The sequence below is a fragment of the Accumulibacter sp. genome (assembly GCF_029255285.1).
In the GTDB taxonomy this organism is placed as follows: Bacteria; Pseudomonadota; Gammaproteobacteria; order Burkholderiales; family Rhodocyclaceae; genus Accumulibacter.
The window spans coordinates 1-115,343 of sequence record NZ_JAPUVI010000095.1 but is presented as its reverse complement, the minus strand read 5'-3'; the positions used below and the strand labels follow the sequence as shown (position 1 = coordinate 115,343).

Here is a 115,343-nt window from a genome sequence, read left to right as displayed (position 1 = left end):
CCGTCGCCGCACTACTTGGCGGACTGGGGCGGAAGTGATCGGCTGCCGCTAGCCACGTCACGCGCCGACGGCGTTTCCACGAGCTTGAGGATGGCCAGCGAGATATTGTCACCGTCTCCCTTGCCCATCGCCCGGGCCCGGCCAATCAGCAATTCCGAGGCCTCCCGCGCCGAGGACGCGCCGTCGATCACCCAAGCCAGTTCCTGATCGGTGAAATAGCCCCAGAGGCCGTCCGAGCAAAGCAGAAAAGTATCGCCCGCCTGCAATCCCTCGGCCTCGCCAAAAGCGACCTTGGGCGCTTCGACACCCCCCAGTGAAGTCAGCAGAATGTTCCGGTTGGGATGCACGATGGCCTGTTCGGGGGTGATCTTACCTTGTACTACGAGTTGCGCGACGTAAGAGTGGTCGGTACTGCGAAAAACCAGGCTGTCGCCACGAAAATGGTAGAAGCGACTGTCTCCGCAGTGCGCCCAGCTCACTTTCCCGGGCTGAAGAAGCAACATCACGACCGTGCTGTGCGGGTCTTTTTCGTTGATGAAGCGACAGGCCTTGATCAACATGTGCGCTTCACTGATGCTCGATTCCAGCAAGACGCGCGCCGACTCGGTTCGCGCCGAGAATCGCTCAAGGTTGTTGCGCGCCGTGTGGATGACTTGCTGAGCAGCAATCGTGCCGCCCGTGTGACCGCCCATGCCGTCCGCCACTACGGCCAGCGCGACACCACCGCCGCTGGGATGCGGTACGATTGCCACCCGATCCTGCTGCTCACGGCGATCACCGCGATGCTGGGCGACGCACGCATCGATTGAAATCGGCATGGTGTCAAGCTTCCTGGCAGCGCGCGGCAAGCCTTCCGTGGGTCTGGCCGGCCGACCGCGAGCATGGCTGGCACCGGCAAGCTCGAAAGGGTGTCACGGCTTGAAGCTGGCCGTTCGAAGATCTTCCGGCGCCGGCAAGTGAGCGCTTCGTTCTGGGTAACGCTCGGCATACACGCGGTGCGCGGCGACGACCAGCGCATGGACCTCCTCACCACTCAGCGCTGGGAAATTTTCGCGCACGATACGGTACGCCAGGTGCGCAAGCGCTTGCCCTCCCCAACCCTGCTCCGGATCGAAAAACGGCTCGATCATCACGAAGGCGTCGTCAAAAGCCGCCCGCAGACGCAGGTTTCGCCGCCGCTCCTCCTCCGGGGCGCCCCGGCCCCCCAGCTCGTCGCTCATTCGATCCCCTTTCGCGCATGCTCCGAACGTCATTTCCGGCCAGCGCACAACATGCCCACCCTGCGCCACCGTCGGAGTCGTTCTCAACCGTTCAGCGCGCCATTCTATCGCTTTCGTCGCGCCCGATGTGGAAGACATCGGTCTGACCGCCCTCGCTACGAAAATTGCCAACATCATCACAAGTGGCAAGACAGCCGGTCAGGTACCATCCGTCGCCGACAAAGCTCACCTCCGTCGCCGCTCGATCCTGCCAGTAGCCGAGCATCATCGCCGGGTCATCCTCGCCGTTACAGCGGCGATTGACGGCCAACTCGCCGATCTCGCCGTTCGGCAGGACGTTTCCCTGCCGATCGACGACCGCCACGCGGTGACCGGGATAGGCTCGCGCGCTTCCTGGCGCGATCGGCCAGCGGGATGCGCCCGTACCCGCCACGTAAGTCGTCTCCGTCTGGCCGAACAACTCGTTGACCGTCACGCCGAGCTTTTCCCTGGTCCACTGGCGAATCTCGGAGCCGATCGATTCGCCGACGCTCACCATGCTGCGCAGGTCGACATCGTAAGTCGCTCGCGGCTCGGGCATCGACTCTTTCATCGCCCACAGCGCCGCTCGTGAAAGCAGGAGATTGCGCACGCCGTACCGGTCGATCAGGGAAAACGCCTTGTCGGCGTCGAAGGATCCATTGTAGGCCAGCAGCGGCATCCCGAAGTGCCAGGTCGGTAGCAGTCCGGCCCACAGGCCGGCGGCCCCCGCCCAGTCGGTCGACGACCAGAACAAATCGCGCGGTTGCGGAAAGAAGTCGTGCGCACTGACGTAAGCGCTGAGGCTGCCGATGAGCGTCCCTTGCGCCATCAGTACGCCTCTCGGCCGACCACTGGCACGGCTGGCGTACAGGAGCATGGCCGGATCCCTGGCCAGGGTTGGACGCGGAGTATAGTGCGGCGACGCGTGTTCGAGAAGCTCTGCCCACATCCTGAGGCCATGACCGACGGCGGCGCCAACACCGATCACGTGGCGCAACTGCGGCAACCGCTCACGCAGCGAGAAGAGTCTCGGCCAAGTCCCTTCATCGACGATGGCGAGATGGGCAGCTGAATCGCCAAGACGGTGCTCGAGCGCATCCGGCGTCAAGAACGACGCCAGAGGCACGGTCAGGGCACCCATCTGGTAGGTCGCCACGTGGGCGATCGCCGCTTGCGGACAAGGTGCTAGGGCAATTGCCACGCGATCGCCCGGCAGGGTACCGAGCGCCGCCAGGACGTTGGACAGGCGGTTCGCCTCGCGCTGAATGTCCCAGAAAGTATGCGCCGACGTGAAGCCGTTCTCGTCCTCGAAATACAGCGCAAAGCGGCTACGATCATCGGCCCAGCGACCACAGACGTCCCGCCCGATGTTGTACTGCTCCGCAAGCTGCCAGCGGAAAGAGCGGCAGAGATCCTCGTAGCTGGCCGACTGAACGCCGATATCCATTTGTCCTGCCGTTCACCCGCTCGACCGAGCCTGGTCGCTCAGGCGCTCGTCGAGAAGTTCGATCCAATGCCGCACTGGCGCTGTGCTGCCACTCTGCAGATGCGTCTGGCAGCCGATATTGGCCGTAACCAGGAAGTCCGGCGAACCGGCAGTCAGTGCCGCCAGCTTGTTGTCACGCAACTGGGTGGCCAGTAGCGGCTGGCTGATCGAGTAGGTGCCTGCCGATCCGCAGCACAGGTGCGGATCGGCGACCGCGGTCAATCGATAGCCGGCGGTCGTCAGCAGTGCTTCGACCAGCCCACGTATCTTCTGCGCATGCTGCAGCGTGCAAGGCGAGTGAAAAGCGACACGCTCGCCGGTAGCACCGCCGATCTGACGCAGAAAATCGCTCAGGCGGTCCTGCTCGCTGACCAGCACCTCGGAGACGTCGCGCGTCATTGCCGAAATGCGGGCCGCCTTCTCGGCGTATGCTGGGTCGTCCCGCAGCACCTCGCCGTAGACTCGCACGTGCTCGCCACAGCCCGAGGCGGTCATCACGAAGCCCTCCACACGCCCGCTCTCGACCAGCGGCCACCAGGCATCGATCACCCGGCGCATGTCGTTACGCGCTTTCTCCTGCGCCTGCAGGTGGTAACGAAGGGCGCCACAACAGGCGGCGCCCGGCACTTCGACCAGTTCGATGCCCAGGTGGTCGAGGACACGCGCCGTTGCCGCATTCGTATTGGGCGTCAGGGTCGGCTGCACGCAACCGGCGAGCGCGACCATGCGCCGCTGGTGACCCTTGGCCGGCGGCCACCTTCGGTTGCCGGGTCCGGCCGACACAGGCACCTTGTCGGCCAGCACGGCCGGCAGCAGAGGTCGCAAAAGTTGGCCAAGGCGTACGGCCGGATTGAAGATCCAGCTCCGCGGCAACGCCTCGCAGAGCAGGAAGCGGATCGCTCGAGAGGCAAAGGAGCGTGGTATCCGGTCCTCGATCACGTCGCGTCCGATTTCGAGCAGACGGTGGTACTTGACCCCCGACGGACAGGTGGTTTCGCATGACCGGCAACTCAGACAGCGGTCGAGATGGATCTGAGTCTTTTCGCTGACCGGCTGCCCCTCGAGCATCTGTTTGATCAGATAGATCCTCCCGCGCGGCCCGTCGAGTTCGTCGCCGAGTAACTGGAAGGTCGGACAGGTGGCGGTACAGAATCCACAGTGGACGCAGCTACGCAAAATCGCGTCGGCCTCGAGACCGACCGGCGTATGCCTGATAAATTCGGCTAGATTGGTTTGCATGAGCGGGCTCTCAAAAATCCGGATACATCCGGCCTGGGTTGAAAACCCCGTGCGGATCGAAGGCCTGTTTCAGACGGCGGTGTATTCGCGCCAACGGTTCGCCCAGCGGTTGAAATACGCCGACCGAAGCCTTCAGCGCGTCGTCGCCACGAAACAGCGTCGCGTGCCCACCGACGCTTGCCGAAGCCGCCCGGATCGACGTGGGATCGCCGCTTCGCAACCAGCGCTGCGCACCACCCCATTCGATCAGTGTCCGTCCCAAGGTCTGGGCCGGCGCGGTGGAGGGCAGCGACAGGCGCCACAAAGCTTCTCCACCGTTAAAGAACTCATGTTCTTGCTCGCGCAGCGATTGCCAGAAGGCGCCGCCTTCGGCGTCGGACAAGAGCTCTCCGCCAAGGGTCCGTTGCGCGGCAGCGACCGCGGCCGCGGCCCCTGACAAACGCAGAGTCAGTACCCCGTCATTCCAGGCCGAGGCCGAAATCGGCCAGGGCTGGCCGGCCCACTGGTTGAGCCTGGCGAGCGCCGTCGTCTCGTCGAGCACAAAAGACAGGCTCTTTTCTGCCACCGGCAAGGGCAACACCTTCAAGGAAACTTCAAGTACCACACCAAGCGTGCCCAAGCTGCCGGCCATCAGTCGCGCCACATCGTAGCCGGCGACGTTCTTCATTACCTGGCCACCGAAAGAAAGCACTTCGCCGATGCCGTTCAGAATCTTGACGCCAAGAACGAAGTCGCGCACGGCGCCGACCGCCGGTCGCCGCGGTCCCGACAAGCCCGCCGCCAACATCCCTCCGACCGTCGCCGACGGCCCGAAATGCGGTGCCTCGAAAGCCAGGCATTGACCTTTCGCGGCCAGCACCGCCGCCAGATCGACCAGTGGTGTTCCGGCGCGCACTGTGACCACCAGTTCGGTCGGTTCGTAGGCCACGATGCCGGAGTAGGCAGCGACCTCAAACGGTTCACCGCGCGCTGGCCCGCCATAGAAGTCCTTGCTGCCCCCACCGCGAATCGCCAGTGCCCGGCCCGTACGCGCCGCCTCGGCAATTCGCTGGATCCAGTTTTCGATCAAGCTGTCCATCGTCATCTCGGGGTAGAAGCCACGCCGGCGCGCGCCTGAGTGTACTCACGGCAACGCGCCAGCGTCGGTACGCCCTTGCCGGGATTGAGCAGCCCGTACTCGTCGAAAGCCGCCTTGAGCCGATGGAAAGCACCGATCTCGGCCTCGCTGAACTGCTCGGCCATAAGCGTGATCTTCTCGATACCTACTCCGTGCTCACCGGTAATCGTGCCTCCGAAGCGCACGGACAGCTCGAGAATCTCAGCCCCGAAAGCCACCGCTCGATCGAGCTCTCCCGGCTGATTGGCATCGTACATAATCAGCGGATGCAAATTGCCGTCGCCAGCGTGAAAAACGTTGGCACAGCGCAGCCCGTACTTCTCGGACAAGCCGGCGACGGCGTCGAGCATTTCGGCCAGCCGCTTGCGCGGAATGGTGCCATCCATGCAAAGGTAGTCGGGAGTCATTCGCCCGACCGCCGGAAAGGCTGCCTTACGCCCGGCCCAGAACTTGAGTCGCTCGGCTTCGTCGCGCGAGACGCGAATCCCGGCGGCGCCGCTCATTTCGAGCACCGACTTCATACGGCCGATCTCCTCGGCCACCTCCTCCGGCGTGCCGTCCGACTCGCAGAGCAGAATCGCCTCGGCAGCCATGTCGTAGCCGGCATTGACGTACGGTTCGACGGCGTGGATGGCCTTCTTGTCCATCATTTCCAGACCAGCAGGGATGATGCCCGCGGCAATGATGCTGGCGACCGCATCGCCCGCCCTGCGCACGTCATCGAAAGAAGCGATCACCACCTGCGCAAGCTGAGGTTTCGGCGTCAGTTTGACAGTAACCTCGGTAATCACCGCCAGCAGGCCCTCCGAGCCGTTCAACAGGGCCAGCAGGTCGTAGCCCGCGGCGTCGAGCGCCGCGTTGCCGAATTCGACGACCTCGCCCTCGATCGTCAGTCCGCGCACGCGCATCACATTGTGTACGGTCAAGCCGTACTTCAGGCAGTGCACGCCACCGGCATTCTCGGCGACATTGCCGCCGATCGTGCAGGCGATTTGCGACGACGGATCGGGCGCATAGTACAGACCGTAGGCGGCGGCCGCTTCGGAAACGGCCAGATTGCGCACACCGGGCTGAACCACCGCGGTGCGCGACACGGGATCGACGTGGACTATGTTTTTCAGCTTGGCAAGCGACAGCAACACTCCGTCGGGATGCGGCGTCGCACCACCCGAAAGTCCGGTTGCGGCACCGCGCGCTACCACTGGAGCCTTCAGCTCATGGCAGATTTTGAGGATCGCCTGCGCTTGCGTTTCGTTTTCCGGTAGAACGACGACCAGTGGCAACTGCCGATAGGCCGTCAGGCCGTCGCAGTCGTACGGCCGCCTCTCCTCCTCCTCGCCGAGCAATGCCGACGCCGGCAACACCTCGCGCAGGCGATCAATCAGTCTCTTCCGGTCGACCGCAAAGCGGCGATCGGCGACGGGTTCTTGCAGACTCATGGCGCCTCCTCGAACAATTGGTCGCTGGGCGAAGGCCGTCGCCCAAAATCCGGCGTCGTGCCGCCGGAGTCGCTCGCGCCTTCGCCGCTCAGATCTCGGCGAAGGGATACCCGCCCGCGTCTCAGATGCTCGAGCGCGGCGCCTTCTTGTGCCCGATTTCGCCTGCCCGGCAAGGATCGCCCCGAAGATCGGCCAGTGCTTAGCCTACGCAGCGCGCGGCATCTCTCCGGGCGAAGCCGCCACCCAAGCTATCCGGCGCGAATCGGAAAAGAGTCGACCGAGAAACTCCATCAGTCGACATGCGATGCCGTTGGGCGTCGTCGCGGCAATCGCCAGATAAAGGTCGCCGCCGGCCTCCGAGCCGTCCCTGCTGCCAGATCCTGACCCGTCGATCGTCGCCCTAAGGTGCCGCATCGTCATGACATTTTTCGACATCCGGCGCCGCGCAGCGGGTTCAGCTACAGCATACACTTGGCCAGAGGATACTACAAAACGCCGTTGCTACAACGCTCTCAGCCATCCCCATCCGAGAAAGGTGGCCGCGATTGTGCGGACAGAAAGCGCTATTCGGAAAATGGAGTATCGACCCGGTGTCAATGGCGCGATGATCGTGAACAAACGCCCGATCTAGCCGTTGAACGACCCGTAGAGGTTCTGCACGCGCTTTCCAGGCTGTGAATCAGCTCGAAGTCGGCGCGCCAGGATTATCCGCTGCCGCGGCTGCCGTGAGCGGGCATATAGGACGTGGAGGAAAAATGGTGCCGGTCGCGGTGGCTTCGGCTGGTGTTGACCGGCGAGTGGAACACAAAAAGCCGCCTGTCGAAGTGACCAAATCGTGACACGACATGCCCGATTTATGCGGGATGTGACCGATTCAGGCAGTCTGTTGGCCACAGTTCCAAGTACATCAGCATGCATATAACTTTCGCATCCTGCTGTTTTTACTTGGTGTTGTTGGTAGGCGCGATTGGACTCGAACCAACGACCCCCACCATGTCAAGGTGGTGCTCTAACCAGCTGAGCTACGCGCCTTCATTGACGCCGAGATCACCAGCGTCCTTGAGGAGAGTGCGCATTATACGACGCCGCTATGGCAAGTCAAGCGCAGGCTCTGTCCAATGCACGATGACTTTGCCCTGTCGGGCGACCTGTAGTGAATTAAATGGTTACTTCTCCCGCGGAAGACTGGCCAGGAGAATCACGCCTTGCGCATCATCCATGCCACCGCCACAACACCTGACCAGCCGGTGCGCCGTTCCTGATTTGGCTCAGTTTGGCTAGGGGCTGCCGACTCGAGCCCTGCCCTCGCGATACAGAAGAGATGTCGTACCAACGCGCCCCAGCGCGGTAAAAACCTGGCGCCCACGTCTCAATCCCAGCTCGCGCGAAATAAAGGAAAAAGCCTCAGCGAGCCTCAGCGGCAAAATTGTTCAGCGCCGAAGCAAGCGACGCGGCGGGCGATCGGCCCCCGATTTAAACATGCCAAGATCAGCCAGCAATCCTTTCACTTCCGCTTCGCTCAGTTCCAGGACCTGTCCCCGCTTCAGGCCCGGCGGCAACACAAAGGGGCCGTAGCGGACACGCATCAGGCGACTGACGACGACGCCGACCGCTTCGAACATCCGGCGCACCTCACGGTTCCTGCCCTCGTAGAGCGTCACCCGGTACCACCGATTGGCGCCCTCGCCACCCGCCGCCTGAAAGCTCGCAAACTGTGCCGGACCATCGTCGAGTTCGACGCCGTCGAGTAGGCGTTGGCGCAACTCATCGGACAACTCACCGAGAATTCGCACCGCATACTCGCGGATCAACTGGTAACGCGGATGCATCAGACGATTGGCGAGGTCGCCGGATGTTGTCAGCAACAGCAGGCCACTCGTATTGAAGTCGAGTCGGCCGACCGCCACCCATCGTCCGGCGGAGATACGCGGCATCGAGGTAAACACGTTCGGACGATGATCGGGGTCATTGCGCGAAACAATCTCGCCTTCTGGCTTGTGATAGATGACGACGCGCGGCAAACGGTCCGAGAAGCGTAACTGGACCAGTTTGCCATTGACTTTCACGCGATCGCCCGGACTGGCGGTCTGGCCGAGCTGCGCCGCCTGGCCATTGACCGATATACGCCCGGCGGCAATGAGCCCCTCCATTTCACGCCGCGAACCGACGCCGCTCTGCGCTAACAACTTGTGCAAGCGCTCAGGTTTTGCCTCAGTCTCCTGGTGCCGTGTTTGCCGGGTCGATTCACCCCGGCCACCACCTGGTCCGTCGCTCGATCTTCCAGCCGCGCCGCCAGTAGATCCGAGCGGTCCGGGCGCCGCCGCCGGTGACCGTCGCCCGGCACCGGCCGGGCGCGTCGAACGCGGCGGGCGCGTTAGGACGCCTGGGAATTTACGAGTACTATTGGGCATCAGCAAGGTCCAGTGTGGGATTGATGTGTTCGAGTGCCGGCAACTCGGACAGGCTGCGCAGACCAAGATCGTCGAGGAACTTGCGCGTTGTCGCCAGTAGCGCTGGTCGTCCTGGCGTATCGCGATGTCCCACAACGTCGACCCAGCCGCGCTCTTCGAGCACCCGGATTACCTGCGTCGCCACCGTAACGCCGCGAATGTCCTCGATGTCGCCACGTGTCACCGGTTGCCGATAGGCGATGATGGCCAGCGTTTCCAGAACGGCGCGCGAGTAGCGCGGTGGCTTTTCCGGGTTCAGCCGCTCAATATAAGGCATGAACTCGACGCGCGTCCTAAAACGCCAGCCGCTCGCCACCTGCAGCAACTCCAGCGACCGGTCGCTCCACTCGGCACGCAATTCTTCGAGCAAGCTCCGAAGAAGGTCGGTGCCAACCCGTTCGTCGAAGGCCTTCCGTAAATCGGCCAGAGACAAGGGTTCGCGAGCGCTAAGCAGGAGCGCTTCGAGAACCCGCTTCAACTCGCCGCGATTGACCGGCAGTTCAGGCTCTGGCTGGGGATCGGAATTCGTTCTGCGCATCCGCCAACCTCAGGTAAATCGGCGCAAAGGCTTCGACCTGCGTCATTTCGAGCAGGTGCTCACGCGCCAGTTCAAGCAGCGCCAGGAAGTGCACCACCAGGACCGACGCGCCTTGCGTCGGATCGAACAGATCACTGAACTCGACGAAACCGGCGGCACCGCGCAAGCGGCGCAGGATCGAGCCCATATGCTCTCGCACCGACAATTCCTCCCGCTGGACGAGGTGATGGGTGTGTAGCTTGGCCTGCCGCAGGATGGTACTCCAGGCACTCCGCAAGTCCAGCGCGTTGACCTCGGGCAGCCGCCGCAGCAAGTCCTTCTCCACCCAGACCTCGACCCAGTCGAAATCACGCTCGGCCTGCGGCGACTCGTTGAGGGCAAGCGCTGCACGCTTCATCTGCTCGTACTCGATTAGTCGACGAACCAGTTCGGCGCGGGGATCCTCGGCCTCGCTCCCTTCGACGATTTTGGGTCGAGGCAGAAGCATACGCGACTTGATCTCGATCAGCATCGCTGCCATGACCAGATAATCGGCCGCCAACTCGAGATTCTGCGAGCGCATCGCTTCGACGTACACCAGGTACTGATCCGTCAACGGCGCCATAGGGATGTCGAGCACATTCACGTTGGCCTTGCGGATCAAGTACAGCAGGAGGTCGAGCGGACCCTCGAACGCATCGAGCATGACTGCCATCGCGTCAGGCGGAATATAGAGATCGTGCGGCAACTGCACCAGAGGCTCGCCGTAAATCCGCGCCAGTGGGCTGGCCAGCGGGTCAAGCGGCGACGCGTTGTCGTTATCGACCGTCACCGTATCGATGATCGATGATCGATCTGTCACCGCGGCAGTCAAGCGTAGTTCAACCCGATGGCGTCGCGCACCTCACGCATCGTTTCACGCGCCAGATGGCGTGCCTTGCGGTTGCCCTCGCCAATGATTTCGCGCACCAGGCGCCGGTCGTCGAGATACGGTTGCGCGCGCTCGCGCATCGGCGCCTGCTCCGCGAGAATACCCTCGATCACCGGCTTCTTGCAGTCCAGGCAGCCTATCGCGGCACTGCGGCACCCTTGCTGCACCCACGACTGGCAAGCGTCGTCCGAGTACACCTGATGCCACTGCCAGACCGGACACTTGGCCGGATCACCGGGATCGCCGCGGCGAACGCGTGCCGGGTCGGTCGGCATTCGTCTGAGCTTGTGCGTTACCGAGGCGGCATCCTCACGCAGAGTGATCGTGTTGCCATAGGACTTCGACATCTTCTGACCATCTAGACCGGGCATTCGCGAGGCCTCGGTCAGCAAGGCGCCCGGCTCGACGAGAATCATCTTGCCGGTTCCTTCGAGATAGCCGCCAAGCCGCTCACGGTCGATCTGCGACAGACCTGCCACTTCGTCGAGCAAGGCGTGCGCGCTCTCTATTGCCGCCTGATCACCGTGCTGCTGAAAGCGCGTGCGCAAATCCTGATAGCGCCGCGCGCGCTTCGCGCCAAGCCGGCTCAACGCCTCTTTGGCCTTGTCCTCGAAACCGGCTTCACGTCCATAGAGGTGATTGAAGCGGCGCGCGATCTCCCGCGAAAACTCGATATGCGGCACCTGATCCTCACCCACCGGCACCTTGTCCGCCCGGTAGATCAAGATGTCGGCGGCCTGCAGCAAGGGATAGCCGAGAAAGCCGTAGGTGGACAAGTCCTTGCTTTCAAGCTTTTCCTGTTGATCCTTATAGGTCGGCACGCGCTCCAGCCAGCCGAGTGGAGTCATCATCGAGAGCAACAAATGCAACTCAGCGTGTTCGGGTACCTGCGACTGGATGAACAACGTTGCACGCTCCGGGTCGACGCCTGCCGCCAACCAGTCGATGACCATCTCCCACGATGAATCGACGATCCCATGCGGATCGTCGTACTGGGTGGTCAGCGCGTGCCAGTCGGCAACAAAAAATAGACAGGGGTAGTCGTTCTGCAGGCGGACCCAGTTCTTCAGCACGCCGTGGTAGTGACCCAGATGCAGGCTGCCGGTTGGCCGCATACCGGAAAGGACTCGTTCTGCGTACATTTTCGGTTCAGAAAGGAAATTGAAAGAGGAACTCGATCATTCCGCCGACCAGTTGCATTACCGGCGTCAACAGCAAACCGAGCACGCCGGAAAACAACAGGAGTAAGAGAATCGGAAAGCCGAAACGCTCGATCTGCGCAAAGCGCCACGCGGCGTCGGGCGGCAGAAGGCTGACGACGATTCGGCCGCCGTCGAGTGGCGGTAGCGGAAAAAGGTTGAGTACCATCAGCGCGATGTTTACCGACATGCCGACCTCCGCCATGCGTGCCATCGGCAGGCTGAACACATTGAGCGGCAAAAGCCAGGCCAGTTTCATCATTCCTGCCCAAAACAAGAGCATGGCCAGATTGGCTCCCGGACCGGCCGCGGCAACCCACAACATGTCACTCTTCGGACGACGAAGGCGGGAAAAGTCGACCGGCACGGGCTTCGCCCAACCGAAAAGAATGCCACCCGTGGAAAGCAGCAGAATGACGATCGGCACGATGACCGTACCGACCAAGTCAATGTGTTTCAATGGGTTGGCCGTAATTCGACCCTGCTGCCAGGCTGTCGGATCGCCGAAATGGCGGGCCGCGTAGCCATGTGCCGCCTCGTGCAGCGTGATGGCAAGGACGACTGGCAAGGCAGCAATGGCGACGGTCTGGATCAGCGCTTCCACGAGATCCTCGTCAATCGAGGCCGAAAGGTGTCAGAGAACCGATTCCGGCGCGAATCAGGACGGGCAGCGGACCAGTCAGATCGATAACGCTGGTCGGCTCGACGCCACAACGTCCGCCATCGAGAATCAGTTCGAGCTGATTGTCGAGCCGGTCCTGGATCTCCCAGGCTTCCGTCAGCGGCGCGTCGTCTCCGGCGACGATCAGCGTCGACGTCAGCAAGGGCTCGCCCAACTGCTGCAGCAACGCCAGAGTGACTCCCAGCGCCGGTACGCGCAGGCCGATCGTCTTGCGCTTCGGGTGCAAGACGCGCCGTGGTAGTTCCTTCGTCCCCTCGAGAATGAAGGTATAGCTCCCCGGTGTCGTCGCCTTGAGCAGGCGATAGCGAGCGTTATCGACACGGGCAAACTGGCCGATCTGTGACAAATCGCGGCACATCAGTGTCAGATGATGCCGATCATCGACGCCGCGCAGGCTACGGATACGCTCGACTGCTGCCTTGTCGCCGAGATGGCAACCGAGTGCGTAACTGGAGTCGGTCGGCAAGGCGATGACTCCGCCCTGAGCGATGACGTCGACCGCTCGCTGCAGCAATCGACCCTGCGGGTTGTCCGGATGAATGGAAAGATACTGGGCCATGAGTTTCCCGGTGCCTCAGAAAGCTTCCCAGATAGGCTGCAGCCCTTCCGGCAGCGGCGCCAGATTGCCAAGATCGACGTAGCTCTCGCCCGGCCCGTGAAAGTCCGAACCGCGCGAGGCCAGAAAACCATATTCCCTCGCCAGGCGACCGTAGAGATCGATGTGCTCCGGCGTGTGACTACCCGACATGACTTCGATCGCCTGCCCACCAAGATCCTTGAATTCGCCAAGAAAGCGCCGCATATCGGCGCGTGACAGCTTGTAGCGGCCCGGATGGGCGACCGCGGCGACGCCACCGGCACCGAGAATCCACTGCACGGAATCGGCCAGCGTCGCCCAGCGATGCTCGACGTAACCCGGTCGGCCGGGAACCAAATATGATTCGAAGACGCTGCGCACGTCCTTGCAGACACCCACTTCGACCAGGTAGCGTCCGAAATGCGATCGGCTGATCAGGGAGGGGTTGGCCGCATGGCGCATAGCCCCCTCGAACGCCCCGTCGATACCGACTTTTTCGAGTTCGGCCGACATCCGCCGGGCACGCTCGATGCGGCCCGAGCGTACGCTCGCCAGACCGGCGCTTAGCGCCGGATCGGTAACCTCGAAAGAGAGACCGAGGATGTGGATCTGCAAGCGCTCCCACTCGATCGAGATCTCAACCCCGTTCACAAAGGCCATGCCGGCTGCCTCCGCTACCTCGCGCGCCGCAGCCAGACCACCGAGGTCATCGTGGTCGGTCAGCGCCAACATGTCGACTCCATTACCCGCTGCCCGGCGAGCGACCTCTGTCGCCGGAAGAAGACCGTCGGAGCAGGTGGAATGGCAGTGCAGATCGCAGTTCAACACGGTAAGGAGCCGGTCGGAAGTCCGGGCGGGACAATGATGGTAACCACACATAGTAACACAGGCGCGGCCCGCTCCCGGAGAGACTCCAACGTAATGAATGCACGACCCGAATTACTTGCCAAGGCTCGACAAGCCGCGAGGGGCGCTGACGTGCTTCTCCGCCTATTTTTCGCTTTGCCTGAACGCTGGCTAGCCAAGAGCAGCAGTCGAGCCACGACTCTCCGTATGGGCAGGAAGATAGACGACGAAGACGACTCGTCGAGCGAACACACATCCGCTCAAGCCGGTTGACTACGGCGCTGGGGCACTGCCGGCAACGACGCGTCGAGGCTGTAGTCGGCCACTGCCATCGACATCGCCGATACCCAACAGGCGACCTTCGCTGTATACCCGGTACTTTCCCGCTTCCGCCGCGGCACTGAACGCATTGCCATGGACGAAGCGGTGCCCAGCGTCGCTATCGAGTTGTATCGCTGGCAGGCTCTGCAACAGCGTGTCGGGTGTGCGCAGCCATTCTCCGCGCTCGTCTTCAGAAAGCGCGGCGAGTTGATCGAGCGGCACCGCTTCGACGACGTCCAACACACCCACCGCCACTCGCCGCAAGGCCGTCAGATGCGCCGCGCAACCTAGCGCCGCCGCCAAATCCTCGGCCAGCGTACGCACATAGGTACCCTTGCTGCAAGTCAGCCGCAGGCGGCAGCGATGGCCGGAAAAACCCAGCACTCGCAAGGAGTGGATCGTCACCGCACGCGCGGCACGCTCCACTTCGACGCCGCGACGCGCCATCTCGTAAAGCGGTTGGCCATTGCGCTTCAAGGCCGAGTACATCGGTGGAATCTGCTCCAACGGGCCGCGAAAGCGCGGCAGTACGGCCTCGACTTCGGCCAGCCCGAAATCCACCGGGCAACGTCTGACAATCACGCCGTCGGCGTCACCGGTATCGGTCTGCACGCCGAACAGCATTTCAGCTTCGTAAGTCTTGTCGGCCACGAGGAGATCGAGCGAGAACTTGGTCGCCTCGCCAAAGCAGAGCGGCAGCAGGCCGCTGGCCAGCGGATCGAGCGTGCCGGTGTGCCCCGCCTTGGCCGCCGAAAACAGACGCCGCGCCGCCTGCAGGGCCGAGTTGGAAGTCATGCCGGTCGGTTTGTCGAGCAGCAGTACGCCGTCGACCTGCCGCCAGCGTTTCTTGTCGCTCAACTCAATGCTGGTCGGGGTCGGGGTCGGGTTCGGGGCCCTGGCCCGGCGCAGCGCCGTGATCCGAAATTGCCACGGCTTCGCGTATCAGTTGCGAGATCTGCGCTCCGCGTTCGAGCGACTGATCGAAAACGAAATGCAGTTGCGGCGTCGTGTGAATGCTGATCCGCTTGCCCAGTTCGCCGCGCAAAAATCCGGACGCGTGCTGCAGACCGGCCTGCACCACGTCGAGATGGTCGCTACCGGCGAGCGTGCTGAAGAACACTTTGGCGTGCGCATAGTCGGCACTCAGCTGCACCTCGGTCAGGCTGACCATGCCGACCCGCGGATCCCTCACCTCGGTGCGGATCAGCTCCGCAACTTCGCGACGGATCTGCTCGGCAATCCGGTCGCGGCGCGAAAACCCCTTTTGGCCACTCATCTACAGCGTCCTGGCGACTTCCGTCACGTCGTACACCTCGAGTTGATCGCCCTCCTCGTAGGCATTGAAGTTCCGCAGCGACAGACCACATTCGAAACCGGCCCGAACTTCCTTGGCATCGTCCTTGAAGCGTTTGAGTGATTCAATCTCGCCATCCCAGACAACGATGTGCCGGCGTAGCAGGCGGGCGCGCGAACTGCGTTTGACGACGCCCTCCAGAACGTAGCAGCCAGCAATCGTTCCGATCCTCGTGGCATGAAAAACCTGTCTGATCTCGACCAGGCCGGTGACGTCTTCCCGCTTTTCGGGCGAAAGCATGCCGGAAAGCGCCGCCCGAACTTCGTCCACCGCGTCGTAAATGATGTTGTAGTAGCGAATGTCGACCCCGGCGGTTTCGGCGGCCTTGCGCGCGCCAGCGTCGGCGCGCGTATTGAAGCCAATGATCACCGCCTTTGACGCCTGCGCCAGGTGCACGTCGGACTCGCTGATCGCTCCCACGGCGGCGTGAATGACGTTGACCTTGACTTCGCCGGTCGACAGCTTCTGCAGCGATTGCACCAGCGCCTCCTGCGAACCCTGCACGTCGGCCTTGATGATCAGCGCCAGAACCTTGGCTTCCGCCTCCGTCATCTGGTCGAGCAGGTTCTCGAGGTTGGCGGCCTGTTTGGTGGCCAGCTTCACGTCACGGTACTTGCCCTGCCGGAAAAGCGCAATTTCGCGCGCCTTGCGCTCATCGGCGAGCACGACGGCTTCCTGTCCGGCGGCCGGAACGTCGGACAAGCCGAGGATTTCGACCGGAATCGACGGACCCGCCTCCTTGATCGGCTTGCCATTCTCGTCGAGCATCGCGCGCACCCGGCCAAAAACCTGGCCAGCCAACAACACGTCTCCTTGGCGAAGCGTTCCCGACAAAACCAGCATCGTCGCCACCGGTCCGCGCCCGCGGTCGAGGCGAGCCTCGATGATCAGGCCCTTCGCCGGCGCGTCGCGCGCCGCCTTGAGTTCGAGGACGTCAGCCTGCAACAGGACGTTTTCGAGCAACTCGTCGATCCCGGCACCGGTTTTCGCGGAGACGGAAACAAAGGGCGCATCGCCACCGTATTCTTCCGGAACGACCTCCTCGACGACCAGTTCCTGCTTGACCCGCTCGGGCTGCGCACCGGGCTTGTCGATCTTGTTGACGGCGACGATGATCGGCACTCCGGCCGCTTTGGCGTGGTGAATCGCCTCCCTGGTCTGCGGCATCACGCCATCGTCAGCCGCCACCACGAGAATGACCAGGTCAGTGGCCTTCGCCCCACGGGCGCGCATCGCCGTGAACGCTTCGTGACCCGGCGTGTCGAGGAAGGTCACCATGCCGCGTTCGGTTTCGACGTGATAAGCGCCAATGTGCTGGGTAATGCCGCCCGCTTCGCCGCTGGCCACCCGCGTGCGGCGAATGTAGTCGAGCAACGAGGTCTTGCCATGATCGACGTGCCCCATGACGGTCACCACCGGTGCACGCGACTCGAGGACGACATCCTTCTGGTCAGCATTCGCTTCGTCGAGGAAGGCGTCGGGATCGTCGAGCTTGGCGGCAAAAGCTTTGTGGCCCATTTCCTCGACGATGATCATCGCCGTTTCCTGATCGAGCGACTGGTTGATGGTCACCATCGAACCCATCTTCATCAGCGCCTTGATCACCTCGGTCGCCTTGACCGCCATCTTGTGCGCCAGGTCGGCCACGGAGATGGTCTCCGGGATATAAACCTGATGGATAACCGGCTCGATCGGCAACTGAAAGGAGTGCTCCTCTTCCTCGCCACCGCTGCCACGAGCGGGCCGCTTGCCATGCTTGTTGTCCCGCCAGCCGGTGCCGCCGGTGGCTCCGCGCGTCTTCAGCCCGGGACGTTTGTTGGCGCCCTCGCTTTTCCAAGCCCCTTTCTTATCGGCCGCCTTCTTCTCCGGCGCCTTTTTATCCTTGTCGGTCGTCTTCTTGTCGCTGCTGCCGGGCTTTGGCGCCGGTTTGTGCAAGGTCTTGTCCTCAGCCGGACGCTCGCTGGCGGTCTGCGCCGCCACTTGCTTGGCGACTCCGGCCGCCTTGGCGGCCACCGCCTTCTCCTCGGCGTCCTGCTTCAAGCGCGCCAGATCGGCCGTACGCTGCTGCTTGCTCTTGAATTCGGCCTCCTGACGAGCACGCAATTCGGCGTTGCGACGCTCTTCTTCGGCACGCAGTCGCTGCTGCTCCTCGCCGATGATAGACGCGCGCGTCACCACTTTCTTGGCGCCGGCCTTGCCATCGGCCGGTGCTTCGGCTTTTCCCTCGATCGCCGGCGCTTTGGCCTCGGGCACCGGCGGCACCACTACCGATTCGCCGACCACTGGCGCGTGAGCGCTCGGCGACACCTTGGTTTCAACTGGTGGTTCGCCGGTCACGTCGGCCGCGGTCACCACCGCTGCGCGGACCGGTTCGGGAACTGGCGCCACCACCGTTTCGGGGACAGCCTTGGTCACCGCCTCCGGTCGGATCGACGAAACTGGCTGGAGAGGCGCCTCGGCGGGGCGCACCTCGAGTGTATCGCGCTTGACGAGCACCCTCTTCTTGCGTACTTCGACCTGCACCGTATGCGATTTGCCATGCGCATCCTGCGACCGGATCTCGGTGGTTTCCTTGCGCGTCAGGGTAATCTTGGTCTTGCCGTCGGCCCGTCCGTGGGCGCGACGCAGATACTCGAGCAGTTTCGACTTGTCCTGTTCGGACAACAAGTCTTCTGGCTGCCGCCTGCCGACACCGGCTTTCTGCAATTGCTCGAGTAGCGCACCAGCCGGCATCTTGAGCTGGGTGGCAAATTGGGCAACACTTGTTTGCGCCATATGAACTCCTCTTTCCTGCTTACTCGAACCAGTGCGCACGCGCCGTGGTGATCAGTTGTTTGGCCCTCTGGGCATCGATGCCGGTCATCTCGGTCAGTTCGTCGACCGCCAGATCGGCCAGATCGTCGCGCGTCTTGATTCCGCTCCCCGCCAGCTTTCCCGCCAGCGCCCTATCCATACCGTCGAGGCTCAGCATGTCCTCCGCCACCTCGCCGATGATCTCCTCCGTGACGATAGCGTCGGTGAGCAGGACGTTGCGCGCCCGCTCACGCAACTCCTGAACGGTCGCCTCGTCGAAAGCCTCGATCTCGATCATTTCATGGAGCGGCACATAGGCCACTTCCTCGAGCGTCGAGAAGCCTTCCTCGATGAGGATGTTGGCCAGTTCCTCATCGACATCCAGTTTTTCCATGAACAGCACGCGAATCGCTGCCGCCTCGGCCTCGACGAGGGTCTTGGACTCCTCCTCGGTCATCAGGTTGATCGTCCAGCCGGTCAATTCCGAGGCCAGACGAACGTTCTGGCCACCACGACCAATGGCGATCGCCAGATTCTGCTCATCGACGACGACGTCCATGCTGTGCTTGTCTTCATCGACGATGATCGAGCTGACTTCAGCCGGCGCCAGGGCGCCAACCACGAACTGCGCCGCATCGGCCGACCAAAGCACGATGTCAACACGTTCGCCCGCCAGCTCGTTGGTCACCGCCGTCACCCGCGTGCCGCGCATGCCGACGCAGGTGCCGATCGGATCGATACGCTGATCGTTCGACTTGACCGCAATTTTGGCACGCATTCCCGGGTCGCGCGCGGCTGCCTTGATCTCCAGAAGACCATCATCGACTTCCGGTACTTCCAGCGCAAACAACTTGATGATGAACTCGGGCGCCGTGCGCGAGAGAATCAGTTGTGGTCCACGCGCCGAACGATCGATGCGCAGCAGATAGGCCTTGACACGATCACCGAGGCGCAGGTTTTCGCGCGGAATCATCTGGTCGCGAGGCAGGACGGCCTCGATCTTGCCGGTTTCGATGATCGCGTTACCGCGCTCCATACGCTTGATCGTACCCGTCACGAGGTGCTCTTTGCGCGCCAGAAAGTCACTCAGGATCTGCTCGCGTTCGGCGTCGCGGATCTTCTGTAGAATCACCTGCTTGGCCGCTTGTGCGCCAATGCGGCCGAAGTCGATCGGTTCGAGCGACTCTTCCAGAAAATCGCCGATCTCGACCTCCGGATCCTGCTCTTGCGCATCCGACAAGGGGATCTGCTGTTCCTCATCGAGAAAATCGCCATCGGCGACGACTTCCCAGCGGCGAAAAGTTTCGAAATCGCCGGTTTCGCGGTCGACCACGACGCGAACGTTGGCGTCATCGTGAATGCGCTTCTTGGTAGCCGACGCCAGCGCCAGTTCGAGCGCGCCGAAGACGATGTCCTTGGTGACGTTCTTTTCGCGCGCCAGGACATCCACCAGCAGCAAGATTTCGCGGCTCATTTTCCCATTACCTCCTATACCAGCCGGTCGCCCGATTTCTTCACGTCGAAGTGCGGAACCAAGCGTGTCTTGTCAATGTTGTCCAGGTCGAACTCCATCTCGCCCGAGTCGATCTGCACGCGCACCCGGTGATCCTGCACGCCGCGCAGGACGCCGCTGAAGTTGCGACGGCCGTTGATCGGCAAGCGCAACCTGACGGTCACCTCGGAACCCGCAAAACGCTCGAAGTCAGCCTCCTTCTTCAGCAGCCGGTCGATACCCGGCGAAGAAACCTCGAGGCGCTCGTAGTCGATATTCTCAACCAGCAACACGCGCGACAGATGGTTGCTGACCAGCGCGCAGTCTTCGATATCGACACCACCCGGCTTCTCCGGCTGGTCGATGAAGAGGCGCAACACACGGCCACGCGGGCTCTGCTCGACGTCCACCAACTGGTAGCCGAGACCCGTGACGGTTACTTCAAGAATTTCGTGCAAATCCATGGCTGCAAACAAAAAATGGGCGAAACGCCCATCCCCGAAAAAATTGCCCCCTAGGGGGCGAGCGGAAAACCTTTCAATTATAACGAAAATCTCGACTTGCGTAAATGCCGAGCCACGTTCTGACGTTTCCTCTCGCCGGTTGCCTGGAACGCCCCAAACCCCACTATTGGATCGCGCGGACGCGCTCGTCAGCGGTCATCGCCAGATGACGCTATGTTTTCTCAATGCCGGGCACTTGCGAAAGTGGCGTCGGAACTCCTATCCATTTTTTGCGTCGACTCCGATTATAGGCGGACAAAATCGCGTCGGCGGCGCACGTTTCAAGCCAACAGGAGAAGGCCATGAAGGAACATCTGCGAAAAGTCGTTCAGGGCAGGCCCGAAGCGGCGGCTGCCTTGCTGAGGCGGAGAGGGGTGCGCGTGCTGCACCGCTTTGGTGACACGCTGGTGGTGGAGGGGAACACGGTCTCCGATCCGACGGGCGATGTCGAGCGCGCGACGCGTGCCGTGGCCGTCGAACCGCTGGCCGTCGCCCCGGCCGAATTGCGCGACGAGGATCTCGCCCTGCTGGCGCATCGTCTGCGTCTATCGGCAGGGTATCGGCGTGCGAAGGAGCGCCGTCCGGACGTAGGAGAGGATTGGGGTGTGATTTTTGAACGCATGTGACGTTCGCCTTCGCGAAATTCGTCGCCCAAAGAATCGAGGGACACCATGGCACTCAATCAACGGTTAATCAACGAGGTTGCGGTCGGCGTTGTGCTCGTGCAAGGGCCCACGTCCGATTTGCAGATGACGAATGCCGAGCGGCTGAAGATGTGTGCGGAAGTGGAGGAAGGGCTTGCGTGGCTCGCGACGCTGGAGCCGCAGGCAAAGGTTTCCTGGGTGTACGACTGCAAGACCGTGTCCACCAATCAAGTGCCGTGGCCGAACGCGCCGTGGGCCGGACTTCCGCGCGAGATGTATCAGAAATCGATCGATGCGGTTCTGTGGCGTGAATCGAACGGCAAGATCTACATGTTCAACGGCCCGAACTACGTGCGCCTGACGGGCTCCACGGCGGATGCGGGCTATCCGAAGCCGATCGCTGGGAACTGGCAGGGATTGCCCGCAGTGTTCAACGACGGCATCGACGCGGCGTTCTGGCGCAAGACGAACGGCAAAATCTACCTGTTCAAGGGCGATCAGTACGTACGCCTTACCGAGACGCAGGTGGACGCTGGCTATCCAAAGTCGATCGCCGGAAACTGGATGGGAATTCCCGGCACGTTCGAGGAGGGAATCGATGCCGTGTTCATGCACTCCGGGACGAACAAGATCTACATGTTCAAGGGCGATAAATACATTCGCCTGACCGGATCGACGATGGATGCCGGCTATCCCAAGCCGATCAAGGGGAATTTCAAGGGACTGCCCGAGCATATGGAAGAAGGCATTCAGTCCGCGTTCTGGCGTGGAAGCAACGACAAGGTTTATTTCTTCGCCAGGCATCCGCGCCGCACGCTCACCGATTATGTCCGTTTCAGCGATATCACGCAGACGGTGGATGCCGGATATCCGCGGTACGTCGGCGGACTAGACAAGGCGGGCGCCGAGGCGCTGTGGCGTGATCCGGTGCAGGCGGAACTCGGCGTGGCCTCGGGCGAGGAAGGGTACAAGGAGTACGTGGCGGGACTGCGCGAGGAGTTCGGCACCGAATGGGGAATCGTCATCTTCATCACCAAGTATCCCGTCGGCTGGGTCGCCTATGCCGGAACGCCGAGGATCGTGATGGCCTGGAGCGACTCACCGAACTTCGATCGCGTGGTCGCCCACGAAACCGGGCACACGTTCGGGGCGCCGGATGAATATGCGTCCAGCAAGTGCAACTGCGCCGACGAGTTCGGCCGCTTCTTCCGCGCCGCGAACGGCAATTGCAAGCTGTGCGCGACTGCGATTTCTATGGACGACGGTTACCCGAAGGGGATCGCCGGCAGTTGGAGCGGGTTGCCGGCGAGCTTCCAGAGCGGACTCGATGCGGCGTTGTGGCGTGAGGACAACAAGAAGGCCTACTTCTTCAAGGGGAATGAGTACGTCCGCCTCTCCGGCACGACGGCCGACGCCGGCTATCCGAAGCCGATTGCGGGCAACTGGAACGGCCTGCCGGCGAGTTTCGAGAGCGGCATCGACGCGGCTTGCTGGCGCAAGACGAACAACAAAATCTACCTGTTCAAGGGAAACCAGTACGTTCGATTGTCTGGCACGACGGTCGACGCCGGGTATCCGAAGCCGATCGCGGGTAATTGGAAGGATCTGCCGGCGAGCTTTCAGAGCGGGGTAGACGCGGTCGTCTGGCGTGAGAGCAACGACAAGATCTACATGTTCAAGGGGAGCGAGTATGTGCGCATCACCGATACGACGATGGACGCCGGCTATCCGCGACCGATCGCGGGCAACTGGAAGGGGTTGCCCGCGTCGTTCACGAACGGCATCAGCGCCGGGTTCACGCACCGCGAACGCAAGGCCATGTACCTGTTCGACGGGAGTCAGTTTGTCAGGATGAGCGACGGGGTTCCCTGCCTGATGTCGTCCAACAGCTCGGCGCTGTGCTCCTTTACGCCGCTGCACTTTGGCTGGGGCGCCTTCCTCTCGAAGATCGACGCCGCCGTCTGGCGCAAGGATAACGACCATGCGTACCTGTTCAGCGGCGAGTGGTATGTGCGATATTCAAACATCAGCAACGGTATCGACGAGGGATACCCGAAGAAGATCGCCGGCAACTGGACCGGGCTGCCGAGCGAATTCCTTTCCAACCTCGACGCCGCGCTCTATCGTGACTCCAACAACAAGCTCTACCTGTTCAAGGGGAGCAAGTATGTTCGGATGACGGGCTCGGCGATGGACGAGGGCTATCCGAAGCCGATTGCCGGCAACTGGAACGGACTGCCGGTGAGTTTCCAGCAGGGGATCGACGCCGCCTTCCTACGCGAATCCAATGGCAAGATCTATCTCTTCAAAGGCGATCAGTATGTACGGTTGACCGAGACAACGGTGGACCCCGGCTACCCGAAGCCGATCGCCGGCAATTGGACCGGGCTGCCGAGTTCGTTCAACGACGGCATCGACGCGGCTTTGATGCGCTGGGATATGCACCAGATCTACTTCTTCCGGAATCGCCAATACGTCCGCTATACCAACGTGGAAAACGGCATCGATCCCGGATATCCGAACTGGATCGACAAGAACTGGATGCCCTTTCCGACCTGATCGAGCTGGCGGAGTATGGCGTTCCTGATATCCGCGTGCCTCGATCGGTGAGGCACGCGGTTGCGCGGGATCGTTGCCTGTTGGTGTTGGTCGTGCGCAGACGAGAGGCGGCGGCTACCAAGCCGGATCGGCTCGCGGTGGGGGCGGCCTGGTCAAGCCTGCTGCCCGGTCTGCGTCACGTCCCGACGTTCGCCGCCATGACGGGCGCGACATCGCTTCCCTTTTACTCGATCAACGTGCCACCTGTCCTGCAGGGCGTGGATTTTTCGGATCACCGGAGCTCTGCATACTGGCAACGCCCTGCGTCGTCGCGGCGACTTGTTCCGCATCCTTCCGCGCCTCACTCAGGCTGTCACGGATCGCGGCGAGGTCGGCACCAAGCTGTGCGCGGCTGCTGCGCGTTTCGGCCAGCTGCTAACGCGCTTCGGCCACGCGCTGTTGTGCGTCCCGAGAGAGACCTTCGATCTCCGAGCCGGTGATCTCGAGCTGGACGATCGGTATCCCACTCCAGTGCTCGTTGCCTGTCAAAGGCATGGGTCCGTTCGTAACGGCTTCCATCTCGGCCAACAGACGGGGCGCAGCAAGCCGCTCCTCGGCGCGACGCTGCACCGCGACCCGGTCGGCGATGGCGATGTCCAGCAGCTGTTGCGCCTGTTTGAGGCGTTCCAAAGCGGCATCACCGGTTGCCGGGTCGAGCTTGTTTTCGCTACTCAGTGTGGCCGAGCGATTGGCTACCTCTCCCTTGAGTGATCTCAGTGCCTCAAGCTTGCGGTTGACGGCACTGTCTGCTGCGCTTGTCAGGCCAATAAGAGGACAGCGACAGAAGTAGGCAGCACGTTAGCCGTTTCAGCAAAGTCCTGGCCATACGTTTCATCGCGTCGTTTCCTCCATGGTCATTGCGAACGCAATCAATCTACGGGTGGCTTCGCCGGCTGGAAGTAGGACTTGGCCCGAACATTTCACGAGGAGGGATCGTCGGAACGGCTGCAAGGCGCGCCAATTACAGGTGCCTGGACGGATTTGGAGGGGTTCCGCCGATGCCAGATTTTAGCTTCGGACGTCCTGGGCGCCCGGTGGTTGAACCTCGAATCCGCAGTTGGCCGCTTGCCATTGCCTTGAAGCCTCATGAATCCACGCTGTATTGTCCTGACCACAGGTCATCACCAGGGAGAGTCCGCTACGTCCTCGTTGGCGCGGCCCCGGCCGGGCCGTCGACTTTGTCGGTTATCCATATAGGCACGAGCCTGCCGCGTCGTCGCTTCGCGCCCGCAATCCGCCCAACCGCACCAACGGGCACCTCCAACTGCGGTTTCCAGGATGAAATATCCGGGCTCAGCGATCGCGTGTGGCTCGCCGCCCCAGAAACGGAGCAGGTGGAGCCCCGGCTCCAGCGACAGCCGCATCTCCGCAAATACGATCCGGTCGTACAAGAAGTCGACACAGTAGCCGGCGAAGTGAGAACCCGTAGCACCTGTGCGCGGACGGCCTCACGAATATTATCAGCAGCTGGGTGCATACGCCCAATATGGCAGCCGACGAAAACTGTCCGCTACATCCGCGGCTTGCCGACCACTCCGGAGGCGAGCAGCTCGCTCGCCATGCGGTCCGCATCGCGCCGCGCGTGTGCGAAGAAACGCTTGAAGCCCCGGCAGAGGTAGTTGAGGCCCGGCTCTCCATCGGGTGTGCGCAGCAGCCGGTTCTTCGGGCACTCACCCCTGCAGTCCGTGAGGTAGGTGCACTCCCGGCAGAACTTCGGCAGCGTCTCCGATTTGGCGTAGCCGAACTTCACTTGCTCCGGCGAGAACACCATGTCACCCAGCGACCGCTCGCGGATGCTGCCGAGGCGGTACTCGGGGTAAACGTAATGGTCGCAGGAGTAGACGCCGCCGTCGTGCTCGATCGCCACCCCCTTGCCGCACGTCTCGGCGTGCACGCAGGTCTGGGCCGGCATTCCCATGCGCTGCACCACCAGCGTCTCGCAATGTGTGACGTACGCCTTGCCGAGGTCGCGGGAGAGCCACTCGTCCCAGATCTTGGAGAGGAAGTAGCCGTACTCCTCAGGGTCCACAGACCACGGGGTGACGACCGAATCCGGATGGCTCGGCTTTGCCTCGGGAGTACCCACGATCGGCAGGAGTGAAAGATCCCTCGCCTGCGGCGCTGCGGATTCGAAGTCGCGGGGTTCGACGATCGGGATGAACTGGAGGTAGGTCGATCCAAGTTCCCGCCGCAGAAAGCGATAGACGTCGAGCGGCCGCGAGGCGTTGAAGCGGTGCACGCAGGTGAGGGTATTGATTGGCACGCCGTGTCGTTTCAGAACCTCCCACCCGCGCATCACGTCGTCGAACGACGGCTGGTCGCGCTTGGTTGGGCGCATCGCATCGTGCACGTCCTTCGGGCCGTCGACCGACAGGCCTACGAGGAAGTTGTGCCGCTTGAGGAAGCGCCCCCAGTCGTCGTCGAGCAGCGTACCGTTGGTCTGCAGGTCGTTGGAGATCCTCTGACCGGGCTTGGCGTACCTCTTCTCGAACGCGACGACTTTCTCGAAGAACTCGACGCCCATCAGTGTCGGCTCACCGCCCTGCCACGAGAACACGACCTCGTCGCCGGTCACGCTCGCGACATAGTCGCGGACGAAGGTCTCAAGCACGTCGTCCCGCATGTGCCCTGGCCCGGGGCCGCCCTTGAGCTTCTCCTTGCTGAGGTAGAAGCAGTACCGGCAGTCGAGGTTGCAGGCAGAGCCGGCCGGCTTGGCCATGACGTGGAAGCGCCGCGTGGCCCGATCGCCGAGCCACTGCGGAACGTGGTACTTGTCGGCGGGAGACGGGTCGTCGGGTGTGGTCACGGCAGTCGGCGGATAGTGATGGGCAGCGGCGGGGACAGACTATGGCATCGCCTTCGGCGCAAACCCCCTGACCGCCGCGAGACGCTGCGCGAGCTGTACGGCCCACCTGTCGAACGCGTTCCTCGCGTACGACCACTGCTGGAAGGCGTTCATGTACCCGCTCGCCCAGGTCTGGGCTGCGCCGACCGCGCCCGAGTTCATATTACGGGTCACCAGCACGCCCGGCCCCGGCTGGTCTACGATAGCCATCTGTTGCTTGAGGGGAGAGTTCTTTCACTGTGATCTCCCTGATGTCTGACCCCTGCTCGAACAAGGCGGAACCGGCAGGAATAGCACGCCGGCCACCGCACGTTTCGGCCCGTGCTACTCACGCTGGGCCATCTCCTTCATCGCGGCCTCGAGCCTCTTCACGTCAGCCGGCGAGAGCTGCGGCCGATCGACCTTGATGGTCAGCTTGTTTAGCTTCGCGTTCAAGGCGAAGGGCGGCCGGTAGTCGTCGTCGTTCACGCCGGTGAGAGTGTCGGAGCCGACGTCGAAGCTCTCGTCCCACTGCAGAATCATCGGCAGGGTGCGTTTCATCGGCTTGCTGTCTACCGCCTTGCCATTGACCTTCAGGGTCCCGACGCCGGGCTGGCCGAGCCCGCTGAAATCGTTGAACGCCAGCGTGGCAGCGCCGAGACCCTGGTACTTGAACTCGAACTCGACCGTGTGGCGTCCGGGCGGCAACGCGTCGGATGCCTCCCACTTCAGGCGCTCGAGGTCCACCAGGTTCCACAGGAATACGGGCTTGCCCTTGAGCAGGTAGAAGCCGTAGCCAGCGAAGCGCCCGCCTGAGGTCACAATCATTCCTTCAGCCCCGCCCGGCGGCACCTCGATGTCGGCCGTGAAGACATACGAGGCGTTGAGGATGTTCGGCGAGTCACCCTGCGGCAGCCCGACCATTGGCCGGGTGTAGACGAACTCGGTACGCCCCGCGGTGATGTTCGGACGTGGAGCGACGATGCGCCCGGCGACCGACGCGTCCATCGGAAACACCCCATACTTCTTCGCCTCCGCGACGAACTTCTGCTTGAGCTCGCGTACTTTCTCGGGGTGCTTCTTCGCGAGGTCCTCGGTCTGGCTGAAGTCCTTGTTCAGGTTGTAGAGCTCAAGCACCTGTTTGTTCAGCGGGTCCGGGTTCGCCGGTCCGAAGGCCTGCCACGGGGCGCGGTTGACCTTGGTGCTGAGGAACCAGCCGTCGTCGAAGAGCGCCCACTGCCCCATCATCTCGAAGTATTGGGTCTTGTGCTGCGACAGCGCGCTGGCGTTCTTCGCGTCGAAGGTGTAAACGAAACTCGTGCCCTCGATGGGCGCCTGCTTGATGCCGTCCACGATCTGCGGCGCCTTGATGCCGCTCGCCTCGAGGATTGTGGGCACCACGTCGATCACGTGCACGAACTGTTCGCGTAGCCCGCCCTTGTCCTTGATTCGTGCTGGCCACGAAACCACCATGTTCTGGTTGATGCCGCCCAGCGCCGAGGCGTTCTGCTTGAACCAGGAGAACGGAGTGTCAAACGCCCATGACCAGCCAGCCGACATGTGATTGTAAGTGGCTTCTGTTCCCCACGCGTCGTAGAACTTGAGTTGCACTTCGGGCGGCAGCTGGTTCAAGCCGTTGAAGAACGCGACCTCGTTGGGCGTGCCGAGCGGCCCGCCCTCGGCGGACGTGCCGTTGTCGCCATTGATGTAGATGATCAGGGCGTCGTCCCCGGCGAGCTTCCTGAACTGGTCGACGACGCGCCCGATCTCATGGTCGTTGTAGGCGACATAGGCCGCGAAAATCTCGACCTGGCGAATGAATAGCTTCTTCTCGTCGGCGGTGAGCTCGCCCCAGGGCTTGAGAATGTCCTTCGGCCACGGCGCAAGCGCGGTGTCCTTGGGGATGACGCCCAACCGTTTCTGGTTCTCGAAGATGCGCTCACGCAGCTTCTCGTAGCCGTCGTCGAAGAGCTTCAGGGCGCGAATCCTGTCCACCCATTCCTTTGTCGGGTGATGCGGCGCATGCGTGGCACCCGGCGCATACTTGATGAAGATCGGCTTCGACGGATCGATCTGGCGCATCCGCGTCATGTAGTCGATGGCGTCGTCGGCCATGGCCGTGACCAGGTTCCAAGTGCCCGGCGCCTTGCCCTCAAACGGAAAGATCTGCGTCGTATTGCGGAACAGGTTGGGCTGCCACTGGTTGGCGTCACCGCCGACGAAGCCGTAGAAGTACTCGAAGCCCATGCCCGTCGGCCACTGGTCGAACGGTCCGGCCTGGCTCGCCGCGAAGGCTGGCGTGTTGTGGTTCTTGCCGAACCAAGAGGTCGCGTAGCCATTGTCCTTCAGGATACGTCCGATCGTGGCCTTGTCGCGGCCGATGATGCTGTTGTAGCCGGGGAAGCCGGTGGACTGCTCGGAGATCACGCCGAAGCCCGCCGAGTGGTGGTTGCGTCCCGTGATCAGGGCGGCCCGCGTCGGCGACGAGAGCGCCGTGGAGAACACGCGGTTGTAGCGTAGGCCTTCGGCCGCCAGACTGTCCATGGTCGGCGTCGGGATGACGCCGCCGAAGGTGCTTGGCACCCCAAAGCCCGCGTCGTCGGTGATGATGAGCAGCACGTTGGGCGCACCCTGGGGCGGCACGACGCGCGGCGGCCACCAAGCCTTCGATTGCAGCGCGCTCTCGTGGATCACGCCGCCAAACTTCGGGTCGGGCGGCGGCAGCTGCGTATTCGGAATCGTCGTCGTGGCGCTCGGCGCGCCGGGCGTGCCCGTGACCTGCTGCGCGAAGGCAGTGGCAGCGGCCACTCCCCAGATGGCTGCGAACGTCGCGGCGATAGCGGTTTGCCTGTGCTTGACCATGCGATTCCCTTCAACTAGACGACCAGACCGTGAACACTCGCTGTCGCCGGCCACGACGCTCCGACCAACGCTGACACGCTCGGATCATCCTGGTCTGACAGCACCCTGCGCCCGACGAGAGCAACCGAACGTGCTCCCGACGGGCTGACGAAGGATAGGAAATCCACTCCCGATCGAGTAAGTATCGTCGCTCCCACAACTCATCGTCAACCGGGAGTCCTCGCCGGGTGCGATGCAAGGTGCCTAGCGCATGCAAAGGCCCGCCTGGAGGCGATCACCAGCCGTCCCCTGCTGCTCGCCGGTGTCGCCCGCCTGACTCAGCACGCCGCCCAATCCCGCCCTGCTGCTGACCTTTTCCCATGCGGCAGGGGATCAGATCTATCGTGAGATCAAGCGCCGCACCCGCGTCGCTTCGATCTTCCCGAATACCGCATCCTGTCTGCGCCTTATTTCCGCCTTGCGCGAAAGACGGCGAGGAATGGATGACCGGCAAGGTCTATCTCCATTTGAAACACCGAACTCGACATCCCAAGGGAATCGCCTGCGAACTCTTACAAAGGGTTGCACAACCTCCGCCATGACGGACGCGATATCGCTTCCCGTCTACTCCATCAACGTGCCACCTCCTGCGAGGTGTGGATCTTCCGGATCACCCAAGCTGCTGGAACGAGGGCATGCCGGCGATCATGGTCACCGACGCACCCTTCATGCGGAACAAGAACTGTCACGCGTACAGCGACACCTTGGACAGACCGGACCACCACCGCATCGCAAGGACCGTTCAGAGGCTCTACGCCTTTGCGCAGTTGCGCGGATAGACCTGGCAGGCGTCGTTAGACCGCGGGCGCGGAAATGTTCAGCCGCGCGGCGCGTTTGCTCTGCGCACGCCGCACGCTCGGCGAGCCCGATTCGCCCCGGCCGCCGCTCGGACCGGAGGCTGCGCGGCCGGGCGCCGTACGACGGGTAGGCGGTGACTCAGCTCACGGGCCGGTAGCGCGCCAGCCAATGAGCATATGGTGCGGGCAGAACCCAGGCGGCGCGGTCCACCTTGAGTTTGAGCGCGGCATGGTACGGCCAGTGCGGATTCGCCAGGTGAGCCCGACCGACCATCACCAGATCCAGTTGTCCTGTAGCGACCGTACTCTCGGCAGTTTCCGGAGCATCGATGCTCCAGGCCGCAGCGACCGGAATGCCGGCCTGACGACGGACCTGGCCGGCAATCGGGGCGAGGAAGGCCGGGGCCCAGGGGATGTTCGCCTGCAGTGTCGAGAAGCCGACGCTGACGCTGAGCAGATCCAGCCCGCCGCTTTTGAAGGCTTTTGCCAGCGCGATCGACTCGGCGAGTGTTTCCGCGTCGCGACCGTCGTACTCGATGACGCCGAAACGAGCGGTCAGCGGCAAGTGTTCGGGCCACTCCTCGCGTACCGCGGCCAAAGTTTCGAGCAGGAAACGACTGCGATTCTCGGCGCTCCCGCCATACCGGTCTTGGCGCCGGTTGGCGTGTACCGAAAAGAAACTCTGGCCGAGGTAGCCGTGCGCGAAGTGAAGTTCCAGCCATGCGAACCCGGCCTCGCGGGCGCGTCGGGCGGCGGTGCGAAAATCGCCGCGCACCCGCGCAATGTCCTCCTCGCGCATCGCCTGCGGCACTTTGGGAAGGTGAGCACCGAAGGCGATGGCCGACGGCGAGAGCGTCGGCCAGCCGCGTGCGTCGCCGTCCGGGATATGGTCGTCGCCTTCCCACGGACGGTTGGCGCTGGCCTTGCGGCCGGCGTGCCCGATCTGGATGCCGGGCACGGCCCCGGCGGCCCGGATGGCGGCGGCGATCGGTGCCAGCGCTTGGGCCTGAGCGTCGTTCCAGAGCCCGGAGCAGCCGGGAGTAATACGGCCCTCCGGAGAAACGGCCGTCGCTTCGACGATGACCAGGCCGGCGCCGCCACGAGCCAGCCCGCTGTAATGCGCCAGATGCCAGTCGTTCAATACGCCATCGACGGCGGAATACTGGCACATCGGCGGGACGGCGATGCGGTTGCGCAGAGTGACGGATTTCAACTGGAAGGGCGAGAACAGTTCAGACATGGAGCGTTTTCCTTGGCTTGGTTTGGCCCGGTGAGTGTTGAACAGCTCGGTCCGTCGGCGCCTGCGGGCAGCGCCTGACGCAACCGCAAGCTCTTCGGTCTGGCCGGCGTCGCTATCGCGGTCAGGAAGCGGCACTCCACCGCCGCCCGGACATCGTCCGATCGGCCATTTTCGTCGCTGGACGAGCGTGCGGACTATTGTTGCCGACCTCGGCGCAGTGAGCAAGGTCTCCCGGCCATCGGCAGGTCGACGCTGGCCTGTCGCACAGCCTTCTCAGCCAGGCGGTTGGCGCAGCAATGCACGGACCCGGGTATCGGTCATCACGAACAGCGGAGCGCCATGGCGCGACCGGCGGGAACAGCGGCGGCGACGCGCCGAGTGGTGCCTGCATTCGACCCCGGCCGGCGGCCTCCGGCAGACGTCTGGCGCGCCTTCGGAAGTGCGCTTTGAGAATGCAATTTCAACTGCGAGACAACGATATACAGATCAAAAAAAAGAATTCCGACGACGACAAGTCCTTAATTGACATGATCCATAAGAATGCGTATCGAGCGCAAATTGCGTTTGAACGACAACCCGCCGCGTGCTCGAATGGCCTATCGTAATCAGGCCCGAGTGGAAACATGGCGGAAGACGTGATCTATGAAAAATCGGACGGCATCGCGCGCATCACGCTCAATCGCCCGCAGGCGATGAATGCCCTCGACGATTCGCTGAATGCGGCGCTCGACGGCATCTGGCAGGACTTTGCCGCCGATGCGAGCCTCGATGTCGCCATCCTGAGCGGCGCCGGACGCGCGTTCTGTGCTGGCGCCGACCTGAAGACCTGGATTCCGAAATGGGAACACGCCAACCTGTGGGATCTGCGGCGCAATGCGGCATTCGGCATCGCCGGCGGCATCACGCGCGGCCAACACCGGCTGGCCAAGCCGGTCATCGCGGCGATCGGCGGTGGCGCCTACGGTGGCGGTTTCGAACTGGCGCTCGCTTGCGACATCCGTCTCGCGTCGGACACCGCGCGCTTCGGTGTGTTCGAGGTCAGGCAGGGAATCCATCAAGGCGACGGCGGGCTGGCACGACTGGTCGCCATCGCCGGCATCGGCGTCGCGCTCGACCTGACCCTGACCGGGCGTGAGATCGACGCCGCCGAAGCGCATCGCTTGCGCCTGGTGAGCGCCGTCGTCGCCCCCCAGGAACTCGCCGCCACCGCGCTGGACTGGGCGCAGCGGATACGCAGCAACGGCCAGCGGGCAGTGCGCTCGGCCAAGGAAACGGTGCTCGATCTGATCGGTCGGCCGCTCGACGACGCTCTGCGCCTGGAAGCGATCAATGCCTACTCCTGCATCGGCGACTTCACGGAGGTGGGCAGGCGGCTGGCGCAGTTTCGGCAGCCGCGTTCGGAAGGAAAATCGGAATGAGCGAAAATGGAATGCCGATCGCCAACCTGGACGCGCTCGAATGGGTGGTCCAGAAGCACGGCGAGCGCTTCGAAGCCGCGATGGCGCAGATCGGTCCGCGCATCGGAGCGCGCAAACTGGGCGCCCGCCTGTGTGTCGTGCCGCCCGGCAAGGCGGCATGGCCCTACCACGCGCATGTGGTCAACGAGGAGATGATCTTCGTCCTTGCCGGCCAGGGCAGGCTGCGTCTTGGCGAACGCGAACTGCCGCTGCGCGTCGGCGATGTCGTGGCGCTGCCGCCGGGCGGCGTCGAAACCGCGCACCAAGTCGTCAACTCCTCCTCGTCCGAGGCGCTGCGCTACCTGTGCGTGTCGACCATGGAAGCGCCGGACATCGGCCTCTACCCGGATTCCGACAAGTTCTTCGTCCTCGCCGGGTCGCCTCCCGGCGGCGACAAGGACCAGCGAAGCTTCTCGCACATCGGCCGTCTGGCCGACAGCGTCGCTTACTGGGACGGCGAGGATTGAACGCCCGCCGACCGGAAGATACCGCGTCTCCGCCACACAAGTAAAAGGAAACAGGCATGTATCAGGCACCGCGCATCGCCCTCGTCCTGTCGCTGGCCGCCGCCGGTACGGTCATCGGGGAGCCGATGGGCATCGAAAGCAGGAGCTACCAATGGTATGCGCCGGACACCGAGAGGTTCCAGGCACTTAAACTGCCGGGCAATGCCAAGGCGGGTCAGGCCGATTACGAAGCCTTGTGCGCAACCTGCCACCTGGCGAGCGGCGCCGGCCTCCCCGACGGCAGCGTTCCGCGCCTCGCCGGCCAGCATTCGACCGTCCTCGTCAAGCAGCTGGCCGACATTCGTTCCGGTTTGCGTGACAACCCGACCATGTATCCGTACGCCAAACGATTGGCCAGCGCGCAGGCACTGGCCGACGTCGCCGCCTATATCGAAACGCTCTGTGTGCCGCGCGACACCGGACGCTACGAAGGTCCGGAAGCGGCCAGTCTGGTGGCTTACGGCAAAATGCTCTACGACAAGGATTGCGTCCAGTGCCACCGTGCCAACGGCGACGGCGCCAAAGAAAGACTCTACCCGCTGATCGCCGGCCAGCACTACGCCTACCTGCTGCGTCAGATGCGCCAGATACGTGACGGAACGCGCCGCAACAGCCATCCGGACATGGTGCGCGTCATCGCCAGGTACGACAACGCTCAGTTGATCGCCATCGCAGCCTACCAGGCGGCCTTGACCAGCAGCTTGCGGCAATGGTCCGTGAAGCCCCGCTTCTGCCAGCCCTCCTCCTGACCATCGCTGCCCGCGCGGCTAGCTAAGCGGCGAGCCGTCACCGGATCGCCCTTGCCCGAAGGCCGATCGCCGACCAGTCGCTGGTGGCGCTTGACAGCGCCGACCGGGCCGGAGATACTCCGGCCCGGTCGGCGCCGTGACTTCCGCGCGCCCTACCGTCTGCCTCGCCCTCCTCCCCTGTCGTCGCCGGATCCGGCCGTCCGCTCGCCAGCCGGCAGCCTGCGGCTTCCGGCGCGTGCGCTACCTTGTCCGGGAAGATGCCGGGCGCTCATTATTGGTGATTTTCCTCCTTGCCCATGACTCCGATCTTTCTTTACGACACCACCCTGCGTGACGGTTCGCAGCGCGAGGACATCTCGCTGTCCGTCGAAGACAAACTGGCCATCGCGCAGCGCCTGGCGAGCTTCGGCATGCACTACATCGAATGCGGCTGGCCGGGTTCCAACCCCAAGGACGCCGACTTCTTTGCCCGCGCCATCCGCCTCGATCTGCCGGCGCGGCTTGCGGCCTTCGGCCGCACGCGCAACGCCAACGGATCGTGTGACGAGGACAGCAACCTGCACGCCCTGGTCGTCGCCGGTACGCCGGTAGTCACTCTGGTCGGCAAGGCCTGGGACTACCACGTCACGCAGGTGCTGTCGACGACGCTCGAGGAAAACCTGGCGATGATTCGCGACAGCGTCGCCTGGATGAAAGCGCGGGGCAAGGAAGTGGTTTTCGACGCCGAGCATTTCTACGACGGGTTTCTGGCCAACCCGGACTACGCCTTGGCGACGCTGCGCGCGGCGGCCGACGGCGGCGCCGATTGGCTGGTGCTCTGCGAAACCAACGGCGGCAAACTGCCCTGGGAAATGGAGTCGATCACGCGCGCCGTCGCCGAACGGCTGTCCGACTCGCGGATCGGCGTGCATTGCCACAACGACACCGGCTGCGGCGTCGCCAACTCGCTGGCGGCGGTGCGCTCCGGGGCGACCATGGTACAGGGGACGATCAACGGCTATGGGGAACGCGTCGGCAACGCCGATTTGGTGACCATCCTGCCCAATCTGCAACTGAAGATGGGCTACCCGGTGCTGCCGGACGATCGCCTGCGCGACCTGACCACGCTGTCGCGCTACGTCGCCGAAGTGGCGAACCTCAAGCACAACGATCACCAGCCTTATACGGGTCATTCCGCCTTCGCGCACAAGGGTGGCATCCATGTCGCGGCGATTCTGAAATCCCCCGACACTTACCAGCACATCGACCCTGAGCGGGTGGGCAATGTGATGCGCTCGGTGACCTCGGAGCTGTCCGGCCGCGGCAACATCGTCCTGCAAGCGCGCCGCATGGGGCTGGACCTCGACAACGAGGCGGCGCAGCACGTGCTCGGCCAGATCAAGCACCTGGAGCACGAGGGCTTCACTTTCGAGGCCGCCGAAGCGAGTGTCGAACTGATGTTCCACCGCCTGAGCCCGACCTACCGCCGGCCCTTCGAACTGCTCGATTACTTCGCCATCACCGAACGGCGGCATGGCCGCGGACTGGTCGCCGAGGCGACGGTCAAGGTCAAGGTCGGCCAGACGGTGAAATTCACCGCCGCCGAAGGCAACGGTCCGGTCAACGCGCTCGCCACCGCACTACAGGAAGCTCTGGTCGACGACTATCCGGTTCTACGCACGGTCCGCCTCGCCGACTACAAGGTGCGCATCCTCGGCGGTGCCGCCGGAACGGCCGCCAACACCCGTGTGCTGATCGACTTCCAGAGCGGAACGGAAGCCTGGACGACGGTCGGCGCCAACGCCAACATCATCGACGCCAGCTGGCGCGCGCTCTCCGACAGCATGGAGTACGCGCTGATCCGCCTGGCAAGAGTAGGCTGAGAAAGGCGGAATTCGGGCGACCAAGGTCGGCGAAATACGATAATCTACGTTTTTTTTTGGCGCTGGCAGAACAATCATGGCACGCACGCTCTACGACAAACTCTGGGACGCGCACGTCGTCCACCAGGAAGAAAATGGCACGGCGCTGATCTATATCGACCGCCACCTGGTACACGAAGTCACCAGCCCGCAGGCTTTCGAAGGACTCAAGCTGGCAGGCCGCCGGTTGTGGCAGGCGAAGACGGTGCTCGCCACACCGGACCACAACGTGCCGACCACCGATCGTGCGGCCGGCATCGTCGATCCGGTTTCGCGCACTCAGGTGGAAACGCTCGACGCCAATTGCGCCGAGTTCGGGCTCAACGAGTTCCGCATGGACGACAGTCGCCAGGGAATCGTCCACGTCATCGGCCCCGAGCAGGGCTTCACGCTGCCCGGAGCGACGCTCGTCTGTGGCGATTCGCACACCAGCACGCACGGCGCTTTCGCCGCGCTGGCCTTCGGTATCGGCACTTCGGAAGTCGAGCAGGTGCTGGCGACGCAATGTCTGTGGCAAAAGAAATCGAAGTCGATGCTGGTCAACGTGAACGGCGACCTGCCGCTCGGCGTCACCGCCAAGGATCTTGCCCTGGCGATCATCGGCCGCATCGGCACCGCCGGCGGCAACGGTTACGCCATCGAGTTCGGCGGCAGCACGATACGCGCGCTGTCGATGGAAGGCCGCATGACGCTGTGCAACATGGCGATCGAGGCCGGCGCGCGAGCCGGCATGGTAGCCGCCGACGAGAAGACCATCGCCTACGTCGAAGGCCGACCGCAGGCGCCGAAGGGTGTCCACTGGCAGCAGGCGGTGGCCTACTGGCGCAGCCTGCACTCGGACGACGGCGCTCCTTTCGATGCGGTTCTCGAATTCGACGGCGCGGCGATCAAGCCGCAAGTGACCTGGGGGACCTCACCCGAAATGGTTCTGTCGGTCGAAGACCGCGTGCCAAACCCGGCCGACGCGCCGAGCGCGGTGAAGAAGGCCGACTGGGAACGGGCGCTGGCCTACATGGGCTTGGCCGCCGGCACGCCGATAGGTGAGATTTCGATCGACAAGGCTTTCATCGGATCATGCACCAATTCGCGCATCGAAGACCTGCGCGAAGCGGCCGCCGTCGCACGCTGGGCGGTCTCCCAGGGACGCCGCGTCGCCGACACGGTCAGGCTGGCGATCGTCGTTCCCGGCTCCGGCCTGGTCAAGGCGCAAGCCGAAGCGGAAGGCCTAGACCAGGACTTCCGCGCCGCCGGTTTCGAATGGCGCGAGCCGGGCTGCTCGATGTGTCTGGCGATGAACGCCGACCGGCTGGAACCCGGCGAGCGTTGCGCTTCGACGTCGAATCGCAACTTCGAAGGGCGCCAGGGACAGGGCGGCCGCACGCACCTGGTGTCACCGGCGATGGCCGCAGCAGCGGCAGTCTTCGGCCATTTCGTGGACATCCGCGGCCTGCACGGCGCGGCGCAGCGATGAGCCGGCGAGCGGGCAGCCGCACGGCCGCCGTCGCTGACCGCCCTGCCCTAGCCGGCGCCGAGGAATTTCAGTGGGCTGGCGTGACCAGCCGGAAGGACGACCAATGAAACCATTCACCACCTTGCAGGGCCTGGTCGCCCCGCTCGACCGCGCCAACGTCGATACCGACGCCATCATCCCCAAGCAGTTTCTCAAATCGATCAAGCGCTCCGGCTTCGGTCCCAACGCTTTCGACGAATGGCGCTATCTCGATCGCGGCGAACCGGACCGTGATTGCTCGGCGCGTCCGCTGAATCCGGATTTCGTCCTCAATCAAGCGCGCTACCGGGGCGCCTCGATCCTGCTCGCGCGCGAGAACTTCGGCTGTGGCTCGAGCCGCGAGCATGCGCCGTGGGCGCTCGAGGACTTCGGCTTCCGGGCCATCATCGCCCCGAGCTTTGCCGACATCTTCTTCAACAACTGCTTCAAGAACGGTATCCTGCCGATCGTGCTGGCGGCCGACGTGGTCGATCGCCTGTTCCGCGAAACCGAAGCGCAGGAAGGCTATCGGCTGACCATCGATCTTGCCGCACAAACCGTGACCACTCCGGCCGGCGAGGTGATTCGCTTCGCCGTCGATGGCGAGAGCAAGCACCGCCTGTTCAATGGCCTCGACGACATCGGTCTGACCCTGTTGCACACCGACCGGATCAAAGCCTATGAGGAGCGTCGCCGGGCCGAAGCCGCGTGGCTTTTCCAGGCATGAAGCACGTCATCTGGGTCATGTGGCCGGCCTTCATCGCTGCCGGAATCGCCGAAACGCTGTTCTTCACGATGATCGATCCGCGCCAGTTGTACCTCTTCGGCGAACTCGTCGAATGGTCGCCGACGGCGACCTATTCGACGGGTTTCCTGCTCTTCTGGCTAATCTGCATGTGCTCCAGCCTGATGACCTATTTCATGATGCCGCAAGCGGCCAAGGACGCGCTCAAGCGCGCCGCCGGCGAGCGCGACGATCTGGCGCGGCCCCGGCGTCGCGAACCGGGCGAGCGCCTTTAGCTTTCGGCCAGGACGCGACGAGCCAAGGCAGTCCCCCGCGTGTCGCCGTGACCGGTTTCGAAGGCAACTCGAAACCGCCCAGCCCGCCCCAGGCTTGATGGTGTCGAAGCCGCTTTCCGGGTGTTCTCCCGGCCACCAGACGCCTTCGTCGGAGACCGGAAGCGGTGGCGTAAGTGAGAACAGCCGGCAGTTGCCGTTGCCGCGCCGGAGCGTCGCTACGCCGCGCCACCCGGCCGGGTGGACCACTGCAGACCACCTCCCATCCTTGCCGGGCGTGAAACCCGGCTTGCTCTGTCGCCCGACAAGACGCCGAGTCGGGCCGGCGAGAAGCACATCGCGCACAATAGGCGTGGGCCCAATATACTGCCTACCATCCTGCCCCACGGGCCAGCGGGCTCGGCGCAGGACTGCCGAGCACACATGATTCCGAGGGAGGAGAAATGCGCTTTCTGTCAGTGGTTTCCGTCGCTCTGCTCCTTCTCGCCCCGGTACCCGCTCGGTGCGACGAAATACGGCTCTGCGTACAGGGAAAATCCTTCGTTCCCGGACGTGAGTTCGTCCAGACGCGCCAGATGCGCTTTACAACGGACGGTCCGCCGCTGGGCGATCTTGTCCCTCTGGTCGCCAGTCGAAGCATGCGGGAAAAGCTGTGGCCCGATCTGACCGAGGGCGAAGTCCGAGTCATACCTTTCGACGCCGCGCTATGCGGCCACGAGCCTACCGCCGAACTGACGGTCCACTACCGTGCCGACGATCTCGCCGCCATCGCTCGGGAAGCCACTCGCGGTCCCGCCGAGCAAACGCGCCTGCGCGCTGTGGCCAGGCAAGCGGCGGCCAGTCCCGCGCCACCCAGAGCCGCTCCTCCGGGGACGCTCGACACAGCCAGGCGTCACGACTGGCTACGACTCTATTTCGCCACCAGCCGCCAGACTACGGGTGCCGCCAACGCGGCCAAGGCCTTCGGCAAGGAGCTCAGCAAGGGCCTGCACTTCGGTAGTGTCGAGGTCTCCATTCCCGCCGACCACCGCTGGGCCAGGCTCGAAAGCCCGTCGTTACTGCGCCTCGAGTGGGACGCCGATGCCGACCGGCACGTCGTCCTGGCGCCAGGCTTGACGGCCTTGACGCCCTCCGAGTGGCAGGCTGAATTGGCGCGCCGCGCCGGCGCGTTCGGAAAGCCGGGCGTCCTGCTCTTCGTGCACGGCTTCAACAACTCTTTCGCGGAAGCCGCGCAGCGCGCCGCGCAGTTCGCCTACGACCTGGCTTTCACCGGCCCAACGGTGCTCTACAGTTGGCCCTCGGACGGTCAACTGTTGGCTTACGTGAAAGACGAGGAAGACGCCCGCAACGCCTGGCGGCAGATTGCCGACGTACTCGACCAGCTCAGCCGCCTTGGTCGGGGCGTGCCGGTCTATGTGGTCGCGCACAGCATGGGCAACCGCATCCTCACGCAGGGCCTGGCGGAGCTGCTGCGTCGTCGTCCCAGTGCCCGAGACGCTTTCCGCCAGGTGGTGCTCGCCTCGCCCGACATTGGCCGCGAAGAGTTCCGCCAGCGCTGGGTGTTCGAACTGGCCGCCAGCAACACGCCGCGCTTCACGCTCTACGCCTCGGACCAGGACCTCCCGGTGAGCCTTTCAGCCTGGCTGCATGGCGAGCCGCGGCTGGGTTCCGGGGGGGCCGACATCGCTGTTTTCAACAAGCTCGATTCGATCGACGCGAGCGCCATCACTCGCGAGTGGTTCGGCCTCAGTCACAGCTATTTCGGCGACAACGCCAGCGTGATGAGCGACCTTTTCGTGCTCATCCACCACGGCCTGCCCCCCGACAGACGCCCGCGGCTAAAGCGAGTCGATGGCGGTGCCAAGGGCACCTATTGGGAGTTCAGGCAATGAAGGCTCACCACCATGCCGCCTGTTTCATTCTGCTAGCTATCGTCCACGTCGTCTGGCCGCAGCAAAGCCACGCCGTTGGAGAGTACTTGGATAGTCGGGCCGACGAATTGCTCCGACAGGGTCGCCACAGTGAAGCCGTTGCAGTGGCAACCCGCTCGCTTAAGCTGAACGAGGCACTTCGGGGTCGACGGCACCCCGACACGGCAAGCAGCCTCACCAGGCTGGCCGACATTCTGGAATCGATGCGGCGCTACCAAGAAGCCCTGCCTCTGTACCGCCGGGCCTTGGCAATCCGTGAAAAAGCAGTCGGCCCCGACCATGAGGACACCGTCGAGAGCCTGAACGACCTGGCCGATGTCCTGGAATCGATGAGACGCTACGACGAGTCGCTCGTCCTCTACAGCCGGGTGTTGGCGGTCAGGGAAAGAGTGCTGGGCCCTGATCATCAGGACACCGCCGATAGCCTGGCCAACCTCGCCGGTCTGTATGAATCGATGGGCCGCTACCAAGAGGCACTGCCTTTGTTTCGCCGGGCGTTGACGATTACGGAAGCCGTCCTGGGCCCCGAGCACGCAGACACCGCCGACCGTTTGGACAGCCTGGGCAGACTGTACGCCGCAATGGGCCGCTACGATGAAGCGTTGGCCCAAATCCTCAGAGCGCTCGCGATCAGGGAAAAGGCCCAGTTGTTCGAGGACGAGGATACCGCCGGCACGCTACACAACCTGGCGACGGTCTACCATCAGATGGGCCAGTACGAGGAGGCTCTGGTTTTCTACGGCCGGGCGCTCGCGATCCGACAAAAGGCCGTCGGACCCGACCACCCGGATACCGCTCTCAGCTCGAACAACCTCGCGAATCTGCACCTCGCGCTGGGTCAGGACGACATGGCGCACGAATTCTCGGCCCGGGCGTTGGCGATCACCGAGAAAGCGCTCGGTCCCGATCACCCGGACAACGCCATGCCATTGACCAACCTGGCGGTGGCTTACTTGTCGATGGGGCGGTATGCGGAGGCGCTGCCCTTGTTTCGCCGGGCGCTCGCTGTCAGGGAGAAAGCACTCGGCCCCAATGACCCGAATACCGCGGCAAGTCTGAGCAACCTCGCGCTATTCCATGATTCGATCGGCCAGTACGACGAGGCACGGCGCTTATCCGCCCGGGCGCTCGCGATTATTCAACAGGCCCTCGGCCCGCAACACCCCAACACCGCCGATGCCCTGTTGAATGTGGCCCTTCGATCGAAGGATCATGACCTGGAGGCGCGTAAGCAGGCCGCGCTTGCGCTGGCGATACACGAGAAGACTCTCGGGCCAGCCCATCCGAACACGGCCCGCAGCCTGACGCTCGTGGCGCTTCTTCACCGAGGGGCCGGGCGGGACGACGAGAACCTGCGCCTGTTTCTCCGAGCGCTCGCGATCAACCAAAATGCCTTTGGGCCGGATCACGCGGCGACCGCCCGAAGTTTGATTCCTCTGGCCAATGCCTACTTCCACCTCGGTCGGCACGACGAGGTGCTGCCTTTGCTCAGGCGCGGATTTCGTCTCGTTTCGCTGGCCAGCGTCGGGAACCCGGCCCAGGCCGAGAATGCCATCGAGACACGCGCCGTATTCGCGGTTCTGCTGGGCTATTGGCTCGAGCGACGGGGCGGCGAGGCGGCCCTTGACGAGGCCATCTTCTTCCTCAAGCTCGCGGTCAACACCCTCCAGCGGCTTCGGACCGGCACGCGTGGTCTTGAGCAGGCGATGCGCGACTCGTTCACGCGCAAGGTGGAGGATGTCTATAGCGACCTCGCGCGCCTGCTGGTCAAGCGAGGACGAATTGCCGAGGCGGAACGGGTGTTGCTGATGCTCAAGGAGGCCGAACTGACCGACTTCCTGCGCCGCCATGGTACGGGTACCCGAGGCAGCCGGGACGATCTGGCCTGGACGTCGGAAGAGCAAGCCTACCGGGAGGAACTCGACCAGCTTGCCAGTCGATGGCGTGCCTACGTCCGCGAACGCCGCAATGCCGAAGCCCGGGTCAAGGGCGAGCGGATCAGCGCCGACGATCCGCAAGTCACCGACCTCGACGCACAGCGAAACCAACTGGAACAGGTCACGGCCAACGTCCTCGCCGATGCCGCGGCACGTTTCGCGGCTGCGAGCCGCCAGGCTTACGAGAAACGGCTCGCATCGTTCGACATGGCGCGCACGGGCCTGTCGCAAAAGCTCGACGAAATGCAGCAGCGGGAGAGCGGAGGGCTGCGCACCGCCGGGCTGGTCATGTTGCCCGACCCGCGTGGGCTGATGTTGATCGTCACCACCGGGCAGAACGCTGTGCCGCTCACGCGAGCGGTGACGGAAGGCGAACTGGATCTGCTCGTCGAATCCCTGCGCGAAGCCGTCCAGCAGGGAAAGAACGACTACCGTGAGCCCGCGAAAGCGCTCTACCGCCACCTGATAGCGCCGGCCGAGGAGCAAGTGGGCGAGCAGGCCGCCATTCAACAGTGGGCGATTGTCCCCTACGGCAGTCTGCGCGACCTGCCCTTTGCCGCGCTGATCGACCCGCAGAGCGGTCAGCATCTGATCGAACGTTACGCGCTGGTGACGCTCACCGCCGATGGCGGTGGCAAGTTCGACGGACTGGAAACGGCTCCCCGGAGCCGCTGGCAAGGTGCCGCACTGGGCACCGGGCTGGCCGACGCGGCGTTCGACTACGTCCCCCTGCCCGGAGCCTACCGCGAGGTATGCGGCATCATTCGCGACGCGCAGAGCGCCGGCTGTCAGCCTGGGGAAGGCGTCGTCGCGGGACGACGCTATCTGGATACGCGTTTCACGCCGGAAACCCTGCGCCACCTGATGAGCCCCAGGGGGCCGGGCGGCCCCAACTTCCTGCACATTGCCACTCATTTCAGGCCGGGGAACAAAGACAAGTCAGTCCTTCTTTTCGGCGACGGCAACAAGCTGAGCACTTCCGAGATCTTCGACCCGACCCCGCGGCTTGGACAGTACGACCTGATCGCGCTGTCTGCCTGCGACTCCGGAACCACCGTGGCGGGGATGGAATCGCTCGGCGCGGCATTTCGCGCCAGCGGCGCCAAGGCCGTACTGGCAACGCTCTGGTCGGTCAAGGACGTTGGCGCCGCCCCGCTGATGATCGAGTTCTACCGCCAGCGTGGCGAGCAGCGGCTGATGAGCAAGGCGGAAGCCTTACGCGAAGCGCAGTTGGCGATGCTCAGGGGCCACCTGAAGAGCCAGGATGGGGAATCGGATTTTCGTCACCCCCACTTCTGGGCACCTTACGTGTTGATGGGGAACTGGTTGTGAGAAACGATCTACCCGGGCACGGCGACCGGGAGCCCGCGTCGCTCCAGGAACGGTGGCACACCTTGCCCGCCACCCTTGGCCGCCGGGTCACCGAAAACCTCGTCGGACTGGGCCGCGAAATGCGGCTTTCCTATCTGCCGCCGTTGATGGTCTATCTCGCCGCCGGGGTCTCCGGCCTGACCGGTATCGTCGCCACCTTCTTCGTCAAGGAGTACCTCGGCCTGTCGGCCGCCTTCCTAGCGGCGCTGGGTTTCTGGGCCGGAATTCCCTGGGCGCTGAAAATGCCGCTCGGTCATCTGGTGGACCTGATGTGGCGGCACAAAGCCAAACTGGTGTGGCTCGGCGCCGCGCTGATCGCGCTCAGCCTGCTGATCATGCTCGGTCTGGTCGCCGAGCCGCAGCGCATGCGTGCCGTCATGTCACTCGAGGCCTGGTTCGTTCTGTCCGCCCTGCTCTCGCCGGTGGGCTACGTGCTGCAGGACGTGGTCGCCGACGCCATGACCGTCGAAGCCGTACCCCGCGTCGACGAGCGCGGCAAGCCGCTGGCGCCGGAACTGCGGCGGCGAATGAACACCACCTTGCAGACTCTCGGCCGGGTCGCCATCGTCGGTGGCGGCGTCCTCGTCTCGGTGGCCAACGTTCTTCTGTTCGAGGGCGCCGAAAGCTTGCCGCCGGCCGCCAAGGCGGCGATTTACGTTCAAGTCTATGCCCTTGCGCTGATCGTCCCGGCGCTCTCGGTGGCCGGCGTCGTGCTCGCCGCAGTCATCGAGCGACGACAGCGGCAGCGACTGCGAGCCCGCGGCTTCGCCGAAGCGAAGCTGCGCGAACTGCTCGAGGCGCCGCTCGAACCCGTGGCGCCGAACTGGTGGATCCTCGGCGGCAGCCTGCTGTTCGTCGCCATCAGCCTCACCGTCGGGCTGTCGCAAGCGGCGTTCGGCGAGGAGTTGGTTTTTCTCGCTTCCAGCGCGGTGATCGCCTTTCTGATGAACCGGCTGTTGCGCGAGCTGGACGAAGACTCCCGCCGCACTCTGCTCGGCACCGCGATCGTGATTTTTGTCTTTCGCGCCGTTCCCGGTCCAGGCGCCGGCGCAACCTGGTGGATGATCGACACGCTCGGCTTCGATCAATCCTTCCTCGCCAAGCTCTCGCTGATCGCCAGCGTGCTGACGCTGTTCGGTCTGTTCGCTTTTCGGCGCTTCATGGGCGAACGTTCGATCGCCTACATCGTCGGTTTCCTGACCCTCGCCGGCACGCTGCTCAGCCTGCCGACTCTCGGCATGTACTACGGTCTGCATGAATGGACGGCGGCGCACAGCGGCGGCATCGTCGATGCGCGCTTCATCGCGCTGGTCGACACGGCGCTCGAGTCGCCGCTCGGGCAGATCGCGATGGTACCGATGCTGGCCTGGATCGCCAATTCGGCGCCGGCCAGACTCAAAGCGACCTACTTCGCGGTCATGGCGTCCTTCACCAACCTGGCCTTGTCGGCCTCACAACTGGCGACCCGCCACCTGAACCAGGTGTTCGAAGTCAAACGCGAGCTACGCGACCCGGTGAGCGGCGTTCTCCAGAGCGCGGCCGATTACAGCGAGCTCGGCGCGCTGTTCGCCGTTTCGATCGCACTCGGTCTGCTCCTGCCCTTCGCGGCGATCTGGCTGACGCGACGCCTGCACCTGCGCAGCGCCTGAAACGGCTCCGGGTGTGGGCCCGACGGCAGAGGCGACTCCGCCAGCGCTGCGCCGGCGCCTGCTCGGCGCGGCTATCGAGTCGCTCCCGCCGCCGGCCCCGCGATCGCCGTCGCCCAGGCCTGCGCGGCGGCTTCGAGTCCGCTGGCCGAAAAATGGCAACCGTCGTGCCGATATACGGGATCGAACAGGCGGTCCAGATCCGGTCCCGCGCGGACGCCGGCCAACAGACCCGGCAACTCGCCCTGCGCGGCATGGACGGCGGCGTTGCTCCGCTTTTGGCAGCGCGTCGCCTGCGCCACCCAGACCGGCGCGTCGACCCCCAGCCCGCGCAATCGACGCAGCATCTCCGCGAAGCCTTGGCGATAGGCGTCGGCCGACGTGCCTTTGAACGACTCGGCCTCACCCTGCTGCCAGAGCACCTGCGCGACCTGGAAGCCACGCTGCCGCAACTGTCCGACCAGACGCTGCAGCCCGTCGAGCAACAGCGGATGCCGGTTCCACTGTTCGATCGACGTGCTATTCACCGCCAGGGGCGCCAACAGAACGGCGTCGATCTGGCCCGGTCGGAGCAAGCGCGGCGCCAGGCGCATCCAGACGCTGCCGCCGTCACCGCTGGCGCCCGGCAGCGGGTCGGCCGCGACATGGCAGCGCCCGTCGTAAAAGCTGAACACGTCGGCTACCGGCTCGGCGCGCGTCTGGCCGTGGTTGCCGGCGTTGGACTGGCCGAGCAGCAGGATGACCAGCACCTTGCGCTGGCCGATAGCGGCGCAATCGATCTCGCGCTGTCGTTCGGACGGCAGCGCGAGTGGCGCCAGGACCGCCGGCGGCGGCGGGCGCAGCACCCACCACAGGGCGCCGGCGACGACGGACAGCAGGCCGCCGCCCAGCAGCAGCACGAGCGCCTGGCGCCAGCCCTTGGCGCTAGACATCCTGGACAGCCCAATAATTGGCGACACGAGCCGCCGACGAAACAGATCTCATCGTGTTCTCCGGCGGCGGACCGGGTGCCTCACGCCGGCGGCCGGTCGCTCAAGGCCGTCCGCCCGGCCGGCCGTTGGCCAGTTCCCAGACCGGGATAGTCACCCGGACGAGCTGCTCGACCTCGCTCTGCCAGGCGATCACTTGGCGCCTGAGCTGCTCGAGCTGCGGTTCGAGGAGATCGAAGTGCTGCGCCGAAACCGTCAGCAGATGGCCGCGACGCGCCAGCGCTTCCGCTTCGATGTCGCGCAGCGCGAGGACTTGTGGCGCGACCTTGAGCAGCAGGAGCGAGGCGGCCAGAACATCGCGGCAGGGCGCGAAGCGCTGTGCGAGGTCGTCGAGGGCGGCCAGCATCGGTGGCACCTGGGCGAGAATCAGTTCGAGCGCCGGCTTCAGTGAACCCGGCGAACTCCGCCGGATGATCTTCCATAGCCCGCTGGCACCCATCACCTGGTGGCACTTTTCAATCAGCTCGCCGACGTTCCAGCTCGCCACGGTGGCGCCATGCGCCTGCAGTTCGGCGCTCATCGCTTCGATGCGGCGCAACACCGCATTCCCCCAGGCGGCGAGATTCGAAACCTCGACCGGCAGCAGGTCGCGCATCACTTCGTCGAGCGCTTCGAGCTGACGGGCCGAGATCGCCGGGAACGACTCGATCGCCTTGCGCTTCAACCGTTCGAGGTCGGAGCCCTTGCCTTCGTCGAAGAGCAGCGAGGCCGGCGCATATCTTGCCGTCGCCGCCACGGGCGGCGCCGGATCCGGCAGCACCACCGCTTTCACCGGCGAAGGCGGCGCGACCGAGGCGGCCCGCTCGGGAAGCGTCAGTGGAGTGACACGAAGCGCCGCCGGGGGGGACGGCGGCGGCAGGTCGAGCGGCCGCACGCGGCGCGGCGGCGCGGGCGTTTCGGCCGGCGGCGAGGCCGGTGTCGCCGTTGCCTGAGGCGGTGGACGCAGGGGCTTGGCGGCGGCCGCCCCGGCATCCTGGAACAAAGGCCGCGGCCGGGGCTCAGGCTTCGAGGCCATAACCCCGCACGAAATCCAGCAACTCGCGCTGATAGCCGGCGCCGACGGCCTGGAACTGCCATTCGTTTCCAGTGCGGAAGAGCGATCCGATCTGCACGGCCGTCTGCCCGGCGAACTCCTCGTCGAGATCGTACTCCGCGAGCACCTCGCCGGTCTCGTCGTTGTAGACCTTCAGATAGGCGTTCTGGACCATCCCGAAATGCTGCCGGCGAGCCAGCGCTTCGTGCATGGTGACAATGAACGAAACCTCGGCCGCATCGGCCGGCGCGGCGGCGAGATCGACCTTCAGCGTTTCGTCGTCGCCTTCGCCGACGCCGGTCCGGTTGTCGCCGGTATGCGTGAGGAAGCCTTCGGGACTCTGCAGGTTGTTGAAGAAGACGAAATGGCCATCGGACAGGCAGACCGGGACCTCGCCGACGGTCTTCAGGACGAAGGCGCAGACATCGAGGTCGCACTGCCCGAGAACCCGGGTGATGTCCCAGCCGATGCCGACGCGGACGATGCGCAGCTTGGGCGCCGCTTTGGTCAGGTTGATTCCCTGCCCCTTTTTCAGATTGATGGCCATATGGAAGTCCTTTGCACGGAGTGGATCGGATGAACGGTGCTGCCGAGGGCCTGCCGGCGGCTCGCAGCGCGAGTCAGAGCTTGCGCAGCCAGTCGCAGAGTTCGGCGGTCAGCAAGGCTTCGTAGATCGCCTCGTCGCTGATCCGCAGATTCGGAAAATGGCAGAAACCGGCATTGGGAAGGTCGGCGGCCATCTGCTTGATGAAACGGAAATCGGTATCGCTGCCGATGCCGACCAACTGCCAGTAGATCTGGTGCTGGCGCGCCTCGCGCAGGATCTTCTCGGCCGCCGCTTCGTCGCTGTTGTCGCCATCGGTAATGAACAGGCAGAGCGCCGGAATGTGCGTATCGCGCGGCGGACGCTGCTCGGTCTTCTTGAACAGACCGAGGAAGCCCCCCGAGCTGACGACACGCTCGCCGCGGAAGTAGGCGTCGAGAACGGCATTCATCACCGGCGCATAGTTGGTGCCGCCCCACTTGTCCACCTTCGGGTTGTCGAGGATCGCCTTCTTGACGTAGTTGCCGAAATCGGCGGCGCGCGCCGGCGGCGGCGTCGAGAACTTCTGATTGAAGGTCCACACTTCCATTTCGCCGTTGTCGTCGAAAGTGCCGGCGATGGCGAGCAGGCGGTCAACCGTTTCCTGGACCAGCCCGTCCTGGTACTCATTGTGCATCGAGCCCGAAATGTCGATGCACAGCCCGACGCGGCAACGCGGCGGCTGCGGCAGCGAACGCTTTTCGAGCACGATCCGGGTCTTCTTCTTGAGGTCGATCAGCGACATGGCAAGTCCTTCCCGCTAGGTGGATTTCTGGAAGCGCGCGAGCAGTTCGTCGCGCAGGGCGCCAAGCTTGGCGTCGGTTTGCGCGCGTGCCGCCGCGGCTTCCTGGTTGATCTTCTCGACATCCTCGAAAGCGCCGAGCAGTTGTTTCTGCACATGTTCCAGCGTTTCCATCTCGACCAGCGCGCGCTGGTTGGCGCGCGCGATCTCGGTCGTATTCTGTCGCAGCAGGTCGGCGTTCTTGCGCAGCGCCGCGTTGGTCGCGTCGTCGATGGCCGTCACCAGCGCCGCCGACTTCGCCTGCTCCTCCATCAGAATGTGCAGCGAGAACTGCTTTTTCCAGGCCGGAATCGTCACCGCGACGATGTCCTGAAACTTCCCGATCAGCATCCGCGAGTTGTTCTGCAGCAGCCGGATCTCGGGCGCCGTCTGCATGGCGATCATCTGCGCCCGCTTCAGGTCGTCGATCCGCTTCTCCAGGCGCACGGCGAGCTGACGGCGGTCGGCAATGGCCTGCGCCGCCATCGGATCGCTGGTCTCGGGAGCACGCGCCAGTTCGTCGTTCAGCGCCGCGAGCAGTTCCTTGCCCTGCTCCACCGCCTCGCCGAGTGCCGTGTACTCCTCACCGTTGGCGGCATACATGTCGTCGAGCTCGCGAATGCGCTGCTCGTAGGTACGTGCCGAACGTTCGATCTCGCCGACCAGGGCGTCGAGTTGGCCCGAAACCGACCGAAACTGCGACTTGACCTGTTCTTTGGCGGAAACGAAAAGGCCCTTCAGCTTGCCGAGCAGCGATTTGTCGAACAAAAGCTTGGGGTCGAGCTGTTGTGCCGTGGCGACGAGTTGGTTGAGCGACACGCCGAACTGGTCGGCCCCCGTGCCGCGCACCATGCCGAGCAGTTGCTCGGAGATGGCCGCCACCCGTTTGGTCGATTTCTCGCCCAGCGCCGCGAGGTCGGACTCACTGACCGTGCGCGCGGCGGACGGCACATTCAGGCTGGCCGGCAAGGGCATCACCGGGCGCGCCGCCGGCACCTGCGGCGGCACGACCGGCGGCGCCGGCTGGGCGGTCGGGGACTCGGCGAGCGTTCCGTCCATCGTGGAGCGCGTTTTGTTGGCCGGCGCGGCATCGGCGAATAGCGGTTTCATGGCGACTCCCGGAAGAAGAAAAGGGTTGATCGGTCGCTTCGGTGGTCGGTGCCACCCATCGTGTCGTGACACCGTCACGCCGCTGGCACGCCGAAGTATAAGTCGCTCCCCGGCCAGCGCAAAGGGGTCGGCGAGCGAGCGGCGAAAGGCTTGCCGCCTGGCGCCGCGGCAGCGGCCGACGACGAACGGGACGGCCGGCGGGGCCGCCAACGCCGCCCGGCCGGCGACCGAAGGCGCCCTGCCGGCCAGCCGGCGAAACCCGCGGTGAGCCTCACGCCTGGTCGAGCGATTTCCGTTTCCGCCGTTTCGTTCCGGTGTAGCATTCGGCATCGCCACCGCCTACCCGAGCTTGCCCAATAAGCACGCCGACCGGCCGAGCATGGACTTTTCCAAAACCATCGCCGCCCTCAACAGCGCCTCCGCCTTCGAACTGTTCCGCCTGCGCGCGGCGATCGATCGCGTTCTCGACCAGCCGGGCTGGACACTTGCCGTCCAGACCCGGCTGCGCGTCGGCCAGGCGATCAGTTACTTCGACCCGGCGACCAATCGCTCTCACCCGGGTCAGGTTCTCGAACTGCGGCGGAAACACGTGTTCGTTCTCGATCACGCGACGCGCAAGCGCTGGTTGATCTCCTACGCCGCGATCAACCTCGACGGCGCCGACGTTGAGATCCGCGAACAGGCGGCTCAGGGGCTGGGCCGGAACGAAGTGGCAATCGGCGATGTCGTCGGTTTCCTCGACCGCCACCAGGAACAGCGCAGCGGCCGTGTCGTCCGGCTCAACGACAAGACGGTGACGCTGGTCTGCGGACAACAGCAGTGGCGTGTTTCCTACAGCCTGCTGCATCGCGTGGTGGACGTCGATGCGCTGAGCGGCGAAGCCGACGGCCGCCAGTCGGCTGCCAGGCTGGCGCGATGATCACAACGGAGATGGAGGACTCATGGCAAACCTAGATGCTCCCGAAGGGCAGCACGATCCCGCAAGCTCTTCAGTCCTGTTCGACAGGTTGCTTGGCTATCGCGAGCGCCACGGAATACTCGGCCCAGCCAGCGCTCTCAGTACCACGGAAAGAAGGCGGCTCGACGAAGCCCGTCAGGCCGTGCGATGCCTGGGCTTGCCTGCCTATCTGGTTCCCGCCCGCATCATCGAGCAATCTTCCCTGGAAGCCTTACTTTCCAACACCCTGAAGAATCCTTTCGGTACAAGCCTGGATGCGGCGGGCTACCTCGACCGCTACGCGTTTTATTTCTTCTTTGCGCCTTTGCGTGTGGCTAGCCTGGATTTCAAGGAAGCGGAAATCAATCTGCGAAGCGATTGGGTAGCCGATTCCGAGACCGGGGAACACCCGCGCTTTTTTGCGCTCTTCCCCAGAACCGAAACTCGGGATGCCGCGAAATGGGAGGAATCCCTGGAGATCGGACTCAACGGACAGGTGCAACTCTCCGCCGCCACTCCAGAGGCCTTGTCCTTGGGCAAGGACACGAAGGCCGCCGCGGCGGCTGCAGCAGGCGCCACCTTGAAAGCCAAATTTACGCAAGCGGTCACCAGGGTCTGGAGGGACGTCCTGATCCGCACCTCCGTCCCGCCCGATGTTGTCGCCACCTGGCGTTTCCGCTGCCTGGAACAATTCAGCCAGGGGCAGCCGGCCATCGCGTTCATTCTTCAAGTACCCCGAGGGCTGAAATGGGCACGAATCTCCTACGAGATAAGGCTACGCTTCAACGCAGCGCCATGGGAGCGCGTCATTGCACAATGGGTCGGCTCGCTGCGCAGCCTATGGACCGACTTGAGCCCGGAAGAACAAAGAGACGTCTGCCTGCTGGAGGGCTACGTCAGGGATGGTCTGTGGTCGGCGCATTACTCGGAGCAACCCATGGCTTGGGAGTTTGACGAGCGAGATTTCTCCCACTGACCCGACGGCGCAGAAAATAATTGTGCAGCAAACAGCCAGCCACCTCGATCTGACGGTCGAGCTTCACTCCATAGGAGTGAAGCTCTATGCCAGGCTTTTCGTGCAGGACGAAGAACTGCGAAAGAGTATTCAGCCACCTTCCCTGCTCCTTTCCCTGGTTCCCTTGCCGCAGCTGGGAACGCTCCTGCAAGAGCACGGGAGTCTGAGCGAAGCCTTGCGAGCGATGTTGTGCGCCGGCAATGGTGAGGAAAATCTCCTGGCACAGTGCTGCGATGGCGCGTTGAAGTTTGCTAGAACGCGTTCCCGCGGTCTACGCCTGCGGCTGCGGATCATGCCCACGCTCGAAGAGCAGCGAGCTAGCTATGGGGAACTGAACGAGGCAGGAATTCTGCGCATACCAAAGGAGGAGTTGGAGGCAATCGAATACGACAAGGTCGATTGGTTGGCCTATCTTCCTTGGGAGTTGGTTCTGAGCACCGACGAACTTGCAAAACACGGTGACCTGTCTCTCGTTCGTTCCTTGCCCCAGCTCGACACACTTGCTCCGGCGACGACCCGTAGGGCCAAGGGCATCCTGGATGTCTTGCTGGTGGCGTCCGACCCACGCGATTTGACGAGCACACTTTCCAAAGTCGCGATACCTGGTATCGCCGATCTGCTGCGAAATGCGGGGCGAGGAGCCTTCGACGTCGTGTGTTTGGACCACGCCAGCCCAGGCGCCCTCGCCGCCAAACTCATCGAGAAGGACTGGGATATCGTCCATGTCCTGGCCCACGGCACGTCGCCGGTACCCGGCGACGCCGCGGCAATCCAGGCGGAAGACGAGGAAGGATTGGCGACTCGCGTCTACGGCGGCCAGCTTAGGGACTTGTGGAAAACCGGAGACAAAGCGCTTCCTCAACTCGTCTTTCTGCAAGTCTGCGATTCGGCGGCGGTCTACGGTCAGCTCTGCCGCGGCCTGGCACAATCCATCCACGCCGCCGGCGTGCCGTATGTGATAGGGATGCAGGCCCCGGTATCGGTCCAGTCGGCGCGCGATTTCTCGGAGTCTTTTTACGGACGGCTTGCGCGACTGACAATGGCCGAGCCAATTGACCTAGCTGTCGCCGACGCGCGTCGAGACTTGAATGAACGCAGGGTAGCCGAGCGATTCGTACAAGAACAACTGGCCAACAATCCCATATTCAGGTTTAGTCGAGTTACTACCGGTCTTCGCTTCGGTGCCATTCCGGTGCTCTTCATGCGCGACGACGCCGACGGCAGGCTGGCATCCACGTCCCTTCCGAGAGCGATTCGCTGGCCAGACGGAAAAATCATGTTGTTAAGCAGGACCGGACAGGCAGATGCTTTGTACGTCGACAAGTATCCGGTAACCGTCGGGCAGTTTGCGGCTTTCGACAGATCCTGGAACAGCCCCTTCGCATCCGATGCGTGGAGGAAACTTATTGCGGCCGAAGACACGACTGCGACTTCGCCGGGCAACGCAACCCACTGGAAGGAGGCGATTGCGGATTTCCCAGCGACCGCAGTGAGTCTTGAGCAAGCTAAGGCGTATGGCAATTCCTTCGGCAAACGCCTTCCGACAGCGGATGAATGGTGCGCGGCATTTCGAGAGACTTACCCTTCTTCTGGTCCGAACACCGACGAGCATAACTGCGCCAAATACTGGCAGAAAAATCGTAAAGGCAAACCTCGGCCGACGACGGTTTATCAGTTCAAAACTTCGGCCAATAAAAAGCGCTTTCAGGACCTTCCCGGCAACTGCCGGGAAATCGTGTTGCAGTACAACGGGCCACGCAAGATCGGTGGCTCATACAACGACTGGTTTGACTTGAAAACGGATGAGTACTCACGCGAGGAACCGGATCTCGGTTTTCGATGCGTCCTGCACCCGAGCATCTACCGAAAACACCTCAGCGACGCCGACCAGGAAAAACGCCCGACAACGTGCGACGAAAAAGATGACGACGATCATTCGGCAACCTGATTATTGGCGAGAAAGCTCTCTGTCAACATCTAGCAGTCAATTCTCAAGGAGAAAGTCGTGCACGATACGTTTGACAGTGCTAACTACCACGAAAACAAACCGGGAAATATCCATAGTAAAAAATGGTGGTTCTTGGACGATCGACCCATTCTCCGGGATTCCGACGATGCCATATGGGGCAACGGGGATGGAGACATCCTGACACAAATAGCGGATATCGCCGAGCAAGTCACCGCGCCTCTCGGCGACCGCGCCGGGAGTGTGGCCGGGATGACCTTCGGGATATTCGGCGATTGGGGTGCCGGCAAGAGCAGTTTTCTGCGCATGCTGCAAGCCAAGATATCTGAACTGGCTACCCGCAAAGAGCAACAGGATTCCGTGGTGTTTTCGACCTACGTTGCTTCGGCCTACCCCTATCACGGTGTCAGTGTCCGGCACACCCTGGCCCTGCAGCTTATCCGTGGTCTGGAGGCAAGCGGGCATTCCATCTGCACTCATCTGCTCGAGCAAGTGGCGGGTAGCCAGATTTCCAAGTTCGCTGAAAGCCTGGGGCAAATGGCGGATGTCGACAAGGCGGCCACGGCATTGATGACTTTGAAGGAATTGCCGATGTTGCTTTCGGAAGTGTTTTCGGGGAAGACCGAAGTGACCAAGCAGCGGTCTCGCGTGGTCGTTTGTTTCGTGGACGACCTGGACCGCTGTCCCTCCGAAGTAGTCAAAAACGTACTGCAGACTACCCAAGAATGGGCCGATGTCCGCAATCTTTTTTTTGTCCTTGCCATCAATCGCGAGTGGTTGATCAAGGCGATCCAGAATCTCGTGCATATCGCCGACGAGCCCGATTATGCTCTGGAAAAATATTTGCAACACAGCATCACGCTGGGCAATCTCGAAGGAGATGGACTGGTCTCCTATGTCAAGAGTCTCCTCGGGCGGTACGACGACGAGATTTCCCGACATATCATGGAAAACGTCGTGCAACTCCAGAAAGGATTGACTCACGCGACCCCGAGGGCGGTCAAGCGTCTATTGAATGCCATCCGGCCGAAACTGGTGACCAAGTTGCAAAGAGAAAAAAACCAGTTCAACGACGAGGAAATACGTCGAGTGATAAAGGCGGAGGTCTTGGCTTATTGCTGGCCGAAGTTTCACCAGGACTATTACCGTCCGTCCGTACTTGGAAAACACCAGGGACTTGCCAAGCGGTGGTCGCAATTGGAAGCGATTTGCCGGACCTACGAACAGGAAGCCGAAATCGACAGGACCGACCCGGACAAAGAGAAACTCGAGTTTTCCGTCCGACGTTTGAGAGAAACCTCCCGCGATGAACAGTTCATGAACCCGGTGGATTATCGTCTGGTGTCTTTCCTCGCCGAGCCGCCCTACTGGCTCTACGCTCCACCAAAAAGCAGCGATTCACTGGATCCAGGTCAGTCCATCCCTCCAAAACAAAGCTCCTTCAGTTTCGAAAAAGCCGACCTGATCTCTCCGAGGGGTGTCGATCTCGATTCGGAGTTCATGCAGCTTTATTATTCTGGGCAGGGCGAAGACGACGGGACCAGGAAGCTGGAATACTACCGGGAAGCTGCCGAACTGGCCAGCAAGCATTTTACACAGATGTCTCCGGAGCGCGCCAACGAAGTCGGCAACATGGCGATGGATGCTGAACGTCTGCACGTTCCCCCTTTTGCTGATAAACTTTTTCAGTTCGCCTTGGACCTTGACCCGAACCATCCCAACAACATGCAGAACTACGTGAGTTTCATTCTAGACACGAAGCGGGTGGCCTCGTACCCCAGGGCGCAAGAACTCCTGGAGGAATTGAAGAAAAAATACACGAATTTCAAACCCGAACGTACTCAGCTATTTACACTGCAATTGAACGAAGTCAATGGTCAACAAACGATTCTCACCGGGGATGAGATAGAAAAAATTCGTATGAAGGTGACGAATGCTCCGACGGATCTTATGAGTTTTGGCAATGCGACGCGGCTTGCCGTCAAGACCGGAAATTTCGATCTGGCAAAGGAGATCCTGCAAATCGCCTGCGACCCGGCTCATTCGCCTACACCTGCATACCTGTATCAGAGACTACGGAGTTTCGCCGATTCCATCGCGGCACAACGGGAGTCTCCGGATGAGCGTTTGCAGAGCATGGAGATTTATCGACGGCTGTTAACTCATAAGGCTAATTTTAGTTTTTCGTCCTCCGACGAAGCGGAGATACGGCATAACTACGCGACGCTTCTCTTCGCGTTCGACTACGACGATGAGGCCGGCAGAGAGTGGTACGAAGCCTATCGTCTGATGCCATCCGATTTTGCGATCCGTGGGGCTTATAGCCAGTACATACGGCAAGCCGAACGGCTAGACGTGGCGGTCAAAATCATGGCAGGTCAGGCTCTGACGGAATCCGAAAAGATTCTCTGGCCGAAAATCAAACCCATACCGGAACGCTTCTCCGATCAAGCCTACCTCGACACCTTGTTCGGGCAACTATAGAAGTCTGAACTACCGTTTTTTTCGGCGCCTGCGGGCGTGGACAAATCTCGCACGAAGCGCTGGCACAAAGCAGCGGCAGGGCATTTCCTGACGTGTGGCGCGAGCATGTGGCGTTCGCGATAGTTTGGTCGCGCTTTTTTGCCGTTGACCCACCTGACCGCCACGGTGCTATTTTCTGCCCTTCGCGAGGCTCCCGGCAGGAGGAAGGCCATCGCGACACCCGCCCGACCACGCTCAGCACTGGGTAGCGCTAAGCAGGAGTAAGCTACCATCTCAGCCATGAAAATCCTCATCGTCGACGACGAGCCCGCCATTTCCGATACCCTGGCCTACGCGCTGCAGGCCGACGGTTTTATCAGCGAGTGCTGCCTGCTCGGCGCCGAGGCGCTGGCCCGGCTGGAGGGCGGCACGCATGATCTGGTGGTGCTCGATGTCGGCCTGCCGGACATGAGCGGGTTCGACGTCTGCCGGGCGCTGCGCCGGCGCTCGGAGGTGCCGGTCATTTTCCTGACGGCCCGGTCGGATGAGGTGGACCGTATCGTCGGACTGGAACTCGGAGCCGACGACTACGTCGCCAAACCCTTCAGCCCGCGCGAAGTGGTTTCCCGCGTGCGCGCCATCCTGCGCCGCAGCCGGCCGGAATGGCGCGCGGCGACCGGCGGGGCCGCCGCACCGGCCCGTTTTGCGGTGGACGAGGAGGGTTTGCGCATCGCCTACCACGGCGTCTGGCTCAATCTCACGCGCTACGAGTACTTCCTGCTGGCGCTGCTGCTGGCGCGACCGGGACGCATCCTGAGCCGCGGCCAGATCATGGAAAGCGTCTGGCAGGATTGCGGCGAAAGCCTGGAACGAACGGTCGATACCCACATCAAGACGTTGCGCGGCAAGCTGCGCGCGGTGCGCGCCGACGAGGAAGTGATCCTTACCCATCGCGGCCTGGGCTACAGCGTCGCCGCGCGCTAGGGCGATGAACGTTTCGGTTCGCCTCTTTCTCGGCTATTTCCTGATGCTCGGCCTGGCCGCCTGGTTCGTCCTCAACATCTTCACCCACGAAGCCGAACCGGGAATCCGCCAGGCGACCGAAGAAACGCTGGTCGATACGGCGCACGTGCTGGCCGAGTTGGCGGCGCCGGAAGTCGTCGCCGGCCAGCTCGCCGACGGGCGCTTCGCCAGAGCGCTGGCGGCGGCCCGCGGGCGTTCGCCGCAAGCCAGCATCTGGGGCGTGCGCAAGGACAGCATCGATTTTCGGGTCTACGTCACCGACCAGCGCGGCCGGGTGATCTTCGATTCCGCAGGACTGGCGCAGGGCGAGGACTATGCGCAGTGGCGCGACGTGGCGCGCGTCCTCAAGGGCGAGTACGGCGCGCGCAGTACGCGGGCCCAGGCCGACGACGCCACTTCGTCGGTAATGTACGTCGCGGCGCCGATTCTCCACGACGGACAGTTGATCGGCGTGTTGTCGCTCGCCAAGCCGTTGTCCAGCGTCATGCCCTACATCGGCCACGCCGAACAGCGCGTGAAGCGCGCCGGCTACATCCTGCTGGCCGCCTCGGCCCTCATCGGGGTGGCATTCTCGGCCTGGCTGAGCTGGTCGATCAACCGCCTGCGGACCTACGCGCGCGACGTGTCGGAAGGTCGCAAGGCCGATCCGCCGACCTCCGGCGGACGCCAGTTCTCCGAGCTGGCGCGTGCTTTGGCGCTGATGCGCGAGCGCCTGGAAGGCAAGCAGTATGTCGAACGCTACGTACAGAACCTGGCGCACGAAATGAAGAGTCCGCTGTCGGCGATCGTCGGTGCCGCCGAGATCCTGGAAGGCAAGCCGGCCGACGACGATCGCCGGCGCTTCGCGGCCAGCGTCGGCGAGCAGGCGCGACGGCTGCAGACGATCATCGAACGCCTACTGATGCTCGCCCGCGTCGAGCAACTGCAGGCCCCGGAGGAAATGCGGCGGGTCGACCTGGGCGAACTCCTGCGCCGCTGCGTCGGCGAGCGGAGCATGGCGCTGCAGGCACGCGACCTGCGCTGCGGGCTGGCCATCGACGCGCCGCTCGCCGTGCGCGGCGACCCCTTCCTGCTGCAACAGGCGCTGCTCAATCTGCTCGACAACGCCATCGCCTTCTCGCCGGCCGGCGGGAACATCGAGATCGCGCTGCACCGCCGGGAGCAGCAAGCCGAAGTGGCCGTCCGCGATCACGGCAGCGGCGCCCCGGAATACGCGCTGGCGCAGGTCTTCGACCGTTTCTACTCGCTGCCGCGCACCGCCACCGGCAAGAAGAGCTCCGGCCTGGGGCTGCCGCTGGTGCGCGAGGTGGCGCGCCTGCACGCGGGCGATGCCGATTTCGCCAACCACCCCGAAGGCGGGGCGCTGGCCCGTCTCGTGCTTCCTCTGGCCTGACTTCACGCCCACTTCACAACGCTTCACGGCCGCTTCGCCGTCCGTTCATCGAGCCGCGCGACACTCTCTGGACCATCCACCAGGGAGAACTTAATGGACAAGAAACTGCTTCTCAAACTCATGGCCATCGGCTTCATGTCGCTGCTGCTGCTCGTCCCTCTGGCCCTCATCGAGAATCAGATCCGCCAGCGCAGTTCGCGCCAGGACGACGTTCAGCGAGGTATTGCCAACAGCGCCGCCGGCCAGCAGACGCTCACCGGGCCGGTGCTGGCGATCCATTATCGCGAGCGGCTCGAACCCGAAATGAAGGAAGATCCGGCAACACGCCGCCTCAAGAGCATTCCGCGCTTCGCCGACCGCAGCTTCCATCTGCCCGCCGAAAACCTGCGCCTGAACGGCGAGGCGCGCGTCGAAACCCGCCAGCGCGGCATCTATCAGGTCAGGCTCTACCACCTCGACCTGGCGGTCGCCGGGCGCTTCGTGCTACCCGCCCGCCTCGGGCTCGACGGCAAGCGCGACATCGTGAGCGCCGAAGCGACGCTGTTGCTCGGCGTTTCCGATCCGCGCGGCGTGGACAACGACCCGGCGGTAACGCTCGGCGGCAAGCGTTACCGCTTCTCGACCCCCAAGAGCTCGACGCTGCCCGGTGACGCCCTGGCCGGCGAGCGCCTGGCCATTCCGCTCGGCAACCTGGCGCTCGACGCCGCGACGACGCTCGATTTCGACTTTCCGCTGCAACTGACCGGTAGCGAACGGCTGGCAATCGCCCCGACCGGCGAAGCGAACACTGTCGACATCAAGTCGGACTGGCGCCACCCGAGCTTTGGCGGTCGCTTCCTGCCGCGTCAGCGCACGATTGCCGACGACGGCTTCACGGCCCACTGGGAGGTCTCGCATCTGGCGCGCAACTTCCCCAATGCCCTGGCGGCGGCAAAGGGCGGGCCATCGCCCGAAGTGCTCGACATCCTTTTCGTCGACCCGGTCAACATCTACCTGCAGGCCGAGCGTGCCGTCAAATACGGCATCCTGTTCATCGCCCTCACCTTCGCCGGCTTCTTTCTCAGCGAGGTTCTGCGTCGCTCGCCGATCCACCCGCTGCAATACCTGCTCGTCGGTCTTGCGCTGGCCGTCTTCTTCCTGCTGCTGATCGCGCTTTCCGAACACCTGCCATTTCTCGCCGCCTACGCGATCGCCGCCGCCGCCTGCATCGGCCTGATCGGCACCTACCTGGCCGGCGCGCTGGGCGATCGTCGCCAGGGCTTCGCCTTCGCCGGCGCACTGACCGGTCTCTACGGCGTCCTCTATGGCGTCCTGCTGTCGGAGGACAACTCGCTCCTCATGGGCAGCGTCCTGCTCTTCCTCGCGCTCGGGGCGATCATGCTGGCGACGCGGCGTATCGACTGGTACCGCATCGCTTCGGTGGCCACCAGCCGGCCGGCGGAGTGAGGCGCTCTCCGTTGCCTGCGCCAAAGTCGGGTCGTTGGCTCCGGCGGCTCGCCTGGGTGGCGCTTGCCGGACTGCTCGCCGTGGCCTGGAATCTCAAGCATCCGCTGTTGTACTGGCTGCGGCCCTATGAAATGCCCCTCCTGCTGGCGGTCGTCGTGCTTGGCGGCGCCGCCGGCATGTGGCGGAGAACGCCGCAACGGCACCTGTCGGCGGGACGGCGAAGCCTGGTGGTCGGCCTGTCGGCCCTCGCTGGCCTGACCCTATGGCGTCAGTGGGAGTTCGAGGCAGACCGTCGGTCGGTACTGGCCGGCGGAAACGACCTGCAGATGCTGGGCGAGCACTTCGTCGTCGGCTTCCGGAGCTTCTCCGAAGTCGAGCCGTTGGCGGTCAAGGGCCTGATCGGCGGCATCTACTTGACGCGGCGCAACCTGGCGACCGGGGGGGCCGCGACGGTCGCGGCGCAAATCGCCCGACTGCAGGACAGCCGCCGACTGGCCGGGCTGCCGCCGCTGATCGTGGCGGCCGACCAGGAAGGCGGGCCGGTGGCCCACCTGTCGCCCTGGCTGGAACGCCTGCCCGCCCTGTCCAGTCTGGTCGGCGCGACCCCACGGGAAAGCCTCGCCGCGCAAGCGCGGCGGCACGGCAGGAAACAGGGAGCGGCGCTGGCCGCGCTGGGTGTCAATCTCAACCTGGCGCCGGTGGTCGACCTGCGGCCGCCGGAGCCGGACAGTGCGGCCGACATCCTGACGGCCATCGGCGGGCGGGCCATCGACGACGATCCGGCGGTGGTCACCGAAGTTGCCCAGGCCTACGTCGCGGGGCTGGCCGACGCCGGCGTTGGCGCCACGCTCAAGCACTTTCCCGGGCTAGGTCGAGTGCGCGCCGACACCCACCTGCGGCGCGCCAGCCTGAACGCCACGACAGACGATCTGCGCGCCGACTGGCAGCCCTTCCGGCACGTCGGCAACGGGTCGCACGCCGCGATCATGCTCGGTCACGTCGTGCTGCCGGATGTGGACCCCGAGTGCGCCGTCTCGCATTCGCGCCTTGTCGTTCAGCAAATCCTGCGCCGGGAATGGGGCTACCAAGGCGTGCTGATCACCGACGATCTCAACATGGGCGCCGTGTATGGCCAGGGCATCGGTCGCGTCGCGGCCCAATCGCTGGCCGCCGGCGTCGACCTGATTCTCGTTTCCTACGATCCCGACCAGTACTTCCGCGCGCTGAGCGGCGCGGCGCGAGCGTTGGCGCGCGGCGAGATCGACCGCCAGATGTTGCAGGCGAGCCGCCAGCGGCTGCCGAGAATTCGCCCGCACGCCGCCAGCTAGGCGGCGCCAAACCGTCGTCGCTGGCCGGTCGCGCAAGGTCGTCCGGCGTTCACACCGCGGACTCTGGCGGAGCATCGGCGCGCACATGCGCGAGCTGCTTGCGGCGCATCGGTGCGGCCAGCTCGAGCACCTGCCGGATCAGCGCCTTGCCGCCGGCATCGAGCCGCCGGGTCTGCCGGTAGTCCAGCAGGAAACGCAGCCGCTCGGTGCGCCGGAAGAACCACGGCGCCGGCGCGTCCAGCGCGGCGAGATCTTGCGCTCGCGCCCGCACGCCCGGTTCCCGCCGATGCCGCCGTCCGCGCGGCACGTCGATGAGCGAGATGCGCGCCAGATTCTGCTGCGCGATCACCAGGTTTCGCCAGTAGAGATCGCCATGCGTGAAGCGCCGCGCATGCATCGCGTGCACGAGCCGGGCCACTTGGCGCAGCAACTCGCCGCGCCGCACCTGCCGTTCGGCTTCACCCAGGCGCGGCAGCACGTCGCGGATGAACGCGTCCACCGGCATCGGCTCGGCGACGCCGGTGCTCATCAGGAACGACCGCCACAACCAGCCGGCCCGCCGCTCCTCGCCGAAGGCGACCGGTGCCGCCTCGCTCAAGCGCCACTCGTGCAGCCAAGCCAGATTGGCGAACTCGCGCCGCACCGGCGAAGCGCCGAACAGCCTGCCGCGAAACACGCGGCTGCGCAGCTCTGCCCAGCGCGTCACCCAGGACTTCTTGAGGAACAACACCCGAGGCGCGCCCTCGACCTCGACTTCGACTCGCCTGACCTCGCTGCTGCCGCTGCGGCGCACGACCGTCCCCTGCGCGCACCCGAACGCGGCGTCGAAGGTGTCCAGCCGGCAAGCGCCGAGCCGGGCTTCCCAGCCCGGTGCGAAATGGATGCGCTGGCGGTGCAGCACGCTCAGCCGAGGCGGCGACAACTCAGGCGGAGGCGCGTTCGAAGACCGCCAGATGAAGATTGTTGGTCAGGTCGAGCGGAAAGTTCTTGAGCAGCCGGAAACCGTTGGCCTCGAAGTAGGCCGTGACCTCGGCCAGCGGCGTGTTGAAGACCGAGAGTCTTCTGCCGCGCCAGCGGCGCAGCTTCTGTTCCAGTGCGCGCAGGGTCTTCGGATTGAAGTAGGACATCGCCACGTGTTTGCGCGCGACGCGGCACAGCTCGGCCACGACCTTGCGGCGCAGTTCCTCGTTCGGCAGGTGGTGAAAGAAACGGAAACAGACGATGGCGTCGAAGCTCCGGTCGGTTTGCGACAGATGCTCGATGTCCTCCTCGAGCACCGGAACGTTCAGCCCGTGCGCCGCGGTCGTTTCGCGCGTGATCTGGCGCATCGGCGCCGAGTAGTCGGCCGCGCTCATCTCGTATCCGAGCTGACTCAGCAGCACCGTCACCCGGCCGCCGCCGCAAGGTACGTCGAGCACCGAGGCCGGCCTGGGAATGAGCTGGAAGGCCCGTTCGACCAGCTTCAACTCCGGCACGTTGCGCCGCGCCTCGCGGTTGGCGTAGCCCCGGGCCTTGTCCTCGGTGTAATTGGTCTTGGCGCGGTAGGTCACGCGGGGAGTTTCGTTCATGCTGGTCACCACCTCAAGGAACTCCGCCGGCGAGCGCGATGGAGAAGGGTTCCGCAGTCCGGTACGTGGACCCACGAGGATGGGCAAACCAAGGCTGGGAGCGCGAGTATACGAGTTAGGAGAGCCCCTATCAAGCGGCGGCCCGAGCGCGGCAGCGCAGACCGGCCAGCCGCCCCGCGCTACCCAGAAAAGCCACGAGGCGAAGCGGCGCTCACGCATCGAAGAAGCGGACGATCCTGCTTATCCGCTTGCGGTCGCCTTCGCTCACCCGGGCGTGCCCGGCGTAGTCGAGATAGAAGCGCAGTCGCTGCGTGCGCGACAGCAGACGCCGGGCGGGCTTGTCCAGCCAGGCAAGATCCTTGACGATGCGGTACTGGAGGACGGCGCCGCGGTAGAAGGTGCCGCTCGGACAGTCGATCAAATAGACCGTCGGCCGCGATCCGCCATCGACCAGCAGGTTGCGCCACTTCAGATCGTTGTGCGCGAAGCCGTGGTCGTGCAGCGTGCGCGCGATGCCGGCAATCTGCCGCGCCGTGTGGGCAACCCAGTGCCGGTCGTGCAGGCGCGGATCGTCGACGCGCGCCAGTTGCGCCAGATCACTGGTTGCGGGAATCTCGTCGGTCACCACGGCGCCCCGCGTGAAGCCGCCGAAGCGACGCTCGAGGCCATAGGCGACCAGCGTCGCGGTCGGAATTCCCCAGTCCCGGAAAGCCTGCAGGTTACGCCACTCGGCCCGCACGCGCGGCGGACCCAGCCAGCGGCGCAGGCCAAACCAGCGGCGCGTGAGATTCTTGCCGGTGCCACTGTAGCGCTTGACGTAATAGCGCTTGCCGCCAGCGCTGACGCGCAGCACCCGGCTCAGCGAATCGCTGGTGATCAGCTCGCCGTCGAGCGAAAAGACGCGGTCGATGTCGCCGAACAGTTCCGCCACTTCGTCCGCCGGGTGTTGCCGGTTGACCCACCAGAACCTCAAGTCGTCTCCCTTTCGCCCACCCGGCCGCTCAGCGCGAGATAGCCCAGCAGGCGCGGCAACTGGGCCTCGAGCTCGCGCGTCAGCGCGGGAAGCCTGGCCGTCGCCGCGGCCAGATCGCCTTGCGTGCAAAAGCCTTCCATCTCCTCGGCCAGGGCACCCAGCGCTTCGAGCCCTATCGCCCTGGCTCCGCTCTTCATGGTGTGCACGATTCGGCGCGAGGTCGGTGCATCGCTCGCTGCCAGCGCGTCACCGAGTTCCTTCAGCGTGCCCGGTGCCTGGTCGCAATACATTTGCAGGATACGGTTCACCGCTTCCTGGTTGTCTGACAGCGTCTCGAGCAGCAATTGCGGACGGTACGCCGATCCCGGGGGCACCGTCGCCAGCGGCTCGGTCGTCGCCCTGCCGCCCAGCCAATGCCGCAATACCGCCACCAGGCGCGCCGTTTCGACCGGTTTCGTCAGGTAGTCGTTCATGCCAGCGTCGATACTGCGCTCGCGGTCGCCCTTGATGGCGTTCGCCGTCATCGCGACGATCGGAATCGTGCGCCTCGCCACGCCGGCCGCCCCCGCCCGGATGCGCGCGGTAGCCTCGTAGCCATCCAGTTCGGGCATCTGGCAGTCCATCAGCACCAGGTCGTAGTCGATGCGTTGCAGCGCCTCGATGGCCTCGAAACCGTTGGCGACGGCGTCGGCGGCGACTCCCAGGTGATCGAGCAGAGCCAGAGCGACGAGTTGGTTGAAGGAATTGTCCTCCACCACGAGAACCCGTTTTCCCTCCACTCGCCACGCTTCGAGCCGCGGCGCGTCCGGCTCCGGCGCGGCGTCCGGGTGCGCCGCGAGCGGCGCGCACGCCGGCAGGAAGTCGACGACGAACCAGAAGGTGCTGCCGACACCGAGCGCGCTGTCGACGCCGATCTCGCCGCCCATCAGACTCACCAGGCGCTGGCAGATCGCCAAGCCGAGGCCAGTTCCGCCGAAGCGCCGCGTCGTCGAGTTGTCGAGTTGCGAGAAGGACTGAAACAGATCCCGGCGCTTTTCGGGCGCGATCCCCATGCCCGTGTCGCGTACGGAGAAGCGCAGTCGCGGTGCGTCGGTCGGACTCGCCGGCGCGAGCGTCACCGAAACTTCGACTTCGCCGCGGCTGGTGAACTTGATCGCGTTGCTGAGCAGGTTCACGAGGATCTGCCGCAGCCGCCCGGGGTCGCCGCTCAGGCGGTCCGGAACGTCGGCGGCGATCTGCCAGCCGAACCGGAGCCCCTTCTCCTCGGCCCCGTAGCGGAGCAGGTCCATGACCTCCGAAACGACCGAGCGCACGGAGAAATCGATCTCCTCGATCTCCATCCTGCCGGCCTCGACCTTCGAAAAATCGAGGATGTCGTTGATGATCTGCAACAGGGAATCGGCGCTCTTCATCGCCGTTTCGGCATACGTTCGCTGCGTCTGGTCGAGTTCGGTATCGAGCAGCAGGTGCGTCATTCCCATGACGCCATTCATCGGCGTGCGGATCTCGTGGCTCATGTTGGCGAGAAACTCGCTCTTCGCGCGGCTGGCCGCCAGGGCATGCTCCTTGGCTTCCTCGAGCAGCCGGGCGGCGGCGGCGTTGGCCAGCGCCAGCGCGAACAGTTCGCCGATCTGGCTCAGGAAATGCCTAAACTCGGGATTTTCCGTCTGCTGCTCGCCGGCCAGAAAGAGGACGCCCAGATCCGTGCCGCCGTGCAGCAGGGGAATCGCGTAGCCGCCCGGCAGGTCGCCGCTGGATTCCAGCACGGCGATTCCGGTATCGGGTTGCGGATGCGCATACCGGCTCTCGAAGTTCGCCGGCAGTCGCAGTCCGCCGCTGACGCGCAGCGGTTGCAGGGCGCCGGTCGCCGCATCGCGCGCCAACAGGCCGGCGGCCGACACCCGGCCGGGCGCCGATTGCACCAGGATGCCGAGCGCTTCGTCCAGCCGCTCGTTCAGCGACTGGCCGACACCTTGCAGCACGCGGGCGATCGCGTACTTGCGCTCGGCGTTCTCCTGGTTGGCCCGTTCGGCAAGCTCCTTCTGCTTGGCCTGGGTGATCTCCAGGCCGATGCCGCGATAGCCGCGAAAGCTGCCGTCCGCGGCGAACACCGGTTTGGCGCTGATGCGCAGCCAGCGCGGTTCGCCATCGATGCCGCGCAGCACGTACTCGAAGTCCCGAAACGGCCGATGATGCTCCAGATCGTCCAGATGAGCCGCCCACAGGGCGGGATCGACCATCTCGGGAATCGCCAGCTCGGGGCGCCGCCGGCCGATGAAGTTCGCCGAGTCGACGTTGAGAACCCGGTCGGTGTTGGGTGAGAAATAAGAAAAGCGCAGGTCGGCATCCATCTCCCAGAACCAGTCGGATGCCGAATCGGTGAAGTCGCGAAAACGCGCCTCGCCGTCGGCCACGGCCTTCTGCGCCCGGCGCAGCGCCTCGAGCGGCATGCGGCGCAGGGGCACGAAGAGCAGGAAGGCGAGTAGGCCGCTGCCGATCATGATGAAGACAGACTGCCGCACGATCGGGGCCACCGAGGCTTGCACGCTAACCGTGGCGACGGGCTCGCCGGACACGACGACCGTCCGGGTGCGCTCGCTGGTCGGCGGCGCTGGCCGCGCCGCAATCGCCGCCAGTTCGACGCCCTGCAGGTCGCGTATCGTCACCGCCCACTCCGGGTGCTCGACGACGATCTCGTCGATGGAATCCGTCAGCCGTTCGGCGGTATAGCGCCAGACGCCGGGATTGCGCGCGATGGTCCGCCCGAGCAGCACGGCCTGGGCACTGGCGGCGGTGTCCAGACGCTGCGCGAGACCTTCCCAGCCGATCAAGAAGTAACCCAGCGGCGGCACGACGAAGACGAGCAGCGCGACGGCGCCGGTCAGCGCGCTCAACAGGCGCCGCAGACGCTGGTCGGCGCCTTCAGTCACGGCGCGATCGGAAAGAAGCCCCAGCCGGCGGCAAGCCGACGCCCTCTGTCCGATCTGGCGAAACCGAGAAAGCCCTTCACCGCCGCGTTGGGTGCCGTCGACGTGGCCACCACGATCGGCTTCATCCAGGGATAGCCCCCGCTGGCGATCACCTTGTCGCTGGCTTCGACGCCGTTGACGACGACCGGATTGACGCGCCGCCCGTCCAGTCGGGCGAGCCCCAAAGTGGTCGGACCGATGGCGCCCGGCAGACGCGCGATGAGGTCGATGGCGTCGAGGTCGTTGTCCGCGTACAGCAGGCCCTTGCGCAGGTAGGCCGCGTCCACCGCGTCGTTCAATTCGGGAGCCATGCCGCGCAGGATGAGCATGTCGCTTTCGCTCTTGCTGCGCATGACGAGGCGAATCGGCGTCCCGTCCTCCCACTGCGTCCGCCGCCCAGCGTAGATGTCGGCCAGCTCGCGAAAGGACAGCCGCGGCGCGTGGGGACCATTGACCACGATGACGAGGGGCGTGCGAGCGTAGGTCTCGGCCTGAAGCTGGGTCGACTCGTCGGCCGTCGGTGCCCGCCCGAGCAGCGCGATCTCCAGCCCGCCGGCGCGCAGCGCCCGCACGCCGCCACTCGAGCCCAGGGGCGGCATGAGCACGTTGATCTCGGCGCCGGGCGTCGATTTCCGGTATTCCTGCGCCAGACGCTCGAACAGCGCGCTGCCGACCCCGGTGCCGCCGATCCGCACGGGTTCCGCCAAGGCCGCGCCAGCCATCGACAGGACGGCGATCAGGCACGACAAGACGTGCCCGAGCGTTGTCCAGGCGGACGAACACACGTCGCGGTGGTGTCGGACAAGCGGGTTCTTCATTCTTCAGTCTCCGATGGAGAATTTCGGCTGGCAGGCGGTCCTCCCCTGGACTCGACTACTTCATACCGACCGCAACGCGAAAGGATTGGAAAATCAAAGCAACACTCGGGAGTATCTCCGGCATTGGGTACGGCAGTCAATCGCCGCATGGCGCGTGGGCCATGGCGGGAAAGCGTCGCGCCGAGCGATCCCGCTGAGCGTGCCATGGCATGACGGTCGATTGGGGATTGTCCTGCCCTGACGGCTTTGGCCGACGAGCTTTGACGACCGCCTGCCACTCCCGCCGCGCCGCCGGCCGCGACCCTTTTCCGCGGCCCGCTCAGCGCACCGCCAAGTTATTGATCCGTGCGGCGGCCTGTGTCATTCTGGACTGCTCGAGCGGTACGACAAGGAAGCACATGCCCTCTTCGCGACGCCCGGCGATTCCATCGCCGGCCGGCCGATCTTGACCGGCGACTGGCGGGCCGTCCCGGCCACCGGCCAGGACGATGCCGGCCGGCCGCTCGCCGCGGCCGCCACCGGCGGCGTCGCGACTTTCCGCTTCTACGGCGAGCTGAACGATTTCCTCGCCGCGCCTCGCCGTCAGCGCGACAGCGAGTTGCGCGGCGCCAGCTCGGCGACCGTCAAGCACCTCATCGAGACGCTGGGCGTACCGCACACCGAAGTCGAACTGATACTCGTCAACGGCCGCCCGGTCGATTTCGCGCAACGCCTGCAGGCCGGCGACCGGGTCGCCGTCTATCCGGCGTTCACGACGCTGGAACTCGGCCCGCTGCCGCGCCTGCGCCCGGCGCCGCCGGCGGACCCGCGCTTCGTCGTCGATGCGCACCTGGGCGGCCTGGCCCGCCTGCTGCGCCTGGCCGGCTTCGACACGGTCTGCGACCAGGCGCTCGACGACGCCGGAATCGCGCAGCTCGCGGCCGACGACGAACGCATCGTCTTGAGCCGCGACCGCGACCTGCTCGAGCGGCGGGCCATCCGCCACGGCGGCTACGTGCATGCGCAGAACCCCGACCGGCAACTGGTCGAAATCCTGGCCCGCTTCGACCTCGCCGGCCGCCTGCGGCCGTTCAGCCGCTGCCTGCAATGCAACGCCCCGCTGCTGGCCGTCGATAAGGCGCTCGTTCTCGACGCCCTGCCGCCGCGTGTGCGCCACACGCAACAGGAGTTCAGCCGCTGCGCCGTCTGCCGCCGCGTTTACTGGCCGGGCAGTCACTGGCAGCAGATGCGCCAACGCCTGGCGGCGGCCGTCGCGGCCGCCGGCCGCCGACGCCGGCCGCCGGCGCTCGACTGCGCGGCGCTCTTTTCGGCGGCCGCAAGACAGCGCGAAATCGACGCTTTGCAGCGGACGATGGGCACCGAGTTCGGGCTCACCTTCGTGCATATGGACATCCACGATGCGGCGGAGGTCGCCGCCGTGGTGGCGTGTTTCGCTCGCGCCAAGGTCAATGGCAGCGCCGCCGAAGGCCGCCGTTTCGCGCGCGGCGTGACGCGCAACCCGATGCTCGCCGGCCAAGGGATGGCGCCGGTCGCCGCCTGGGCAGCGAGCGGCGTCGAGGCGCCGGGCGGGAAGCACCAACGCTTCGCGCTCATCGCCTTCAACACGCGCAACAATCAGGTCATGGAGGACGCCTTCGGCGACCTGCGCCCGCTCTTCGGCGCCGACGCCTTCGCCCGCATCGAGCGCCTGACGCTGTTGCACGAAACGGCGCACGTCGTGGTGCACCACGCCGAGCAGTCGGGCGCCGACGCCTGGGCCGCCGCGGTGGCGGCGCGCGACGCCGCCGACGGCCAGGCCGGCGCCGCCATCCGCGACTGGGCCGGCGGCCCGCAGGCGGCCATCGCCCACCCCGACCTCGTCCGGCTGCTGCTCGGCGAAGCCGACGCGCTCGCCGCCCTGCAGGCGCGCCTGCGCGCCGGCGAGGACGGCCTGACCTACGACGCCGACCGCGTGCGCGACGCCTTCCAGGCCATCAAGGCGCGCGCCGACTATCGAAACTTTCAGGAGAACATGGCCGACGCCTTCATGGCCATCGTGCTGCGCCAGGAAGGTGTCGACCTGACCGGGGTAGTCGGCGCCGCGCGCGCCGCCGGCGACGCCGAGCACGACAGCCAGCCCGGTCTGGCGGCGGTCGGCGCGCTGCCGGCCAGCTCGCTGGACGGCCTGAACCTGCGCCAGAGCATGGCCCTCGCCGCGCAGCTCGTGCGCCGCGCGCTGGGCCTCGGCTAGGCCGTCCGTCGGCCAGCACCGCTTCCGTCTGCGGCGACACCGGCGCGGCGCCGCGGACGGGAGGCTCAAGCTTGCCGTCTTTCCGGACAGGAAGAATCGCGGCGACGATCCATCGTTCTCCCATTTGAGCGTGGGCAAGCGCGAAATTTCCTCCTTCACTTTCAGCCTCCGGATGGCGTGTTCCTGGAGATGCCTGGCAAGGGGAACGGACCGATCAGGGACCGAAAGCGTAAGCCTTTTGCCGCCGCCCGCCGCTGAGGTTGCAGCAACATCCTTTGGCGGACTCGAGCGCCTCCTGGCCGTCAAGGCGTCTTGGGGAGACGCCGCCCCCGCATGACTACTTCCTGACCGCCGATTCCGTTCCGGGGGTGGCGCAGCCCTACTTCGTGATGCAGTTCGAGCGGCCGATCGTCTTTGTCGGGCTGTCGATCAGCGATTACACCGGCGTCGGCGGCAGCAGCCGTTTCGATCTGCTGGCTGGCGACGACCTGGCAAGCACCGCGGCGCTGCCGGAATACGTTCACCGGCCAGACGTCGCGTGGCCGCCGTATGTGCTAGAGGACGGCGGCTTTCTCCACTTGGTCGGCTCAGGCAGGCGGATTGTCCGGAACTTCCGCCCGAGCTTCAACTTCGCCGTCCTGCGTCTCGATCCGGCCGACGCAACGGTCGGTTTCGACAACGTGTTCGTGATCAATGCGGTTCCCCAGCCAAGCGTCCTGACGCTGCTGCTCGCCGGACTCGGGGCGTTGGCCGCGACCCGGCGCCGGTCAGCGGCCGGAACGACTCCGGGGGCAGCCGACGCTTGCCGCCGGTCCCGCTTGCCCAAGGGCGCGGTTCCGGAGGCTGGCGAGTCCGATCACTGAGGCGAATCGATGGCCTGCGCAGCCTCGCTGAGCCTCGCCAGGAGTGCCGGACCGTCCGCTTGGCGGCCACCGGAAGCCGGGTACCGGCGCGCGATGGCGAGCGGCGGAACACCCGCCGAGCGGTCCGGAACGGGCCTGCGGCCGGGGCTGGCGCATCGCCGGCGATTTCGCGACAGGTGCCGCGTCAGGGGTTGGCGCGAGGGGTCGCCCCCGGCCGCCGGTCGATGACGCGCCGCGCCTTGCCGAGCGAGCGTTCGATGCTGCCGATGTCGGCGATGCGCACCTCGGTCGAGATGCCGACCAGCGACTTGATGTGCTGCCGCAGCGTGCCCGCCACGTAGTCCCGGTCGACCGCCGACAGATAGCGGTATTCCCGCTTGAGTTCGACATCGACGACGACCGAATCGAGGTGGCCGTCGCGGAAGACTTCGATCAGGTAATGCGGTGACAACTTGGGCTGCTGCAGGATCAGTTCCTCGATCTGCGATGGGAAGACGTTGACGCCGCGGATGATCAGCATGTCGTCCGAGCGGCCGGCGACGCGGGCCATGCGCCGCATCGAGCGCGAGCTGGGCGGCAGCAGGCGCGACAGGTCGCGCGTCCGGTAGCGGATCATCGGCAGCGCTTCCTTGCACAGCGAGGTGAACACCAGCTCGCCGGGCTCGCCGTCGGGCAAGGCCCGGCCGGTCGCCGGATCGACGATCTCGGGATAGAAATGGTCTTCCCAGATCACCGGCCCACCCTTGCTTTCGAGGCACTCGCAGGCGACCCCGGGGCCGATCAGTTCGGACAGCCCGTAGAGGTCGATGGCGTCGATGCCGAAGGTCGTTTCGATCTCGCTGCGCATCGCCTCGCTCCATGGCTCGGCGCCGAACATGCCGACGCGCAACCGGGTCGAGGCCGGGTCGACGCCCTGGCGTTTGAACTCGTCCGCCAGGTTGAGCATGTACGAGGGGGTCATCACGATGAGGTCGGGCTGGAAGTCGACGATCAGCCGCACCTGCTTCTCGGTTTGCCCGGCGGACATCGGAATCACCAGGCAGCCCAGACGCTCGGCGCCGTAGTGCGTGCCGAGACCGCCGGTGAACAGGCCGTAGCCGTGGCCGACATGCACCATGTCGCCGCGTCGGCCGCCGGCGGCGTAGATCGAGCGCGCCATCAGCCCGGCCCAGCGGTCGATGTCGTTTTGCGTATAGGCGACGACGGTCGGCTGGCCGGTGGTGCCGGACGAGGCATGCACGCGAACGATCTCGTCGCGCGGCATGGCGAACATTTTGAAGGGGTAGTTCTCGCGCAGGTCGGCCTTGCTGGTGAAGGGAAATTTCCGCAGGTCGTCGAGCGTGCGCAAATCGTCGGGATGCACGCCATGCGCGTCGAACTTGTCCCGGTAATGGCGCACGTTCTCGTAGGCGTGACGTACCGACCAGCGCAGGCGCTCGATCTGCAAGGCGCTGATTTCGTCACGGCTGGCGGTTTCTATGGGCTCATAGCCGATACGGCGGCGGTCGGCGGTCATGGGACGGCTCCAGCGGGCAAAGTGCCGACCCTACTACCAGCGCGGTCCGGTTTCAAGCACCGGTCGAACCGTCCGCCGCGCTGCCGGGCGGCGAAAGCGGCGGCGGCCACGCGCCGCTCCCCGCCGGCGGCGGAAATCGGTTAGCCTGAGCGGCCGTTCATTCGCCCCGCGCTCCGCCTCATGCTCGCCCAGTCCTGTCGCCTGATCGTCGCGCATGCGGCGCCGATGCTCGTCGCCCAGTTGAGTTCGATGGGCATGATGGTGATCGACACCGCGCTGCTCGGCCACTACGGAACCGAGGATCTGGCGGCGGTGGCGGTCGGCGGCGGCATCTACATTTCGGTCGTCTTTGCCCTGGTCGGCGTGCTGCAGGCGGTCGCCCCGGCGGTCGCCCACCTGCACGGCGCCGGCCGCGACCCGGAGATCGCCGGCACGCTGCAACAGGCGCTGTGGCTCGCCCTCTTGCTGGCCATGCCGGGCGTCCTGTTGCTGCTCCACCCCGACGCCCTGCTCGCGCTGTCGCGCATCGACCCGGTGGTGGAGGGCAAGGCGCGCGATTATCTGGCCCTGCTCGCTTACGGCCTGCCGGCCGTGCTGCTCTACCGGACTTTCCACGCCTTCTGCAACGCGCTCGGAAAACCGCGTCCGCTGCTCCTGATCAGCCTCGCCAGCACGCTGCTGCACGGCGTCCTGGCCTGGCTGCTGGTCACCGGCGGCTGGGGCGGCGAAGCGCTCGGCATTCTCGGTTGCGGCATCGCCAACGCCGCGGTCGGCTGGTTTTCCATGCTCTGTGCCGCCGCCTACCTGCTTTTCGCACCGCCGCTGCGGCGCTACCGCCTGCTCGCCGACTGGCAACGACCTCGGCGCCGACCGCTCGGCGAGCTGCTGCGGCTCGGTTTGCCGATCGGTTTCTCGCATTTCGTCGAAATCTCGTCGTTCACCTTGATGGCGCTGTTCGTCGCCCAGCTCGGCGCGACCGTCGTCGCCGGCCACCGTATCGTCGCCAACCTCGCCGCGATCTGCTACATGCTGCCGCTGGCGCTGGCCATCGCCACCCTGGCGCAGGTCGGCCAGGCGGCCGGCGCGCGCGACTGGCGGCGGGCGGAACTGTCGATCGGCGCTGGACTGCTGCTCGCCGGCAGCTTGTCGACGCTGCTCGGCCTGCTGCTGTGGCTGATCGCCGAACCGCTCGCCGCCGCTTATACCGACGACCCGGCGGTACGCGCAGTGGTACTGGCGCTCATCGGCTACGTCGCCTTCTACCAGATCTTCGACGCCTGGCAGACGATCGCCGCGCATGCCTTGCGCGGCTATCGCATTACCCTCGCGCCGATGTTCGTGCATGTGTTCTGTTTCTGGGGGGTCGGCCTGTTCGGCGGCTGGTGGCTGGCTTTCCACGCCCGGCAGCCGATGGGGGTGGCCGGCTTCTGGCTGGCGTCGCTCCTCAGTCTCGTCCTCGCCGCGCTCCTGCTCGGCGCCCTGCTGTGGCGCGCCATGCGCGCGTTCAGGGAATGAGCGGCGGCTTGGCCGCCCGCCAGTGGCCTGGGCGCCGCCGCCATCCGTGGAAATACCCCGCGCACGGCCCGGCAGGGCGTACACTTCCTTCGAGGTCCAGATAAAGAGAAAATTGGCTCAACCGGAGCGACCGTCCCCATGATTTCGACTCTTAAACCAATATTTTCCGGTGGTCGCCCGTCGATCGTCGTCGCCACTTTCTGCCTCATCGCCAGCGCCAACTCGCTGTCGGCCGATGATTTCAGTTATACCGTACGCGCGGGCGACAACCCGTGGAATCTGACTCAGCGATATCTCAAGAGCGTGAACTACTGGCCACGGGTCCAGGACTACAACGGCATCGTCGACGCTACGGCGATGCGGCCGGGAACCCGCCTGCTCATTCCGCTGAGCTGGATGCGCGGCCTGGCCACCGTGGCCCAGGTCGCCGACCTGCGCGGCCGTGCCGAACTGCTGCGCGGACGGGAGAGCACGCCGGTCAAACCGGGCCTCACGGTGGCCATTGGCGACCGCCTGCGCACCGCCGCCGACAGCACGCTGACGCTCGAGTTCGCCGATGGCAGCCGCAGCCTGGTCGGCCCCGATTCCGAATTGCGCCTGACCGACCTGCGGCGGCTCAAGGCGTCGGCGGCCCAACAGGTACGCATCGAACTGCCACAGGGTCACCTGGAAAACAACGTCACGAACAGTCGGCGTCACGGCGGCCGCTTCGTCATCGATACTCCGGCCGCCGTGGCCGCCGTACGCGGCACGCGCTTCCGCGTTGCCGCGTCGAACAAGGACATGCGCAGCGAAACGCTGGGCGGCGAGGTGCTGCTGCAGAACCATGCCGGTCGCCGCGTCCTGCCCGCCGGCACCGGCTCCCTGGTGCGCGACGGCGGCGCGCCGACACCCGCCGTCGCCCTGCTGCCGGCGCCACGGCTGGACCATCTGCCGGCGCGTGTCGAGCGGCTTCCGCTGGCGCTCGAATTCCCGGTCCTGCCCGGCGCCGTGCGCTACCGGACGCAGATCGCCCCGGCAACGGGGTTTTCGGTGCTCGCGTCGGATGCGCTGAGCCACTCGCCGCGCACCTCGAGTTCGACCAGCCTGCCTGACGGTCGCTATCGGCTGCGCGTACGGGGGATCGATGCGAACGGCCTGGAAGGGCTCGACGCCGAACGCGAAATCGAACTCGATGCCCGCCCGGAACCGCCCTTCCCGAGCCTGCCGCCGCCCGACGGCTTCGTCGTCGACGAGCCCATCGAGTTTCGCTGGGCGGCGAGCAGCGAAGCGGCACGCTACCGCTTCCAGTTGGCCGGCGACGAAAGCTTCGGCTCGCCGCTGCTGGACCAGGACCAGCTCGAACAGGCGACGTTCACCGTCACGCAAGCCCTGCCGCCCGGTCGCTACTTCTGGCGTGTCGCCATGCGCACGGCGGCCGAAGGACAGGGACCGTTCTCCGACCCGCAGCGCTTCCGTCGGCCGCCGCCGGGCCCGCTGCCGGAAGCGCCGAATATCGCCGGCGACACGCTCGAACTGCGCTGGCGGGCGGCCGCTCCGGGCGACCGTTATCAGGTCCAGATCAGCCGCCAGGCGGACTTTTCGGAGCCCGAGGTCGACCGTCAGACGAGCGAGGCCGCGATCTCCCTCGACCGGCCTGCGGCCGGCGTCCATCACGTGCGCCTCCGCACGCTGGCGCCGGGCGACCCGCCGGGCCCTTGGGGCAGGCCGCAACAGATCGAGGTTCCGCGCGACTGGCGGCCGCTCATGCTCTTGCTCCCGGCCTTGTTGATCCTGGCGCTTTGATGCCGCCCCGCCTGCGAAGCTGGCTGGCGCGCCGCCGCGGCTGGCTGCTCGTCGTCACTCTGGCCTGCCTGGCCGTGTTGGGCGACGCGGGCCCGCTGCAGCGACTCGATCTGCTGCTGTACGACGCCGTGGAACCCCTTTCGCGACCGGCCGGCGGAGCACCGCGCGCGGCCATCGTGGCGATCGACGATGCCAGTCTGGCCGCGCTCGGCCGCTGGCCCTGGCCGCGCGACGTTCACGCCGAAATCATCGATCGCCTGACTGCCGCCGGCGTGTCGGCCGTCGGCATGGCGATTCTCTTTCCCGAACCGGCAGGCGGCGACGGTCGCCTGGCCCGGGAGCTGTCGCGCTCCGGCCGCGTCGTCCTGGCGCTCGCGCCGAGTCCGGCGACGCCTGGCCAGAGCGGCGTGCGCGCCATCCTGCCGGCGCCAGAACTGACGGTCGCCGCTGCCGCGCTGGGCCATGTCGACGTCGAACTCGATGCCGACGCGCTGGTGCGGCGGACCTTCCGCCACGCCGGCACGGCGGCTCCCAAGTGGCCAGCGCTGGCGCTCGCGGTCTGGGAGCTGGCCGGCGAAGGAAGCACGGGCGCGCTACAGGCCAGCGCTTACGATCTCGCCACGGGAACTCCGTTCGCCTGGGTGCGCCGCGGCGAGATGTTGCTGCCCTACCCCGACGAGAACGCCGCGCCGCCGACGATCTCCAGTTTCGACCTGCTCGACGACCCGCGCCTGGCCGCGCAGTTGCGCGGCAAGGCCGTTTTTGTCGGCACCACGGCGACCGGACTCGCTGCCGGGCTGGCCACGCCCAACCCGGCCAAAGCGGCGCCGATGGCGGCCGTCGAGTTTCACGCCCGGGTCTACGAAGCGCTGGGCAACGGGCAGGTTTATCGCACGGCCGACAAGAGCGTCACGCTGCTCTTCACGTTGCTCTTCCTGGGCCTGGCCAGCCTCGTCTATCCGCTGCTCGGTATGCGCTGGGCGATCGCCGGCGGCTGCCTGGCGATTCTGCCGCTTTTCGCCAGCGCCCTGGTCCTCCGTCTGGCTGCTCTCTGGGTACCGCCGTCGGCCGCCACCGCCGGTTTTGTCGCCGGTTACCTGCTGTGGTTCGCGATGCATCTCAGGCGTACGCGCGGCGTCCTCCACCTTGCTCGCCAGAATGCCGACGCGACCCTGCGTTCGATCGCCGACGCGGTCATCACGCTCGATGGGCAGAAGCGCGTCGTGCTCATGAATCCGGTTGCCGAGCAACTGGCCGGCCGCTCTTTCGGCGAGCTGCGCGGTCAGGTTGCGGGCGATTTCCTCGCCGTCGTCTGCGACGATCCGGCTCCCATCGAACGACAGCTGGCCGCCTGCCTCGCCGGCCAGGCCGGCCACCGCCTGGCCGAACCCCTCGCCTGGCGCCGGCCGGACGGCCAGCGGTTCAGCCTGCGAGCGACCATCACGCCGATCGACAACGGACGCCAGGGGGCCGTACTGGCCTTGAGCGACGTTACCGAAGCGCTGGCCTTCACGTCCCGCCTGCAGTACGAAGCGACCCACGACCCGCTGACCGGCCTGCCGAACCGGACTCTCCTGCTCGACCGCCTGCGCCAGTCGCTCGCCCAGCAGCGCCGCCACGGGGGAATGATCGCCCTGCTCTTCGTCGACCTCGACCGCTTCAAGCGCATCAACGACAGTCTCGGGCACGAGTCGGGAGACCGCGTGCTGAAGGTGATCGCCGAGCGCCTGGCGGCCGCCGTCCGGGCCGACGATACGGTGGCACGCTGGGGTGGCGACGAGTTCATCGTGCTGATGGACAACGTCAGCGATCGCTCCGCCGCGGCCAGCGTCGCGGGCAAGATCATCGACCTGTTCGATCGCGAAGTCCTCAGTCAGGAAGGCAGTGCCCTGTTCTTGTCGGGCAGCATAGGGATCAGTATCGGCCCGCAGGACAGCGCTGATGCGGACACCCTGCTGTCGATGGCCGATCAGGCGATGTATCGCGGCAAGCGCGCCGGCGGCGCCAGCTTCACTTATTACTCGGCGGCCATGAACACCTGGTCGCGCGAGCGCCTGAACCTGGAAAACGCTCTCCGGCGAGCACTCGCCAACCAGGAGTTCGAACTGTTCTACCAGCCGCAGATCGAGATCGCCAGCCGCCGCCTGGCCGGTTTCGAGTCGCTGATCCGCTGGCGCCGACCCGGCAGCGGGCTGGTCAGACCCGACGCCTTCATTCCGGCGGCCGAGGAGAGCGGCCTGATACGCAGCATCGGCGACTGGGTGGTCGGCGAAGCGGCAGCGCAGGTCGCCCGCTGGGCGGCGGCCGGGCGGCGTCCGGTACCGGTGGCGGTCAACGTCTCCGCCCGGCAGTGTGCGGACATGAACGTCGTGCAGGCGATCCGCGGCGCCCTCGCCGACAGCCGCATCGATCCGGCACTGCTGCGCATCGAGCTGACCGAGTCGACCGCGATGCACAACCCGGACTTCGTGGCCACGCTGCTCGCCAGTGTCGGCGAACTCGGCGTCGGTATCGCGGTCGACGATTTCGGTACCGGTTACTCGTCGCTCTCCTTCCTCAAGCGCTTCCCGATCAGCGAACTCAAGATCGACAAGAGCTTCGTCGGCGGCATCGCCAGCGGCAGCAACGACGCGGCCATCGTGCGCGCGACGATTGCCCTGGCGCACGGCCTCGGAATGACGGTCGTCGCCGAGGGGGTCGAGACGGATGATCAACTCGCCTTTCTCGACGGGCAAGGCTGCAACCTGGCGCAAGGCTATCTGTTCGCGCCACCGCTGTCGGCCGAGGCCGCGCTTCGATGGCTGAGAGCGGCACGGCAAGCGCCCGTGTCGGCGGCGAATCTCCCTTCGACGAGCACAACTGATACAGTGCACGGTGACTCGTAACCCATGTCCGACAACGGCCCGCCGGCAATGAGCAAGATCGAACAACTACGCATCAACGGCCAGCTCCCCAGCCCGAAGGGAGTGGCACTGGCGATCATGGAAGTCAGCCGACGCGACGACGCGACGCTCGACGAGGTGGCAAGGGTGGTACAGAGCGATCCGGCTCTTTCCAGTCGCTTGTTGCGGCTGTCGAACGCGGCGACTGCGAGCGGTGCTCGGCCGGTGGCCTCGATTCGCGAAGCCGTGCGGCGTCTCGGCATGGCCAGCGTTCGCCAATTGGCGCTGAGCTTTTCGCTGGTCGACCAGTACCTGGAAGGACCGTGTACGGCTTTCGACTATGCGGGTTTCTGGTCGCATTCGCTGTTCATGGCTGTGGCCTGTCACGAACTGGGCCGGCTGATCCGCTGCGCGTCGCCGGACGAACTCTTCGCCTGCGGCTTGCTGGCCCAGATCGGCCGCCTGGCGCTGGCCACGGTCTACCCGGCCGACTACGCGAACGTACTTGCCACCGAAAGCCGTGGCGCGGCGCTTCGGGCTCTCGAGCGCGAACGTCTGGGAGCCGATCACAACGACTTCACGGCCGCCATCCTCGCCGACTGCGGCATGCCCAAGGCGCTCGCCGAGCCGGTCTACCACCACGAGTCACCTGACGCGGCGGGCTTTGCGGACGGCTCGCGGCCCCAGCAATTGGCCCATCTGTTTTTCCACGCCCGACGTATGGCCGATCTCGGTTGCGCCCCGGTAGACGAACGCCACGGCGGAGTTTCGGAACTGCTGCGACTCGGCGGCCGGATCGGTCTGGATGCACCGGCATTGGGAGAGGTGTTCGATAGTGTCGTCGAGCAATGGCGCGATTGGGCCGAACTCCTGAAAGTGCCGGCCGGCCCGCTGCCGCTTTTCAGCGCCATCGCCGACGCGCCCGTACCGCGACCCGAGGAAAGCCTTCCGGCGACACGCAACCGGCAACGCATACTGCTCGTCGAAGACGACCCGATGAGCCGAATGATGACCGAGGGTCTGCTCGATCACCTGCTCGGCTGCACGGTCTACTCGGCCGAAAACGGCAAGGAAGGGCTGGCGCTGGCGCTCGAAATCATGCCGCAGATCGTCATCACCGACTGGCTGATGCCGGTCATGGACGGGCTCGATTTCTGTCGCGCGCTGCGTGGCACGGACTGGGGCCAGTCGATGTACGTCATCATGCTGACCGGTGAAGAGACCGAAGAAAAAATCATCGAAGCCTTCGAGGCCGGCGTGGACGATTACGTCACCAAGCCGCTCAACATTCGTGCCCTCAACGCGCGCATGCGCGCCGCCCTGCATTACGTCAAGCTGCTCGAGGCCTGGGAGACCGACCGGGCACAGCTCAAGCAGTTCGCCGCCGAACTGGCCGTCAGCAACCGCCGGCTCGAACACGCCGCGATGACCGACCTGCTCACCGAGCTACCCAATCGGCGCGCCGGAATGGAGGCGCTGACCCGCTTCTGGAGCAGCTCGCAGCGCACGGGACAGCCAGTCGCGGCGCTCATGATCGATGTCGATTTCTTCAAGTCGATCAACGACCGGTACGGGCACGCGATCGGCGACCGCGTGTTGCAGGCGGTCGCACGGGCCATTCAGAAGGCGGCGCGCCGCGACGACAGCGTCAGCCGGCTCGGTGGCGAGGAGTTCCTGTTGTTGTGTCACGACGCCGACCCGCGGGCCGCACTGCTGGTCGCCGAGCGCCTGCGCCGGATGATCAAGGCCATGACGATCAACGTCGCGGGCATGGAAATCACGACCTCGGTGAGCATCGGCGTGGCCAATCGCGAGAACAGCATGCCGCACGAGGACGATCTGCTGCGGGCCGCCGACAAGGCGCTCTACGGCGCCAAGAAAAGCGGCCGCGACCGCGTCTGCCTGTTTGCCAACGGCAAGACACTGGGTGGTTGACCAGGAACGCGGACGCCCACGGCTTCGCGCGTCAGACCATCTGACCGACAGGCTCGTCCAGCCCGGGCTCGACCGGCAAGGTCGCACGGCTGGCGCGCAATGCGCAGCGTATGCGCAACATGAGCAGTCGCCAGTCTATCGGTCGCCCGACAAAGTCGCTTGCCCCGGCGAGGTAAGCGTGCTCGATCGAGTCCGGGTCATTGCTGCCGGTCAGCATCATGATCGGTAAGCTCCAGTTCCCGGCCTGCCGACGAATCTGCTGGCAAACCTGGTGCGCGTCGCAATCGGCCAGCGCGACATCGAGCAGAAGCAGATCGACCGCCCGCTCTTCGACCAGGGACAGGACATGCTCCGCGGCGCTCGCTTCGCTCACCGCAAATCCGGCGTGCCGCAGCGACTCGCTAGCCAGCAGGCGAGTCATCGTGTCGTCGATCACGAGCAGAACCCGAGCGCCTTCGCGCGCCTGGGCGATGGGCCACGCCACCGCCTCCCGACGGCCATCGGCGGCCAGCGGCAACCCTTGCCCAGCCGCCGCTTCGAACGATCTTTCAGCAAGCTCCTGCGCGGGCGGCAGGCTTGCTCCGGCCGCTTTCGGCGGCGCGGTCGCCGCAGCCGGCGCCAGGTAGCGGCCAAGTGCGGCGGCAAGCTGTTGCCGGGTGACCGGCTTGCTGACATAATCGTCCATGCCGGCGGCCAAGCAGCGTTCGCGGTCGCCGGCCAGCGCGTTTGCCGTCAGGGCGATGATCGGCACGCGCCGCCGACCGGCCTCGTGCTCCGCCTGCCGAATCTGCCCACTCGCCAGGTAGCCATCGAGCACCGGCATCTGACAATCCATCAGGATCGCGCCGTAGGCCACGTCGCGCGCGGCGGCCACCGCCTGCGCGCCGTCGTTCGCCAGATCGACCTGGCAGCCGAGGCTCTCGACGATCGCCGCGGCGATTTCGCGGTTGACCGCGTTGTCCTCGACCAACAGGACGCGGCCGCCCATCAGGCCGCCGGCTGGCAGTGGCGGTTGGCGAGCCGGCAAGGGGCCGTCGTGGCGAGCGGCGCGCAGCCGGAACCAGAAGGTTGAACCGTGTCCTTCGCGGCTCTCGAAACCGACTTCGCCGCCCATCCGTTCGGCCAGCTCGCGAACGATCGCCAGGCCGAGGCCGGTGCCACCGAAGCGGCGGGTCGTCGAATTGTCCGCCTGCGAGAAGGGCGCAAACAGCTTGGCACCCGCCTCACGCGAAACGCCGACACCGGTGTCGCTCACCGCGTAGCACAGTCGGCAGAACTCCGCTTCGCCAGCCGCTGCGTTGCCGGCCACGGGCGGCTCCGGCTCGCCGGTCAGCGATACGGTGATGCTTCCCCGGGTGGTGAATTTGACGGCGTTGCTCAACAGGTTGCCGATGATCTGCCGGACGCGGTGAGGATCGCCGAGCACCGCTGGTGGCAGATCGGCGCCGGTCTGTACGCGGAAGTCGACTCCCTTGAGCGACGCCGCGTGCATGAAGACCTGCGCCACTTCATCGAGCAACTGCCGGGGGTCGAAAGGAAGGCTTTCGAGTTCGACCTTGCCCGATTCGATCTTCGACAGATCGAGCACATCGTTCAGCAGGTGGAGCAGCGCTTCGGCCGACTGGCGCAGCGTGTCGACGTAGCGGCGCTGGCGCGCCGTCAGCCGGGTGTCGAGCAGCAGGTCGGCCATGCCGATCACGCCGTTCATCGGCGTCCGGATCTCGTGACTCATGTTGGCCAGAAAAAGCGACTTGGCGCGATTGGCCGCCTCCGCCTGCTGCTTGGCGACGTCCATCGCGTGGGCCGCCACCTCGAGTTCGATGCGCTGGCGCACCTCGCGGACGGCGGCGGTGAGTTGTTCGCGTGCCGCACGAAAGACGACCAAACCGTAGATGGGTGCCACGACGGCCAGCGCGTAGCCGGGACCATCGCCCTGCCACAGCGAAACGACCACCACCACCAGCAAGGGTGGCAACAGCCAGATCAGCAGAGCCCAGCGGACGAGCGCCAGAAAAAACGCGGCGACGGTGAGCGACCCGACCAGGACGAGCAGCACCAGCGCCGCCGCCCGTGGCGGCAACTGAGCATAGATCACGGCCATGCTGAAGGCGTTGCTCGCCGCGAGCAGGCCGGCCATGCCGAGGAAACTCCGGCGCGCGCGCCGGCAACCGGCCGGCGTCGTGGCGAGCCGCCGCCAGTTCCTGTACAGCGCTCGCCGCCAGATGGCGACGGCGATGGCCGCCAGCAGAATGACGCAAGACGGCAACGGTGAAAGATAGATCGCCGCCAGGACGGCGACGATGGCCTGGCCGAAGACCATCGCCAGTGCCGAGGAGCTTGCTTTCTCGATCGCCCTGCCGGTCAGTTCCGTCTCCACCCGGTCTGCCTCTTGGGGAGCAGCGGCACGATCGGGGTCAGCCGGGGATCTTACGACCATTGGCACGAGAAGTCGGTTGAATTGGATGAAGGCCACCTGCGCCGGGAATTCCCCCACCGCTTTCTCTGACTGGCCGCCCACTGTCCGAGCGCCGATTTGACCTCATGGCGATCAGCGGCAAGAATAACGCTTTTGCTTGGCAGGAAGCAACGTCATGGTCCGCCGATACATCTTGATTCTCGCCGCACTGCTGACGCCATGGATCGTCCATCCGGCTGCGGCAGAAAGCGCCAATCTGCTGATCTACTGCGGTATCACCATGGTCAGGCCAATCACCGAAATGGCTCGCAAGTTCGAGCAGAGCGAAGGAATCAAGATCACCATCGCGCAGGGCGGCTCGGAGGATCTGTTCCAGAGTGCGAAACGAAGTGGTCTCGGCGACCTCTATCTGCCCGGCGAGCCGAGCTACTACACCAAACACCTGGCCGAAGGCTTGTTCGGCGAGCCGGTCACCGTCGGTTACAACCAGCTCGGCCTCTTCGTGCAGAAAGGAAATCCGAGGCAGATCAAGGCCGACGCCAGGGAACTGCTGCGCAAGGATCTCGCGGTCGTCCTCGGCAACGCCGAAAGCGGCAGCGTAGGCCTGGAATCGAAACGCCTGCTGGACAGTCTCGGCATCTACGCGCGGGTGGTGGCCAACGCCGCCTTCCTTTCCCCGGACTCACGATCGATCAACAACGCCATGCGGCGAGGCGAGGCGGATGTCGCCCTCAACTGGCGGGCGACGGCCTTCTTCCCTGACAACGCCGCGGCGATCGACCTGCTCGACCTCGACCCGAAGCTCGCCAAGCCGCAAGCGCTGTTGCTGATACAACTCAAGCTCTCGCAGAACCCGGCCTTGAGCAAGCGCTTCATCGACTACGTCGCTTCGGAAATGGGGCAGGCCATCTTCCGCAAACACGGTTTCTTCGACGCTCGTTCGCGGGCGGGCCGCTAAGGCGAACCGCGTGCTCCTGACGCCTGTTCTGGCACCGCTGCGCCGCTACTGGCAGCGTCTGCGGCGCCAGGAACTGTGGCTGCGGTGGCTGATGGCGGCCTTCTTCATCGGCTTCCTCGCCGTTTTGGGCGTCGCCTGGATTTTTGCCGAGTGGATCGAACAGCTCGACCGCCAGCAGGCCAACGAGCGGGCACGCCTTTTTGTCGGCGAGGAAATCGTGCGCCTCATCGGCGCCATCGAAACCGACTTTTATCGCCTGGCGATGACCACCAGCCCGCAGAACCGGGAGCGGATCCATCGCGAGCTGTTGGCGAAAGCCAAGGATCTCGAACACGGCATCGAGGTCATCGAGCGAGGGGGGACCATCCGCCGGCAGGTCGACCTCAACGTCGAGGGTGCCGACCAAATGATCCGCGAAGCAAGCTTTCGTCCCGACCCGCAGGCGACGGGCTACGTGCTCGAGGTGATCGAGATCGGTCCACAGATCGACCAGATCCGCGCCAAGGCGGCCGAGCTGCGCGAGCTCACCGAACGCCGCGAAGCAGCCCGCGAACTTTCGGCCGAGGACTCGGCCGGCAAGCAGGAAGGCTTGGCCTTCATGGCGATCGAGCGCGAGATCAAGGCCTATTTCAAACTGCTGCCGCCGGCCTTCTTCCGCTTCACCGAGAACGCCAATCGGCTGTTCTTCGAAAGCGACCAGCGCTTGCGCGAGCTCGAAACGCAACTCGATGGCCAGCGCCTGAACTACCGCCGCGCGGAAGCGGCCTTGATTCTTCTCGTCGTCGCTTTCGTCACGGGAGTCGGCGTCCTCGTCACGCGCCAGATCGCGGCCAGCAACCGTCGCCTGCAACGCGCTACGGAGGAGATGCGTGCCGCCAAGGAACTGGCCGAGCAGGCCAGCCAGGCCAAGAGCCAGTTTCTGGCCAACATGAGTCACGAGATCCGCACGCCGCTGAACGGTGTCCTCGGCCTGGCCGACCTGCTCGGGCGCTCGTGCCTGGACCCGGAGCAAAGGCAGCGGGTCGAACTGATACGCCAGTCGGGCGGGCACCTGCTTTCGCTGATCAACGATGTTCTCGATCTGGCCAAGGTCGAGGCCGGCCGGCTCAAGCTCGACGTCGAGGAACTCGACCTCGACGCCGAAGTCGATACCGTTACCCGGCAGTTCGCCCAGCGTGCCCGCCAGAAGGGATTGCGCCTCGCCGTCGAAAGCGTCGCCGGCCTGCCTTGCGTACTGGGCGACGGCTTGCGCGTGCGCCAGGTACTGACCAATCTGATCGGCAACGCGCTCAAGTTCACCGCCGAGGGAGAGATCACGGTCCGTCTATGGCCACTGGTCGGCGAGGACGGCAACGGACAGGTTCGCACCGAGGTCCTCGATACAGGCATCGGCATAGCGTCCGACAAGCTGGCCTGCATTTTCGAGTCCTTCGTTCAGGCCGACGATTCGACAGCCCGTCAATTCAGCGGCACGGGACTCGGACTGACCATCGCGCGCGACCTGATCGCGACCATGGGCGGCGAACTCGGCGTCGACAGCGTCGTCGGAAAAGGTTCCCGCTTCTGGTTCAGCCTGCCATTCGCATCGCCTGCCGCCGTGCCGGCCGATTGCGCGGCGACGCGCCGCGAGATCGATCCCGGCTTGCCGGTCGAACCGGAAACACCGGCCAGCGCCGCGCACCAGCAAGCGCCCAAGGGCACGGCCGGCAGCCTGCTGCTGGCCGAAGACAATCCGGTAAACCAGCTCGTGGCAAGTCAGATTCTCGAGTTTGCCGGTTACTCGGTAAGCCTCGCGGCGGACGGGCGCCAGGCGGTCGCGGCGGTGCGCGCGCAACGCTTCGACGCCGTACTGATGGATTGTCAGATGCCCGAGATGGACGGCTACGAGGCGACGCGGCGGATCCGCGCGCTGGAAGACAGCGGCGCGCTGCCCGGCCGCTTGCCGATCATCGCCATCACCGCCAACGCTTTCGAGAGCGACCGCAAAGCCTGCCTGGCCGCCGGCATGGACGACTTCCTCAGCAAGCCCTTCGCGGCCGATGTCCTGCTGGCCAAGCTGGCTTCGGCGATAGGCCGTCGCCCGGCGAGCACCGCGCCCCCTCCCGGCGCACCGCCCAACCCGACCTCTGGAAATGGCGCGGCGACTGACGAAGGGCTCGACCCTGCCGCACTCGAAGAACTGCATTGTCTCGGCGGCAGCGCGCTGTGCACACGGATTCTCGCGCTCTACGGCAGGAAACTCGGCGAACATCGCGCAGCCATCGTCTCCGCGATCGCGGCCGGTGACCTGGCGACGATGTCCCGTCACGCCCATACGCTGAAATCGGGCAGCGGTCAGATCGGTGCCGGGCGTCTGCGCGATCTCTGCGCCAGCCTCGAACAAGCCGGACGCGACGGTCAGCTCAGCAGGGCGAGCGATCTGCAAGCCCCGTTTGCCGCCGAATGCGACCGTGTCGCCAGTCTACTCCGGCGTATGGAAGGCTAGCGGAAGCTCACAGTCGCGCCAACCGGAAGAAGGGAGCGCCCAGCCGGACGTTCGCCCCGCCGCGATCGCGCCGGATGCTTCTCCGAGGCCACCTTGCCAGGCGGGATCATCTGACGAGCAAGAACTGCCGCCTGAAATCGTGGCCTTGGCCATGCGCGAACGAGGCCGCAAAACGATCGGCCGGCAGTGGCCGCGAATAGAGAAAGCCCTGCTGGACCGGGCAGCGATGCGCCAACAGAAAAGCGGCCTGCTGACGCGTTTCGACGCCTTCGGCGACGACTCGCATGCCGAACTGGTGACCGAGTTCGATGATCGACAAGGCGATCGCCGCGTGCCGGCCGCCAAGGGCGACGTCGGTCACGAAGGTGCGATCGATCTTGAGTTCGTCGATTGGAAAGCGGTGCAGGTAGCTGAGCGACGAATAGCCGGTACCGAAGTCGTCGAGCGACAGCCCGAAGCCCTCGTCGCGCAAAGCGCTGAGGATCGTGATCGTACGATCGGCGTCGACCATCAGCAGTGACTCGGTCAGCTCGAACACAATTTGCCGAGGTGAGATCCCGGCGTGCCGGACGGCGGCACAAAGCTTGGCCGAAACGTCGGCCTGCAGGAAGCTCGGGCTCGCCAGATTGATCGACAGGCGCAAGGCGGCAAACCCGGCGTCGGCCCACTCGCGGCACTGCCGGGCGCCGGCGGCGACGACCCAGTCGCCGAGCGCGACGATCAAGCCCGATTCTTCGGCCAGCGGGATGAACTCGTTCGGTCCGAGCAGTCCGCGCTGCGGGTGCTGCCAGCGCACCAGCGCCTCGGCGCCGATCATCCGGCCGCTGGCGAGATCGATCTTGGGCTGAAAATGCAGCCGCAACTCGCCGCGCGCGATCGCTCGGCGCAAGTCGTTTTCCAGTTCAAGCTTGACGCTCGCCGCCTTGTTCATCTCCTCGTCGAAGAAGCGGAAGGTGGACGGCCCCACCGCCTTGGCGGCGTACATCGCCTGTTCGGCGTGGCGCCACAGCGCCTCCACCGTGTCGCCGTCGCGCGGAAAGACGGCGATGCCGATGCTCGCCGTCAGCACCAGTTCGCGTCCGTCGAGCAGCAGCGTTCGCGAAACCGCCTGCAGCAGGCGCTCGGCGACCATCGCCGCGTGGCTTGGCATGCGCACTTCCATGACCAGGACGGTAAAGGCGTCGCCGTCGATGCGGGCGACCATCTCGGCCGCCCGCAGCGGCGGGTTCAAGGCCAGCAGGTCGGCGCCGCGCACCGACGAGCGCAGTCGCTCGGCGACCGTGCACAGAAGGCGATCGCCGGCCGCATCCCCGAGCGCGTCGTTGACGCTCTTGAAATGATCGAGGTCGAGATGCAGGATGGCGCAGCAATTGCCCACACGTTGTGCGCGGTCGAGTTCGACGCCGACCATTTCGGCGAAGAACTGCCGGTTGGCGAGTCCGGTCAACGCGTCGTGCATGGCCAGATGCTCGATGCGGCGTTGCGCCTGGACGCGCTCGGTGATGTCCTGGGTAAAACCTTCGGCGCCGACTATTCGCCCACTCGCGTCGCTGACCGGAACCGCTTCCTCGAACACTTCGAGCAGTGTGCCGTCCTCGCGCAGCATGCCGTAGGAAATCTGGTAAGGGCTTCCTTCGCGCAACAAGGCTTGCCGGGCGGCGTCCAGGCGCGCCCGATCAGTCTGCCGGACGCGGTTCAAAAAGAGCTTTGGTGTAGCGCTGCCGGCAAGATCCACGTCGCCAAAAATGCGCCTCGTCTCGTCGGAGAACGACAGGCGTCCGTCCTCCCTCGACCACTCCCAGTTGCCGATCCGCGCCAGTCGCTGGGCCTGCGCCAGGCTCTGCTGGCTGCGCGCCACGTCCTGGATGGCGCGACTGGCACGCAGGCCGTAGCGCACGCGCAGCGTCAGCAGCAGCCAGTTGATCGGTTTGGTAATGAAGTCGGTGGCGCCGGAGGCATAGGCCCGTTCGATGGAATCCGTGTCGTTGAGGCCGGTGAGCATCAGAATCGGCAGCCACTTGCCGAGCGAATGTTGACGGATCCACTCGCATACCGCATAGCCATCGATGCCCGGCATCATCACGTCGAGCAGCACCAGATCAATACGCTGTTCGTCGAAGAGACGCAGCGCATCCTCGCCGCAATCCGCTTCGCTGACCGTGAAACCTGCATGGCGCAGCGACTCCGCGGCCAGAATGCGGACCATTTCGTCATCGTCGACCAGCAGCACACGTCCTTTCGCATCTGGCGTCGCCACTAGCCACCTCCTTCCTTCTTCGCGGCGGCCGCCGCGCGATGCCGGGCCAGCGCCCCCTGGAAATCATCGTAGGAGCGACGCAAGAGCAGCGGCCAGTCGGCGGCCGGCTGCTCGCCGGCGCGCAGCAAGGCTTCGAGCTGCCTGGCCTGATCGGACAGCGCCAGCGCACCCACCGTGGCACTCGACGACTTGAGCGTATGCGCCGCACGCTGCAAGATCGTGGTGTCGCCCTGGCTGGCGGCCTGTTCGATGTCGGTCAGCAGCCGGCCGGCGCTTTCGTTGAACATGTCGAGCACGCGGTCGGCAAACTCCGGTTTCGAACCGTCGGCAACCATCGGCAGCGACTGGACGACGCGTGGGTCGAAGACCAGCGCGGCGCGGCGTTCGTTGCGCCTCGGGCTGGCATGCGCTGCCCCGGCATCGGCTTCGCCGGCCTTCGGCTGAGCGACCGGCAGCGTCACGTTGCGCACCAGCGCCGCGGAGAGTTGCGCCCGGTTGATCGGTTTCGCCAGATAGTCGTTCATGCCGGCCGCCAGACACTGTTCGCGGTCGCCGGCCAAGGCATTCGCCGTCAGGGCAACGATCGGCACCGCGGCGCGGCCGGACTGCCGCTCCTCCTGGCGGATCTGGCGGCTGGCCGCGAAACCGTCCATGACCGGCATCTGGCAGTCCATCAGAATCAGGTCGTAGAAGCCGCGACGGGCGGCATCCACCGCCTGCGCACCGTCGTGCGCAAAATCGGTCTGGCAACCGAGGGTGTTGAGGATGGCTCCGGCGATCTCACGGTTGACGTCGTTGTCTTCCACGAGCAGCACGCGAACCCCGGTGGGATGGGAGGTCGGTGTCGACGCGGTGCGCTCGGGCAGCGGTCCCGAGTAACGCTCGACGCACTGGCGGAACCAGAAGGTCGACCCCTTGCCTTCGGAACTCTCGAAGCCGACATCACCGTTCATGCGGTGGGCCAGTTCGCGGATGATCACCAAGCCCAGTCCGGTGCCGCCAAACCGGCGGGTCGTCGAGTTGTCGGCCTGCGTGAAGGGTGCGAAGAGCTTTTCGCCCGCTTCGCGCGAAATACCGACGCCCGTGTCGGTGACGGAATAGCACAGAGCGCAAGACTCGCCAGCGCTGCCCGGCACGGGACTGACGGTGCTCGGCAAGCACTCGCAGGTGAGGGTGACGGTGATCGAGCCGTGCTCGGTAAACTTGACCGCGTTGCTCAGCAGATTGCTGATAATCTGCTTGATGCGGAAAGGATCGCCGAGTACGGCGGCCGGCAGGTCGGGAGCAAACACGGTGCTGAGCAGCAGCCCCTTGGCCGATGCCATTTCGCCGAACGGTTGCACCGCTTCCTCGACGAGTCGCTGCGGACTGAAGGGAACGCATTCGACTTCGAGCCGCCCGGATTCGATCTTCGACAGGTCGAGAACGTTGTTCAGCAGATGAAGAAGCGATTCGGCGGACATGCGCAGCGTGTCGGCGTAGCGCCGCTGCTGTTCCGACAGGGGAGTGTCGAGCAGCAGGTCGGCCATGCCGATGACGCCGTTCATCGGCGTCCGGATCTCATGGCTCATGTTGGCCAGGAAACGCGACTTGGCGACGTTGGCGCTTTCGGCCTGCTCCTTCGCCAGGCGCAGTTGCGCGGTGCGCTGTTCGACCTGCTGTTCGAGCGTGGCACGGTGTTTTCGGAGTTCGTCGTCGCGCTGCTCGACTTCGCTCAGCATGCTGTTGAAGCCGCCGATCAGTTCGCCGACTTCGTCGCGCCCGAGTACCGGCAGGCGCCGCGAGTAATTCCGGTCGCCCGCCACCTGTCGCATGACCTCGGTCAGTTGCAGAATGGGCGCCGATACCGAGCGTTGCAGACGCGCCGCGAGCAGCAGTGCCGTTCCGAAAGCGAGCAAGGTACCGGAGAGGACGACCAGCATGCGATGCGCGATGTCGTCCCACATCGGCCGCAGGTTCGATTCGATAGCGAGCGTCCCGATCACTTCGCTCCCCTGCCGGATCGGGTACTCGATGCGCAGCACGTCATCCCAGTACAGACCGGTGACCGAGGCGCTGGCGGCGCCCGGTCGGCTCGCGCTCACCGTTCGGTCGGCGCCTGGCGGGTAATGGGCAAAGACGCCGCCGGCCGGCAAGGTGATCGACGCGGTGAGGACTTCCGGTCGCACACGCAGACCGGCCAGCGTCTCGCGGGCCGTGCGCGCGTCCTCGAAAGCGATCGCCGGCGCGCTGCTGGCCGCCAGGAATTCCGCCATGCCGTACAGTTTGGCGACCTCCCCTTCCCGGTTGTCGTCGATCTCCGAAACGCCGAAGAGCAGCGTGCTGACCAAGAGGCCGGCGCCGGTCGTCGTTCCGATGAGGAGCATCAATTTGCTCTTCAGCGGCAGATCGCGTAAACGCATCATCGATTTCTTCCCGAGATGTCGGCCAGATTGCGGGCGAGTTTGAGCAAGTTCGAACTGGCCTTGAGCTGCGCTTGTTCGAGTGCTTGGCGATTGACTTCGAACTGCAGACGCCCGTCGCCATGGACGAGGCCGATCGCGCCGCCGGCATCGATGAATCCGTCCAGGTCGCTGACGGTCAATATCGGTTGTCCGGCAAGTCCGCGCAGCGTCAGCGCCACCCGCCGCTCTTCCGATTCGCCGACGAATACTACCTGACAAGCGCGCATCTCGTCGACGCCGACCACGCGTCGTACGGCAACGGCCCGCCCCTGCACCTGCCGGCTCTCGAGCGACGCGGCAGCGCTGCCGAGGGCATCGCGCCCGACCAGGCAGATCAGCAGCGGCGCATCCCGGGTGGAAAACACCCGCTCCGGCCACTCGACGTAGCGGGCAAAGTTGAGGATGAAAGCCGCCTTGGCCTGTGCCTCGCTGAGCGTCGTCTGCGCCGATGCGATGGCCCCCGCTGCGGCGACGATGGCCAGCACAAGGACAGGCCATCGGCGAACCCGAAGCCTCATCTCGTGGCTCTCAGAACTGCCACTTGGCTTTGAGGTAGACGCCGCGCTGAATCTCCAACGCCTGCGACGGCAGCAGAGTGGGAATCGCTTCCGGATGCTGGCCGTCGAGCAGGTTCTGGCCGACCAGAGACAGTTCGAGATCGCGCGTCGGTCGCCAGGCATAGCGCAGGTCGAGCGTCGTGTAGGCGGGGACGAACAAGGGCGAACCGTGATCGCCGAGCCGGCTGACGTAGCGCAGCCAGAGGTCGAAAGTCTGCCGCTCGGCGAACGACATCGACGAGCGCAGCGACATCTGATGTTGCGGATCGGAAGCGTTCAACGTGTTCACCGTGCTGATCGACCCCGGATCGCCGGTTTTCGACCAGGCGTGCAGATCGATGTAACTGTAGATCGGCTGAATCCGCCACCACGGTAGCGGGTACCAGTCCGCCGCGATCTCGATGCCGCGGGTACGGGCCCTGGCGCTGTTGTCGGGGAAAACGCTCTGAATGAGGTAGGGTGGCCGCGCCAGGACCAAGCGCGTGCCGCCCAGCGTCGTTGCCCGCAGGTCGTCGTACTCGTCTTGGAAAGCCGCGATGTCGACCGACAGGCTGGGGCCAAACTGCTGGCGGTAACCGATCTCGTAAGCCAGCACCGTTTCGTTGCGCAGATCTCCTTCGGCCGGAACGTTGCGGGTCAGGATCGGCAGAGGGCTCGGATTGCCCGGCGCGCCGGCCGGCAGGACCGAGAAATCGACTTGCGCGTCGAGTTCAGCGCGCGACGGCGTGCGTACCGCCCGCGAAACCGAGCCCCACAGCGACTGGCTGACGGTCGGCGTCCAGATCAGGCGCGCATTGGGCATCGGCTCGAAGCCGGTGAAGCTGTTGTACTCCAGTCGTGTGCCGAGCATCATGCGCAGTTCGCTCGGCACGAGTGTGATTTCGTCCTGGATGAAGGCGCTGGTGAGGCTGAAACCACGACTCTCCCGGCGAATTGCAATGACGTTCCCCGAGTCGATGGCGTCGCGCGAATAGCGATAACCCAGGCCCCAGATCAGATCGTGACGGTCGCCGATCAGCATGCGCTGCTGGAAATCGACGTCGGCGGTGGTCCGCCGTTCCTTGAAGACACCGGCGATCTCGATTTCCGTCGAGTCCACGTAGGCTTGCACCGCCATTTCGGAACCGCCGGCCAGCATCCATTCGTCACGACCGAGCAGGTGCAACCCCTTCCCTTCCTGTCGCACGTCGCTCAGCGTCAGGCCGCTCGGCGACCGGAGATCGGGCAGGCGCCAAGTATCCCCGGTCACGCCCGAAAAGACCTGACCGCTGAGCGTCAGCCGGTGACCGTCGCCCATCGCCCAGTCGCCGCGAAATCCCAGGCGCCCGGCGCGCCAGTAGTCGTTGGCGTAGCTGCCGTCCGGAGTCACGGCTTCGTCGCGCGCGAAAGCCTTACCCCAGACCCTGAAATGACCGTCGCCGCTCTCGCCACCGTAGCGCAACGCCGCGAGCCCTCTTTCGTCGCTGCCACCCGCGGCGACGAGCAAGCCGCCCTGTGTGTCGCGCGCCCGGCGGGTGATGATGTTGATCACTCCGTTGACCGCGTTGGAACCCCACATCGCGGCGCCCGGCCCGCGAATCACTTCGATACGGTCGATGTCTTCGAGCAGCGTATCGTTGTCCTCCCACAGCACGCCCGAGAAGATCGGCGAATAGATGCTGCGGCCGTCCATCAGCACCAGCAGCTTGTTGCTGAAACGGCTGTTGAAGCCGCGCACGCTGACCGCCCAGCGATTGTTCGCCAGGCGCGCCACCGCGACCCCCGGCGCCAGGCGCAGAGCTTCGGGAATGCTCGTCGCACCCGAACGCTCGATATCTTCGCGACTGATGACGAAGACCGCTGCCGCCACGTCGTTGAGGTGCTGCGACTTGCGCGCGGCACCGGTGATCTCGACGTTGAGCAGATCCTCGAGACTCATGTCGACCAGTTCGGGCGAGGTGGCGCTCGCGGCGGCAGACAAGGCCAGCGCGTTGACCAGACAGAGAGGACGCCCAAGCATGGCGAACGACGGCTTCAACTTCATGGCTCAGATTCTCCGAAAATCCTGGGTGTTCCCCCGGCGGCGGTTGCCGGATAGCGCGATGCGACTCCCCACGCCGCGCCAGCACAACGGACGAATACCCATCCCCTCGCAGTTGCTGACCGGCGACGCGCAATGATAAGACCAATGGCTCGTCCATGAAAGGCGATCGTCCACCCGTTTCCCCCGCTCCGCCGACTCGCCGGCAGGGCGGCGGCGGGGCGACTTGCAGCCATCCGGCATACGATGCCGCACCGGCAACGATGCGCTCCATCGATCGTCGTTCGGCCGTGGAATCAATTTCAGCTTCATGGTCGAACGCCATTATACTTGCCATTTTTTCTCCCTTTTATGGCACCGAAAGGAGACCGGCGTGCAAGCCCTGCGAAATTTTTCCGTCGCCCTGAAGCTCAATCTTGTCCAGGGCGTCGTCCTGCTGTTGATCATTCTGGCCGCAACGCTGGGAACCACCTGGCATCTGCACCAGCAACTGGAAAACGCCGCGCTGAACCAGTTGCAGCAAACCAACCGCCTCGTCGTCTCGATGCTCGAAGCTTTCGATCGAGGGCTGCGCAACGATATCGAACGCGCTGGCCGGCTGTTTGCGGGAAGCTTCGACAGACAGCCACCCGAACTGGTCCAGGAAGGGGACTCGCCTCGCCTCCTGCAACAGGGGGTGGCGATCAGCGAACGGATCGATCTGGTCGACGCCTTCACGGCGAAGGCCGGAACCGTAGCGACCATTTTCGTTCGCCGCGGCGACGACTTTCTGCGTACGGCGACTTCGCTGAAGAAGGAGGACGGTACGCGGGCGAACGGCACCCTGCTCGGCGCCGAGCATCCGGCACGCCGGGCCATTCTCGCCGGCCAGGCCTACACCGGCAAGGCGTTGTTGTTCGGCCGGGACTACATGACGCACTACGCGCCGGTACACGATGCGACGGGCAAGGTCGTGGCGATTTTTTTCGTCGGCCTCGAGTTTACCGAGTCGCTCAAGGCGCTGAAGCAGAACTTGCTGGCCATCAAGGTCGGCAAGACCGGTTACGTCGCGGCACTTGACGCCGGTGCGCACAAGGGCGTGGCGACCATTCATCCGACCCAGGAAGGGGTCAACATGCTGGCCACCACGGACAGCCGCGGTTTCGAGTTCGTCCGCGAGATGGTGGACAGCAAGTCCGGCGTCATCCGCTACGACTGGCTCGATCCCGGAGAGAACCGCCACCGGCAGAAGATCGGCGTGTTCGATCACTATCCGGGCTGGAACTGGGTCGTGGTTTCGACGAGCTACCTCGACGAAATCAGTGACGGTGCCAACGCCATCGTGCGCGACATCGTCACGATGGCGCTGGCCATCATCGTGGCGGCGATGGCCAGTGGCTCCCTGGCGACGCGCCTGTGGATCACGCGCCCGTTGCAGGAGGTGATCACCGAAGCGGAGCGAATTGCCAATGGCGACCTCACCCGTCCATTGACCGCCGACCGCCGCGACGAGGTCGGCTGCCTGAAGCGCGCCATCGGCCAGATGGCGGGCCATCTGCAGACGACGCTCGGCAATGTGCAGCAGGCTGCCGGCACGATGCTCGCTCAGTCGCTGACACTGGTTAGCTCGGCACAGCAGCTCAGCCGCAGCGCCGAGGTGCAGCGTGACGCGGCAAGTGAAATGGCGATCTCGGTCGAGCGAACGAGCACGACGATCGAACAGGTGGCGCAACATGCCCGTGATGCGCAGCAACTCTCGCACGGCTCCGGCAAGGCGGCCAAACAGGGCGCCGCAGTCATCGGCCAGGCGACCGGCGCGATGGGCCAGATCACCGGCTTCGTACGTCAGGCATCAGGCACGGTCGACGAACTGGGACGCCGCTCGCGGGATATTTCGGTCGTCGTTCAGGTGATCCATGAAATTGCCGAGCAGACCAATCTGCTCGCCTTGAACGCCGCCATCGAAGCGGCGCGGGCCGGCGAACAGGGGCGCGGCTTCGCGGTGGTCGCCGACGAGGTGCGCAAACTTGCCGAACGAACGGCGAAGTCTACGCGTTCGATCGGCGACATGATCAGCGGTATCCAGGACGGCGCCCGGGTGGCTGTGGAGCAGATGGAGAATGGCGTGGCGCAGGTCGTTCAAGGAGCGCGCTTGGCAGATCAGGCCGGTCAGGCAGTCGGCGAGATCGATACCAGCACGCGCCAGGTCATCGCCGCCGTCGGCACCATTTCCGGTGCGATCAGCGAACAGAGTGTCGCCAGCCAGACGATCTCCCGTGGCGTCGAACGCATCGCCCAGATAGCTGACGCCAATCACTCGGCGGCCAAGGATACCGAGCAATCGGCACACGCGTTGCGCAACCTGGCCACGCAACTCGAGCAGGCGTTGAGCGCGTTCCGCCTCGCCTGACCCAGACCTTGACTGGCTGCTCGACGCGTGCGCCCTTGACGCCATCTGCCACCCGCTGCGGCAGAACGAAGCGCCATGGGTGCCAGGCAGTTCCCCTTCTGCCACATGCCGCATCGGTTTTTCGGCGCTTTCCCGGCGTGCTGTCGCGACGACGCCAGGAGGGAGGCGAGGTCGATGGGCGCCACTGAGCAGCGCCATCTGTCGCGAGCCTTGGTCGTCGACGACGATCAGGTTCTGCGCCTGCTCGAACAGGAGACACTGTCGCAATTCGGCTTCGAGGTTTGCCAGGCAGCCGATGGGGAAACGGCGCTGGCCCTGCTCGTCGAACTGCCGCCGGACCTGGTCCTGCTCGACGTCGACATGCCGGGAATCGACGGCTTCGAAGTTTGCCGGTGTATTCGTCAGCGCTGGGATGCCAACGACGTGCCGGTGATCATGGTTACCGGAATGGACGATCTGAACTCGATCAACCAGGCCTACGAGTCAGGGGCCAGCGATTTCATCGCCAAACCGATCCATTGGCCGATTCTCGGCTATCGGGCGCGCTACGTGCTGCGCTCGGCACAGGCGGCGCAGCAATTGCGCGAACTCGAGGAAAGACAGTCGGCGATCGTCCGCGCCATGCCGGACATCATTTTTCTTGCCAACCGAGCCGGCGTTGTTCTCGACTACAAGGAGGGCTACGGAACGACCGCTTTCGTCCCCCCGGTCAGACTGCTCGGGAGCCGCTTGAGCGAGGTTCTGCCGGCCGACGTCGGGCGGCTGATCGTCCACGCCCTCCGGCGTTCGCTCGCTACCGGCGATCTGCAGGAAGCCGTCTGCCGGCTGATGCAAAACGACGGCGTCCACCACTACGAAGTGCGCATCGCGCCAAGCGGTACCGACAAAGCCGTGATCGTGGTGCGCGACATCACCTCGCAGCGGATCAACGAGGAAAGAATCCGGCGCCTCGCCTATTTCGACACGCTGACCGGTATCCCCAACCGGCAAAGCTTTCTCGAGCGGCTCGACCGCGAGTTGTTGCGTGCGCGTGGCGAAAAGCGTCAGGTGGCCCTGCTGTTCGTCGATCTCGACGGCTTCAAGCAGATCAACGACACACTCGGCCATGCCGCCGGCGACTACCTGCTGCAAGCCGTAGCCGAACGCCTGAAAGAAAAACTGCGCGGCAGCGATTTCGTTGCACGGCCTTTGCGCGAGGAATCCGGATTGCACGTCGCCCGCCTCGGTGGCGACGAGTTTGCCGTCGTGCTGCCCGATCTCGACAGCACGCAGGTCGTCACGCGGATCGCCGAGCGCATGCAATCGCTCATCAGCCAGCCTTTTCAGATCGGCCAGCACGAAGTGACGGTCAGCTCCAGTATCGGTGTCGCTCTCTTTCCTGACGACGGCGATGACAGCGCCAGCCTGCTCAAGCACGCGGACAGCGCGATGTATCAAGCCAAGGCACGAGGCCGCAACAACTGGCAGCGTCATGTCCGGACGCCAGACGGAGAAACCGCACCCGAGTTCGATCTGGCGAGCGAGTTTGGCCATGCTTTGCAGCGCGACGAATTGCGCCTGGTCTACCAGCCTCAGGTACTGGCCGACGACGGAACGATTACCGGCGTCGAGGCCCTGCTACGCTGGCAACATCCGCAACATGGCCTGATTTCGCCCAACGACTTTCTTCCTGTCGCCGAGCAGAGCGGATTGATCGTCGCCATCGGCGAATGGGTGATCCGCCACGCCTGCCGCCAATTGAAGACCTGGCTACGAGACGGCGTGATGGTGCCACGCGTGGCGGTCAATGTCTCGGCGCGCCAGTTGTGGATGCGGGACTTCGCTGCCTGCGTGACGGCGATCATTGCCGAAACAGGGATCGAGCCGAACCAGCTCGAACTGGAAATCAGCGAACGCCTTCTGACGAACCCGGATGCCGGCCGCGTCGATGGTCTCGAACGCCTGCAGCAACTCGGTGTCCGCTTGTCCGTAGACGACTTCGGAAGTGGCTACTCGTCCTTGTCCCACGTCAAACGCTGGCCGACCGGCGTGCTGAAGATCGATCAGAGCCTGGTGCACGGTTTGCCGCACCATCGCCGCGATGCCGGGATCGCGACCGCAATCATCGCCTTGGCACGCAGTCTGGGCCTGGAAGTCGTTGCGGAAGGCGTGGAAACGGTGGCCCAAGCCGATTTCCTGCATCGGGCAAATTGTGGCAAGCTACAGGGGTATTTGTTCAGCCGACCACTACCGGCCGAAGATGTCGAACGCTTGCTGCGGCAGGGTCGCATCGCGCTGCCCGCGCGCCGCTCAGAAGCCGGCTGCAGGCAGCGTGGCAAGACGGTTGGCTAAACGATAAGGGAGATGGCAGACGGTGGGCAAACAACGATGAGGTATCCCCACAGTGCGGCGCAGAGCACGGAATATCTGCGCCTGGCCTTGCAGCGCATGACCCAGCAGAACGCCGTTCTGCACCCGGTCAACTACGCTGTCTGGTACGAATATGTCTCGGGTCTGAACCCCGATCTGAAAGCGGCGGTCGACACGCTGCTGCGCGACGGCGGGCGGCTCGACGATGAGGCGAGCTATGTGCTGCACGCGCGCCACATCGCGGGGCTGAGCGCGGAGTCCGCGCTGCGCATCGGCAACAGCGTCAGCTCACTGGTCGACTGCGTGTCGGAATCCGCGCGGCAGGCCGGTGACCAGGCGTCGGAATTCGACAGTTCTCTGCGACGCTGGGGCGACTCGCTCGCCCAACCGTCGGCGAAGGCGGCCGAGCAGGCGCCTGGGCTGGCCGACATCCTGAGCGGCACGCGGCAGATGCAGCAGGCGATCAGTACCCTGCAACAACGGCTGGCGGCGAGTACGCAGGAAGCGCAGCAGCTCAGGCAGGAGGTCGCGCGCGCGCGCGAGGAGGCCCTGCTCGACGGCTTGACTGGACTGGCCAATCGCAAGGGCTTCGATCTGGCACTTGCGGCGTCCCTCGAGGAAGCTTGCCACGACGTCAGCGGGCCGTGTCTGCTGATGATCGATCTCGATTGGTTCAAGCGCCTCAACGATACGCACGGACACGTCTTCGGCGACAAGGTGCTGGTCAGCGTCGCCACGATCCTGAAAGCCAACGTCAAAGGCAAGGACACGGCCGCGCGCTTTGGTGGCGAGGAATTCGCCGTGATCTTGCCGCGGACGCCGCGCGGCGGCGCCATCGGCCTCGCCGAAGCCCTGCGCGCGCTGGTTGCCTCCAGCCGGATCCGGCAGGTGGGCAAGAACGACTCCTGGATCGGCAACATCACGGTCTCGATCGGCGTCGCCGACCACCTGGCCGGGGAGTCCGCGCTGGAACTCGTCGCACGCGCCGATCGCGCCTTGTACGCCGCCAAGGCGCAAGGACGCAATCGGGTCAGCCTGGCACCACGTCCACAAGCCCAGCCCGCCCGCTAGGCGGGCGGGCGCAGCCCCTTGGTTCGTGCGCTTGAAACCCGTATAGTGGCGCTTCGGTCGGAGGTGAGTTCGGGCCACGTGCTGCGACGCGCGGACGACGGCTAATTCGGGGGAGAGCTTGGCGGTGAATGACGACGACCTGGTAAGGGCACTAGCTCGGGACGGCGTGATCCGAATGACGGCGCTGCTGTCACTGCTGATGCCGGCTAGTTCAGGCGTCGGGTTTGGCGTCAAGGGGCTGGACGGACGTTACCGATTGTCCAACCGGGAGATGGAACGACTGCTCGGTGACGGCATCGAGCGCCTCGACGGGAAGTCCGAAGACGAGTTGCTGCCCCCTGCCGTGGGTAAGCAACTCGCGAGTTGCGAGCGCCGACTGCTCGAAGGCGCACCGGCCGCCTATGAGGAAATCGATCTGCCCGTGAGCGGCCGGACCAACCGCTATCTGTGGCTCAAGCTGCCGGTCGTCGGGCCCGACGAGAAACTGCAGTCTATCGTCTCGATCATACACGAAGTCGCCCCACCGCCGGCCAGCCCGGCCATGCAGCAGACCCTCGATCGCCTGCAGCGGACCAACCAGGAACTGCGACAGACCGTCGTCGAACTCGAGCAGGTGGCCGGCACCGACAAGCTCACTGGCGCCTGGAACCGGCGCCGACTCGAGGAGTGCGTACGCCGCGAGATGGATCGGCTGAACCGCTACGAACAGCCGCTCAGCCTGCTGATCATCGATATCGATCACTTCAAGCCAATCAACGACCAGCATGGCCACGCCGTCGGCGACCAGGTTCTGCAGGCGCTGACCAGTCTGCTGCAGAGCCGGCTGCGTGGCACCGACGCGCTGGCGCGCTGGGGCGGCGAGGAGTTCATCGTGCTTTGTCCCAACACTGACCGCTCTACAGCGGCGATGCTTGCCGAACGCCTGCGCTGCCAGATTGAACGCGCCAGCTTCCCGGTCATCGGTCAACTCACGGTCAGCATCGGCGCCGCCGAATGTTACGCCGGCGACACCTGGGAGGAGTGGTTTCAGCGCGCCGACGAAGCGCTCTACCGGGCGAAAGCCGGCGGCCGGAACCAGGCCCAGCTGGCACCGGACGCGATCAGGCCGGCCAACACGCTGGAGTATCTCGTCGCCGACTTCGTTCAGCTAGTCTGGCATCCAGCCTACGAATGTGGCAACGAGTTGGTCGATCGCGGACATCGACAGCTTTTCACCGACGCCAACGAACTGCTGGCGGCAATACTTTCCGGCGGCACGGCCGACGAGGTCGGAGTGATCGTCAGCCGGCTGATTGCCGATGTGCTCCAGCACTTTTCCGACGAGGAACAGGCGATCGTCGCCGCCGGCTTCCCCGGCGCCTCGGCGCATGTCGTGCTGCACCAGGAATTGGCCGACCAGGCGCAGCGTCTGGCGGCCAATTATGGCAGTGGCCGGCAGGGCGTCGGCGACGTCTTCCAGTTCCTCGCCTACGATGTCGTTACCCGGCACATGCTGGGCGCCGACCGTGAATTTTTCGCCCACCTGCAAAGCCACGCGCCCGCTCGCAAGAACCGCGCACCGGCAGAACGAAACCGTCGCCCGCCAAGGCCGAGGGCCCCGTGAACCGTCGGTTTGCCGCCCGCCGGCCGGGCCTGTGGTTTGCTGCGCGGCATCCGGCCTACTTGCTGACTGCTTCCTTGGCTTTGTCTGCCGCTTCCTTGGTCGCGTCGGCGGCTTTGACGACCATCTCCTTGCCGGCTTCCTTGGTTGCCTCGACCGCTTCTTTGGTCTTGTCCTTGACTTCCGTACCGGCACTGACGACCTTCTCCTTTGCCGCCACGCCGGCGTCCTTGACGGCCTCCTTGGTCGCGTCGGCGGCCGCGCCCACGGCCGCGCCGGCTTTCTGCGCCGATTCTTTCGCAAGCCTGGCCGCTTCGGTCTTGGCGGCATCTTCCTTGGGGCCACAAGCGGCAACGGCGGCGGTCAGTACGGCTGACAGAACCAACAGGTGGATTTTCATGATCTCGAACTCCCGTTATTGAGATGGATCGGTGGATTGATGAAGCGGCGCGTTTGCGACAAGCTCGGCGGAATGGCTTCTGCCGCCCTGCCGAGTGCTGCCGGACTTTGCGAACCGCCACTATCACAGCACATTCACTGCCTCGAGTAAACCCGACCGACGGCCCGGACGGTCGCTCTCGCGCTCGCCGGGAGAGGCTCGCTATCTCCCGGACCAGGCGCAATACGGCTCCGGAATTGTTCCCCGGCCGGCCTGGAGCCCAATCCTGAGCAGCCATCTCGACCCCGCGCTGCACCAGGCGCTCAGCGAAGCCATCGGCCAGGCCACCGGCCGGCGGGCGGACGTCGAGCGCGCCACGATGATCGGCGGCGGTTCGATCTCACGCACCCTGCGGATCGATAGCGACGACCGGTGCTGGTTCGTCAAGCTCAACGACCCTGCCCTGGCCGACATGTTTGCCGCCGAAGTCGACGGTCTGAGTGCCCTGGCGGTATGTTCCGCGCTACGCGTCCCGGGCGTCGTCGGCCACGGCGTTGCTGGCCGGCACGCCTGGCTGCTGCTCGACCATCTGGCGCTGCGCGGCTTGCGCGAAGGCCGCCGTGGCGCGGACGCGGGACGCGCGCTGGCCGAACTGCACCGCATCGAGGGAGCGCAATACGGCTGGCATCGCGACAACTACATCGGCCGCACACCACAGTTCAACGCGCCGCACGCCAGTTGGCCAGCGTTCTTCGCCCGCCGACGGCTGCTGCCGCAACTCGATCTGGCGCGCCGCTTGGGCCACCACGGCAAGCTGATTGCCGCCGGCGAGCGCCTGGCCGACAAGCTGCCCGCTTTGTTCGCCGACCATCGACCACCGCCCAGCCTGCTACATGGCGACCTCTGGTCCGGCAACGCGGCGAGCGACGAGACTGGCGCTCTGGTGCTTTTCGACCCGGCGGTCCATTTCGGCGACCGCGAGTCCGACCTGGCGATGAGCGAGCTGTTCGGCGGTTTTCCGGACAGTTTCTATGCTGCCTACGGCGAGTCCTGGCCACTGGCCGATGGTTTCGAACGGCGGAAGATCCTGTATCAGCTCTACCATGTGCTCAATCATCTCAACCTGTTCGGCGGTGGCTACCTGCTCCAGGCCGAACGAATGATCGCCAGGCTGCTGGCCGAAATCGGCGGTTGACTTTGTCCGAACTGTCCATGCCCGCAACGAAAACTTCTATCGGCCAGCGTGTCGGCCATTTCCGACAGATTCTGCTGTGGCCACTGCAACTGATGCCGTTGCCCGACGGCGGCCCGTTTGCGCATCATTACCAGTTGCTCGAGCAGCCAAGCGCCGACAATCCGTGGCGCGAACTGGTCGACGAGTTTTGTGGCGACCCCGAGCAGTTCCACGAACGCCACTACAGCGAATTCGTCACGTTCTTACCTTATGTCCAGCGTTTCCTCTACGGCGAGAGCGATCGCCAGGAAAACAGCGCGGGCTATGGCGAATCGCCGATTCGCATCTTCCGTCGTCACGACGTGGCACGGGTGCGCATGACGTACAAGGACAGCGACGAACCGACGACTTTCGACATCGTGCACCTGGATCTGTACTTCTTCTACGACATCGACGTGCTGATCCTGGTCGTCGAGATCGCCGCCGACGATCTCGACCTGCGGCAGTGTCAGGACACGCTCTATCGCTTCGGTCGCGCCTATCCGCCTTACTGGGACGATGACGGAAGTGGCGGCCATTGTCTGCGGCGGGCCGAATGGCTGGCCTCCGACGGGCGGGTGTTGGCCGTCTCGGACTACGAGAAACGCGGCAAGTATCTGTCCTTCGTCGCCCGTTTCCGGTCGCCGTGCATTTCGTCGCACTGGGAGTTTCTGCTGCGGCCGCTGGTCTTGCACCATTCCGATGCGGAAGGCCCGGTGCGCTACCGACAGATCGAATACCACCGCATGCCGCTACTCGCCTATCTGGCTATGGACGATCCGCGCTGCCTGAGCCGCGGCGACTTTGCGCGGCTCGTGTTGGTCAGCGGGCCGGGCAAGAGCGGTTCGCTACCGTATTCCGAACAGCATCTCGAGGGCTTCGAAGGGCGCTTCTGCTACGACCGCTACTGGCACCCTGAAAACGAACAGCCGGGCACCCGCCTGCTTTCCTGCGGCCACGCTTTCGTCATGGTGGGCAGCCACCGGGACGCTTACTTCACCGGGTCGGAGAACGGACTGCTCGGGCAGTTCCGCCACCAGTTCTTTCTGCTGGCGCTGATTCCGCATTTCCACAAGGCCGCGCTGCTGATGCTTTCCGACCGCCTGGTCACCGCCCTGAATCGTCTGGAAATCGGCAATGCCGAGTCGGTCAAGCGCTTCAAGCGCGCGATTCGCGGCGTGCTCGAAGTCTTCCTGCGTTTTTCCCACCGCTACTGGTTCTACGAGATCTCCGATCAGGCACAGGCCAAAGCGCTGTTCACCATGACTCGCGAGCACCTCGGAACAGAGCGTCTGTACAACGAGCTGCGCGAAGAGATCCAGGACATGAGCCAATACCTCGACAGCGACAGCCTGCGTCGACAAGCCAATACGGTCGTCCGGCTGACCGTGGTCACCACGGCCGGCCTGATCGCCACGATCAGCACCGGCTTTCTGGGCATGAATCTGATCGACGCCGCACAGGAACCGCTCACCGACCGGCTCCTGTTCTTCGCGCTGGTCTTCGTGCTGTCGGCCCTGCTCACCGGTTTTGCCATCGTCAAATCGAAACGCTTGTCGGATTTCCTCGAAGCACTGTCCGACGAACGCCTGTCGTCGCACGCCAAGCTCGCCACCCTGGTCGCCGTCTGGCGAAAGAAGCGGCTGCCGGGCGCTGACTGACGGCAGAGGACGCGCGTCGGGTCGCGCGATCAGGAATGCTGACCATCGGCCAGCGTGGTTTCGAATTCGTGCAGATAGCTTTCCAGACTGCCCGGCGTTCCGCAGACGAACAGCGTGTCGTCCGGCTGCACCACGAAGGTGTCGTCGAACTCGACGATCACGCTCTCGCCACGTTCGACCGCTACCACGGCCGCTCCGGTTCGCTCGCGCACTCGGTCGCGCCAGGGATGCCCCCAGGCCAGGCCGCCAGCCGCAACGCGGATGAACTTGAGATGATGCTGCACAGCGACCGCTTGTTCACCGTGCAAGTGATAGGCCAGAATCTGCCCGGCCACCTGACCGACCGAGAGCGCGAAATCGGCACCCGCCTGATACAGGCGAGGGATGGTGGGCGCCCGATTGGCGCGCACGATGAGCGGCACTTCGGGCGCGTGATCGCGCACCACGGCGGTGGCGAACACGCCTTCGCTGTCGTCGCTCAAAGCCAGGACCACCGCGCTGGCGGCGCGCACTCGGGCGCGCACCATGGTCGCCTGTTCGAGGATGTTGCCGACGATGTCCACTCCCGGCAGCGCCTGCCGGTCGATGACGACGCTGGCTTCGCCGGCATCGTTGAGCATTTCGACAAACCTCCGGCCGACTTCGCCGTAGCCGGCGAGGACGATCGGGCCGTCGCGGCGGATCGGGATGGCCAGACGTTCTACCTTCGCCAGGTTGGCATGCGCACCGGCGACCACGAGAATGGCACCGGGCTGGATACGCGTATCCGGCCCGGTCGCGCTGTTGAAAGTCCCGCACACCCACTGGCCGATTACCGTCACGCCGTGGCGAAACCGCAAACGCAGGTCACCGAGCCGCTGTCCAGCGAGTGGACTGCTGGCGCGCACCCGGAACTCCGCCAGGCCGACCAGGCTGCCGAGCAGGTGAAGTCCTTCGGCCGGCGGGTTGATGTGGTTGCTCGCGCGAGCGGCGAGCGCGGCAGCCAGTACGTGCGAGGGGGTGAACACCTCCGAAGCGCCGACCTGGAGCATCGGCGGTCGGTACAGAGGATCGTCGGCCAGCGCATAGATCGGTCCTGCAAAACCTTGTTCCCGCGCAATCAGGATGCATATCGCGTTGGCGTGATCGTCGGCATTGGCAACCACCGCTCGCGCGCTTTCGACCCCCGACAACGCATCCGGCTGTTCGCTCAGCTTGCCGAAGACGACTTCGTAGCCTCGATTGCGCAGGTTGCGGGAAACTTCCATATCCTCTTCGAAAACGACGAAGTCGGCAGCGATGCGATGGAACTCCTCAAGCAATGACTCGATGGCCGGACCGTAGCGATAGAACAAGACGCGTCCATTCATTTCCGGCAGCACGTTCGGCAAGCGTGCTTCGAAACGCTCCTCGATGTACGGCAGGACGTAGAAGGGAAAGATGAGGACCAGAAAGAACATGCCGACGAACTGGGTCAGGATGACGAAGATGATCATGAGCGGATGGCTCCACGGCGCGTAGGCGCCATAACCCGTCGTGGTCAGCGTCTCGGAAGCCCATTCCAGGCTCGACCAGAAACTCATCGGTTTGCCTTCGAGGTATTCCGACGCGACCATGAAAACAGCGCCGAAAAGGACCACCGCCATCGGCATGCTGACCAGAAGGCCAATCAGACGCCAGGTCGATCGCTGCAAGCCTTGACTAGTTCTTCTCATCTCAGCAAACCGGCTCGACTGCCGAACCTCTCCTCCGATGCTTCCTCGTGCAGCGGCCAGTATCGTCCTTGCCTCACGGATCGTCAATTCTCCGCCCTGACGAAGCCGGCAGGACGTTCTCCGGGCAAAAGCATCGACGCGCAGCCTCGCACCCCGTGTAGACTGCCGACATCCCGTCGGCAGCGCGACGCCAGGTCAAGCAACCGGATCAGGCAACCTGGCATGCTCGCCTGACAGGCAGTGACCGGCGTCACCCGAGCCCCGTCGGCCGACGCCAGAAAGGATTGATTTATGCCCCAGACGCTGCCACCGCTGATCCAAGCCCTGTTGGAGGCGGGCCGCTACCCGGACCCGGCGCCGCGGGTCGACCTTGTCGAGACTCACGCTTCGTGGCTGCTCCTGGCCGGCGACTTTGCCTACAAGATCAAGAAGCCCGTCACCCTGCCTTTCCTGGACTACGGCACGCTCGCACGACGCAAGATCTGCTGCGAGACCGAATTACGCTTGAACCGTCGTGTTACACCCGAGCTCTATCTCGATGTCGTTCCCATCGCCGGCTCGCCCGTCGACCCGCGATTCGACGGCAGCGGCCCGATCATCGAGTACGCGCTAAAGATGCACCGCTTTGCCGAGGCGGGAAGGCTGGACCACCTGTGCGCGTCTGGGGAACTGCGGCCGCAGCAACTTTCCCAACTGGCCGCCACGCTGGCGGAATTTCACGCCCGTGCCGCGGTCGCCACGCCGGCAAGCGGCTTCGGGCAACCGGCGCGCATTCTCGCGCAAGCCCTGGACAACTTCAGCGAACTGGAAACCCTGCTGCCCAATGATGCAGACCAGGATCGCCTCGCGCGCCTGCGCGACTGGACACGTGCCGAATTCGAACGCCTGGCTCCGCTCTTCGCTTCTCGCCAGACCGACGGGCGGGTTCGCGAGTGCCACGGCGATCTGCATCTGGGCAACCTCGTGCTGATCGACGAGCGGGTGAGACTCTTCGACTGCATCGAGTTCAGCGAAGATCTGCGCTGGATCGACGTCGCGAGCGAAATCGCGTTTACCTATATCGATCTGCTCGACCAGCGCCGGCCGAGCCTCGGCGGCTGGCTGGCGAACGAATGGCTGAGCGGCAGTGGCGACTACGGTGCCGCCGAGGTGCTGCGTTTCTACGCCGTCTATCGCGCGCTGGTGCGCGCCAAGGTCGCCGCTATCCGGGCCGCGCAAGCCGGCGATGGAGCCGAGCGAGCATGGCACTACCTCGCTCTCGCCGATCGTCTGCGGCAAGCGCCCCCAGCGCGGCTGGTCATCACGCACGGCGTGACCGGCTGTGGCAAGAGCCGCGCCTCGCGCCGACTGCTTCTGGCCGACCGGACAGCGAGCACGCTGCGCTTACGTTCCGACGTCGAGCGCAAGCGCTTGTTCGGACTCGCGCCGACCGCCCGCAGCGGCTCGCCACTCGACGGCGGCATCTACGACCGCAGCGCCAGCGAACTTACCTATCGGCGGTTGTACGACCTCGCGCGGACCTTGCTCGCCGCCGGCTGGTCGGTGATCGTCGACGCCGCCTTCCTGGAGCGCCGGCGCCGCGACGCATTTCACGCTCTGGCCCGAGAGGCTGGAGTGGCCTTCCACATCGTCGCGCCGCAGTCGACGCCGGCGCAATTGCGCGCTCGCGTGCGCAGCCGGCTGGCGAAAGGCGGCAATGCCTCGGAAGCGACGCTCGCGGTGCTGGACAGGCAACTGGCCAGCATCGAAGCCTTGCAGGCCGATGAGATGGCTTGCCTGCTCTGATCTGGCGGAATTTTCAGCGGCAGGTGGCCGAATGAGCCCGACCGATCGAGCCGGTCGATCGCCTACACAATGAAGCTGAAATGGGCCAGCTGAAGCTACGACGGGCGGCTAGTACCAGTAGCCTCCAGGATGCCAGCGCGGCGTTCGGCGTGTGGGCTGAACCTGGCTGGTGAACGGTGGAGCTTCCTGCCACGAGAGCCAGCCGACACGGGCATCTGACAGCGACAACAGGCGCGAGATTCGTTCTTCGGTGGCCGGATGCGTGCGCAGCCAGGAGGGTTCCGGATTGCCCCAGCCGGGAAGCAACCACCTCCGCCAGGAGTAGTGAACCTGCCCGATCTTGGCCAGGGCACTTGCCAGACCGGCCGGATCGCCGGTCAGGCGGACCGCCTCGAGGTCGGCATTGAACTCGCGTACGCGCGAAAGGCCCAGTTGCGCGAGCAGCGCCAAATGCGGCGAGGCGACGAGCATGAGCAGAGCGAACAGGTTGACTTCGGCGCTGCCAGTCAAAATGAGCGGCAGCGACAGTAACAACAGGATCTGACCGACGACGGCAAAGAGACTGGTCAAACGGCTGATATAGTCGGCAAGGTTCATTACGCGCAGGTCGCCGGAAGCGATGTGAGCGATCTCATGCGCCAGTACGCCAGCCACCTCGCGCCTCGACAGCGTGCGCAACAGGCCGTCGGTCATGGCCACCGCCGAGCGGTCACGTCGACCGACAGCGAAGGCATTGACCAGCCGCGACGGAACGTAGTGAAGCTGCGGCGGACGCGGCAGCCCGGCGATGTCGGCCAGTCGACGGTTGATGACCGCCAGTTCGGGCGCCTGGTAGTCGGCAATCGGCCGCGCGCGATAGAGCGCCAGCGTCAGTCGCGCCCCGGTCGCCGGTTCGAGCAGCAAGGCCAGAAGACCCGCCGCCAGGGCTACCCACATCCCCTCGTCGCCGAACAGCAGGGCGCCGGACAGTCCGCTGATGCCGAGCAGCGCGAGCAGCAGCAGAACGGTCTGCAGCCGATTGCGCCAGACCTGCCGCTGCCAGATCCGCTGCGTCACGTCAACTCAGCCCGCGCCGAAACGCTCGGCTCGCGCGCGCAACTGGTCGAGTTCCTCCATCAGGTCGGCGACCAGGGCAGCGAGTTCCGGCACGGCATCGAAGTCGCGCTCCAGTTGCCGCATGCGCCGCGCCCTCAGCAGGCTGGCGCTCGAAAAACACCAAACACCGGCGACGCTTTCGGCCTGCGGGAAAAGTCCGTCTTCGATGTGGCGCAACAGCCAGCCGGGTTCGACCGGGCAGGCAGCGGCCACCTGCTCGAGCGTCAGCCAGGTATTCTCCATCAGGCTTCCGATCAGGATCTCTTCGTCACGTAGGGTCATGACTCATGCCCTCCCCTGCCGGCGCGCGTCGAAGGCGAGTTCGCGCGCCATCTCTTCGTAGACTGCGCGTGCCCTGGGCGTATCGGCCGGCGGCAGAACGACGTGGACGTCGAGCAGCAGATCGCCGGGCGGAGTACCGGGAATCCCCTTGCCGCGCACACGCAGTTGCCGGCCGCTCTGCGCCCCCTGCGGGATACGTACTTTGACGCTGCCGGATGGCAGGTCCACCGCCACGATTGCCCCCAGCGCGGCTTCCCAGGGGGCGACCGGCAGCGTCGCCAGGAGGTCGCGTCCGTGCGCCCGAAAGCGCGGATGCGGCTTGAAACGGACTTCCAGCAGCAGGTCGCCGGCCGCAGCGCCACCGTTTCCCGGACTTCCCTGTCCGGCCAGGCGGATGACCTGGCCGGCGTGTACACCTTGCGGGATCCTGACGTTCAGCGTGCGCGTTTCGAGTGTCAGGCGGCCTTGCGTGTCAGTTTTCGGCAAGCGCAGCGAGATCTGCCGGGTGGCGCCGGAAAACGCATCTTCGATGTCGAGCAGCACTTTGGCGTGGTGGTCCTCGCCGCGCCTGTGGAAAGCGGCGCTCTGGCCGGTTGAAAAGTCGTGCTGGCCGGCCGCGCGGCCGAACAACTCGGCGAAGAAGTCCGAGAAGTCAGCCGCCTCGCCGGGTGAGAAACCATGGCTCGAAAACTCGAAGCCGGCATCCCAGTCCGGTGGCGGGCGAAACTCCTGACCCGGCTGGTAGCCGCGCCCCAACTGATCGTAGGCGGCGCGCTTCTCCGGGTCGGAGAGCACGGCATTCGCCTCGTTGAGTTCCTTCATGCGGGCTTCGGCGTCGGGCTCGCGCGAAACGTCCGGGTGGTACTTGCGCGCCAGCTTGCGGAAAGATTTTTTGATCTCGTCGGCCGTGGCGTCACGGGGTACCCCCAGGATCTGGTAGTAGTCCTTGAATTCCATGCACGATCCTCGATTTACAGTGGCGGATGAACTAGCCTACTAGAATGGTAGTGATGGCGGGTGATTGCAAGCTATTGAAGTCCCATGAGGCAGCCCCAATTATGTTACCAGGCGCCGTCAGCGGTGCCATTGACCCACCGTATGGAGGAACGAACATGATGTACCGCTCAGTTTTTCCCCGTGATGTCCTGGCGGAACTGGATCGGCTGCAACGTGAGATGCAGCAGGCTTTCCATATTTCCCCGAGCATTCGCGGCATTGCCCGCGGCGGTTTTCCGGCGATGAACGTCGGCGGCACGCCGCAGGCCGTCGAAATCTACGCCTTTGCCCCGGGCATCGACCCGGCGAGCCTTGACGTGCAGATCGAAAAGGGGGTGCTGACCATTGCCGGCGAACGCCAGCTGGAGCAGCCCGGAGGTGAGGCTACCGTGCATATCGACGAGCGCTTCGCAGGCCGTTTCCGGCGTGTGGTGACGCTACCCGACGACGTCGACCCGAACGCGGTCGAGGCGAAGTACGTGGACGGAGTTCTGCGCATCAGCATTGGGCGCCGGGAATCCGCGCAGCCACGCCGCATCACCATCGAGTAAGGAGGATCGAACATGTCCGACAACAGTTCCGTCAAAAAACAAGCCGCACGCGAGGAAGCCGCGCTGCTGCCACCGGTCGACGTCATTGAGGATTCCGCTGGAATCACCTTGTATGCCGATCTGCCCGGAGTGGCAAAGGAAAGGCTCGCGTTGCACGTCGAAGCCGATACGCTGACCATCGAAGGCGAGATCGCTCTGGACATGCCGCAAAGCATGGTGGCCAGCCACACGGAGGTCAGCCTGCCGCGTTATCGACGGGTCTTCACTCTGTCTAAGGAACTCGACGCGACTCGTGTCAGCGCCGAGTTCAAGAGCGGCGTCCTGAAGCTCTCGATTCCCAAGGCCGAGCACGCGCAGCCGCGCAAGATCGACGTCAAACTCCTCTAAGGCCGCTCCGGCCGGGCGGCCGCTGGAGCATTGACCCGCGCTCCGGCGGCAGCCCGGCCGGGGAACTCGAAGTCGAAAGGAGAGCAGCGTGCAAGACAAGGTGTATGTGGCGGGCATCGGGTCGCCGCGCTTCGGTAAGCCCGGGGTAACCGACACGTACGACCTGATGGCCGCGGCCGCCGTGCGCGAGGCGCTGGCCGACGCCGGACTGACTTACGCCGCCGTGCAACAGGCCTTCGTCGGCTACGTCTATGGCGACTCCACTTCCGGGCAGCGCGCCTTGTATAGCGTCGGGATGACCGGCATCCCGATCGTCAACGTCAACAACAACTGTTCGACCGGTTCGACGGCGCTCTTTCTGGCCCGCCAGCTTGTCGCGTCGGGAGCGCTGGATTGTGTTCTGGCGGTCGGCTTCGAGCAAATGCTGCCTGGTGCGCTGACCGAACACTGGACCGATCGCCCCTCGCCGTTCGCCCGCTTCGACCAACTTTGCGAGGAGGTCACACCTTGGCAAGTTCCCTTGGCGCTGCGCTATTTCGGCGGCGCCGGCCGGGAATACATGCAGCGCTACCAGGTGACGCCCGAGCTTTTCGCCCGCGTCCGCGCCAAGGCCAGCCGGCACGGCGCGAACAATCCCGGAGCGCTGTTGCGCAAGGTGCTCAGCGCGGAGGATGTGATGGCCGCGCCGCTGGTTTTCCCCGAAGCCGGCATGACGCGGCTGATGGCTTGCCCGCCCGCGTGTGGCGCGGCGGCGGCGATCCTCGTCTCGCAGCGCTTTGCCGCAAGGATGAATCTCGATCGCCGTATCTTCATCGCCGCGCAAGCGATGACCACCGACCGGCCAGGAACCTTCGAAAAACGTAGCATGATGGCGCTGGTCGGCGCCGACATGACTCGGGAAGCGGTTGACCGCGTTTACGAAGAAGCCGCCGTCGGACCGCAGGACATCGACGTCGTCGAGCTGCACGACTGCTTCGCGCAAAACGAGGTGTTGTGCTACGAGGCATTGCGGCTATGCCCCGAGGGGGGGGCGGAGAAATTCGTCGCCGACGGCGACCATACTTACGGCGGAAGGGTCGTTACCAACCCCTCAGGCGGCTTGTTGTCGAAAGGACATCCACTCGGCGCGACGGGTCTGGCTCAGTGTGCCGAGCTTGTCGAGCAATTGCGCGGCAGCGCCGGCACACGCCAAGTAGCCAACGCCAGGCTGGCCCTGCAGCACAATCTCGGGCTTGGCGGAGCCTGCGTCGTAACTCTCTATCAGCGTGCCGATTGAGCGACGAGAGGCTGTCTTCGGGAATCGGCCTTATGACCTTGTCCGTTCCCGACAGCGGCCAGCCTCTCAGGCGGTGATCTCGCGCGCCGTGATGCGGTAGCGGAAGTTTTCCGCATCGAGGCTGTCGAAGCGGCCGGCGGCGTTTTCTCCCTGCGGATACATCAAGAACGGCACGCGAGGTCCCGGAGACCCCGGTAACGCTAGGTCGTGCGCGAAGTTGTACGGCAGCCAGTTCATTTCCCAGGCCCCGAAGAGCTTTTCGCGCACCGCGGCGACGAGTTCGTCTTCGAGTGTCAGGCCGGCTCTCTCCTCGAGAACGACTTTGCGCACGTCGGCCGGATCGACCGGCAGCCACCCGATACCCGTCAGCCAGACCTCGGCGCGGCAATGCTGCGCCTTGCTGATGTCGCCGCTCTTGCCGAGGCTCTTATAACCGAACCGCGAGTCGGCGACCCGGATGCCGTAGACGTCGCGTGCCGGCAGGCCGGCGGCGCGCGCAAGACCGACGTAGAGCGCATTGAGGTCGGCGCACTTGCCGGTCAAGTCCCCTGTTTCGAGCATCGCGCGAATATCCCCGGTTCCGCAGCCGCGCGTTTTCGGGTTACGCGCGGTGTGGACAACAATCCAGTCATAGATCGCCCGCGCCTTGTCGACGTCGGTCTGGCGGCCACGGGTGATTTCCAACGCCGTTTTCCTGACGATGCCGTCGGTCGGCAGCAGTTGCGTCGCGCGCGTAAAGAGCCGGGTGCTGGCGGCATCGAGAGCGCTCGCTTTGTCCGCTCGACCGAGGTCGATCGAGCGGTCGCAGGTGGCGAAGCGACTCGTCACTTCGATCACCGGGGCGGGTTCACCGGCTTCCCAGTTCGCCGCCAGCATCAGCGCCCCATACGTCGAATCGCGCTGCAGTTGTGCGGTTGCCGCGTTACCTTGCCAGAGATTGCCCATGGTTCTGCTCCACGCCGATTCATCCACCGACGGCAACGGCAACCAGACACGCGTCGGGCTGTCCGTCTTCGCCAGTTCGGCGCGCGTGGTGACTTCGAAAACCCGCCATCCGTAGACTGGCGAGGGATCGAATTGGCGGCCGGCGGCCAGCGTTGGACGCGGTCCGCCGAGCACGCCGGCGGTCAGCAGGGTAGCGGTCTTGATGAAGTGACGACGATTCATGGTCGATCTCCGGGTTGGCTTAGTTGAAAAAGGGTTGCAGGCGCCGGGTGACGGTCTCCGAGTCCCAGTCGATCGCTCCCTGGCCACGCAAGCGAATGCGGTGGCGACGATCGAGCAGTACCGTTCCTGGCAGAATGCGGACCTGCCAAGCTCGGCTGATGGTCTGATCACGGTCGTCGATGACCGGCAGCCGGAGAGCGTTGTCGGCGAGAAACTGCTCGACTTGCCGGCGGTTGTCGGCGACAGCGACGGTGATCAGCAGCAGGCGATGCGAACCGTATCGGTCGGCCAGGCGCTGCAGCGAGGGCATCTCCTCGCGACAGGGTTCGCACCAGGAAGCCCAGAAATTGATCAGTACCGGCCGGCCGCGGTGGGCGGCGATGAGCGAACTGAGGCGGTTGTCGTTCGGAGTCGACTGCGAACCGGGGCCTACAGCGGTCAGTTCGGAGGCGTGCAGGGCAACAGCGCTCAATGCCGACGCGGTGCTCGCCACCAGCCGGCCGAGGAGGCGACGTAAAGGCGACAGCAAACATCTGCGCGACGAGGGCGCCTTCGCTTTGATCGACTTCTCCCGATTTCGTCAACTGCCGCGAGGCGGAAGCCCCCGCGGCCTACGGTGCCCCGGTCCGCAGACCGGGACGCTTCAATGGCGGTAACGCAGACCGCCGTAGGCCGGATTGTCGCACAACTCGTCGGGGCCCGCCGAAGACCGCTCTGGAAACGTGGAAGCAGAGGCGTTCCACGCCTCGCCAAGTCGCCAGGTGAGAGAGCTTGGTGCTGTTCAATCGTTGTCGAAGAATTTTACATACGGTATCGACGGTATCCCGTGAGGCGTGGATAAGCGCTTGTTTTGCTGCCTGAAGCGATGGAAGCTACGAGAAGGCATTTTTTTTGCTTTGCCTATGGCCATGCGAAACCGCTTGGCAACCAACAGTCGTTCGACGGCAGCGGACCAGTGTTTTCATCGCGCCCCGGTTGATCGGCGGCCCATACAGCACGCTGAGGCCAAGCCCTGAGGGCCACCGCGTGGCCGGGTTATCGGTTAAAATTGGCAACCGCTTCGGCACTTGGCGCCGCGTTCAGGGCAGGGAGCACTATGGAACTATGAATATTCTCAACAACTGGAAAACTCTCGAACTGGTCACACGCGACGGCGAGCAACTGGTGTGTATCGAAGGACGGGTGTACGGCAGCAATCCTCGTTTCCCCTCTTCTTCGCATATCAGGACTTCGCCGATCACGGGCTACAGTTTTCAGTCCAACTCGATGGTGGTGATGACAAAACGCGGATCGGAATACCTACTGGGCAAGCCCGATCCGTCGGAAACCTTCGCCCAGCAGCGCCTGATACGCCGGCTTTCGCGCCTGGGTTCCACCGCCGCTTCGAAATTTGACGCGCTCGAGTCACACTTGACTGACTACAACGAGTTGCACAAGGAAGACACAGCCAAGGCTGGTTAGCCGCGCCCATTGCGCCGGCGGCTTGGACGAGGGGTCGGCCCTGTGCTCCGGACAGGGGTGACAGCGTTTGGCGTCAAGCCGCGCAAACGTGTCCTGACTGGCCGTCGGTCTGCTTCAGACCAGTGAGGTGATTCGGCCCTAGGCGAACCGTCCGTGCTCACGGCGGCTACCGTGGCTGGAAGGCGCGGCAACTTGGCCGCGCGCGGCAGTGTCTCGCCCCTCAGCCCTTGTGTGCTGTCAGCTTTCGCCTTAACGGACGGACAGGCGGAATCTTCGAGCCCAAACTCACTCAGCGTTTCTCATGACCCGGACGCCGCCAGAGCCGCCGCGTGTCAGTTGAACGATCAAAATCTGCGGCCAACGGTAACGGACGGAAACTCCGACGCCGGCCGGCCAAATGACGGCGGGAGCCGAAGCCCCCGCCGATAGCCTTTCTGTTTATTGGACGGCTACGTCCTCAGCAGGCCTAAGCGGCCAGTGCGAAACGCTCATCGTTGGCGTTTATGGATTTGCGCGGATTACGTCCGTCGCCTC

At 64.9% G+C, this 115,343-nt stretch carries 85 protein-coding genes, 1 tRNA gene, 1 other RNA gene and 1 pseudogene (1 of these 88 running past the window's edge); 41 read left to right on the top strand and 47 right to left on the bottom strand.

The features are described from left to right. Positions 1 to 38: the 3' end of a DEAD/DEAH box helicase gene (locus Q1M07_RS13685; RefSeq protein WP_300454467.1), read on the top strand. It extends 1,432 nt beyond the left edge of the window; the window shows 38 of its 1,470 coding nt (coding positions 1,433-1,470); its start codon lies beyond the left edge, outside the window; it ends in the stop codon at positions 36 to 38. On the opposite strand, the gene Q1M07_RS13680 is transcribed toward Q1M07_RS13685, so the two are convergent. The 19 genes from Q1M07_RS13680 to rimP form a co-directional block, all read right to left on the bottom strand. After that, positions 12 to 818: a protein phosphatase 2C domain-containing protein gene (locus Q1M07_RS13680; protein WP_300454466.1), complete on the bottom strand. Its 807-nt coding sequence runs from the start codon at positions 816 to 818 to the stop codon at positions 12 to 14. The genes Q1M07_RS13685 and Q1M07_RS13680 overlap by 27 nt on opposite strands. Before the next feature lie 93 nt (positions 819 to 911). Then, positions 912 to 1,220: a hypothetical protein gene (locus Q1M07_RS13675; protein WP_300454465.1), complete on the bottom strand. Its 309-nt coding sequence runs from the start codon at positions 1,218 to 1,220 to the stop codon at positions 912 to 914. A 91-nt stretch (positions 1,221 to 1,311) separates the two neighbouring features. Then, a complete protein-coding gene (locus tag Q1M07_RS13670) occupies positions 1,312 to 2,688 on the bottom strand; it encodes an acyl-CoA synthetase (RefSeq protein ID WP_300454464.1) in 1,377 nt (458 codons plus the stop codon). A 12-nt stretch (positions 2,689 to 2,700) separates the two neighbouring features. Continuing rightward, positions 2,701 to 3,966, bottom strand: a complete 1,266-nt coding sequence (gene glcF, locus Q1M07_RS13665; protein WP_300454463.1) for a glycolate oxidase subunit GlcF — start codon at positions 3,964 to 3,966, stop codon at positions 2,701 to 2,703. A gap of 10 nt (positions 3,967 to 3,976) precedes the next feature. After that, positions 3,977 to 5,044, bottom strand: a complete 1,068-nt coding sequence (gene glcE / locus Q1M07_RS13660; protein WP_300454462.1) for a glycolate oxidase subunit GlcE — start codon at positions 5,042 to 5,044, stop codon at positions 3,977 to 3,979. Positions 5,045 to 5,046: 2 nt separating this feature from the next. Next, positions 5,047 to 6,522 (bottom strand): FAD-linked oxidase C-terminal domain-containing protein, encoded by a 1,476-nt coding sequence (locus Q1M07_RS13655; RefSeq protein WP_300454461.1) that lies wholly within the window; start codon positions 6,520 to 6,522, stop codon positions 5,047 to 5,049. 955 nt (positions 6,523 to 7,477) lie between these two features. Next, positions 7,478 to 7,554, bottom strand: a tRNA-Val gene (locus Q1M07_RS13650). Positions 7,555 to 7,952: 398 nt separating this feature from the next. Continuing rightward, positions 7,953 to 8,933 (bottom strand): 23S rRNA pseudouridine(2605) synthase RluB, encoded by a 981-nt coding sequence (gene rluB, locus Q1M07_RS13645; RefSeq protein WP_300454460.1) that lies wholly within the window; start codon positions 8,931 to 8,933, stop codon positions 7,953 to 7,955. Then, entirely contained in the window at positions 8,923 to 9,510 is a 588-nt protein-coding gene (scpB, locus tag Q1M07_RS13640; RefSeq protein ID WP_300454459.1) for an SMC-Scp complex subunit ScpB, read from the bottom strand. The genes rluB and scpB overlap by 11 nt, the downstream gene beginning before the upstream one ends. After that, positions 9,473 to 10,351, bottom strand: a complete 879-nt coding sequence (locus Q1M07_RS13635) for a ScpA family protein (protein ID WP_300454458.1) — start codon at positions 10,349 to 10,351, stop codon at positions 9,473 to 9,475. The genes scpB and Q1M07_RS13635 overlap by 38 nt, the downstream gene beginning before the upstream one ends. Positions 10,352 to 10,359: 8 nt before the next feature. Then, positions 10,360 to 11,562, bottom strand: coding sequence for a tryptophan--tRNA ligase (locus Q1M07_RS13630; RefSeq protein WP_300454457.1), 1,203 nt, complete (start codon positions 11,560 to 11,562; stop codon positions 10,360 to 10,362). 7 nt (positions 11,563 to 11,569) lie between these two features. Next, positions 11,570 to 12,223 (bottom strand): site-2 protease family protein, encoded by a 654-nt coding sequence (locus Q1M07_RS13625; RefSeq protein WP_300454456.1) that lies wholly within the window; start codon positions 12,221 to 12,223, stop codon positions 11,570 to 11,572. A 10-nt stretch (positions 12,224 to 12,233) separates the two neighbouring features. After that, positions 12,234 to 12,860 carry an L-threonylcarbamoyladenylate synthase gene (locus Q1M07_RS13620; RefSeq protein WP_300454455.1) on the bottom strand — a complete coding sequence of 209 codons (627 nt, stop codon included), beginning with the start codon at positions 12,858 to 12,860 and terminating at the stop codon, positions 12,234 to 12,236. A 15-nt stretch (positions 12,861 to 12,875) separates the two neighbouring features. Continuing rightward, the gene (locus Q1M07_RS13615; protein ID WP_300454454.1) at positions 12,876 to 13,757 is read right to left on the bottom strand and encodes a 3',5'-nucleoside bisphosphate phosphatase; all 882 of its coding nucleotides are present in this window, start codon (positions 13,755 to 13,757) and stop codon (positions 12,876 to 12,878) included. 240 nt (positions 13,758 to 13,997) lie between these two features. After that, a complete protein-coding gene (truB, locus tag Q1M07_RS13610; RefSeq protein WP_300454453.1) occupies positions 13,998 to 14,903 on the bottom strand; it encodes a tRNA pseudouridine(55) synthase TruB in 906 nt (301 codons plus the stop codon). A 1-nt stretch (position 14,904) separates the two neighbouring features. After that, positions 14,905 to 15,321 carry a 30S ribosome-binding factor RbfA gene (gene rbfA, locus Q1M07_RS13605; protein WP_300454452.1) on the bottom strand — a complete coding sequence of 139 codons (417 nt, stop codon included), beginning with the start codon at positions 15,319 to 15,321 and terminating at the stop codon, positions 14,905 to 14,907. After that, positions 15,322 to 18,174 carry a translation initiation factor IF-2 gene (infB, locus tag Q1M07_RS13600; protein ID WP_300454451.1) on the bottom strand — a complete coding sequence of 951 codons (2,853 nt, stop codon included), beginning with the start codon at positions 18,172 to 18,174 and terminating at the stop codon, positions 15,322 to 15,324. It abuts the gene before it with no gap. Between the two features lie 19 nt (positions 18,175 to 18,193). Then, the gene (gene nusA / locus Q1M07_RS13595) at positions 18,194 to 19,666 is read right to left on the bottom strand and encodes a transcription termination factor NusA (RefSeq protein ID WP_300454450.1); all 1,473 of its coding nucleotides are present in this window, start codon (positions 19,664 to 19,666) and stop codon (positions 18,194 to 18,196) included. Positions 19,667 to 19,680: 14 nt separating this feature from the next. Then, the gene (rimP, locus tag Q1M07_RS13590; RefSeq protein ID WP_300454449.1) at positions 19,681 to 20,148 is read right to left on the bottom strand and encodes a ribosome maturation factor RimP; all 468 of its coding nucleotides are present in this window, start codon (positions 20,146 to 20,148) and stop codon (positions 19,681 to 19,683) included. Between the two features lie 341 nt (positions 20,149 to 20,489). Between rimP and Q1M07_RS13585 the strand changes: the two genes are divergently transcribed. Next, the gene (locus tag Q1M07_RS13585; protein WP_300454448.1) at positions 20,490 to 20,813 is read left to right on the top strand and encodes a hypothetical protein; all 324 of its coding nucleotides are present in this window, start codon (positions 20,490 to 20,492) and stop codon (positions 20,811 to 20,813) included. A 45-nt stretch (positions 20,814 to 20,858) separates the two neighbouring features. Further along, positions 20,859 to 23,390 (top strand): hemopexin repeat-containing protein, encoded by a 2,532-nt coding sequence (locus Q1M07_RS13580; RefSeq protein ID WP_300454447.1) that lies wholly within the window; start codon positions 20,859 to 20,861, stop codon positions 23,388 to 23,390. 414 nt (positions 23,391 to 23,804) lie between these two features. Here the strand turns inward: Q1M07_RS13580 and Q1M07_RS13575 are convergent, their stop codons facing one another. The 3 genes from Q1M07_RS13575 to Q1M07_RS13565 all read right to left on the bottom strand — a co-directional run bounded on the left by Q1M07_RS13575 (position 23,805) and on the right by Q1M07_RS13565 (position 29,115). After that, positions 23,805 to 24,059, bottom strand: coding sequence for a hypothetical protein (locus tag Q1M07_RS13575; RefSeq protein WP_300454446.1), 255 nt, complete (start codon positions 24,057 to 24,059; stop codon positions 23,805 to 23,807). Between the two features lie 880 nt (positions 24,060 to 24,939). Continuing rightward, positions 24,940 to 26,235 (bottom strand): anaerobic sulfatase maturase, encoded by a 1,296-nt coding sequence (locus Q1M07_RS13570; RefSeq protein ID WP_300454445.1) that lies wholly within the window; start codon positions 26,233 to 26,235, stop codon positions 24,940 to 24,942. Between the two features lie 363 nt (positions 26,236 to 26,598). Beyond that, entirely contained in the window at positions 26,599 to 29,115 is a 2,517-nt protein-coding gene (locus tag Q1M07_RS13565) for an arylsulfatase (protein WP_300454444.1), read from the bottom strand. Between the two features lie 370 nt (positions 29,116 to 29,485). Between Q1M07_RS13565 and Q1M07_RS13560 the strand changes: the two are divergent. Continuing rightward, positions 29,486 to 29,621, top strand: a pseudogene (locus Q1M07_RS13560) (transposase); the annotation flags it as partial. A gap of 469 nt (positions 29,622 to 30,090) precedes the next feature. On the opposite strand, the gene Q1M07_RS13555 reads toward Q1M07_RS13560, so the two are convergent. Beyond that, positions 30,091 to 31,191 carry an NADH:flavin oxidoreductase/NADH oxidase gene (locus tag Q1M07_RS13555; RefSeq protein WP_300454443.1) on the bottom strand — a complete coding sequence of 367 codons (1,101 nt, stop codon included), beginning with the start codon at positions 31,189 to 31,191 and terminating at the stop codon, positions 30,091 to 30,093. A 623-nt stretch (positions 31,192 to 31,814) separates the two neighbouring features. Here Q1M07_RS13555 and Q1M07_RS13550 point away from each other — a divergent pair. The 10 genes from Q1M07_RS13550 (at position 31,815) to Q1M07_RS13505 (ending at position 45,198) form a co-directional block, all read left to right on the top strand. Then, positions 31,815 to 32,609 carry an enoyl-CoA hydratase-related protein gene (locus tag Q1M07_RS13550; protein ID WP_300454442.1) on the top strand — a complete coding sequence of 265 codons (795 nt, stop codon included), beginning with the start codon at positions 31,815 to 31,817 and terminating at the stop codon, positions 32,607 to 32,609. Then, positions 32,606 to 33,115: a cupin domain-containing protein gene (locus Q1M07_RS13545; protein ID WP_300454441.1), complete on the top strand. Its 510-nt coding sequence runs from the start codon at positions 32,606 to 32,608 to the stop codon at positions 33,113 to 33,115. Before Q1M07_RS13550 ends, Q1M07_RS13545 begins: the two co-directional genes overlap by 4 nt. A gap of 56 nt (positions 33,116 to 33,171) precedes the next feature. After that, positions 33,172 to 33,903 carry a c-type cytochrome gene (locus tag Q1M07_RS13540; protein ID WP_300454440.1) on the top strand — a complete coding sequence of 244 codons (732 nt, stop codon included), beginning with the start codon at positions 33,172 to 33,174 and terminating at the stop codon, positions 33,901 to 33,903. A gap of 296 nt (positions 33,904 to 34,199) precedes the next feature. Beyond that, positions 34,200 to 35,765, top strand: a complete 1,566-nt coding sequence (cimA, locus tag Q1M07_RS13535) for a citramalate synthase (RefSeq protein ID WP_300454439.1) — start codon at positions 34,200 to 34,202, stop codon at positions 35,763 to 35,765. 76 nt (positions 35,766 to 35,841) lie between these two features. Continuing rightward, positions 35,842 to 37,275: a 3-isopropylmalate dehydratase large subunit gene (gene leuC, locus Q1M07_RS13530; protein WP_300454438.1), complete on the top strand. Its 1,434-nt coding sequence runs from the start codon at positions 35,842 to 35,844 to the stop codon at positions 37,273 to 37,275. Positions 37,276 to 37,378: 103 nt separating this feature from the next. Next, positions 37,379 to 38,020 carry a 3-isopropylmalate dehydratase small subunit gene (leuD, locus tag Q1M07_RS13525; RefSeq protein WP_300454437.1) on the top strand — a complete coding sequence of 214 codons (642 nt, stop codon included), beginning with the start codon at positions 37,379 to 37,381 and terminating at the stop codon, positions 38,018 to 38,020. Next, a complete protein-coding gene (locus Q1M07_RS13520) occupies positions 38,017 to 38,313 on the top strand; it encodes a hypothetical protein (protein ID WP_300454436.1) in 297 nt (98 codons plus the stop codon). Before leuD ends, Q1M07_RS13520 begins: the two co-directional genes overlap by 4 nt. Before the next feature lie 440 nt (positions 38,314 to 38,753). After that, positions 38,754 to 40,202, top strand: coding sequence for an alpha/beta hydrolase (locus Q1M07_RS13515; RefSeq protein ID WP_300454435.1), 1,449 nt, complete (start codon positions 38,754 to 38,756; stop codon positions 40,200 to 40,202). Then, the gene (locus Q1M07_RS13510; protein ID WP_300454434.1) at positions 40,199 to 43,510 is read left to right on the top strand and encodes a tetratricopeptide repeat protein; all 3,312 of its coding nucleotides are present in this window, start codon (positions 40,199 to 40,201) and stop codon (positions 43,508 to 43,510) included. Before Q1M07_RS13515 ends, Q1M07_RS13510 begins: the two co-directional genes overlap by 4 nt. Before the next feature lie 119 nt (positions 43,511 to 43,629). Continuing rightward, positions 43,630 to 45,198, top strand: coding sequence for a hypothetical protein (locus Q1M07_RS13505; RefSeq protein WP_300454485.1), 1,569 nt, complete (start codon positions 43,630 to 43,632; stop codon positions 45,196 to 45,198). 71 nt (positions 45,199 to 45,269) lie between these two features. Here the strand turns inward: Q1M07_RS13505 and Q1M07_RS13500 are convergent, their stop codons facing one another. The 5 genes from Q1M07_RS13500 to Q1M07_RS13480 form a co-directional block, all read right to left on the bottom strand. Next, on the bottom strand, positions 45,270 to 46,127 hold the full coding sequence (locus Q1M07_RS13500) for a sialate O-acetylesterase (RefSeq protein ID WP_300454433.1): 858 nt from the start codon (positions 46,125 to 46,127) through the stop codon (positions 45,270 to 45,272). A 100-nt stretch (positions 46,128 to 46,227) separates the two neighbouring features. Further along, positions 46,228 to 47,166, bottom strand: coding sequence for a hypothetical protein (locus Q1M07_RS13495; RefSeq protein ID WP_300454432.1), 939 nt, complete (start codon positions 47,164 to 47,166; stop codon positions 46,228 to 46,230). 16 nt (positions 47,167 to 47,182) lie between these two features. Then, positions 47,183 to 47,764: a TerD family protein gene (locus tag Q1M07_RS13490; protein ID WP_300454431.1), complete on the bottom strand. Its 582-nt coding sequence runs from the start codon at positions 47,762 to 47,764 to the stop codon at positions 47,183 to 47,185. 73 nt (positions 47,765 to 47,837) lie between these two features. After that, positions 47,838 to 48,545 (bottom strand): VWA domain-containing protein, encoded by a 708-nt coding sequence (locus Q1M07_RS13485; protein ID WP_300454430.1) that lies wholly within the window; start codon positions 48,543 to 48,545, stop codon positions 47,838 to 47,840. Positions 48,546 to 48,560: 15 nt separating this feature from the next. Continuing rightward, positions 48,561 to 49,691: a toxic anion resistance protein gene (locus tag Q1M07_RS13480; RefSeq protein WP_300454429.1), complete on the bottom strand. Its 1,131-nt coding sequence runs from the start codon at positions 49,689 to 49,691 to the stop codon at positions 48,561 to 48,563. A gap of 379 nt (positions 49,692 to 50,070) precedes the next feature. On the opposite strand from Q1M07_RS13480, the gene Q1M07_RS13475 reads away from it, so the two are divergent. The 8 genes from Q1M07_RS13475 to Q1M07_RS13440 all read left to right on the top strand — a co-directional run bounded on the left by Q1M07_RS13475 (position 50,071) and on the right by Q1M07_RS13440 (position 61,262). Continuing rightward, positions 50,071 to 50,610: a hypothetical protein gene (locus tag Q1M07_RS13475; protein WP_300454428.1), complete on the top strand. Its 540-nt coding sequence runs from the start codon at positions 50,071 to 50,073 to the stop codon at positions 50,608 to 50,610. Positions 50,611 to 50,632: 22 nt separating this feature from the next. After that, on the top strand, positions 50,633 to 51,604 hold the full coding sequence (locus Q1M07_RS13470; protein WP_300454427.1) for a hypothetical protein: 972 nt from the start codon (positions 50,633 to 50,635) through the stop codon (positions 51,602 to 51,604). Next, entirely contained in the window at positions 51,579 to 53,591 is a 2,013-nt protein-coding gene (locus tag Q1M07_RS13465; protein ID WP_300454426.1) for a CHAT domain-containing protein, read from the top strand. The genes Q1M07_RS13470 and Q1M07_RS13465 overlap by 26 nt, the downstream gene beginning before the upstream one ends. Before the next feature lie 57 nt (positions 53,592 to 53,648). Further along, positions 53,649 to 56,093 carry a P-loop NTPase fold protein gene (locus Q1M07_RS13460; RefSeq protein ID WP_300454425.1) on the top strand — a complete coding sequence of 815 codons (2,445 nt, stop codon included), beginning with the start codon at positions 53,649 to 53,651 and terminating at the stop codon, positions 56,091 to 56,093. 279 nt (positions 56,094 to 56,372) lie between these two features. Further along, positions 56,373 to 57,056, top strand: coding sequence for a two-component system response regulator CreB (creB, locus tag Q1M07_RS13455; RefSeq protein WP_300454424.1), 684 nt, complete (start codon positions 56,373 to 56,375; stop codon positions 57,054 to 57,056). Positions 57,057 to 57,060: 4 nt separating this feature from the next. After that, positions 57,061 to 58,488, top strand: a complete 1,428-nt coding sequence (gene creC / locus Q1M07_RS13450; protein WP_300454423.1) for a two-component system sensor histidine kinase CreC — start codon at positions 57,061 to 57,063, stop codon at positions 58,486 to 58,488. A gap of 93 nt (positions 58,489 to 58,581) precedes the next feature. Further along, entirely contained in the window at positions 58,582 to 59,934 is a 1,353-nt protein-coding gene (gene creD / locus Q1M07_RS13445; RefSeq protein ID WP_300454422.1) for a cell envelope integrity protein CreD, read from the top strand. Between the two features lie 11 nt (positions 59,935 to 59,945). Then, positions 59,946 to 61,262, top strand: coding sequence for a glycoside hydrolase family 3 N-terminal domain-containing protein (locus tag Q1M07_RS13440; protein ID WP_300454421.1), 1,317 nt, complete (start codon positions 59,946 to 59,948; stop codon positions 61,260 to 61,262). Positions 61,263 to 61,311: 49 nt separating this feature from the next. On the opposite strand, the gene Q1M07_RS13435 is transcribed toward Q1M07_RS13440, so the two are convergent. From Q1M07_RS13435 to Q1M07_RS13415, 5 genes are all read right to left on the bottom strand, one after another. Continuing rightward, positions 61,312 to 62,163 (bottom strand): lipopolysaccharide kinase InaA family protein, encoded by an 852-nt coding sequence (locus tag Q1M07_RS13435; protein ID WP_300454420.1) that lies wholly within the window; start codon positions 62,161 to 62,163, stop codon positions 61,312 to 61,314. A gap of 22 nt (positions 62,164 to 62,185) precedes the next feature. Continuing rightward, positions 62,186 to 62,830: a class I SAM-dependent methyltransferase gene (locus Q1M07_RS13430; RefSeq protein ID WP_300454419.1), complete on the bottom strand. Its 645-nt coding sequence runs from the start codon at positions 62,828 to 62,830 to the stop codon at positions 62,186 to 62,188. Between the two features lie 211 nt (positions 62,831 to 63,041). Continuing rightward, complete coding sequence (locus Q1M07_RS13425) at positions 63,042 to 63,803, bottom strand: lipopolysaccharide kinase InaA family protein (RefSeq protein WP_300454418.1); 762 nt, start codon at positions 63,801 to 63,803, stop codon at positions 63,042 to 63,044. Continuing rightward, entirely contained in the window at positions 63,800 to 66,733 is a 2,934-nt protein-coding gene (locus Q1M07_RS13420; protein ID WP_300454417.1) for an ATP-binding protein, read from the bottom strand. The genes Q1M07_RS13425 and Q1M07_RS13420 overlap by 4 nt, the downstream gene beginning before the upstream one ends. After that, positions 66,730 to 67,590 (bottom strand): substrate-binding domain-containing protein, encoded by an 861-nt coding sequence (locus tag Q1M07_RS13415; protein ID WP_300454416.1) that lies wholly within the window; start codon positions 67,588 to 67,590, stop codon positions 66,730 to 66,732. Before Q1M07_RS13415 ends, Q1M07_RS13420 begins: the two co-directional genes overlap by 4 nt. Positions 67,591 to 68,035: 445 nt before the next feature. Here Q1M07_RS13415 and Q1M07_RS18760 point away from each other — a divergent pair, with 445 nt between their 5' ends. Together Q1M07_RS18760 and Q1M07_RS13405 are read left to right on the top strand one after the other, a co-directional pair. Then, the gene (locus Q1M07_RS18760) at positions 68,036 to 69,820 is read left to right on the top strand and encodes a Mut7-C RNAse domain-containing protein (RefSeq protein WP_366984115.1); all 1,785 of its coding nucleotides are present in this window, start codon (positions 68,036 to 68,038) and stop codon (positions 69,818 to 69,820) included. 275 nt (positions 69,821 to 70,095) lie between these two features. Beyond that, entirely contained in the window at positions 70,096 to 70,683 is a 588-nt protein-coding gene (locus Q1M07_RS13405) for a PEP-CTERM sorting domain-containing protein (protein ID WP_300454415.1), read from the top strand. Between the two features lie 184 nt (positions 70,684 to 70,867). Here the strand turns inward: Q1M07_RS13405 and paaK are convergent, their stop codons facing one another. Continuing rightward, positions 70,868 to 72,199: a phenylacetate--CoA ligase PaaK gene (gene paaK, locus Q1M07_RS13400; protein WP_300454414.1), complete on the bottom strand. Its 1,332-nt coding sequence runs from the start codon at positions 72,197 to 72,199 to the stop codon at positions 70,868 to 70,870. Positions 72,200 to 72,379: 180 nt separating this feature from the next. Here paaK and Q1M07_RS13395 point away from each other — a divergent pair, with 180 nt between their 5' ends. The 4 genes from Q1M07_RS13395 (at position 72,380) to Q1M07_RS13380 (ending at position 80,316) form a co-directional block, all read left to right on the top strand. Continuing rightward, complete coding sequence (locus Q1M07_RS13395) at positions 72,380 to 73,714, top strand: MATE family efflux transporter (RefSeq protein ID WP_300454413.1); 1,335 nt, start codon at positions 72,380 to 72,382, stop codon at positions 73,712 to 73,714. Between the two features lie 138 nt (positions 73,715 to 73,852). Beyond that, positions 73,853 to 75,499 carry a FecR domain-containing protein gene (locus Q1M07_RS13390; RefSeq protein ID WP_300454412.1) on the top strand — a complete coding sequence of 549 codons (1,647 nt, stop codon included), beginning with the start codon at positions 73,853 to 73,855 and terminating at the stop codon, positions 75,497 to 75,499. Further along, on the top strand, positions 75,499 to 78,384 hold the full coding sequence (locus Q1M07_RS13385; protein ID WP_300454411.1) for an EAL domain-containing protein: 2,886 nt from the start codon (positions 75,499 to 75,501) through the stop codon (positions 78,382 to 78,384). The genes Q1M07_RS13390 and Q1M07_RS13385 overlap by 1 nt, the downstream gene beginning before the upstream one ends. A gap of 3 nt (positions 78,385 to 78,387) precedes the next feature. Then, positions 78,388 to 80,316 carry a diguanylate cyclase gene (locus Q1M07_RS13380; protein ID WP_366984114.1) on the top strand — a complete coding sequence of 643 codons (1,929 nt, stop codon included), beginning with the start codon at positions 78,388 to 78,390 and terminating at the stop codon, positions 80,314 to 80,316. 31 nt (positions 80,317 to 80,347) lie between these two features. Here Q1M07_RS13380 and Q1M07_RS13375 read toward each other — a convergent pair whose 3' ends face one another. After that, positions 80,348 to 82,693, bottom strand: a complete 2,346-nt coding sequence (locus tag Q1M07_RS13375) for a response regulator (protein WP_300454410.1) — start codon at positions 82,691 to 82,693, stop codon at positions 80,348 to 80,350. Positions 82,694 to 82,907: 214 nt separating this feature from the next. On the opposite strand from Q1M07_RS13375, the gene Q1M07_RS13370 reads away from it, so the two are divergent. After that, positions 82,908 to 83,690, top strand: a complete 783-nt coding sequence (locus Q1M07_RS13370) for a substrate-binding domain-containing protein (protein ID WP_300454409.1) — start codon at positions 82,908 to 82,910, stop codon at positions 83,688 to 83,690. A 10-nt stretch (positions 83,691 to 83,700) separates the two neighbouring features. Further along, the gene (locus Q1M07_RS13365) at positions 83,701 to 86,175 is read left to right on the top strand and encodes an ATP-binding protein (RefSeq protein ID WP_300454408.1); all 2,475 of its coding nucleotides are present in this window, start codon (positions 83,701 to 83,703) and stop codon (positions 86,173 to 86,175) included. 106 nt (positions 86,176 to 86,281) lie between these two features. On the opposite strand, the gene Q1M07_RS13360 is transcribed toward Q1M07_RS13365, so the two are convergent. Genes Q1M07_RS13360 through Q1M07_RS13345 form a run of 4 tightly spaced genes read right to left on the bottom strand, consistent with a single transcriptional unit; the run spans position 86,282 to position 93,456 of the window. Continuing rightward, complete coding sequence (locus Q1M07_RS13360) at positions 86,282 to 88,432, bottom strand: EAL domain-containing protein (protein ID WP_300454407.1); 2,151 nt, start codon at positions 88,430 to 88,432, stop codon at positions 86,282 to 86,284. Beyond that, the gene (locus Q1M07_RS13355; protein WP_300454406.1) at positions 88,432 to 90,837 is read right to left on the bottom strand and encodes a response regulator; all 2,406 of its coding nucleotides are present in this window, start codon (positions 90,835 to 90,837) and stop codon (positions 88,432 to 88,434) included. The genes Q1M07_RS13360 and Q1M07_RS13355 overlap by 1 nt, the downstream gene beginning before the upstream one ends. Then, entirely contained in the window at positions 90,834 to 91,394 is a 561-nt protein-coding gene (locus Q1M07_RS13350; RefSeq protein ID WP_300454405.1) for a YfiR family protein, read from the bottom strand. Before Q1M07_RS13350 ends, Q1M07_RS13355 begins: the two co-directional genes overlap by 4 nt. A 10-nt stretch (positions 91,395 to 91,404) precedes the next feature. Further along, entirely contained in the window at positions 91,405 to 93,456 is a 2,052-nt protein-coding gene (locus Q1M07_RS13345; protein ID WP_300454404.1) for a TonB-dependent receptor, read from the bottom strand. A 370-nt stretch (positions 93,457 to 93,826) separates the two neighbouring features. Between Q1M07_RS13345 and Q1M07_RS13340 the strand changes: the two genes are divergently transcribed. The 4 genes from Q1M07_RS13340 to Q1M07_RS13325 all read left to right on the top strand — a co-directional run bounded on the left by Q1M07_RS13340 (position 93,827) and on the right by Q1M07_RS13325 (position 100,865). After that, positions 93,827 to 95,842 (top strand): methyl-accepting chemotaxis protein, encoded by a 2,016-nt coding sequence (locus Q1M07_RS13340; RefSeq protein WP_300454403.1) that lies wholly within the window; start codon positions 93,827 to 93,829, stop codon positions 95,840 to 95,842. 174 nt (positions 95,843 to 96,016) lie between these two features. Beyond that, a complete protein-coding gene (locus Q1M07_RS13335; RefSeq protein ID WP_300454402.1) occupies positions 96,017 to 98,173 on the top strand; it encodes an EAL domain-containing protein in 2,157 nt (718 codons plus the stop codon). Between the two features lie 36 nt (positions 98,174 to 98,209). Further along, on the top strand, positions 98,210 to 99,262 hold the full coding sequence (locus Q1M07_RS13330) for a GGDEF domain-containing protein (protein WP_300454401.1): 1,053 nt from the start codon (positions 98,210 to 98,212) through the stop codon (positions 99,260 to 99,262). A gap of 124 nt (positions 99,263 to 99,386) precedes the next feature. After that, entirely contained in the window at positions 99,387 to 100,865 is a 1,479-nt protein-coding gene (locus Q1M07_RS13325; protein ID WP_300454400.1) for a diguanylate cyclase, read from the top strand. Between the two features lie 55 nt (positions 100,866 to 100,920). On the opposite strand, the gene Q1M07_RS13320 is transcribed toward Q1M07_RS13325, so the two are convergent. Further along, the gene (locus Q1M07_RS13320; RefSeq protein ID WP_300454399.1) at positions 100,921 to 101,262 is read right to left on the bottom strand and encodes a hypothetical protein; all 342 of its coding nucleotides are present in this window, start codon (positions 101,260 to 101,262) and stop codon (positions 100,921 to 100,923) included. 94 nt (positions 101,263 to 101,356) lie between these two features. Here Q1M07_RS13320 and Q1M07_RS13315 point away from each other — a divergent pair, with 94 nt between their 5' ends. After that, on the top strand, positions 101,357 to 102,436 hold the full coding sequence (locus Q1M07_RS13315) for a fructosamine kinase family protein (RefSeq protein WP_300454398.1): 1,080 nt from the start codon (positions 101,357 to 101,359) through the stop codon (positions 102,434 to 102,436). Positions 102,437 to 102,453: 17 nt separating this feature from the next. Next, positions 102,454 to 104,115 carry a CorA family divalent cation transporter gene (locus Q1M07_RS13310; protein ID WP_300454397.1) on the top strand — a complete coding sequence of 554 codons (1,662 nt, stop codon included), beginning with the start codon at positions 102,454 to 102,456 and terminating at the stop codon, positions 104,113 to 104,115. A gap of 29 nt (positions 104,116 to 104,144) precedes the next feature. Here the strand turns inward: Q1M07_RS13310 and Q1M07_RS13305 are convergent, their stop codons facing one another. Beyond that, on the bottom strand, positions 104,145 to 105,809 hold the full coding sequence (locus tag Q1M07_RS13305) for a TrkA family potassium uptake protein (RefSeq protein ID WP_300454396.1): 1,665 nt from the start codon (positions 105,807 to 105,809) through the stop codon (positions 104,145 to 104,147). Positions 105,810 to 106,100: 291 nt separating this feature from the next. Between Q1M07_RS13305 and Q1M07_RS13300 the strand changes: the two genes are divergently transcribed. Next, positions 106,101 to 107,594, top strand: a complete 1,494-nt coding sequence (locus tag Q1M07_RS13300) for a bifunctional aminoglycoside phosphotransferase/ATP-binding protein (RefSeq protein ID WP_300454395.1) — start codon at positions 106,101 to 106,103, stop codon at positions 107,592 to 107,594. A 108-nt stretch (positions 107,595 to 107,702) separates the two neighbouring features. Here Q1M07_RS13300 and Q1M07_RS13295 read toward each other — a convergent pair whose 3' ends face one another. Genes Q1M07_RS13295 through Q1M07_RS13285 form a run of 3 tightly spaced genes read right to left on the bottom strand, consistent with a single transcriptional unit; the run spans position 107,703 to position 109,928 of the window. Then, positions 107,703 to 108,650 (bottom strand): zinc metalloprotease HtpX, encoded by a 948-nt coding sequence (locus Q1M07_RS13295; protein ID WP_300454394.1) that lies wholly within the window; start codon positions 108,648 to 108,650, stop codon positions 107,703 to 107,705. Positions 108,651 to 108,656: 6 nt separating this feature from the next. After that, a complete protein-coding gene (locus Q1M07_RS13290) occupies positions 108,657 to 108,971 on the bottom strand; it encodes a chaperone modulator CbpM (RefSeq protein ID WP_300454393.1) in 315 nt (104 codons plus the stop codon). A 3-nt stretch (positions 108,972 to 108,974) separates the two neighbouring features. Beyond that, positions 108,975 to 109,928 carry a DnaJ C-terminal domain-containing protein gene (locus tag Q1M07_RS13285; protein WP_300454392.1) on the bottom strand — a complete coding sequence of 318 codons (954 nt, stop codon included), beginning with the start codon at positions 109,926 to 109,928 and terminating at the stop codon, positions 108,975 to 108,977. 158 nt (positions 109,929 to 110,086) lie between these two features. On the opposite strand from Q1M07_RS13285, the gene Q1M07_RS13280 reads away from it, so the two are divergent. The 3 genes from Q1M07_RS13280 to Q1M07_RS13270 all read left to right on the top strand — a co-directional run bounded on the left by Q1M07_RS13280 (position 110,087) and on the right by Q1M07_RS13270 (position 112,181). Continuing rightward, entirely contained in the window at positions 110,087 to 110,518 is a 432-nt protein-coding gene (locus Q1M07_RS13280; RefSeq protein ID WP_300454483.1) for an Hsp20/alpha crystallin family protein, read from the top strand. A 12-nt stretch (positions 110,519 to 110,530) separates the two neighbouring features. Further along, positions 110,531 to 110,905 (top strand): Hsp20/alpha crystallin family protein, encoded by a 375-nt coding sequence (locus Q1M07_RS13275; RefSeq protein WP_300454391.1) that lies wholly within the window; start codon positions 110,531 to 110,533, stop codon positions 110,903 to 110,905. An 88-nt stretch (positions 110,906 to 110,993) separates the two neighbouring features. Continuing rightward, positions 110,994 to 112,181 carry a lipid-transfer protein gene (locus tag Q1M07_RS13270; RefSeq protein WP_300454390.1) on the top strand — a complete coding sequence of 396 codons (1,188 nt, stop codon included), beginning with the start codon at positions 110,994 to 110,996 and terminating at the stop codon, positions 112,179 to 112,181. A 66-nt stretch (positions 112,182 to 112,247) separates the two neighbouring features. Here the strand turns inward: Q1M07_RS13270 and Q1M07_RS13265 are convergent, their stop codons facing one another. Both Q1M07_RS13265 and Q1M07_RS13260 read right to left on the bottom strand, forming a co-directional pair. Then, positions 112,248 to 113,348: a transglutaminase domain-containing protein gene (locus Q1M07_RS13265; RefSeq protein ID WP_300454389.1), complete on the bottom strand. Its 1,101-nt coding sequence runs from the start codon at positions 113,346 to 113,348 to the stop codon at positions 112,248 to 112,250. Positions 113,349 to 113,367: 19 nt separating this feature from the next. Continuing rightward, entirely contained in the window at positions 113,368 to 113,820 is a 453-nt protein-coding gene (locus Q1M07_RS13260; protein ID WP_300454388.1) for a TlpA disulfide reductase family protein, read from the bottom strand. A gap of 554 nt (positions 113,821 to 114,374) precedes the next feature. Between Q1M07_RS13260 and Q1M07_RS13255 the strand changes: the two genes are divergently transcribed. Then, positions 114,375 to 114,809, top strand: coding sequence for a hypothetical protein (locus Q1M07_RS13255; protein WP_300454387.1), 435 nt, complete (start codon positions 114,375 to 114,377; stop codon positions 114,807 to 114,809). Positions 114,810 to 115,207: 398 nt separating this feature from the next. Here Q1M07_RS13255 and ssrA read toward each other — a convergent pair. Beyond that, positions 115,208 to 115,343: a transfer-messenger RNA gene (ssrA, locus tag Q1M07_RS13250) on the bottom strand; the annotation flags it as partial.

Coding starts and splice junctions, on each gene's coding strand:
- creD (WP_300454422.1), top strand. CDS start 58,582: ATGGACAAGAAACTGCTTCTCAAACTCATGGCCATCGGCTTCATGTCG.
- infB (WP_300454451.1), bottom strand. CDS start 18,174: ATGGCGCAAACAAGTGTTGCCCAATTTGCCACCCAGCTCAAGATGCCG.
- Q1M07_RS13630 (WP_300454457.1), bottom strand. CDS start 11,562: ATGTACGCAGAACGAGTCCTTTCCGGTATGCGGCCAACCGGCAGCCTG.
- leuC (WP_300454438.1), top strand. CDS start 35,842: ATGGCACGCACGCTCTACGACAAACTCTGGGACGCGCACGTCGTCCAC.
- Q1M07_RS13550 (WP_300454442.1), top strand. CDS start 31,815: ATGGCGGAAGACGTGATCTATGAAAAATCGGACGGCATCGCGCGCATC.
- Q1M07_RS13390 (WP_300454412.1), top strand. CDS start 73,853: ATGATTTCGACTCTTAAACCAATATTTTCCGGTGGTCGCCCGTCGATC.
- Q1M07_RS13280 (WP_300454483.1), top strand. CDS start 110,087: ATGTACCGCTCAGTTTTTCCCCGTGATGTCCTGGCGGAACTGGATCGG.
- Q1M07_RS13540 (WP_300454440.1), top strand. CDS start 33,172: ATGTATCAGGCACCGCGCATCGCCCTCGTCCTGTCGCTGGCCGCCGCC.
- glcF (WP_300454463.1), bottom strand. CDS start 3,966: ATGCAAACCAATCTAGCCGAATTTATCAGGCATACGCCGGTCGGTCTC.
- Q1M07_RS13265 (WP_300454389.1), bottom strand. CDS start 113,348: ATGAATCGTCGTCACTTCATCAAGACCGCTACCCTGCTGACCGCCGGC.
- Q1M07_RS13305 (WP_300454396.1), bottom strand. CDS start 105,809: ATGAGAAGAACTAGTCAAGGCTTGCAGCGATCGACCTGGCGTCTGATT.
- Q1M07_RS13615 (WP_300454454.1), bottom strand. CDS start 13,757: ATGTGTGGTTACCATCATTGTCCCGCCCGGACTTCCGACCGGCTCCTT.
- Q1M07_RS13485 (WP_300454430.1), bottom strand. CDS start 48,545: ATGTCGCTGATCGACCTCAAGAAGAAGACCCGGATCGTGCTCGAAAAG.
- Q1M07_RS13520 (WP_300454436.1), top strand. CDS start 38,017: ATGAAGCACGTCATCTGGGTCATGTGGCCGGCCTTCATCGCTGCCGGA.
- Q1M07_RS13290 (WP_300454393.1), bottom strand. CDS start 108,971: ATGACCCTACGTGACGAAGAGATCCTGATCGGAAGCCTGATGGAGAAT.
- paaK (WP_300454414.1), bottom strand. CDS start 72,199: ATGACCGCCGACCGCCGCCGTATCGGCTATGAGCCCATAGAAACCGCC.
- creB (WP_300454424.1), top strand. CDS start 56,373: ATGAAAATCCTCATCGTCGACGACGAGCCCGCCATTTCCGATACCCTG.
- Q1M07_RS13345 (WP_300454404.1), bottom strand. CDS start 93,456: ATGAAGTTGAAGCCGTCGTTCGCCATGCTTGGGCGTCCTCTCTGTCTG.
- Q1M07_RS13580 (WP_300454447.1), top strand. CDS start 20,859: ATGGCACTCAATCAACGGTTAATCAACGAGGTTGCGGTCGGCGTTGTG.
- Q1M07_RS13380 (WP_366984114.1), top strand. CDS start 78,388: ATGTCCGACAACGGCCCGCCGGCAATGAGCAAGATCGAACAACTACGC.
- Q1M07_RS13655 (WP_300454461.1), bottom strand. CDS start 6,522: ATGAGTCTGCAAGAACCCGTCGCCGATCGCCGCTTTGCGGTCGACCGG.
- Q1M07_RS13395 (WP_300454413.1), top strand. CDS start 72,380: ATGCTCGCCCAGTCCTGTCGCCTGATCGTCGCGCATGCGGCGCCGATG.
- Q1M07_RS13555 (WP_300454443.1), bottom strand. CDS start 31,191: ATGTCTGAACTGTTCTCGCCCTTCCAGTTGAAATCCGTCACTCTGCGC.
- Q1M07_RS13355 (WP_300454406.1), bottom strand. CDS start 90,837: ATGATGCGTTTACGCGATCTGCCGCTGAAGAGCAAATTGATGCTCCTC.
- Q1M07_RS13670 (WP_300454464.1), bottom strand. CDS start 2,688: ATGGATATCGGCGTTCAGTCGGCCAGCTACGAGGATCTCTGCCGCTCT.
- cimA (WP_300454439.1), top strand. CDS start 34,200: ATGACTCCGATCTTTCTTTACGACACCACCCTGCGTGACGGTTCGCAG.
- Q1M07_RS13310 (WP_300454397.1), top strand. CDS start 102,454: ATGCCCGCAACGAAAACTTCTATCGGCCAGCGTGTCGGCCATTTCCGA.
- rluB (WP_300454460.1), bottom strand. CDS start 8,933: ATGCCCAATAGTACTCGTAAATTCCCAGGCGTCCTAACGCGCCCGCCG.
- Q1M07_RS13545 (WP_300454441.1), top strand. CDS start 32,606: ATGAGCGAAAATGGAATGCCGATCGCCAACCTGGACGCGCTCGAATGG.
- Q1M07_RS13500 (WP_300454433.1), bottom strand. CDS start 46,127: ATGTCTAGCGCCAAGGGCTGGCGCCAGGCGCTCGTGCTGCTGCTGGGC.
- Q1M07_RS13585 (WP_300454448.1), top strand. CDS start 20,490: ATGAAGGAACATCTGCGAAAAGTCGTTCAGGGCAGGCCCGAAGCGGCG.
- Q1M07_RS13370 (WP_300454409.1), top strand. CDS start 82,908: ATGGTCCGCCGATACATCTTGATTCTCGCCGCACTGCTGACGCCATGG.
- Q1M07_RS13680 (WP_300454466.1), bottom strand. CDS start 818: ATGCCGATTTCAATCGATGCGTGCGTCGCCCAGCATCGCGGTGATCGC.
- Q1M07_RS13330 (WP_300454401.1), top strand. CDS start 98,210: ATGAGGTATCCCCACAGTGCGGCGCAGAGCACGGAATATCTGCGCCTG.
- Q1M07_RS13350 (WP_300454405.1), bottom strand. CDS start 91,394: ATGAGGCTTCGGGTTCGCCGATGGCCTGTCCTTGTGCTGGCCATCGTC.
- Q1M07_RS13480 (WP_300454429.1), bottom strand. CDS start 49,691: ATGAAACCGCTATTCGCCGATGCCGCGCCGGCCAACAAAACGCGCTCC.
- Q1M07_RS13275 (WP_300454391.1), top strand. CDS start 110,531: ATGTCCGACAACAGTTCCGTCAAAAAACAAGCCGCACGCGAGGAAGCC.
- Q1M07_RS13565 (WP_300454444.1), bottom strand. CDS start 29,115: ATGGTCAAGCACAGGCAAACCGCTATCGCCGCGACGTTCGCAGCCATC.
- Q1M07_RS13490 (WP_300454431.1), bottom strand. CDS start 47,764: ATGGCCATCAATCTGAAAAAGGGGCAGGGAATCAACCTGACCAAAGCG.
- Q1M07_RS13285 (WP_300454392.1), bottom strand. CDS start 109,928: ATGGAATTCAAGGACTACTACCAGATCCTGGGGGTACCCCGTGACGCC.
- Q1M07_RS13505 (WP_300454485.1), top strand. CDS start 43,630: ATGCGGCTTTCCTATCTGCCGCCGTTGATGGTCTATCTCGCCGCCGGG.
- nusA (WP_300454450.1), bottom strand. CDS start 19,666: ATGAGCCGCGAAATCTTGCTGCTGGTGGATGTCCTGGCGCGCGAAAAG.
- Q1M07_RS13620 (WP_300454455.1), bottom strand. CDS start 12,860: ATGGCCCAGTATCTTTCCATTCATCCGGACAACCCGCAGGGTCGATTG.
- Q1M07_RS13470 (WP_300454427.1), top strand. CDS start 50,633: ATGGCAAACCTAGATGCTCCCGAAGGGCAGCACGATCCCGCAAGCTCT.
- Q1M07_RS13335 (WP_300454402.1), top strand. CDS start 96,017: ATGGGCGCCACTGAGCAGCGCCATCTGTCGCGAGCCTTGGTCGTCGAC.
- Q1M07_RS13675 (WP_300454465.1), bottom strand. CDS start 1,220: ATGAGCGACGAGCTGGGGGGCCGGGGCGCCCCGGAGGAGGAGCGGCGG.
- Q1M07_RS13430 (WP_300454419.1), bottom strand. CDS start 62,830: ATGAACGAAACTCCCCGCGTGACCTACCGCGCCAAGACCAATTACACC.
- Q1M07_RS13510 (WP_300454434.1), top strand. CDS start 40,199: ATGAAGGCTCACCACCATGCCGCCTGTTTCATTCTGCTAGCTATCGTC.
- Q1M07_RS13320 (WP_300454399.1), bottom strand. CDS start 101,262: ATGAAAATCCACCTGTTGGTTCTGTCAGCCGTACTGACCGCCGCCGTT.
- Q1M07_RS13515 (WP_300454435.1), top strand. CDS start 38,754: ATGCGCTTTCTGTCAGTGGTTTCCGTCGCTCTGCTCCTTCTCGCCCCG.
- glcE (WP_300454462.1), bottom strand. CDS start 5,044: ATGGACAGCTTGATCGAAAACTGGATCCAGCGAATTGCCGAGGCGGCG.
- scpB (WP_300454459.1), bottom strand. CDS start 9,510: ATGCGCAGAACGAATTCCGATCCCCAGCCAGAGCCTGAACTGCCGGTC.
- Q1M07_RS13475 (WP_300454428.1), top strand. CDS start 50,071: ATGGACTTTTCCAAAACCATCGCCGCCCTCAACAGCGCCTCCGCCTTC.
- rbfA (WP_300454452.1), bottom strand. CDS start 15,321: ATGAGTGGCCAAAAGGGGTTTTCGCGCCGCGACCGGATTGCCGAGCAG.
- Q1M07_RS13300 (WP_300454395.1), top strand. CDS start 106,101: ATGCCCCAGACGCTGCCACCGCTGATCCAAGCCCTGTTGGAGGCGGGC.
- Q1M07_RS13385 (WP_300454411.1), top strand. CDS start 75,499: ATGCCGCCCCGCCTGCGAAGCTGGCTGGCGCGCCGCCGCGGCTGGCTG.
- creC (WP_300454423.1), top strand. CDS start 57,061: ATGAACGTTTCGGTTCGCCTCTTTCTCGGCTATTTCCTGATGCTCGGC.
- leuD (WP_300454437.1), top strand. CDS start 37,379: ATGAAACCATTCACCACCTTGCAGGGCCTGGTCGCCCCGCTCGACCGC.
- rimP (WP_300454449.1), bottom strand. CDS start 20,148: ATGGATTTGCACGAAATTCTTGAAGTAACCGTCACGGGTCTCGGCTAC.
- Q1M07_RS13415 (WP_300454416.1), bottom strand. CDS start 67,590: ATGAAGAACCCGCTTGTCCGACACCACCGCGACGTGTGTTCGTCCGCC.